We start from the raw sequence: 114,711 nt of genomic DNA on the forward strand, positions 1-114,711 counted from the left end.
AGCGTTCGTCCTGAGCCAGGATCAAACTCTCCAACAAAAACTTGTTGAACAATCCATCCCGACAACAAACAAATGTTGCCAAAGGAATCCCCACCAAACAAACCCGAAAGTCTGCCCAGCGCGGGGTATAAATCATCATTGGCACTGGCTTATCAAGCACCCTGTTGAGTTCTCAAAGAACAACCACACACCACCCGAAAGCCCTGCACCGCAGAACCCCCGACCTGGGGCATCTCGTCCAAACACACCCAGCGCTTCCGCGCCAGGCACTTTTACTACGTTACCCGGTGATATCCGCCGTGTCAAACCGCTCTGTAGCGATCCACACCACTTCCACCACATTTTCCACACACCACGAACATCCCGGCTCACACCGGAATCCCTCGTGATTTCCGTCAGGCCGGCCGCTGCGGTCTCCCGCACGCTCGCCCGGTTCCCTGCCGGCGTCATACGTTACCCGGTCGGCTTCGCCCCACCAAATCGGCCCTGGGCCGATCCGGGCACCGCCCGGCCCCGCGCTTCGGCCGGGCGGACCCAGCGAAGTCGGTACCTCACGCCATGCTCCGGCCTCTGGGGCTTTCGCCCTGCTTCGTCCGTTCCGCGCTGGCAGAGAGAAAGTTACGCGTTGGGCGAGTTGATCGTCAAATCCGCGGAACGCGTCCCACGTCACACTCCCGCAAGCAGGCCGATCCGACAGGCGCCGGTCCTACAGGTGGGCAAGGCCCTCACCCGGAAACCACGGCCGGCCCTCCGGGCGCGCGAGGCCCTCGCCGGAGACCACAGAAGGTCGGGACGGGCAGGGGTCATCGGCGCAGCTCGACACCGGCGAAGGAGCGCTTGCCCCGACGCAGCACCAGGTAGCGGCCGTGCAGCAGGGTGGCCGGGTCGACTGTGGCGTCGACGTCGGTGACCCGGGTGTTGTTGACGTACGCGCCGCCCTCGGTGATCACCCGGCGGGCCTCCTTGAGCCCGCCGACCAGCCCCGAGTCGCGCAGCAGCCCGGCCACGTCGGGCAGCTCGCCGGTGAGCACCACCAGGCCGGCCTCGCTCAACGCGGCGCGCAGCGTCTCCGGGGCGAGGTCGTCGAGCGAGCCCCGGCCGAACAGCGCCTGACTGGCGGCGACCGCCTGCCGGGTCTCCTCCGCGCCATGGACCAGGGTGGTGAGCTCCTCGGCGAGGGCGCGTTGCGCGGTGCGGGCCGCCGGTCGCTCCGCCGTCTCCTTCTCCAGGGACTCCAGCTCCTCACGGGAGCGGAAGCTGAAGTAGCGCAGGTAACGGGTGACGTCCCGGTCGTCGGCGTTGACCCAGAACTGGTAGAAGGCGTACGGGCTGGTCATCTCGGGGTCGAGCCAGACCGCGCCGCCCTCGGTCTTGCCGAACTTGGTGCCGTCCGACCTGGTGACCAGGGGCGTGGTGAAGGCCTGCACCGGGCCGGCCCCCCGACGCCGGACGTAGTCGACGCCGGCGGTGATGTTGCCCCACTGGTCCGAGCCGCCGTACTGGAGCTGACAACCGTGCCGGCGGTGCAGCTCGAAGAAATCGTTGGCCTGGAGCAGCTGGTAGCTGAACTCGGTGAAGCTGATGCCGGTCTCCAGCCGGGCCCGCACCACCTCCCGGGCCAGCATCTTGTTGACCGGGAAGTGCTTGCCGACGTCCCGGAGGAACTCGACCACCGACATCTCGCCGGTCCACTCCAGGTTGTTGACCAGTTGCGCTGCGTTCGCCCCGGTGTACGACACGAAGGGCGCGAGCTGGTCGCGGATGCGCTGCACCCAGCCGGCCACCACCTCCGGCGGGTTGAGGGTGCGCTCGGCGCTCTCCTTCGGGTCACCGATCTGGCCGGTGGCACCGCCCACCAGCAGCAGCGGGCGGTGCCCGGCGAGCTGGAGCCGACGGGCGGTGGCGACCTGCATAAGGTGACCGACGTGCAGACTGGGCGCGGTCGGATCGAAGCCCACGTAGAAGGTGGCCGTCCCGTCGTCGAGCAGCTCGCGCAGCTCGTCGGGGCCGGTGGAGTCCTGGATCAGGCCCCGCCACCGCAGGTCGTCGGTCAGGGAGTCCCGCCCGTGCGGGAGGTTGCTGTCGGTCACGGTCAACGATTCTCCCCCATTGCCCACCTGGGGACGTACCGGGTTTGCCGGCCGGCGACGCGACTAGGCTGGCCGGGCCGGTGCGACGAGGAGGAACAGCCGTGGAGATCCCGGAGATGACGGATGGTCTGGTCGGCCTGCTGGGGCTGACGTTCGACGAGGCCAGCGGCGACCGGGTGGTGATCCGCTGGAAGGTCCGACCGGAGCTGCACCAGCCGGCCGGCATCCTGCACGGCGGGGTCTACTGCACGGTGGTGGAGACGGTCGGCAGCGTGGGCGGCACGCTGTGGCTCGGCGACCGGGGCAGCGTGGTCGGGGTGTCCAACCAGACGGACTTCCTCCGCGCGGTACGCGAGGGTGAGCTGGTCGCGGTCGGCACCCCCGTGCACCGGGGTCGCAGTCAGCAGCTCTGGCAGGTGGAGATCACCGACGGCGAGGGCCGGCTGGTCTCCCGGGGCCAGGTCCGGTTGCAGAACCTGACCAGGGGCTGACCCGACCCGCAGTAGGCCGCCGACCCGGGTCGCGTGAGGCCGGCAGCGGGCGACGGGCCGGGTCCGGCGCGATGACGGGGCCGGGTCCGGCCGCCTGTGGGGAGTGCGGGCTGGCGGGACGGCGAGCCTGACCGGTTTGCCCGGTAGATAGGTCCGTGCGCCGATATCGTCGCCTCGATGACCGCCGCCGATCCCGTCCCCACGTGAGGAAGCTCCTCGCCGCCACCCTCGGGGTGCTGTCGGCCATCGGCGGCTTCGTCGACATCGGCGACCTGGTGGCGGCGAGCCAGGCGGGCGCCCGGTTCGGCATGGCGCACGCCTGGGTGCTACTGGTCGGGGTGGTCGGCATCTGCGCGTACGCGGAAATGGCCGGGCGGATCGCGGCGGTCAGCGGCCGGGCGGTGTTCGACCTGGTCCGGGAGCGGCTCGGTCCCCGGGTGGCGCTGCTCAACCTGGCGGCGTCCTACCTGGTCACGGTGCTGACCCTGGCCGCCGAGCTGGGCGGGGTGGCGCTGGCGCTGCAACTGGCCTCCCGGGTGAGTTACCTGCTGTGGGTGCCGGTCGCGGCGTTCGCGGTCTGGCTGGTGCTGTGGCGGATGCGGTTCCAGCTGATGGAGCGGGTGTTCGGGCTGGCCGGGCTCACCCTGCTGGTCTTCGCCCTGGCGCTGTTCTGGTTGCCGACCGACTGGGCGGCGCTGGGCCACGGCGCGCTGCATCCCGACTCCGCCGGCCAGGGGTGGGGGGCGTACTGGTTCGTTGCGGTGGCGTTGTTCGCCTCCACCGTCAGCCCGTACGAGGTGTTCTTCTTCTCCTCCGGCGGGGTGGAGGAGAACTGGGGCGCAGCCGATCTCGCCGACGCCCGGTCGAGCGTGCTCATCGGCTTCCCGGTCGGCGGCCTGCTGGCGTTGTCGCTGGTCGCCACGGCCGCCGTGGTCTTCCACCCGGGCGGGGTGTCGCTGTCGACCCTCGACCAGGTGGCCCAACCGGTGGTGCTGGCGTTCGGCGGGGTGGGGCTGGCGGTCGCCGCGCTGGCCTTCTTCGCGGTGACCTTCGGGGCCGCGTTGGAGACCGGTCTGTCGGCGGCGTACGCGGCGGCGCAGTACTTCGGCTGGCAGTGGGGCAAACGGGTCAGCCCCCGGGAGGCCGCCCGGTTCCACAGTGTGCTGCTGGTCAGCATGCTGGCCGGGATGCTGCTGCTGTTCACCACAGTCAACCCGGTACGGCTGACCGAGTACATGCTGATCGCCAGCGCGGTGGTGTTACCGCTGACGTATCTGCCGATCCTGATCGTGGCCAACGACCGGACGTACCTGGGGGACGACGTGAACGGGCCGTGGCTCAACCTGCTCGGCGTGGTGTTCCTGGTGGTGATCGTGGTGGCCTCGGTGGCCGCGATCCCGCTGGCGATCGGGACGGGGATGGGACGGTGAGGGTCCAGCTCGGCCGGCAGCTGCTCGACAGGCAGATCGTCGACGTCGACGGGCTGCTGCTCGGCAAGGTCGACGATGTCGAGTTCGCCGTCGACGACCAGGGCCTGCCCTACGTGGCGTACCTGCTGACCGGGCAGGGGGCGCTCGGCCGGCGGATCGGCGGTCGGGTCGGACGGTTGCTGGTCGCGCTCGCCGACCGGTTCACCGAGGAGGCGTCGGTGCCGCTGCGGATCCCGTTCGACCGGGTCGCCCGGATCGACAGCGCGGTACGGCTGCACGCCCACGCCGACGAGCTGCCCCGCCCGCCGGTGGAGACCTGGCTGCGTCGGCACCTGATCGACCGGATCCCGGGCGCCGACCGTGCGAGCGGGTGAGCTGCTCGGCCGTACCGCGTACGACCTGCACGGGCGACGGCTGGGCCGGGTGGTGGACGTGGTGGTGCGGGGTGATTCCCCGGACGGCCGGCTCCGGCTCACCGACGTGCTGGTGACCGCCCACTGGTGGAGCCGGACGTGGGGCCGGCTGATCGGGGCACAACGGCACCCGTCCGGGCCCTGGGCGATCCGGCTCCTCGCGCGGGCCCTGAGCCGGGACACCCGCCAGGTCCCTGCCGACCAGGTCCAACTGCTGCCACCGGTGCCGGGCTTTCCGTTCGGCGACAGCGCCGCCTCGGTCTAGCGCCCCGTCCTGGAACGACCAAGCTACGTGACTGGCTCATCACCGCCGGCCACGTCACGATCATCAGTGTCGAGACAGTCCGTCCACGTCGAGGGTCACGGCCGGGCGAGCGGCTTGTTGGTGCTCGGGAACTCCTCGACCCCCAGCACGCGCAGCAGGTCGAGTTTCTCCCGGGCCTCGGCGTCGGCCGGGGTCAGCACCAGCAGCTGCTGGCCGAGGTCGGGGGTGACCAGGGTTTCGCAGTCCATCGTGAGGCGGCCCACGCGCGGGTGCCTGAACGTCTTGCGGTCGGCCCGGCGCACCGCCACCTCGTGCTCGGCCCACAGCCGCCGGAAGTCGTCGCTCGCCGCCCGCAACCGTTCGATCAGGCCGGTCACGGCATGGTCGTCGGGCCGCCGGCCAGCCACCGCACGCAGGTCGGCGACCTGCTGGCGGGCGTGCCGCTGCCATTCCTCGGGACCGTGGAGGTCGCGGATGGCCGGGTCGGTGAAGTAGCGGTAGGCGACGTAGCGGTGGTCGCCGGTCAGCCCGGTGTGGTCGCCGGTCAGCCCGGTGTGGTCGCCGGTGAGCAGGATCGACATACGGTTCTGCGCCAGGATCTCGCCGAGGTCGGACAGGACCAGGGCGGGGGTGTCGCCCACCAGGTCGAGCAGGCGGACCAGGCCGGCCCGGGCCAGGCGGGCGATGCCGTCGGCGGGCGGCGGCTGGTGGCCGGCCAGGTGGAACAGATGGCTCCGCTCGTCGTCGGTCAGGCGCAGGGCCCGGGCCAGGGCGCCGAGCAGCTGGGTCGACGGCTGGCTGCTGCGGGCCTGTTCGAGGCGGACGACGTAGTCGACGGACATGCCGGCGAGCAGGGCGACCTCCTCGCGGCGCAGGCCGGCGGTGCGGCGGCGGGGGCCGCCAGCGATGCCGACCTCGGCGGGGCGGATGGCCCCGCGACGGCGGCGCAGGAAGTCGGCGAGCTGCTCACGCTGCATGCCTCCATGCTGCCCCCGGGGCTGGGCCCCGAGCCAGGGAGTGGCGCTCCCACGATAAGCACTCCGCTGCCGGCGGGCCGGAAAGCGGCGCAGGGTGGAGCCGAGATCGACCGATGAGGGAGAGTTCGATGCAGACACGCACTCTGGGCGACACGGGTCCCACGGTTTCCGCGGCGGGGCTGGGGGCGATGAGCATGTCGGGCGCGTACGGCCCGGCCGATCGCGGGGAGAGCATCGCCACCGTGCGGGCCGCGCTGGACGCCGGGGTCACGCTGATCGACACCGGTGACTTCTACGGCATGGGGCACAACGAGCTGCTGCTGTCGGAGGCGTTGCGGGGACGCGACCGGGACAGCTATCTGCTGAGTGTGAAGTTCGGGCAGCAGGTGGGGCCGGGCATGCGCTTCGCCGGTCAGGACAGCCGCCCGGCTTCGGTGCGGAACTTCCTGAGCTACTCGCTGACCCGGCTCGGCGTCGACCACGTGGACATCTACCGGCCGGCCCGGCTCGACCGGTCGGTGCCGATCGAGGACACGATCGGCGCGATCAAGGAGATGATCGACGCCGGTTACGTACGGTATGTGGGACTCTCCGAGGTTGACGCGGAGACCGTCCGGCGGGCGCACGCCGTACATCCGGTTGCTGATCTTCAGATGGAGTATTCGCTGCTGTCGCGGGCGGTCGAGGCCGACGTGCTGCCCACGCTGCGGGAGCTGGGCATCGGGCTGACCGCGTACGGGGTGCTGGGCCGCGGTCTGCTCTCGGGGAACTGGGTGCCGGGGCGGGCGGACGATCCGCGTAACCACGCTCCCCGCTTCTCCGCCGAGAACGCGTCGCACAACCTCGCCCTGGTGGAGGCGTTGCGCCGGGTCGCCAGCGCGAAGGGGTGCACGGTGGCGCAACTGGCGATCGCGTGGGTGGCGGCGCAGGACCCGTCCATCGTCGCGCTGGTCGGTGCGCGTACCCGGCAGCGGCTGGCCGAGGCGTTGCCGGCGCTGGACGTGAAGCTGTCGGCCGATGATCTCGAAGAGATCGAGGCGGTCGTGCCGAAGGGTGCCGCGCGCGGTGACCGCTACCCGGCGGCATTCATGTCGAGCCTCGGCGTCGGCAACTAGTGCCCGTCATGCTGCCGTGAACGGGGTACGGGACGGTTCGCCGGGCGCGGCCGGGCGGGGTCAGGCGTGGGCCTCGTCGCGGAGCGGCTCCTCCTGGTCGGCAGGGGACGCGGTCGGGGCGTGGTGCAGCCGGATCTGGGTGATGGCGCGCTGGTCGACGCCGGTGACGGTCGCCTCCCAGTCGTCGATGGTGACGCTCTCCCCGGCCACCGTGGGGATGTGCCCGAGACAGGACAGCACCATCCCGGCGACCGTGGTGTAGTCACCGGCCGGCCGGTTGGGCACCTCGACGCCGATGTCGGTCAGGTCGTGCACGGGGAAGGTGCCGGGCAGCACCAGCGAGCCGTCGTCCTCCTTGCGCACCGCCCGGACGTCCCGGTCGGTCTCGTCGTAGATCTCCCCGACGATCTCCTCCAGGATGTCCTCCAGGGTGACGATCCCGTCGACCGCGCCCCGCTCGTCCACCACCAGGGCGATGTGCTGCCGTTCCGCCTTGAACTGGCGCAGCGCGTCGACCACCGGCAGCGAGTCGGGCAGCAGCATCGGCGGCCGGGCGCACTCGTCGACCGGCCGGTCGTCCGGCACCCCGACCAGATCCCGCAGGTGGATCACCCCGACCGCGTCGTCCAGGCCGCCGTGGCGCACCACCGGCGCCCGGGAGTGCCCGGTGGCGGCCAGCACCAGCCGGGCGGCCTCCGCGGTGGTCCCGCTGTCGAGCGTGAAGACCTGCAACCGGGGTACGAGCACCGCGCGCAACTGCCGGTCGGCGATCTCCACCGCGCCGGCGATGATCGTCCGCTGTTCCTTGGTGAAGCCGTGGTTGCCGGCGACGATGTCGCGCAGCTCGTCCGGGCCGATCTCGTCGGGCTGCTGCTTGGGGTCCACCCCGGCGAACCGGACCACCAGGTCGCTTGTCGCGCCGAGCAGCCACACCGCCGGCCGGGTGAAGCTGGACAGGATGTCCAGCGGGCGGGCCACCAGCAGCGCCCACCGCTCGGCGCGCTGCATCGCGATCCGCTTCGGGGCCAACTCGCCGAAGACCAGGGTGACGAAGGTCAGCGCCAGGGTGACCAGCACGATGGCGACCGTCTCGGCGGCCCCACCGAGGAAACCGAGCAGCGGCACCAGCGGCTTGGCCAGCGATACCGCCGCGGCGGCCGAGGCCAGGAACCCGGCCAGGGTGATGCCGATCTGGATGGTGGCGAGGAAGCGGTTCGGGTCCTTGGCCAGCCGGGCGAGCACCCGACCGGCCCGGCTGGTGCGTTCCAGCCGTTGGATCTGGCTGTCCCGCAGCGACACCAGGGCCATCTCGCTGCCCGCGAAGATCGCATTGAGCACCACCAGGACTCCGACCAGGGCCAACTGGCTCCAGTAGCTCTGCACGCCCGGCACTCTCCCTCAGGCGGTGGGCGTCGGCGACGAGCCGACGCCGCCGGGCGGAGGACCCGTCCGGCGTAGCCCAGTCTGTGCCCAACCGCGCGGTCCGCGAACCCTCCACGCGGCCACGATCGGTGACCGGACCCGGGCCCGGCCGGCGGTCCGGCACCGTTCGCCCGCTCAACGGCCGTCGCCGGCGGTCGCCCGGTCAGCCGTGCCCGGCGGCCGGGAGGAGGTCGAGCACGTACGCGTCGCCTTCGGGGCGGAAGCCGAGCCGGTGGTAGTAGGGGGTGACCATGCCGGGCGGGCTGACCACCCGGCGGAACCCCCGGTCGGTGAAGAGGCTGCTGCGGCGGTAGACGAACTCGCCGGGGGTGAGGTCGCGGAAGCGTGGGGTGACGTAGTCCAGGTCGATCTGGGCGGTACCGTGCGCCTCGGCGTGCGCCAGCACCACCCCGACCACCTCGTCGGCGCGTACCACCAGGAAGGCCGACCGGTCGGCGGTGGCCGGCGGCGGTCGGAAGCCGGGGTTGAACCGGGCGATGTCGGCGGCGTGCACCCGCAGCGTGTGGGCCAGGAACTGGTCGTCGACGCCCACCTCGACCACCTGGTAGGTCTGCTCGTCGTGCCGGGTGGCAAGCATCGACCGCAGGTACCACACGTTGATCACGGCGAGCACCACGTTCAGCCCGACCATCGGCCAGACCTGCACGGCGGCGTTGTAGCCGATCAGGATCAGGCAGCCGACCAGGTTGAGGGCGCGCAGCCGCAGCAGGCGCGTCTGCAGCAGCGACCAGACCAGCAGCGCGGAGCCGGCCCAGCCGAGGAGTTCCAGCCAGTTCACCCCGCGAGACTAGTGCCCGCCCTGGTCAGCCGGGGCGGCGGGCAACTCCAGCAGCCACTCCTCGACCTCCCGGCCCCGGCCGTGGGCGTACCCCGAGTCCTCGCCGACGATCACGAACCCGCACTTGCGCAGCACCGCCAGGGAGGCCCGGTTGTCCTTCGCGGCGCGGGCGCGCACCGGCCGCTGCGGCAGCTCGCGCAGCAGCGCCGACAGCGCGGCGGTGGCGTGGCCGTGCCCCCAGCGGCGCGGGTCGATCCAGTAGCTGACCTCGGTCTGCTCCCCCACCGGGAAGGCCGCCACGTGCCCGACCACCGCCCCGTCGACGACCACCGTGCGGTTCACGATCCGGGGATCGGCACGGATCCGCGCCCAATGCGCGTCGAACGCCGCCCGGTCGGCCGGGTCGGCCGGGCCGAAGGCGGCCATCCAGGCCCCCTCCGGGTCCTGCTCGTGGGCGAAGAAGTGCGGCAGGTCGTCGTCGCGCACCGGACGCAGGCGCAGGTCGGTCACCGCCGGAGGATACGCACCGGCACCGACGACCTCGGGACCTGTGGCCCGGTCGGCGTACCGTCCGGCCCTGCCGGTGGGCTCCCGACCGTTGCTACCAACGAGGGGACAGCTCCGACCGGCAGGAGGCAGCGCCATGACCGCGATCTTCAACCCCACCGGACCCGCCCCGCTGGGGCCACCGGTGCCCCGCACCCCGGTGGAGGCGAGCGGGCCGACGGTGGTCGGGCCGGTGGGGCCGGTGCTGGCCCTGCCCGGTTCGCCGGCCGCCGCGCTGGTGCCGGTGACCCGGGACGGACGGGCCGTGGGCGCGTTCGTGCTCGCCGACGGCCGGGTCCGGTACCGGGGGCTACCCGACCCGGACCGGGTGCTCGCCGTAGCGGCCGGTGCCGCCGCCGTCGCCCTGGTAATCGCGGGGGTGGCGGCGCGACGGCGGCCACCGGCGATCGGCAGGGTGACCATGGGACCCGGCGGCTGGGTCAGCCTGCGCGGCGCGCGGGTGCCCGCGTTGCGCCCGGCGTCGCCCCGGCCGTGGTGGGCGCGGCTGCTGCGGGCCCGCCGGCTGGTCGTGCAGCGCTGACCGGCCACCGGGGGGTCTTTGGTCCCGGGCGGAGGCGATCCTGCGCCTCTGCCCGGGGCGGCCCGGCCCGGCGAGGCTGATGGTGCAGGCGAAACACCGGGCCTGCACACCGCGCTGGACACCTCCGGCTTCCTCGGGGTCCGCGCCGACGACGCGATGCTCGACGCCACCGACCTGGTGCTGCTGGACGTCAAGTCGTGGGACCCGGCGACCTACCGGCAGGTCACCCGCGCCGGATCCGTCACCCCGACGCTGCGCTTCGGCCGGCGGCTCGCCGACCGGGGCGTCCCGATCTGGGTACGGTTCGTGCTGGTCCCCGGCCTCACCGACGACCTGACGCTGGCGGACAGTCAGCCCTGCTCCTCCTCGTCTGCGGCCGGCCTGGGGCGACGGTGCTCCCGGATGTACGCCTCGACGTCGGACCGCAGCCACACCGAGCCGACCGACAACGTCTGGAACGGGCGCGGAAAGTTTGGATGCAGCGCGATGGCCCGGAACCGTGACCGGCTGACATTCAGCATCTTCAGGATTTCGCCTGCGGCGACGAGTGGCCCCGGCACCTCATCAGTCATGCCAGCAAGCTAGACCAGTGCGCGCGTGCCGCAGTTGACACGATCGTTCTTGCACGCTAACGGGGTCACGATAACTGGCACACGAGCATGACGACGCGATATATCTGACGTGCCAACGTTGACACGTTGGTGACTGAGGGTGTGGAATCGGTGACGCGGCGCCTCCGCCCTGGTGGAGCTGGGCTCGGTGGGGCGGGGTGCCGCGAAGACCCCGACACCCCCGGGAGGCGAGATGCGCGGACACCGCGAGGTGCCGTACCTGGTGGAACTGTCCTGGCGCTGCCTGGACCACCACCGCAACGCGCGGTGCGAGAAGTGCACCGGGACCGGCTTCTGCCCGGCGGTGGAGGCCGCCCGCACCCGACGGTCGATCTTCGTCCAACCGGCCGGACTGGTCATCCACCGACACGACGCGCCACCACCACAGCGACGGTCCCGGCCGACGCCGACGGGAACGTCGCCGACGGTCCGGGTCAGCTCGCCGCCGAGGTCGGGTAGCCGTACAGGTCGAGCAGGCGGCCCCGGGACGCCTGGAGCCGGTCCACCACCACGCTCATGAACCGGGTGGTGAGCTGCCGGCCCAGGGCGTCGTCGGACTCCATCAGCCGGCGTACCCCCTCGGCGGTGAACTCCACTGTGGTGGTCCGCCGGACGGCGACCGCACCGAACTGCCACCGGTACGGCGGGAACAGCCACGACCAGCCGAGCACCCCGCCCGGCCCGATCGACTCGATGCCCACGTCGCCGCGCCCCGGCACCGGGAAGTCCAGCGCCACCTCACCGCCCCGGACCAGCCAGAACCGTTCCGCCGGCTGCCCGGCACGGAACAGCCGGTGCCCGGGGTGCCAGACCACCGGTCGGGCGTACCCGGTCAGCCGGGGCAGCCACTCCTGCGGCAGTCCGGCGAGGAACGGGTGCTCGGTGAGCATCTCCAACGGGGTCATCAGGGTGCCCTTCCTCCGGGAGGGACCGACCGGTGGCCCGCCCCTCCCCTCCATCCCACTCCCGTCGTGGGTGAGACGTCAGGGCCGTTGGTCCCGGGGCCCGCGGGCGCATTGCCTCTGCCCCGCCGGCCGGGCGGGCGGAAAGGTGGAACGCGACGGCGTGCCCGGGACGCGCCGCGGAAGGCCGAGCGTCCGGCGCGGGCGGCGGCACGCCCGGCCGGGTCACCTGCCGGCGCACGCGGGCCGGCACCTCGACAATGGGCTGAGCCGACCCAGGGAGAGCTGATGAACCGACCGGTAGTGGTGGGCGTGGACGGCTCGCCGGCCAGCCTCGCCGCCGCGGAACAGGCCGCACACGCGGCGGTGCTGCGCGGCGCGCCGCTGCACCTGGTGCACGGCTACCTGCACCCGCTCGGCTACGGCGTGCCGCTGAACCCGTACGACCTGGGGGTGCCGGCGCCGTCGGAGGACGCGCAGCGGATGTTGGCGCGGACCGCCGCCGAGCTGGCCGACCGGTGGTCGGGGCTGACGGTGCAGGCGCGGCAGGTGGCCGGTGGGGCGGGCGCGACGCTTGTCGAGGAGTCCCGCCGGGCCGATCTGGTGGTGGTGGGCAGCCGGGGGTTGGGCGGGTTCGCCGGGCTGTTGCTCGGCTCGGTCGGCGCCCAGGTCGCCGCGCACGCGCACTGCCCGGTGCTGGTGGTCCGCCCGGAGGCGCAGCCGCTTGCCGTGGACGGGCCGGTGCTGGTGGGCGTGGACGGCTCGCCGGCCGCCGGGGTGGCCGCCGACCAGGCCGCCGCCGAGGCGGTCCGGCGGGGTGTCCCGCTGGTGCTGGTGCACGTCGGCCCCGCCCCGCAGGACCGGGAGAACCCGGACGAGGTGGCGGAGGCCGAGGCGGCGTACCGGGCGCACGCGGTACGGCTGCTCGCCGAGGCGTCCGCCAAGGTGCGCGCCGACCACCCGGACGTGGTGCTGCGGGAGCATCCGGTCCGGGCGGTCGGTGTGGCGCAGGGCCTGGTCGAGGCGAGCGGGACGGCGTCGGTGCTGGCCGTCGGCACCCGGGGGCGGGGCGGCTTCACCGGCCTGTTGCTGGGCTCGGTCAGCCAGGCGGTGGTGCAGCACGCCCACTGCCCGGTGCTGGTGGCCCACCCGTACCGGTGAGGGACCGCCACCCGTCGGGTGGCCCTGCCGGCGCGGTCCGACCGGCCACCAACGGGCCTCAGCCCTCGCGGCCGCCGCCGAGGAGTTCGGCGAAGTCGGTGGTGAGGGCGAACGGGTCCGCCGGGCCGGTGGCCGGTGGCCGCCTGTCGACCTGGGCGGCGAGTTCCAGGCCGGCGCGGCGGATCCGGCCCCGCAGCGCGCCGTCGGCGGTGCCGCCGGACCAGTCCTCCGGGGCGGCGAAGACCGACGTCGGCAGCACCACCGCGCGCAGGTAGCCGAACATCGGCCGGACGGCGTGCTCCAGGGCGAGGGAGTGCCGGGCGGTGCCGCCGGTCGCGCCGATCAGCACCGGCCGGTCGACCAGCGCCTGGGCGTCCACCACGTCGAAGAAGGACTTGAACAGCCCGTTGTACGACGCGTTGAAGATCGGCGTGACGGCGACGATGCCGTCGGCACCGGTCACCGCGTCGAGGGCGGCCCGCAGCTCGGTCGACGGGAAGCCGGTGAGCAGGTTGTTCACCACGTCGTGGGCGTGGTCGCGCAGCTCCACCACCCGCAGCTCCACCTCGTCGCCGCGCCGGACCAGCTCGTCACGGGCCGCCGCGGCGAGCTGGTCGGCGAGCAGCCGGGTGGACGACGGCTGGCTCAGCCCCGCCGACACCACGGCCAGGGTGCGCCGGGTCATCGGACCCCCTCCGCCCCGGCACCGGCCAGGTCACCGTTCCCGGCCGGGTCGCTGCTCCCGGCCTGGTCGCTGCTCCCGGCCTGGTCGGTGGCCGCCCGGTCGGCGGCGTCGCGGGCGGCGACCAGCGAGGCGTGGGTGGGCGCGACCGGCACGTGCGCCGGGCGCAGCGCGTCGAACTCCTTGCGCAGCACGGGTACGACCTCCTCGCCGAGCAGGTCGAGCTGCTCCAGCACCGTCTTGAGGGGCAGCCCGGCGTGGTCCAGCAGGAACAGCTGCCGCTGGTAGTCGCCGACGTACTCGCGGAAGCCGAGGGTACGGTCGATGACCTGCTGCGGGCTGCCCACGGTCAGCGGGGTCTCCCGGGTGAACTCCTCCATCGACGGCCCGTGCCCGTAGACCGGCGCGTTGTCGAAGTACGGCCGGAACTCGCGCACGGCGTCCTGGGAGTTGCGCCGCATGAACACCTGACCGCCGAGCCCGACGATGGCCTGCTCGGGCGAGCCGTGGCCGTAGTGGGCGAAGCGCTGCCGGTAGAGGCCGACCATCCGCTGGGTGTGCTCCTTCGGCCAGAAGATGTGGTTGGCGAAGAAGCCGTCACCGTAGTACGCGGCCTGCTCGGCGATCTCGGGGCTGCGGATAGAGCCGTGCCAGACGAACGGGGGGACGTCGTCGAGCGGGCGCGGGGTCGAGGTGAACGACTGCAACGGGGTACGGAACTTGCCCTGCCAGTCGACCACGTCCTCGCGCCACAGCCGGTGCAGCAGCTCGTAGTTCTCGATGGCGAGCCGGATGCCGTTGCGGATGTCCTGCCCGAACCACGGGTAGACCGGCCCGGTGTTGCCGCGCCCCATCATCAGGTCCACCCGACCGTCGGCCAGGTGCTGGAGCATGGCGTAGTCCTCGGCGATCTTCACCGGGTCGTTGGTGGTGATCAGCGTGGTCGAGGTGGACAGCAGCAGCCGCTCGGTACGGGCGGCGATGTGCCCCAGCATGGTCGTGGGCGAGGACGGGACGAACGGGCGGTTGTGGTGCTCGCCGGTGGCGAAGACGTCCAGACCGACCTCTTCGGCCTTGAGGGCGATCGCCACCATCGCCTTGATCCGCTCGTGCTCGGTCGGCTCCCGTCCGGTGGTCGGGTCGACCGTGACATCGCCGACGGTGAAGACTCCGAACTGCATGACCAGCTCCTCGCGTCTGAGATACCGGGCCTTCCGTGGTACCCGGACGTCGCGCACAACATAGTTGCTGAGTCAACTATTCCGCCGCCGACCGCACAGGAGGTGGCCTCGGTCACCCCTGCGGCGTCGGACCCACCGGCCCCTCGCCCTCCTTCGGCACTCCGGAACCCGCCTGGTCCGACGCGGCAGGCGGCGGGCCGTCGTGGGGCGTTGCGGTCGAAGGCGGGCCGGGGTACTGCTGGCCCGGGGGCGGGCCGTACCGGGCCGGGTCGGCCGGGGGCCACGGCCGGGTCGGGGGCGGGGACGGGCGGCGACGGCTGAGCTGCACCGCCACCACGACGACCACCGCCAGCACCAGCATCACCGCCAGCGGAATGGCCACGCAGGCCAGCCGGCCGACCAGTACTCCGGCGTCGTGTGCGTCCATCTCGGTTACCTCCACGCTCGCGATGAGCGCGAATGCTAACCAATCCCGCTGGGAACGGACGCCCCCACCACGGGCCCCCTACGCCACGACAGCGGAGAACTGCGTCGAACCCGCAGGCCCGGGTCAGGTACGCCGTCGGGGCACGTGCCGGCGGTAGGGGCTGACCGTCGGGTCGCCGGTGATCCAGAAACGCCACGGCACGTCGTGGGCGGCGGCCACGCCGACCCGGGGGCCGGCGGAGACGGCCGACCGGGAGACCGGTGTCGTCGGCGGGGTGAGCAGGAGCGGGCCGCTGCCGTCGAGCACACAGGTGCCGTTCGCCGGCGCGGTGACGCCGAGCGCGACAGCCAGCCGGGCCGGCCCCCGGGCCAGGTCCCGGTCGGCGGCGTCCCCCCTGCGCTCGCGGGCGATCGGCAGCCCGTCGACCACCGCACCGGCCCGCAGCAGGACGGCAGCCGCCTCACCCTCACCACCGCAGACGATGTTGAGACACCAGTGCATGCCGAACACGAAGTACGTGTAGGCGTGCCCGGCCGGCCCGAACATCACCCTGGTCCGAGGGGTGGGTCCACGGTGGGCGTGCGACGCCGGGTCCTCGCCGGTGCCCGCGTACGCCTCGACCTCGGTCAACCTGATCCGGACGCCACCGGCGGCGAGTTCCCAGCCGAGCAGCGTCCGCGCGGTCTCGGCCACCTCGGCGGCGGGGGCGTGCAGCCACGGGTAGTCCACCGGTCCAGGTAACGACAACTGCGGAAGATCGGCAAACCGAGGACGGCGTTCCCGCCGGGAATCCCTTGCGGGCATGCGCCGTCATGCTGTGTCGTCACGGCGGGCACGCCTTCTGCTTAAACACTTCGTTGACAACGGATCGTTGTTAGCTTGGAATGGGTGCCATGACCGACACCTTCAGCGCACCTGACGCGGCCCGCGCCCGAGCCGAGCGGACCTACGCCGCGCTACACCGGATCAGCACGCGGCACGCCGACACCGAGGCACGACGACGGCGGCACACCAACCCGTACCTGGCCGACCCGTGGGAGGCCGTCTCCGTGGTCACCGCGCTGGCCGCCGGCGGGGCGACGCGGGACGCCGACGAGGAGCCCGTCGACGACGCGGACCTCACCGCTGCGATGACCCTGTTGCCGCACCTGCGCGCCGAACTCGACGCGCTGGAGGCGGGGCTGCTGACGATGGCCCGCGCCCGTGGACTGACCTGGCAGGCGATTGCGTTCGGGCTCGGCCTGGGCAGCGCCCAGGCGGCCAAGCAACGCCACGAACGCCTGGCCGCCCGCACCGCCTGACAGAGGGGGAGAAGGTGTCGAGGTGCCCACTTCGGCCGACCAGCCGGAGCGGGCCGATTCGGCGAGACTGGGCCGACGACACTGCACCGGGAGGACGCGATGACGCGCGAGGAGATGCTGAGGTACTGCCTCGGCAAGCCGGGTGCCTGGCTGGACCGGCCCTGGGAGGGCAACGAGGTGGTGAAGGTGGGCAGTCGGATCTTCGCGTTCCTCGGCGCACCCGAGGGCACCGCCCGGGTCGGAGTGAAGTGCGGCCCCAGCCGGGAGGTCGCCGACGAGTGGCTGCACCGGTTCCCCGCCGACGCCCGGCCGATGCCGTACGTCGGCCGCTCCGGCTGGAACGCGCTGGACCTGGGCGGCGGCATCCCCGACGACGAACTGGTCGAAGCGGTCGACGGCTCGTACGAGGCGGTGGTGGCGAAACTGCCCCGACGCGAGCGCCCCACCTGACCACCTGACACTCGGACCACCTGACACCCGGACGACCGGCCATCCCGGACGATCGGCCCGGCGCGGGCTCCGCACCGCAGGCCGGCCGGAGCGCGCCAGGTCGCCCGTGCCCCGCGGCGCGGGACGACGGACGACCGGCGCGTCAGCTCAGCGGGGTACGACCCGCTCGGCGGCCCACTCCCGCCAGCCGGTGAGCTGGTCCGCCGCGGCGGCGAGCTGGTCGGCGACCGGGCCGGGGCCGGTGGAGCCGGGGGTGATCCGGGCGGCCAGCGCCGAACGGACCGACAACACGTCGCGTACCGACGGGTCGAGGTGCTCGCTGACCGCCGCGAGGTCGACATCGGAGACCTCGTCGAGGGCGCAGTCCCGGGCCGCGCAGAGCGCCACCAGCTTGCCGGTGATCTCGTGCGCGTCGCGGAACGGCACGTTGCGCCGGACCAGCCAGTCGGCGACCTCGGTGGCGAGCGAGAAGCCCACCGGGGCGGCGGCGACCAGGCGGTCCACCCGGACGGTCATCGTGGAGATCATCCCGGCCAATGCCGGCAGCAGCAGCTCCAGGGTGTCGACCGCGTCGAACGCCGGCTCCTTGTCCTCCTGCATGTCCCGGTCGTAGGCCATCGGCAGGCCCTTGAGCATGGTGAGCACGCTCATCAGCCCGCCGACCAGCCGGCCGGACTTGCCCCGGGCCAGCTCGGCGATGTCCGCGTTCTTCTTCTGCGGCATGATCGACGACCCGGTGGCGAACGCGTCGTCCAGCTCGACCCAGCCGAACTCGTGGGACGTCCAGAGCACCACCTCCTCGCCGAGGCGGGACAGGTGCACCCCGACCAGCGCGGTGACGAAGAGGAACTCGGCGACGAAGTCCCGGTCGGCGACCGCGTCCATCGAGTTGGCGAACGAGGTGCGGAAACCAAGCTCCTTGGAGACGGCCACCGGGTCCAACGGCAACCCGGAACCGGCAAGCGCGCCGGCACCGAGCGGGCTGATCGCCGTCCGGTGGTCCCAGTCGCGCAGCCGCTCCAGGTCGCGCAGCAGCGGCTGGACGTGGGCCAGCAGCCAGTGCCCGAAGGTGACCGGTTGGGCGTGCTGGAGGTGGGTCATCCCGGGCGCTGCGGTGTCGACGTGCCGTTCCGCCTGCTCCACCAGGGCCTCGGCCAGCTCGACCAGCCGGGCGGCCACCCCCCGGGCGTGGTCGCGCAGGTAGAGCCGCAGGTCGGTGGCGACCTGGTCGTTGCGGGAGCGGCCCGCCCGCAGCTTGCCGCCGAGGCTGCCGAGTCGTTCCAGCAGGCCGCGCTCCAGCGCGGTGTGCACGTCCTCGTCGTCGATGGTCGGGCGGAACTGCCCGGACGCGCAGGCCGCCTCCAGGTCGTCCAACGCGGCAAGCATCCGCCCCAGTTCGTCGGGGTCGAGCAGCCCCGCGCCCGCCAGCACCCGGGCGTGCGCCCGGGAACCGGCGATGTCGTACGGGGCGAGACGCCAGTCGAACTGGACGCTCACCGACAGCCGCGCGAGAGCTTCGGCGGGGCCGCCGGCGAACCGGCCACCCCACAGGCTCGTCCGGTTGGTCGCGGCGCTGTTCTCGGTCAGGCTCTTGTCGTCCACGCCGTTCATTCTGGCAGTGCTCACCTTTCGCTCCCCGACTGCGGGGTTCGCTCCCGGTGCCGGCTCGTGTCCTCGTTCCTCACCCGTGACCCGGCGGGTCACGGGGTGTTCCCGTCCCCGCTGTCCTCGCGTCGGGCCCAGCCGGCGAGTTTGTCGCCGAGCACGGCCCCGCCGTCGGTGTCCCGGGCCACCACCAGGATGGTGTCGTCGCCGGCGATGGTCCCGACGATCTCGGTCAGACCCGCCCGGTCCAACGCGCTGGCCAGGTAGTGGGCCGCGCCCGGCGGGGTACGCAGGACGGCGATGTTGCCGCTGGAGTCGACCCCGTTGAGCAGTTCCCGCAGCAGCCGGACCAGCCGGGCGGGGGCCGCCTCGGCGTCGCGCAGCGGCCGGTGGCCGTCCTCCGGGATCAGGTAACCGGCCCGCCCGTCACCACCCCGGGCCTTCACCGCGCCCAACTCCTCCAGGTCACGGGAGAGGGTGGCCTGGGTGACCTGCACCCCGGCGGCGGCGAGCAGGTCGGCCAGCTCGGTCTGGGAACGGATCGACCTGGTCCGGATCAACTCGACGATGCGGGCGTGCCGGGCGGCGCGGGTCGGAGCGGTCATGACGAGGATGCCTCCAGGAGAAAGGTCAGCAGCGCCTTCTGGGCGTGCAGCCGATTCTCCGCCTGGTCGAAGACCACGCTGCAGGGGCCGTCGAGCACCTCGCCGGTGATCTCCTCGCCCCGGTGGGCGGGCAGGCAGTGCAGCACCTTGACGTCCGGCCCGGCGTGGCCGAGCAGCGCCGCATTGACCTGGTACGGCAGGAACGGGGTGATCCGGTCCAGCCCGTCGTCCTCCTGGCCCATCGAGGTCCAGGTGTCGGTGGCCACCACGTCGGCGTCCCGGACCGCCTCGGCCGGGTCGACGAACGCCCGCACCGACCCGCCGGTGCCGGCGGCGATCTTCTCGGCCCGGGCCAACACCCCGGGATCGGGCTGGAAGCCGGCCGGCCCGGCCACCCGGACGTGCATACCGGCGGTCGCCCCGGCCAGCAGGTACGAGTGCGACAGGTTGTTCGCCGCGTCACCGACGTACGCCAGGGTCCGCCCGGCGGTGCCGCCGCAGTGCTCCCGGATGGTGAGCAGGTCGGCGAGGAGCTGGCACGGGTGGTAGCCGTCGGTGAGCGCGTTGACCACCGGCACTGTGGCGTGCGCGGCCACCTCGGCGATCCGGTCGTCGCCGTGGGTACGCAGCACGATGGCGGCGACGTACCGGGACAGCACCCGGCCGGCGTCGGCGAGCGTCTCGCCCCGGCCGAAGTGGGTGACCTGGGTGTCCACCACGAGGGGGTGACCACCGAGTTCGGCGATGCCGGCGTCGAAGGAGATCCTGGTCCGCAGGCTCTGCTTGTCGAAGAGCACCGCCACCGAGCGCGGTCCGGCCAGCGGGGTGAACCCGAACCGGTCGGTCTTCATCCGTGCGGCCAGGTCGAGCACCGCCGACTGCTCGGCCGGGGTGAGGTCGTCGTCGGCCAGAAGGTGCCGGATCATGCGCGGGTCTCCGTCGGGGTCGAGGTGGGGGTGGAGGTGGAGGTGTCGAGGGCGGTGGGGAGGGCGGCCAGGAAGGCGTCGACCTGCGCGGCGCTGAGGATCAGCGGCGGGGCGAGCCGGATCACCCCCGGCTGGACCGGGTTTACCAGGAAACCCGCCGTCCGCAGCGCCTCGGCCACCGGGCCGGCGACCGGTTCGGCGAGCACGATACCGAGCAGCAGCCCGACGCCGCGTACCTCGGTGACGAGGGGGTGGCCCAGCGCCTCGACCCCCCGACGCAACCGTTCCCCGGTCCGCTTGACGTGGTCGAGCAGTCCCTCGCTGGCGATGGTGGAGATCACCGCGAGGGCGGCGGCGCAACTGACCGGGTTGCCGCCGAAGGTGGTGCCGTGCGAACCGGCGCGCAGCAGCTCGGCGGCCCGGCCGAAGGCCAGGCAGGCGCCGATGGGCAACCCACCGCCGAGCCCCTTGGCCAGGGTGACGACGTCCGGTTCCACCCCCTCGGCCTGGTGGGCGAACCAGTGCCCGGTACGCCCCATCCCGGTCTGCACCTCGTCGAGCACAAGCAGGGCGCCGTGCCGGGCGGTGATCCGCCGCGCCTCGGCCAGGTAACCGGCCGGCGGCACGACCACCCCGTTCTCGCCCTGCACCGGCTCCAGGATCACCATCGCGGTCGCGTCGGTGACGGCCGCCGCCAGCGCCGCCCCGTCGCCGTACGGGACGTGGTCGACGTCGCCGGGCAGCGGGCGGAACGGGTCGGCCTTGGCCGGCTGGCCGGTGAGGGCGAGCGCGCCCATGGTGCGGCCGTGGAAACCGCCGGCGGTGGCGACGACGTGTGACCGGCCGGTGAGCCGGGACAGCTTGAACGCGGTCTCGTTGGCCTCCGCGCCCGAGTTGGCGAAGAAGACCCGACCGGGCCGGCCGGCCAGCGCCAGCAGCAGCTCGGCCAGGGCCACCGGTGGTTCGGCGACGAACAGGTTGGAGACGTGGCCGAGGGTGGCGACCTGCCGGGAGACGGCGGCCACCACGGCCGGGTGGGCGTGGCCCAGGGAGTTGACCGCGATGCCGCCGAGCAGGTCGACGTACTCCCGGCCGGCGTCGTCGACGACGACCGCGCCGGAGCCGGAGACCAGCGCCAGCGGTGGGGTGCCGTAGTTGTCCATGATGGACTGGCCCCAGCGTTCCACCAGCGTGCTCATGATCCGATCGTGCCTTCCTCGTTGGTGGACCCGGGCGGGGTGTCGACGACCATCGTGCCGAAACCCTCCGAGGTGAAGACCTCCAGCAGCGTGGAGTGGGCGACCCGGCCGTCGACGACGTGCGCGGCGGGCACTCCCCCGCGTACCGCCCGCAGGCAGGCCTCCATCTTGGGCACCATCCCCGCCTCCAGGGACGGCAGCAGCGTCGCCAACGCCTCGGTGCCTATCTCGCTGACCAGGCTGGTGGTGTCCGGCCAGTCGGCGTACAGGCCGGCGACGTCGGTGAGGACGACCAGCTTGCGGGCCTGAAGGGCGATCGCCAACGCGGCGGCGGCGGTGTCGGCGTTGAGGTTGTGCAGCACCCCGTCGGCATCCGGTGCGACCGTGGAGATGACCGGGATCCGGCCGGCCGCGATCAGGTCGGTGACCGCCGAGACGTCCACCGACTCCACGTCGCCGACCTGCCCGACGTCGACCGCCTCGCCGTCGACGTACGCGGGCCGCCGGACTGCGGTGAACAGGCCGGCGTCCTCACCGGACAGGCCGACGGCGAACGGGCCGTACGCGTTGATCAGCCCGACCAGTTCCCGGCCGACCTGGCCGACCAGCACCATCCGGACGACGTCCATCGCCTCCGGGGTGGTGACCCGCAGACCGCCCTTGAACTCGCTGGCGATGCCGAGCCGACCCAGCATGGCGGAGATCTGCGGCCCGCCGCCGTGCACCACGACCGGTTTGAGGCCGGCGTAGCGCAGGAAGACCATGTCGGCGGCGAAGGCCCGTTGCAGGGCCGGATCGACCATGGCGTTGCCGCCGTACTTGACCACCACGGTGGCGCCGGAGAACCGGGCCAGCCAGGGCAGCGCCTCGATCAGCGTCTCGGCCTTGACCTGGGCCCGGGTGAGGTCCGCGGAGAGGGTCATGTGGAGTACGCCGAGTTCTCGTGCACGTACGCGTGCGACAGGTCGTTGGTCCAGATCGTGGCCGCCGCCGGGCCGGCGTGCAGGTCGATCCGGATGGTGACGCCCCGCCCGGTCAGGTCGACCTTGGCGCGGTCCTCGGCGGCGGCACCGGAGCGGCACACCCAGATCCCGTTGACCGCGACGTCCACCGCGTCCGGGTCGAAGGCGGCGGCGGTGGTGCCGACGGCGGCGAGGATCCGACCCCAGTTCGGGTCGTTGCCGAACAGCGCGGTCTTGACCAGGTTGTTGCGGGCCACCGAGCGGCCCACCTCGACCGCGTCGTCCTCGTCGGCGGCACCGACCACGTCGATGGTCACCTCTTTGGTGGCGCCCTCGGCGTCGGCGATCAACTGCTGGGCGAGGTCGTGGCAGGCGGCAGTGACGGCGGCGGTCAGCTCGGCCTCGGTGGGCTCCACCCCGGACGCCCCGCTGGACAGCAGCAGCACCGTGTCGTTGGTGGACATGCAGCCGTCGGAGTCGACCCGGTCGAAGGTGACCCGGGTGGCGGCCCGCAGCGCGGCGTCGAGCAGCTCCGGCCCGGCCACCGCGTCGGTGGTCAGGACGCAGAGCATGGTGGCCATCCCGGGGGCCAGCATGCCGGCACCCTTGGCCATCCCGCCGACGGACCAGCCGGTGCCCCGGACGACTGTGGTCTTCGGCCGGGTGTCCGTGGTCATGATCGCCTCGGCGGCGGCCGGGCCGCCGTCGCGGGCCAGCGCCCGGATCGCGGTACGCACCCCGGGCAGCAGCTTGTCCATCGGCAACCGCTCGCCGATCAGACCGGTCGAGCAGACCGCCACGTCACCGGCACCGAGCCGCAGCCGGGGGCTGGACGCGGTGAGCGCGGCGGCGGTGTGCTCGGCGGTGGCGTGGGTGTCCTGGAAGCCGGCCGGGCCGGTGCAGGCGTTCGCCCCGCCGGAGTTGAGCACCACGGCGCGGACCACGCCGCCCCGGACGACCTGCTGGGTCCAGCGCACCGGCGCGGCCCTGACCCGGTTGATGGTGAAGACGCCGGCGACACCGGCGTCCGGGCCGTCGTTGACGACCAGGGCGACGTCGGTGGCCCCGCCGCTCTTCAACCCGGCCGCGACACCGGCCGCACGAAACCCCCGAGGGGCGGTGACACTCATGGAGCCGACCTTTCGTTCGCGACTGCGGGGCTCCGCTGCGCTGCACTCCTCGCGCTCACCGATGCAGGCCTTTCGTTCGCGACTGCGGGGCTCCGCTGCGCTGCACTCCTCGCGCTCACCGATGCAGGCCTTTCGTTCGCGACTGCGGGGCTCCGCTGCGCTGCGCTCCTCGCGCTCATGGTGCTACTCCAAAGGCGGACAGGCCGGTGGTCTCGGGCAGGCCGAGCATCAGGTTGGCGTTCTGCACCGCCTGGCCGGCGGCGCCCTTGCCGAGGTTGTCGATGGCGCTGACCACGATCACCCGGCCGGAGTCGACGTCGACGGTGGCCTGCAGGTGGCAGGAGTTCGACCCGGCGGTGGCGGCGGTGTGCGGCCAGGCCCCCTCGGGCAGCAGGTGCACGAACGGCGCGTCGGCGTAGGCGGCGGCCAGCACGGCGCGCGGGTCGACGTCGCCGGTGGGCACGGCGGTGACGGTGGCGAGGATCCCGCGCGGCATGGGGGCGAGCACCGGGGTCAGCGACAGCCCGGTCGCGCCGGTGGCCTGCTTGATCTCCGGGACGTGCTGGTGCGCGCCGACCTTGTAGGGCGACAGGTCACCCATCACCTCGCTGCCGAGCAGGTGGGTCTTGGCGGCCCGACCGGCCCCGGAGGTGCCGGAGGCGGCGACCACGACCACGTCGGCCGGTGAGACCACGCCGGCGGCGATCAGCGGAGCCAGACCCAGGGTGATGGCCACGGCGTAGCAACCGGTGTTGGCGACCCGGGTGGCTCCGGCGATCGCGGTCCGCTGGCCGGGCAGCTCCGGCAGCCCGTACGTCCACGCCCCGGCGTGCGGGCCGCCGTAGTAGCGGGACCAGGCGTCGGCGTCGCGGAGCCGGTGGTCGGCACCCAGGTCGACCACCCGGACCGACTCCGGCAGGTCGGCGGCCAGCGCCGCCGACTCACCGTGCGGCAGGGCCAGGAAGACCAGGTCCGCGTCGGCCAGGACCGTCGGCTCCGTCGCCGCGAACACCAGATCCAGCCCCACGAGCTGCGGGTGTACGGCGGTGACCGGCGCGCCGGCCTGACGGTGCGCGGTGGCGGCGACCAGGTCGAACTCGGGATGACCGGCGATCAGGCGCAGCAGCTCACCCCCGGCGTAACCACTCGCCCCGGCGACCGCAACTCGGATACCCATTCCAACCTCCGCATGACTATGCAGAGAAGGTTAGCGGGGCCCCCACCTCGACGCAACTTAATACGTTCCACTGCATGGGCATGAGGGGTGACCTGGATCACTCAGGCACATTGACAGCCGTCACCGCTTTGGCCATTCTGAGAGAGCGCTCTCTAGCCTGCCTGTCAGCTCATATACCCCGCCTATACCCTGCACCCGAAGGAGTCGTCGTTGCGTACCCCGAGAAGCTGGACCACCGCGCTCGCCGCGATCACCCTCGCCAGCGTCACCGCCCTCGGCGCCACCACCGCGCCCACCCGCGCCGTCGGACCGTCCCCGCTACCGCTGACCGTCACCAACAACACCGGCCGGGCGGAGACCGTCCACCTCTACCTCCTCGGCGTCGACCTCGCCTCCGGCCGGCTCGGCTACGTCACCGCCGGGGGCACCTTCACCCCCTGGCCGGCCGGCGGCCAGCCACCCACCCCCGCCCCCGACGTCGCGATCGCCGGGCCCGCCAACGGCGGCACCGTCACCCTGCAGGTCCCCCGGGGCCTCTCCGGGCGGGTCTACTTCTCGTTCGGCCAGAAGCTGCGCTTCTCGCTGACCCCGGACGGCCTGGTCCAGCCGGCTCCCTGGGCGGCCGGTGACCCCAACCGCGACATCCTCTTCGACTGGTCCGAGTTCACCTACAACGACGCCGGGCTCTGGCTCAACAGCACCCAGGTCGACATGTTCGCCGTGCCGCACGCGGTCAGCGTCACCGGTGCCAGCGGTACCACCCGGCGAACCGGTCAGCTAGTCGGCGGCGGCCGGCAGGCCGTCATCGACGCAGTCCGGGCCCAACCCGGCTGGGCGGACACCGTCCAGACCCGGTCCGACGGCACGGTGCTGCGGGTGCTCTCCCCCGGCAAGGCCGTCGACGCCGGCCGGTTCGCGTCCGGCTACCTCGACCCGTACATCGACGCCGCCTGGCGCTCCTACACCACCCGGACGCTGACCGTGACGCCGTTCACCGACCGGCCCGACGTGCGCTACCTCGGTCGTACCGCCGGCACCACGATGACGTTCACCGACCCGGCCGGCCGACAGGTCGCCACCTTCACCAGGCCGACCAGCTCCGACGTGTGGGACTGCGACGGGGCGCTCGCCGCTCCCAACGACCAGGTGGTCGGGCCGATCGCCCGGACGCTCTGCGCCGCCCTGCACCGCGCCACCCTCGACACCATCACCACGCAGCCCGGCGGCGGTCCGGCCGACTTCTACCGGGGCACGCTGACCAACCACTACTCCCGGATCATCCACCAGCACATGGTCGACGGCCGGGCGTACGGCTTCGCCTTCGACGACGTGCTCGCCCAGGAGTCCCTGGTGCACGACGGCGACCCACGCGCCGCCGGCCTCACCCTCACCCCGTTCACCGGTAGCGCCACGCCGACGCCCACCGTCGCCCCGACCCCCACCGCCGGCCCGACCTCGTCCCCCGGCCAGCCGTGGAACGCGACCCGCCACCTCCAGGCCGACGGCACCCTGGCCGGCGTCACCGGACCCACCGGCACGGTCACCCTGGCGGCGGCGAACGGCAACCACGACGGCACCCCCACCAATGCCCGGGTCTTCACCGCCCGTGGGCTCACCGGCACCTGGACCGGCGGAGCAACCACCTTCGACCTGGCCGTCGACGCCGGCACCGCAGTCGGCGACGGCGTCCAGGCCCGGGTGTCGTACGACCTCACCGGCGACGGCACCGCCGACCGGGTCGAGACGTACGCCTACTTCGCCACCGACCCGGTGCCCGGCGTCGAGCGCTACCGGCAGACCCAGGGGCTGCGCTCGGCCACCGGCTCCCTCGGCAACCTGCGCGGCGGGACGGTGACCGTGCAGGTGTGGAACGCCATCGGCGGCACCCCGACCAGCCTCGGCGTCGGCGACGCCTCCCGCGTCGTGCTGCCCTTCACCGGCTGACCAGGAAGACCGCCCAGAACGGGCGGCGGCCCCGACCCGGGTCAGCCGGGTCGGGGCCGCCGCCGTCGGTGTGCCTCAGGCGCCGCGCAGGGTCGCCCCGAACCGCTCGGCGGCGACGGCGACGGCGGCGTCCCGGGCGGCCACCGCCTCCTCCACGGTCAGCGTCCGGTCCGGCGCCCGGAAGGTCAGCTTGTACGCCAGCGACCGGCGGCCCGCGCCGAGCGACTCCGAGGCGTACACGTCGAAGAGCCGGACCTGCTCCAGCAGCGCACCGGCGCCCTCCACCAGCGCGGCCCGGACGTCGGCGGCCGGCACCGACTCGTCGAGCACCAGCGCCACGTCGATCAACGCCGGCGGGAACCCGGACACGACCGGCGCGGACGCCACCGGCGCGGCCGGCAGGGCGTCCAGGTCCAACTCCATGGCGCTGGTGCGGCGGGGCAGCTCCAACGCCGCCACCACAGTCGGGTGCAGCTCGCCGGCGTGGCCGACCACCACCCCGTCGACCACCAGCGCGGCACAGCGACCGGGGTGCCAGGGGGCGTGCTCGGCGGCCCGTACCTCGATCCGGTCGGCTGGCAGGTCGGCGGCGGCGAGCACCGCCCGGCCGGCCTCCACGGCGTCGGCCCAACCGGCGGCCCGGCCCGCGCCCCACCAGCCGGCCGGCTCCACGTCACCGGTGAGCACCACCGCGACGTGCCGGGGCTGGGCCGGCACCACCGCGTCGGCGGCGGCGAACTCGGCGTCGGTGGGACGTCGGTCCACCCCCATGGCCGGCGGCGCGCCCACGCCGGGACGTGGGTGGAACACCGTGCCGATCTCGTACAGCGCGAGGTCACGGTGGCCCCGGCCCAGGTTGCGCTTGAGGATGCCGAGCAGCGGGCCGAGCAGCGTGGTGCGCAGCAGCGGCTCCTCCTCCGACAGCGGGTTGGCCAGTCGCACCGCCGGCCGACGCGGGTCGTCGGCGGGCAGCCCGAGCTGGTCGGCCAGCTCCGGGGCGACGAACGGCAGGGCCAGCACCTCGACGTACCCGCGTTCGGCGAGCGAGCGGGCCACCGCCCGGCGGCGGCGCTGCTGCCAGGTCAGACCCCGGCCGGGCGGCGCGGTGGGCAAAACCGACGGCACCCGGTCGTACCCGTCGAGGCGGACCACCTCCTCGACCAGGTCGGCCGGGTCGGTGAGGTCGGGCCGCCAGGTCGGCGGGGTGACGGTGAGCACGTCGCCGGTGCCGGCGGTCGTCCCTACCGCCCCCGGGTCCTCGGCCAGCCGGTCGCCGCCCCGGCTCACCGTGCAGCCCACCTGTTCCAGCAGGTCGACCACCCGCTGCGGGGAGTAGGCCACCCCGATCCGGCGCGACGGCAGGTCGGCCGGGAGGACGACCTGGCGCATCGGCCGGACGTGGTCGAGGTCGAGGATCTCCGCGCCGGCCTCGCCACCGCCGTGCGCGGTGAGCAGCTCGACGGCGCGCTGGAGGGCCACCAGCGGCAGGGCCGGGTCGACGCCCCGCTCCCACCGCTTGGCCGCCTCGCTGAACAGCCGGTGTCGCCGGGCGGTCCGGCCGACCATCACCGGATCCCAGTGGGCGGCCTCCAACAGCACGTTGGTGGTGCCGCCGACCACCTCGCTGGTCTCGCCGCCCATCACCGCGGCCAACGAGATCGGGACGCCGCCGCCCTCACCCGCGAGGGAGTTGGGTAGCCCGGCGTCGCAGATCACCATGTCCTCGACGGTCAGCGCCCGGGTGACCCCGTCCAGGGTGGTCACCTTCTCCCCCGCCTCGGCCCGGCGGACCACCAGCGGGCCGGTGATCCGGTCGGCGTCGAAGGCGTGCATCGGTTGGCCCAACTCGAGCATCACGTAGTTGGTGATGTCGACAGGCAGCGAGATGCTGCGGATGCCGGCCACCGTCAGCCGCTGCCGCATCCAGCCGGGCGTGACCGCCGTCGGGTCGACGCCCCGGACCAGCCGGGCGGTGAACCGGTCGCAGCCGACGGTGTCGCGTAGCTGCACCGGGTACGCCGGCTCGGCCGTCCCGGCCGGCGCGGGCACCCGGCCCGGATCCCGGAAGGACAGGCCCAGGGCGTACGCCAACTCCCGGGCGATGCCCCGCACGCTCAGCGCGTACCCCCGGTCGGGGGTGATCTCCAGCTCGACCACGACGTCGTCGAGCCCCACCACCGGGCGGGCGTCGTCGCCGGGCCGGGCCGGGGTGTCCGGCGGCAGCACGATGATGCCGGAGTGGTCATCGCCGAGGCCCAGCTCCTGCGCCGAGCAGATCATGCCGGCCGAGGTGCGGCCGTACGTCTTGCGCGCGCCGATGGCGAAGTTGCCGGGCAGCACCCCGCCGGGCAGGATCACCACGACCCGGTCGCCGGGGGCGAAGTTGCGTGCCCCGCAGACGATCTCCTGCGGCTCGCCGGTGCCGTTGGCGGTGCCGACGTCGACCAGGCAGTGCCGGATCGGCTTCTTGAAGCCGGTCAGCTCCTCGATCTCGCGGACCTCACCGACGACAAGCGGACCGGTGACCGTCCGGCGCAGGTCCACCACGGACTCGACCTCGATGCCGAGGTCGACCAGGGCCTGCTCCAGATCCTCGGTGGGCAGGTCGACGGGGAGGTCGACGTACTCCCGCAGCCAACTGACAGAAACTCGCATGACTCAGACCACCGTCTCCGTGACTCGTACCCGCATCGCCCTACGCCCCGGCCCCGAACGCGCGGCTGAACCGCACGTCGCCCTCGGCCATGTCCCGCATGTCGCTGACCCCGTGCCGGAACATCACCGTCCGGTCGATGCCCATGCCGAACGCGAACCCGGAGTAGACCTCCGGGTCGATGCCGCAGGCGCGCAGCACCCTCGGGTTGACCATGCCGCAACCACCCCACTCGACCCAGCGCGGGCCGTCCCGGTGCTCGGGGAACCAGACGTCGAACTCCCCCGACGGCTCGGTGAACGGGAAGTAGTGCGGACGCCAGCGGGTCTTCGCGCCCTCGCCGAACATGGCCCGGGCGAAGTGGTCCAGGGTGCCACGCAGGTGCGCCATCGTGATGCCCTTGTCGACCACCAGGCCCTCGACCTGGTGGAAGACCGGCGCGTGGGTGGCGTCCAGCTCGTCGGTGCGGTAGACCCGGCCGGGCACCACCACGTAGATGGGGGGCTTGCGGCTGAGCATGGTGCGCGCCTGCACCGGGGAGGTGTGGGTCCGCAGCACCAGGCCGGAGGTCTGGGCGCCCGGCGGCGGTGCGATGTGGAAGGTGTCCATCAACCCGCGCGCCGGATGGTCGGCGGGGATGTTCAACGCGTCGAAGTTGGTCCACTCCAACTCGACCTCGGGGCCCTCGGCCACCTCGTAGCCCATCCCGACGAACAGATCGCTGATCTGCTCCATCAGGGTGGACAGCGGGTGCCGGGCCCCCCGGGGCCGCCGGTCGTACGGCAGGGTCACGTCGACCCGCTCCTCGACCAGCACCCGGGCGGCCTGCTCCCGGTCCAGCACCTCGGCACGGGCGGCGTACGCGGACTCGATCGCCCGGCGGGCCTCGTTGACCCGCTTGCCGGCGTCGGATTTCGCGGCCGGTGGCAGCGCGCCGATCTCCCGGCGGGCCAGCGACACCGGGGACCGGTCGCCGAGGTGCGCGGGGCGCAACGCGGTAAGCGCGTCGGGGTCGGCGGCGGCGGCGAACGCCTGCTCGGCATCGGCCACGGCCCCGGCCAGGGCGGCCGGGTCGAGCAGGGCGACCTGCTTCGGGTCGTACGGATCGTTGCGGTAGCTCATGGCGTACGGGCACTCCCTCACGGCGGCGCCGGCCCTCCCGGGCGGCTAGGCGAGTCTACGGACGCGCGACTGTGCCGCAGCCCGCCGGTGGGAGTTGCGCGCGGGGAAGGGTCAGGCCCGCCGCCCGCCGACACCGGCGGGCTGGCTAAACGAACGCCGAGGCGCGTTCCTCACGTGACCGACTCCCCTGCTGGGTGTGCGCGTGACCGGGGTCAGCGCAGTGCTCGGGCTGAAGCGTACAGGCAGACGGCGGCGGCCGCAGCCAGGTTGAGGCTCTCGGCCCGCCCGTGCAGCGGCACCCGGACCCGGGCGTCGGCGGCGGCGGTCAGCTCCCCGGGCAGGCCGTGCGCCTCGGAGCCGAACAGCCAGCCGGTGGGGGCGGCGAGCCGGCCGTGGTCGACGAGGTCGTCGAGGTCGCTGTCGCCGTACCCGGTGGTGGCGAAGACGGTGAGCCCGGCGGTGCGCAGCGCGGCGACCGCCGCGAGCGGGTCGGGGGCGCGGACCACGTCGACGTGGAACAGGCTGCCGGCCGAGGCCCGCACGCACTTGCCGTTGTAGGGATCGACGGTGTCCCCGGCGAAGACCACCGCGCCCGCGCCGGCCGCGTCGGCGGTTCGCAGCACGGTGCCGGCGTTGCCCGGATCCCGGATCCCGGCGAGCACCGCGACCAGGCGCGGTCCGCGCGCCAGGGCAGTCGTCAGCGGTACGTCGAGGTGCCGGCAGACGGCGACCACCCCCTGCGGGGCGACGGTCTCGGTCAGCGCGGCCAGGGCCTCGTCGGTGACCTCGGAGACCGGCAGGTCGGCGTGGGCGGCCCGGGCCGCCAGGTCGGCGTGCCGGTCGAGCCCGCCCGGGGTGCCGAACAGCTCCACCACCGTGTCGGTACGGTCGAGCGCCTCACGGACCGCCTGCGGCCCCTCGGCCAGGAACCGGCCGGTCGTGTCCCGGTCCCGCCGCCGGTGCAACCGGCGGGCGGCGACCACCCTGGGGGTACGCGGGGTGAACGGGCCGGTGACGGCGTCGAGGCGCCTCCCGCGCGGTGGTGACTGCATGGGAGACGCCTCGATCTGCTGCCGGGGTGGGTCAGGCGGCCTGGGCCGCGGCGCCACCGGTGCCCTCGGCCGTCACGGCGGCCCGGGCAAGCTCGACGATCGCGGCGAACGCCGCGGCGTCGTGGACGGCCAGGTCGGCCAGGATCTTGCGGTCGACCTCGATGCCGGCCAGCCGCAGGCCCTGGATGAGCCGGTTGTAGGTCATGCCGTTGGCCCGGGCGCCAGCGTTGATGCGCTGGATCCAGAGCTGCCGGAAGTCGCCCTTGCGGTCGCGACGGTCCCGGTAGGCGTACTGCATCGAGTGCAGCACCTGCTCCTTGGCCTTGCGGTACAGCCGGGAGCGCTGACCGCGGTAACCGCTCGCGGTCTCCAGTACGGTACGACGCTTCTTCTGGGCGTTCACAGCCCGCTTGACGCGTGCCATCTCAACTCCTTATTCGGTTCAGGTGGCGCGCGTCAGCGGCCGAGCAGCTTCTTGATGCGCTTGGTGTCGGCCTTGGCCAGCTCGACCGTGCCGGTCAGCCGCCGGGTCTGGGTGGAGGGCTTCTTCTCCAGGTTGTGGCGAAGGCCGGCCTGCTGGGCGACGATCTTGCCCTTGCCGGTCACCTTGACCCGCTTACCCATACCCGTGTGGCTCTTCATCTTCGGCATGTGGAACGTCTCTCCCTGTTACTGGCCGCTGGGGTCAGCGGTCGGGCCGGTCTCGCCGGCTGTTGCGGTCTCGCCGGCCACCGGGGCCTCGCCCTCTGCCGGCGGCGCTGACTCGTCCGTGGTCCGGTCCCGGGGACCGGTGCGGGACGCCGTGGCGGCGACCGCGGAGGCCTTGACGGCCCGGTGCGGAGCGAAGACCATGATCATGTTTCGACCGTCCTGCTTCGGAGCGGCCTCGACGTATCCCAGGTCCGTGATCTCGGACTCGAGCCGGCGCAGGAGCCGGTAACCCAGCTCCGGGCGGCTCTGCTCGCGACCGCGGAACATGATCGTCACCTTGACCTTGTCGCCCGCCTTGAGGAACCGCACCACGTGACCCTTCTTGGTCTCGTAGTCGTGCGGGTCGATCTTCGGCCGGAGCTTCATCTCCTTGATGACGGTCTGCTGCTGGTTACGCCGCGCTTCGCGCGCCTTGAGTGCGCTCTCGTACTTGAACTTGCCGAAGTCCATGAGCTTGCACACCGGCGGGCGCGCCATCGGCGCAACCTCGACCAGGTCCAGGTCGACGTCCGCGGCCAACTGCAGGGCGCGCTCCAGCGGGACGATGCCCACCTGCTCACCCTCAGGGCCGACCAGTCGGACCTCACGTGCCCGGATCTGATCGTTCACGCGTGGTTCGACGCTGATGGGGCCTCCTCGAGTCGGATCTGCTACGTGGCCGACCCCGCGTGGCCCCCGGGTGGGGGCGACCCGGAAAGCAGAAGGCCCCGGCGCATGCCAGGGCCCGCTCGACCGGTCGGCACGATCACATGATCGCGCATCCGGCACCGGGACGAGCCCGGAACCGGTGACCGGACCCGGCCACCGACTGGGGTGACTCGGGTGGGAGCAGGCGCTCCGCTTCGGGACCACCCGCACGCCGAGGCGGGGGCAGTCTGGTCGACTTGCCCACACTACACCCGCGCCTCGACCATCCCCAAACCGGGCCCGCAGGTCAGCGGTGGGCCCGCGGTCGCCGGGTCGGCCTCGGCCGGGGCACTCAGGGGTGGGTCGGGGCGCCGCCGAGACGGGACAGGTGCGCCTGGTGCAACCGGCGCAACGCACGGACCCCGTCGACCGCGATCTCCTTGTCGGCCGCCTGGAGGGCCACCATCGGCAGCAGGTCGTCGTCGCGCAGCTCCAGGCTGGCCCACGGTGCGCCCCGGTCGAAGCGCACCCCCCGGACCACCTCCCAGGGCAGCTCGTACGAGCTCACCACGTTGCGTACCCGGACACCACGGACATCCGCCTCGACCCGGGGCCGGGTGAACAGCAGGATGCCGAGCGCGCCGAGCACCCCGAGGCCGACCATGGCGAACTGGTCACCACGCTGGAAGCTGCCGTAGCCTTCACCGGTCGCCCCGGTCAGCGAGGTGGCCACCAGGGTGAATACCACCAGCAGGGCAACCGCCGAGGCCCAGCAGACGACCCGGATGCGACGCGGCTTCAGGCAGATCAACTCGGTGTCGCTCACCCGGCCAGTCTGCCACCCGCCCCCGGCAGCCGCCGCGCCGCCACCCGCCCCCACCAGGTCGGCCGCTTCCGGGCCGGCCTGGTGGGGGCGGGAGTCAGAGGCGGCAGGCGTGGATGTTGGTGACCAGAATGGCGCGGGCGCCCAACTCGTACAGCTCGTCCATGATCCGGTGCACGTCGTCGCGGAGCACCATCGCCTGCACGGCGACCCAGCCCTCCCGGTGCAGCGGGGAGACCGTCGGCGACTCGATGCCCGGGGTGAGCGCGCTGGCCCGGTCGAGCAGTCCGGCCGGCACGTCGTAGGCGAGCATCACGTAGCGGCGGGCCACCAGCACCCCGTGCAGACGGCGCAGCAACTGCTCCGCCTGCGGGTGCGCCGGCGCGGCGGCCCGGCGGACCAGCACCGCCGAGGAACGCAGCAGCGGGTCACCGAAGACCACCAGCCCGGCCTGGCGCAGCGTCGCACCGGTCTCCACCACGTCGGCGACGACGTCGGCGACGCCGAGCCGGATGGCGTTCTCCACCGCGCCGTCGAGCCGGATCACGTCGGCCTTGACGCCGAGTTCGGCGAGGTAGCGCTCGACCAGCCCCGGGTACGCGGTGGCGATCCGGTGCCCGCCCAACTGCTGGACGTCGCCGACGTCCTCGGGGCGGGCGGCGAAGCGGAAGGTGGCCCGGCCGAAGGCCAGGTCGACCACCTCCTCGGCGGGAGCGCCGGAGTCGATCAGCAGGTCCCGGCCGGTGATCCCGACGTCCAGGTCACCCGAGCCGACGTAGGTGGCGATGTCCTTCGGCCGCAGATAGAAGAACTCGATGTCGTTGGCCTCGTCCGGGCAGACCAGGTCCTTGGGGTCGGTGCGCTGGCGGTAACCCGCCTCACGCAGCATCTGGGCGGCCTTCTCGGCCAGGGCGCCCTTGTTGGGTACGGCGACACGCAGCATGACGGAGTGCTCCTTCGCTCGGATCGGATCGGCGACGCGGGCGCACTCACAGATGTCGGTAGACGTCCTTCAGCTCCAGACCACTTGCCAGCATCAGCACCTGCACCTGGTAGAGCAGCTGGGAGATCTCCTCGGCGGTGCGCTCCGGCCCCTCGTGCTCGGCGGCCATCCACGACTCGGCCGCCTCCTCGACGACCTTCTTGCCGACGAAGTGCACCCCCTTGGACAGGGCGGCGACCGTGCCCGAACCCGGCGTGCCGGCGGCGGCCTTGGCCTGGAGCTCGGCGAACAACTCCTCGAACGTCTTCACGGGTCCGGATTCTTCCAGCTTCCCGTCGGGGCCGTGCGCTCCGGGTCCGGGCGCGTCGTCCCGCCCACCGCATGCCTCCCGCAGGCTGGGACGGTGACCGGTCACGGACGCCGGACCGACCCGGCGGATATCGATCTCCCATCTACCTGATGGGACACCTTTCGGGGGATCGGCGTCCTTCTCTATCCTGGCGGCCATGGTCAGCAGCAGCTCACGTACCCGCACCGCCGCCACCGCCGTCGCCGCGCTCCTGGTCGCGGTGGCCGGATGCGCACCCCAGGACAACCTCCCCACCCCCGACGCCGCCCCCACCACGCCGTCCTGCACCAAGGAGGGGCTGAAGACCCGGACGGCCGGCAAGCTCACCGTCGCCACCGACGAGCCCGCCTACGAGCCGTGGTTCCGGGGCAACAAGCCGGACAGCGGCGAGGGCTTCGAGTCCGCCGTCGCGTACGCGGTGGCCGAGAAGCTCGGGTACGCCCGCGGGGACGTCACCTGGACCCGGGTCAAGTTCGACACCGCCATCGCCCCCGGCCCGAAGAACTTCGACTTCGACATCAACCAGTTCTCCATCACCGAGGAACGCAAGCAGGCGGTCGACTTCTCCCCGCCGTACTACCTGGTGCGGCAGACGGTGATCGCGCTCAAGTCGTCGAAGATCGCCGGGAAGAAGTCGATGGCGGACCTGAAGGACGCCAAGCTCGGCGCGCAGGTCGGCACGACCAGCTACCAGGCGATCACCGACCTGATCAAGCCGAAGGCGAAGCCGCAGGTCTACAACAGCAACGACGACGCCAAGAAGGCCCTGCAGAACGGTCAGCTCGACGGCCTTGTGGTCGACCTGCCCACGGCGTTCTACATCACCGGCTCGGAGCTCACCGACGCCACGGTGGTCGGGCAACTGCCACAGGTGGGCGCGCCCGAGGCGTTCGGGCTGCTGCTGGACAAGGACTCCCCGATCACCTTCTGCGTCAGCCGGACGATCGGTGAGCTCTCCGAGGCCGGCACCCTCAAGCAGCTGGAGCAGAAGTGGCTCGCCCAGGTGGCCGGAGCAACCGAACTCCGGTGAGGCCGGTGCCATCGCGCGAAGACAGCCCGACGTCACGCCGGCAGCACACCCCCTCGGCGGCCCAGCGGCGGCGGGCCGCGTACCGGCGGCGGCAGACGACCCGCAGCGTGCTGGTCGCCGCCGCCTCCACGGCGGTGCTCGGCACGCTGCTGGTCGTCGCGGTCACCGGGGCACCCGGCTGGGACCGGGTCCGCCTGTCGTTCCTCGATCCGGCGATCGCCCGGGACGCCCTGCCCGAGGTGCTCACCGGGCTGTGGCTCAACGTCCGGCTGCTGGTCTGCTGCGCGGTCGGGGCGCTGCTGCTCGGGCTGCTGATCGCGCTGCTGCGTACCCTGCGCGGGCCGGTCTTCTTCCCGGTCCGCGCGCTCGCCGCCGGCTACACGTACACCTTCCGGGGCCTGCCGCTGATCATCGTGCTGTACGTGCTCACCCTCGGCGTGCCCGGCCTGCGGTTGCAGGGCATGCCCCCGGTGCTGGTGCTCGGCGGGCTGGCGCTGGTGCTCACCTACGGCGGCTACCTGGCGGAGGTGTTCCGGGCCGGCATCGAGTCGATCCACCCGAGCCAGCTCGCGGCGGCCCGCTCACTCGGGCTGACCTACCGGCAGACCATGCGGCACGTGGTGCTGCCACAGGCCGTCCGGCGGGTCGCGCCGCCGCTGCTCAACGACGTGGTGGCGATGCAGAAGGACGTCGGCCTGGTCTCCCTGGCCGGCCCGATCGACGCGGTCCGGGCGGCCCAGATCGCCACCGCGGAGACCTTCAACTACACCCCGTACATCCTGGCCGGGGTGCTGTTCGTGCTGCTGGCCATCCCGCTGATCGCGGTCACCGACTGGGTGACGCTGCGCTCGGCCCGACGCCAGTCCGGAGGTTGAGATGGCCGTGCTGACCTGCCGGGGGTTACGCAAGGAGTTCGGCGACCAGGTGGTGCTCGACGGCCTCGACCTGACCGTCGAGGAGCACCAGGTGGTCGCGCTGATCGGTGCGTCCGGCTCGGGCAAGTCGACCCTGCTGCGCTGCGTCAACCTGCTTGAGGAGCTGGACGACGGGACCATCGAGCTGGACGGCGAGGAGATCTCCGATCCCCGGGTCGACCCCGACCGGGTACGCCGGCGGATCGGCATGGTCTTCCAGTCGTACAACCTGTTTCCGCACCTGAGCGTGGTGGAGAACGTCGTCCTCGCCCCGCGCCGGGTGCACCGGAGGGGGCGGGCCGAGGCCGAGGCGCAGGCCCGGGAGCTGCTGGACCGGGTGGGGTTGGGCGGGAAGGCGGACGCCTACCCGGACCGGCTCTCCGGCGGTCAGCAGCAGCGGGTGGCGATCGTCCGGGCGCTGGCCAACTCGCCCCGGCTGATGCTGCTGGACGAGGTCACCTCGGCGCTCGACCCGGAGCTGGTCGGTGAGGTGCTGTCGCTGATCCGGGACCTGAAGGCCGACGGGATGACCATGGTGCTGGCCACCCACGAGATGGGGTTCGCCCGGGAGGTCGCCGACCAGGTCTGCTTCCTCGACGCGGGCCGGGTGGTCGAGGCCGGGCCGCCCGCCCAGGTGCTCGGCGAGCCGACCCAGCCCCGCACCCGCCAGTTCCTCAGGCGGATCATCGACGCCGGCCGCCTCTGACGGGCCGGACGGGGTCAGCCGGCGAAGCCGACGCGGTGGCCGTTGGCGGTGGCGACGGCCCTGATCGCCAGCGCGGCGTCCAGCGCGGCCACGGTCGCCGACCACCCCTTGTCCTCGGCCGAGCCGGGCAGCCCGGCCCGGTCCCGGGCCTGCGCGATGGTCTCCACGGTCAGCACCCCGTGCGCCACCGGCTTGCCCTCGTCCAGGGCGACCCGGGTCAGCCCGTCGGTCACCGACCGGCAGACGTAGTCGAAGTGGGCGGTCGCGCCGCGTACCACCACGCCCAGCGCCACCACCACGTCGCAGCGGCGGGCCAGGGCCTGCGCCACCACCGGCAGCTCCACCGAGCCGGCCACCCGGGCCGTCACCGCCCGCGCCCCGCACGCCTGCGCGGCGGCGACGGCCCGGTCGAGCATGTGGTCGGTCAGCTCGCCGTGCCAGCGCGCGGCCACCACCCCGACGGTCAGTCCGGTGGCGTCCACCGCCGTCACTCCGGGCTCGCCGAAACCCGCCATGGTCATGCTCCGATCTCGTCGCCGGGGACCGGGCGGCCCATCGGGGCCTCGGTCACCTCGTCCAGCTCGTCCAACAGGTGGCCCATCCGGTCCCGCTTGGTCCGCAGGTAGCGGACGTTCTCCGGATGCGGCCGGACCGGCAGCCCCGCCCGGCCGGTGATGGTCAACCCGTACCCCTCCAGGCCGGCGCGCTTGGCCGGGTTGTTGGTGAGCAGCCGCATCGACCGCACACCCAGGTCGTAGAGGATCTGCGCGCCGGTGCCGTAGTCCCTGGCGTCGGTGGGCAGCCCCAGGTCGAGGTTCGCGTCCACGGTGTCGCGGCCCTGGTCCTGGAGCTGGTACGCCTGGAGCTTGTGCAGCAGGCCGATGCCCCGCCCCTCGTGCCCGCGCACGTAGAGCACCACGCCCCGCCCCTCCTGGGCCACCCGGGCCAGCGACGCCTGCAACTGCGGCCCGCAGTCGCAGCGCAGCGAGCCGAAGACATCCCCGGTGAGGCACTCGGAGTGCACCCGGACCAGCACGTCGTGGCCGTCACCCAGGTCACCGAAGACCATCGCGACGTGCTCGGCCGGGTCGTGTTCGGCCCGGTAGCCCAGCGCCCGGAACACCCCGTGCGGGGTGGGCATCCGCGCCTCGGCGACCTGCTCGACCTGCTTCTCGTGCCGCCGCCGGTAGGCCACCAGGTCGGCGATGGTGACCAGGGTGAGGGAGTGCTCGGCGCAGAACTTCTGCAGTTCCGGCAGGCGCATCATGGTGCCGTCGTCGTTGACCAGCTCGCAGAGCACCCCGGCCGGACGCAGCCCGGCCAGCCGGGTCAGGTCGACCGCCGCCTCGGTGTGCCCGGGTCGGCGCAGCACCCCGCCCTCACGGGCCCGCAGGGGTACCACGTGGCCGGGGCGGGCCAGGTCCGTCGGGTCGGTGCCGGGGTCGGCGAGCAGCCGGATGGTGTGCGCCCGGTCCGCGGCGGAGATGCCGGTGCTGACCCCCTCCCGGGCGTCCACGGTCACCGTGTACGCGGTGCCGCGCCGGTCCTGGTTGGTGTGGTGCATCGGCGGCAGGTCCAGCCGGTCACACTCCGACTCGGTCAGCGGGACGCAGACGTAGCCGGAGGTCCATCGGACCATGAAGGCGAGCAGCTCCGGGGTGGCCAGTTCGGCCGCGAAGATCAGGTCGCCCTCGTTCTCCCGGTCCTCGTCGTCGACCACCACGACGGGACGGCCGGCGGCGATGTCCGCCACCGCCTCCTCGATGCGGGCGAAGGTGACCGCCTGTGTGCTCATGCCACGACCTCCGAGTAGGTGGGCGGGATCGACACCGATGCCGCGCGGGCAGCCCGCGAGCTGCGCCACCAGGCGACGAAGCCCCAGCCGCAGAGGGCGCCGTAGACCAGGTACATGGCCGCCGAGGGGTAGAAGCCGCCGCGCAGCAGCAGCGGTACGCCGACCGCGTCCACGGCGATCCAGACCAGCCAGAACTCCACCCAGCCCCGGGCCATGCCGTAGGTGGCAAGCAGGCTGCCGGTGAGGATCCAGGCGTCGGGCAGTGGTCCCCACGAGCCGAGCGCGGCGAGCACGGGATAGCCGAGGGCGGTGCCGACGACGGCGGCGAGCAGCAGGCCCAGCCGTTCCCGGCCGGTGGCCCAGCGGGGGCTGACCGCCGGCCCGTCGCCGCCGCGCCGGCGGTTGCTCGACCAGCGCCACCAGCCGTAGACGCTGACCGCGAAGAAGAAGACCTGCCGGCCCGCCTGACCGTAGAGATCGTGTGCCTGCGGGGTGGCGAACACGCCGCCGAGGAAGACGGTGAACAGCAACCCGTTGCCGATCATGCCGACCGGCCAGGCCCAGACCAGCCGGCGCAGTCCGAGCAGCGCCGAGACCAGACCGAAGACATTGCCGACGATCTCCCGGACCAGCACCGGGGAACCGAGGAGGTGCACCTGGGCGTCGAGCAGCCAACCTGTCGGCCCGGTCACCGGGCACCTCCGTCGACGGGCGGGGCCGGGTCGATGGTGTCGTCGGTCGGTGCCGGGCCGGCTGCTGGCCGGGTGCCGAGGAGGCGTTCGACGTACTTGGCCAGGACGTCCACCTCGAGGTTGACCGGAGCACCGACGCCCCGCCCGCCGAGCGTGGTGAGTCTCAGGGTGGTGGGGATCAGCCCGACGGTGAACCAGTCGTCGCCGACCGCCGCCACGGTCAGCGACACCCCGTCGACGGTGATCGAGCCCTTCTCCACCACGTACCGGGCCAGCGCGGCGGGGAGGCGGAACCGCAGTGTCTCCCACTGCGCGGCCGGCTCCCGGGAGAGCACTTCGCCGACCCCGTCGACGTGCCCCTGCACCAGGTGCCCGCCGAGCCGGCTGTTCAGCGCGGCGGCCCGCTCCAGGTTGACCGGGTCGCCGGGGCGCAGCCCGCCGAGCGCGGACCGCCGCAGCGTCTCGCCCATCACGTCGGCGGTGAACGCCCCGCCGTCGACGTCGACCACGGTCAGACAGACCCCGTTGACCGCGATGGAGTCGCCGTGCCGGGCGTCCGAGGTGACAAGCGGGCCGCGGATCGCGACCAGCGCCGAGTCACCCCCGGTGTCGACGATCCGGACGACCTCGCCCAACTCCTCGACGATGCCGGTGAACATCTCAGGCCTCCCTCTTCCGGGGCAGCGCGGTGATCCGCAGGTCGGACCCGACCCGGGTAACGTCGGTGAGTTCCAGATCGATGGCGTCGGCGATGGTCGTCACACCCGCGTCGATCAGCGCGGTCGGGCCGGCCCCGAGCAGCTTCGGCGCGACGTACCCGACGACCCGGTCGACCAGACCGGCGGCGAGGAACGCCCCGGCCAGCCGGGGACCACCCTCCAGCAGCGCCGCCCGTACCCCCCGGTGGTGCAGTTCGGCGAGCAGGGCCGGCAGGTCGACCCGGCCGTCCGGGCCGGCCCCGACCTCCGCGACGGTGGCGATCCAGGTCCGGGCGGCGCCGTCGCGGACCCGGGCGTCGGCCGGGGTACGGCCCGCGCTGTCCACCACCACCCGCAGCGGCTGCCGGATGGCCAGGGTGCCGTCGCGCAGGTTGCGGGCGGTGAGCCGGGGATCGTCGGCGAGCACGGTGCCCACCCCGGCGATCACCGCGTCCACCGTGCCGCGCAGCGCGTGCACGTCCATCCGGGCAGCCTCGGAGGTGATCCACATGCTGCTGCCGTCGACCGCCGCCGACCGGCCGTCGAGGGTGGCGGCATATTTCCAGATCAGGTAGGGCCAGCCGCGCCGCATCGAGGTCAGCCAGGCGATGTTGCCGGCCTCGGCCTCGTCGGCGCGTACCCCGAACTCCACCCGCACCCCGGCGGCGCGCAGGGTCGCGGCACCGCCCGAGGCGACCGGGTTGGGGTCGGGCACGGCGATGACGACCCGGGCGAGCCCGGCGCGGATCAGGGCGTGACTGCAGGGGCCGGTGCGACCGGTGTGGTCGCAGGGTTCCAGGGTGACCACGGCGGTGCCACCCCGGGCCCGCTCACCGGCCTGGGCGAGCGCGACGATCTCGGCGTGCGGGCCGCCGGTGTAGGCGTGGAAGCCCTCCCCGACGACGACGCCGTCCGCGTCGAGCAGCACGCACCCGACGACCGGGTTGGGGCTTGTGGTGCCGAGGCCACGGGCGCCCAGCTCGACGGCACGACGCATCGCCTCGTCCACGGAGACGCCGCCCATGCCCTGCCCTCTCACTCGCCGGTCCGCGCGCTGGCGGTACGGGAGGAGCCGGGCAGGCGGCGGCGGACCCGGGAACGGCAGGGCCGCCCCGGGGAGCCCACGCGCGGCGAAAACAGCGCCCGCGCAGGCCCGCCCCGCCCGCGCGCTGTCTCCCATCCGGACTTTCGGGGGTGCGGACGAACCGCTCCCCCACCGTCGGCCCCGGATTCTCACCAGGTCCACCGGGCGGCAGAGCCGTCCGGGTCGCGGGCTTACCACGTCTACCGTGGATCACCGCCGGTTCGGAATTTCACCGAGCCCCGCCAGCGCGTGGTGGGTACATGCGAAGTCTTACACATTCACCGGGGTGGTCCGCCACCTCCAGCGTGCTACTTCACACCCCGTCGGCGCGTCGGCGGTCCACCGCGACGTATGACCCCGGTTGGCTCTTGGCGACCGTTTTCATCTCACTGGCCACCGCGATCGCGTCCAGGGGGTCGGTGAAGCGCTTCCTGGCGTCCGAGAGCGAGACGCCTATCGACAGCGTGACCAGGGCGGCCCGTCGGATGTTGCCCCGGCGGTCCTTCAGCTCGACGAAACCGCGCTCCCGGTCGGTCGGGTCGTAGAGGGTGTCGGCGGACTTCTCGAAGTCGACCACCGCCCGGGAGGTCAGCGGACGGATCTGCTCGGGGGCGCAGACGATCACGAAGTCGTCGCCGCCGACGTGGCCGAGGAAGGCCGGCGGCAGCCCGATCGCGACCACCGCCCGGTGGAGGCTGCGGGCCAGCGCCGAGATGAACTCGTCACCCCGGACGAAGCCGTACCGGTCGTTGACGCTCTTGAACCGGTCGATGTCGATGTAACCGACGGCGTAGTCGACGCCGCTGCGTACCCGGTCGCTGATCTCCCGCCGGATCCGGCTGTTGCCGGGCAGGCCGGTCAGCGGGGAGACCTCGCGGAACTCCTTGTTGCGGCGCAGCGTGGAGCTGACCCGGGCCACCAGCTCGGCGGTGTCGAACGGCTTGACCAGGTAGTCGTCGGCGCCGGCGCTGAGCCCGTGGACCTTGTCCACTGTCATGCCCTTGGCGGTCAGCATGATCACCGGCAGCGCCGAGGTGATCGGGTTGGCGCGCAGCCGACGGGTCAGCTCCAGACCGTCGATGCGCGGCATCATCAGGTCCACCACCGCCAGGTCGGGCCGGTGCTGCTCGATCATGTCGAGGGCCTCCTGACCGTCACCGGCGTGCAGCACCTCGAAGCCGTGCAGCCGCAGGTTGAACTCGACGAAGCGGGCGATGTCCTCGTCGTCGTCGACGACCAGGATCACGTCGGGACGGTCGCCGGCGGGCTCCACCTCAGGCCCCGGGAGCCGCGCGCTCCGCGAGCCCACGCAGGCGGCGGACCGCCTCGGCCGGATCGGCCGCCCCGTAGACGGCGGTGCCGGCGACGAAGGCGTCCGCGCCGGCCGCCGAGGCCTGCTCGATGGTGTCGGCGGCGATCCCGCCGTCCACCTCGATGCGCAGTTCCAGGTGACCGCTGTCGACGTGCCGCCGGGCCGCCCGCACCTTGTCCAGCAGTTGCGGGATGAACCGTTGCCCGCCGAAACCGGCCTTGATCGTCATGATCAGCAGGGTGTCGAAACTGGGCAGCAGCTCCAGGTACGGCTCGATCGGGGTGTCCCGGTCGATGGCCAGTCCGGCCCGGGCCCCGGCCGAACGAAGGTCCTTGGCGAGGGCGACCGGGTCGTCGCACGCCTCGGCGTGGAAGGTGACGTTGTACGCGCCGGCATCGGCGTAGCCGGGTGCCCACCGGCGCGGGTCGGTGATCATGAGATGCACGTCGAACGGGAGCTGGGTCACCGCCCGCAGGCTCTGCACCACCGGCAGGCCGATGGTGAGGTTGGGGACGAAGTGGTTGTCCATCACGTCGACGTGCAGCCAGTCCGCGGCGCCCTCGACGGCGTGGACTTCATCGGCGAGGCGGGCGAAATCGGCGGCGAGGATGCTGGGCGCGATGATCGACGGCGGTACGGTCACGGGGCAAGTGTACGAACGCGGCCATCCGTCGCGGACGGCGCGGCACCATGGGCGACTACCTGTGATCCAGGCGTGACCCAACGTGCACAATCAGCACCCTTCGAGCCGGGATCGGGACTAACGGACGGCGGCGACTGGCCGAACGACCCGCAGACGGCAACACTCCATCGGGGACGGTCTTGTATGCTCCTCGCCCGGCGGAGGGCAACGCCATGCGGAGCGGCGACGGGCCGTCGACTCCCGGAAAGGGCGGACGATGCGACGGTGGCTCGTGGCGCTGGCGCTGGCCGGCGCGGTGACGGTGGCGCTCAGCGGTTGCGTGCCGCAGCACAGTGCCGATGGTGACCTGCTCGACGACTGGCCGGTGCTGCCGGTCGCCCAGGCGTTCGTGCCCGCCACCGACGCCTGCCTGCCCCGGATAACCCCGGTGGTCCAGGCCGGCACCTACGAGACGGTGGACTGCGCGCGCAGCCACCTGGCCGAGGCCATCCACGTCGGCACCTTCACCGGCGCGGTCGTCCGGGGTGACCGGCCCGAGCCCGGGTCCGCCGCGCTGCGCCCCGCCCGCACCGAGTGCGACCAGCGGGCCCGGGACGTACTCGGCGGCGACTGGCACTCCGCCCGGCTCACCATGAACATCGCGCTGCCGGCGAACTCGGCGTGGAACAGCGGTGCCCGTTGGTTCCGGTGCGATCTCAGCGAGACCGACAGCATCGACAACACCCGGCCGGTGAACCGCGTCGGCAGCCTGCGGGGGGCGATGGTCGGCGACAACCCGCTCACCCACCGCTGTTTCGATCCCAAGTTGATCGGCAACAACCTGAACTACATGGCGCCGGTGCTCTGCTCCGAACCGCACCGTGCCGAGTTCGTCGGCGTCTACCTGGAGCGCAGCGACCTGAGCTGGGCCGACTTCGGTCGCGCCAACCAGCGGGTGCACCGGCGCTGCATGGCGCTGATCGCCGGTTTCGCCGAGGTGCCCAACAACAGCGACCTGCCGTACCGGGCCGGGTCCATCTTCTATCCGCCGTCACAGCGGGAGTGGGAGGAGGGCGACCGGGGGATCCGCTGCTTCCTGTGGAGCGACGACCGGAAACTGACCCGTTCGATGCGCGGCGCCGGCCCGAAGGGGCTGCCCGCGATCTGAGCCCGGGTGTCGTATGCTGCCGCACCAGGGACGTCGATGCCCAGCACGCCCCCGTCGGGCGCTGGTACCGTGCCGGGCCGACGCCGCCGCAGGCCGCCGCAGACGGACTGGCCCGCCGGGATGCCGCGCTGGTGACGGGATGCCGCGCTGGTGACGAGCGAGGGGCGGGTGCGATGCGGCGGTGGTGGACGGCGCTCGCCGTCGGCAGCGCGGCGGCCCTGGTGTTGGCCGGTTGCGGCACCCCGACCGGGGTGGACGGTGACCTGACCGACGAGTGGCCGACGCTGCCCGTCCCACGGGTGTTCGTCCCCACCGAGGGTGCCTGCCATGCCGGGGTGCAGGACGTCGGCTACCTCAGCGGCTGGAACCCGGTCGACTGCGCCGGCACACACCACACCGAGACGATGCACGTGGGCACCCTGACCGGGGCATCCGGCCGGTCGGCCGCTCCCCCCGCAGCCGGCTCGCCCGCCGTCCGGGCCGCCCGCACCGAATGCGACCGCGAGGTACGCCGGGAGATCGGCGCGGACTGGCGGGCCGGCCGGCTCGGCCTGACCGTCGTCTTCCCGTCCCCACCGGGCTGGACCGGCGGGGCCCGTTGGTTCCGCTGCGAACTCGGCGAGATCAAGGGCATCGACGAGCCGGGGATCCGCCCGCGCACCGGGAGCCTGCGGGGTGCCCTGACCGGCGACAGCGCGCTGCGGCTCGGTTGCTTCGACCCGAAGGTCTCCCGGGACGACGTCCGGGCGATGAGTCCGGTCCCCTGCACCGCCCGGCACCACGCCGAGTTCGTCGGCGTCTGGCAGGCCCCTGACGTCAGCTACGCCGAGTTCCAGCGCTCCGGTGACCGGATCCACCGGGGCTGCCTCGACCTGATCGCCCGGCATACCGGCGTGCCGAACGACGGCGACCTGAAGTTCCGGGCCGGCTCGATCTACTACGGCCCGGCCGAGCGGGACTGGCGCAACGGCAACCACACGGTCCAGTGCTTCCTCTGGCTCACCGACCGCACCCTCACCCGCTCCCTCAGGAACACCGGCCCCCGTTCCCTCCCCCTCCGCAAATAACCCCTCCCCCTCCCCCTCCCCTCTCCGCCCCCGCCCCCGCCTCCGCCTGGTCGAACCCTCCAGCGGGGTTGATCAAGAGGTTTACGCCACCCCGCCCACCCCATCTGACGCAAACCTCTTGATCACCCGAACGAGTGGGGTGGATGAGGCGGTGATCAAGAGGTTTGCGTCAGGAATAGCGTTGTGGGTGACGTAAACCTCTTGATCAACGAGGTCAGGCGGGGGTGGGCAGGGCGGGGGGCGGGGGTGGGCGGGGCGGGGGGCGGGGGTGGGTCAGGTGCGGCGGAGGAGGGCCAGGAACATGGCGTCGGTGCCGTGGCGGTGGGGCCAGAGTTGCACGGTGGGGCCGTCGCCCAGGCCGGGCATGCCGGGTGGTAGCAGCGGGCGGGCGTCGACGAAGTCCGCCGGGACCCCGGCGCGGCGGGCGGCCTCGGTGACCGTCACGTGCGTCTCCACGGTGTGCGGGGAGCAGGTGACGTAGGCGACCAGACCACCCGGGCGGGTCGCCCGCAGCGCGGCGGTGAGCAGTTCCCGCTGCAGCCGGGTCAGCGGTGGCAGGTCCGACGGCTGCCGCCGCCAGCGCGACTCCGGCCGGCGACGCAGCGAACCGAGCCCGGTGCACGGGGCGTCGACCAGCACCCGGTCGAAGTGTCCTTCGGGCAGCTTGGGATCCGCCCCGACGGTCCGGCCGTCGGTGTGCAGCACGTTCACCGGCAACCCCCGCGTGGCCTGTTCGACCAGCCGGGCCCGGTGCTCCGAGATCTCCACCGCGGTCAACCGGGCGTCCCGCTGCGCGGCGAGCGCACCGAGCAGCCCGGCCTTGCCGCCGGGGCCGGCGCACAGGTCCAGCCAGCGACCGTCAGGGCCGTCCAGCGGCGCCGTCGCCAGCACGTGCGCCACCAACTGGGAACCCTCGTCCTGCACGTGCGCCCGACCGTCGGCTAGCGCCGGCAGGTCACCGGGGGCACCGCCGGCAAGGTAGACCGCGTACGGGGAGAACGCGCCGGGGGCGCCGCCGACCTCGTCGGCCAGCTCGACCGGGTCGGCCCGACCGGGGCGCACGCACAGATGCACCGGCGGGCGCTCGTTGTCCTCGATCAACAGGCGGGTGACCTCGCCCAGGTCACCGTCGAGGGCGTCGGCGAAGGCCCGCACGATCCACTGCGGGTGGCTGTAGGTGACGGCCAGGTGGCCGATCGGGTCGGCCGCCATCGTCGGGGCGAGCTTCGTCACCCAGGCGTCCAGGTCCTGGCCGGCCACCTCGCGCAGCACCGCGTTGGCGAAGCCGGTGGCGCCCGGTCCGACCGTCCGGACCAGGTCCACCGTGGACGACACGGCGGCGTGCGCCGGCACCCGGGTGTGCAGCAACTGGTAGGCCCCGAGCCGTAGCGCGTCGCGTACCGGCGGGTCGATCCGCTCGACGTCCCGGCCGGCTGCGGCGGTGAGGATCGTGTCCAGGGTGCCGAGCTGACGCAGGGTGCCGTAGGTCAGCTCGGTGGCGAAGGCGGCGTCCCGACCGGTCAGCCCCTCCTCGCGCAGGATCGCCGGCAGCACCAGATTGGCGTACGCGTCGTCGCGGTGCACCGCCGCGACCGCCTGGTACGCCGCGTACCGGGGCAGGTCCACCGCCGGTCGGACCGGTCGGCCGGGCCGCCGGTCGGCACCGCCCCGGTCTCCCCATCCGCCGGTGCGGGCGGTGCGGTCACCCCGGAAGCCACCGGAAGGCCGCTCCGACCGCCGGTCGTCACCACGCTGCTCGCGCCGCGCACCGTCGGCGGGGCGCTCGGGCCGTCGCGTCGGCCCGGTCATGCGAGCTCCTCCCCGACGCCCACCCGGACGCCACGCGCCCAGTCGGTCGCCGGCATGGCCTTCTTGCCCGCCGCGCGCACCTCACCGAGCTGCACCGGCACGGTCGCCGTGCCGGTCAACACGCGGGTCTTCTCCACCAACAGTTCTCCAGCTTTCAGATCGGGGCCGTTGCCGACCGGGGTCACCGGCCCGAGCTTGACCCGGTCGCCCCGGAAGGTCGTCCACGGGCCGGGGGCCGGGGTGCAGGCGCGGATCCGACGGTCCACCGCGAAGGCCGGGTCGGTCCAGCGCACCCGGGCGTCCTCCACGGTCAGCTTCGGGGCCAGTGAAACGCCGTCGGCGGGCTGCGGCTCGGCCCGGGCGGTGCCCGCCTCGATGGCGTCCAGGACGGCCACCAACAGCCCGGCACCGGAGTGGGCGAGGCGTTCCAGCAGGTCGCCGGAGGTGTCGGTGGGGCGGATCTCGTCGGTGAGCGTGCCGTAGACCGGACCGGTGTCCAGCCCTTGCTCCAGTTGGAAGACGCTGGCCCCGGTGAGCCCGTCGCCGTGCAGCACCGCGTGCTGCACGGGGGCCGCGCCCCGCCAGGCGGGCAGCAGCGAGAAGTGCAGGTTGATCCAGCCGAACCGGGGGATCTCCAGCGCCGCCGGGGGCACCAGCGCGCCGTACGCGACCACCGGCACGCAGTCGGGTGCCAGCGCACCCAGCCGGTCGAGGAACTCCGGCTCCCGAGGGCGGGCCGGGGTGAGCACCTCGACGCCGTGCTCGTCGGCCCAGGCGCCGACGGGCGAGCGGACCACGCCCCGGCCCCGACCGGCGGGCGCGTCGGGGCGGGTGACCACGGCCACCAGCTCGTGCCCGGAGGCGTGCACGGCGGCCAGGGCGGGGACGGCGACGGCCGGCGTACCGGCGAAGATCACACGCATCGGCCGGTCACCGACCCAGACCGAAGGGACTGTTGGCGGCGTGCGGGCTGACCTTGACCGTGGGCGGGGCGGCGGCGTCGTACCAGTCGGCCTGGCGGATCGCCTTCATCGCCTCCTTGCGCCCGGCCGGGTCCAACCGGTCGAGGAAGAGCACCCCGTCGAGGTGGTCGGTCTCGTGCTGGACACAGCGGGCCATCAGCCCGGTGCCGACGATCTGCAACGGGTCGCCGTAGCCGTTGAAGCCCTTGGCGATCACGTTCTGCCGGCGCTTGGTGTCGAAGTAGAGCCCGGGAATCGACAGACAGCCCTCCGGGCCGTCCTGCTCCTCGGTGTCGGGGAACTCCAGCACCGGGTTGACCAGGTGGCCGAGCACGTCGTCCACCTCGAAGGTGAAGACCCGCAGACCCACGCCGAGCTGGGGGGCGGCCAGTCCGGCACCGCCGCGGTCACGCATCGTGTCGGTGAGGTCGGCGACGAGCCTACGCAGCTCGACGTCGAAGTCGACGACCGGATCGGCCGGCGTGCGCAGCACCGGATCCCCGAACAGACGGATGGGCTGGACGGTCACGCGGGGTGGCTCCTTCATCGGGACGGCATGGTGCCGTACCAGTCTACGGAGTGTCGAAGGCGGCACCGCCCCGCGTACCGCGATGCGCCGGAACAGGGCCGCCGTTCCCGGGACTAGGCCGTGCCGCCGGGGACGGCACGCCACCGCCGGGGACGGGTCGCCGCCGGCGGCAGGGTCAGGCAGCGGGCACCGGGGTCAGGCGCTGGCGCCCGGCTCACCGGCCAGCACCGCGTCCCCGCCGAGCAGGGCGTGCGCGGGCAGCGGGAGCCGGGTGCCGTGGGCGGCCTCCCAGTCGTGGACGAGGCTCGGGCGGACCTGGGCGGCGAAGTAGTCGACCGCGCTCATCCCCCCGACGACCGGTTCGTCCACCTCGGCGACGAGCTGCGCGGGCACCAGCGGGAAGCCGTTGCGCAGCGCGGCGCTGAGCCGGCGGTGCCCGTCGACGACGAAGAAGTACTCGCCGGTGAAGCCGATCCGCAGCGGTTCGAGGGCCTCGTCACCTGCCGCCGCCAGCTCGCCGACGAACTCGGACTCCCCCAGCCCGCGCAGGGTGGCGACGTCCTCGGTCGGATAGACCCGGGCCGGGTCGAGCAGCAGCAGCGGCGGGGCGTCGCGCAGCACGTCGACGCCGAGCCGGCCCTCGTACGCGTCGACGATGTGCGTGATGACCTCCTCGGCGGAGGCCCGGGTGGTGTCGCAGACCAGGTCGTAGTTGCGCAGTCTGGCCTTGTCGACGCCGTACCGGAGGATGAACCGGTTCCGCTCGCTCTCGCTGCGCTCGCGCAGCTTGGCCTCCGCCTCGGCCAGCGAGGTGTAGCTCTCGGCCGGGCCGGAGGGGCGCAGCAGCACCCGCCGGGCCGCCTCGGCCGGCTCGGTGATCATGTGCACCTTGAGGGCGTCGGTGAAGAAGTGCCAGGCCAGCCGGGAGTCCATCACCAGCGACTCGCCCGAGGCGGCGATGTTCCGCTGGAGCTGGTCGACGTAGCCGTCGACAGCCTGGTCCAGCTCGGCGTGCAGGTTGAGCTGGAGCGCGGTCATCTGCCGCTCCTGCGCCATCTGCCGGTAGAGATCACCGACGCTGACCCGGCGCAGGCCCAGCCGCTTGGCGATCTCGACGGAGACGGTGCTCTTGCCGCTGCCGAGGTCACCGTTGAAGACGATCGACTGACGAACGGTCACCACTGGTCCACCCCTGCTCACCGGCTGCTTGACATCATCGATCTGGCGTCGGCCCGACGCGTTCCCGTCTTCGTCGCGCCATCCGTGCGCCCGGGTATGACGGGCGATGCTATCACGCAGGCCTCCCGCGCCCGCCGTACCCGGGGTGCGACGGCGGGCTGGCCAGGGGCTCGACCGAACTGACTGGCGACTCAGAAAAGGCTCAGCGGATCGACCTGGAGGCGGACCGGTTCGGCGGCCCGGCGGGCGCTGCGTACCCCGGCGGCGGTGTGCAGCGCCTCGGCCAGCGCGGCGGCCCGGGACCGGGGCACCCGGACCAGCATGCGCTCCCGGTCCTGGTCGGCGGGGACCGGGCCGAGCACCTCCGCCCCGTCGGGCAGCCGGGCCTGCGCCAGCAGGTCGGCCACCGCCTCCGCGCCGCCGGTGACGCTTGCCATCTTCACCGCCGGCGGGAAACCCAGCTCCCGCCGCTCGGCCAACTCCCGGGCGGCGAACCAGCCCGGATCCCAGCGCAGCAGCGCCTGCACCGGGGCCAGCGCGCCGTCGGCGACCACCACCACCTTCCCACCGGCCGAGGCGGGTCTGGCCAGGGCCGCGGCGGAGAGCCACCGCCGCAGGGTCTCCTCGCCGGCCCGCAGGTCGGCCCGGGTGAGCAACGCCCAGGAGTCCAGCAGCAGCACCGCGCCGTAGCCACCCTCGGCCACCGGTTCGGCGCCGGGGGTGGCGATGACCAGTCCGGCGCCGGCCGGGACGTCGGCCAGCACCTCGTCGCGGCCCGAGGTGCGCACCGGCACCCCCGGGAAGGCCCGACCCAGCTCCTCGGCGGTTCGTCGGGCACCGGTGACCGCCGCCCGCAGCCGCCGCCCACCGCACTGCGGGCAGGCGTACGCGGCGGTGACCCGGCCGCACCAGCGGCAGGCCGGCGGGGCGTCGGCGGCGCGCAGCGCCAGCGGGCCGGCGCAGTGCGGGCAGCGGGCCGGGGTCCGGCAGTCGGCGCAGGAGACCGAGGGCAGGTAGCCCCGGCGGGGCACCTGGACCAGCACCGGAGCGTCCGTACGCAGGGTGTCCCGGGCGGTGGTCCAGGCCAGGCTGGGCAGCCGGGCCGTCGCCGCCCCCGGATCGCGGGCCAGTTGCGGGTCGTCCCCGGTCGGGGCGATGGCCGGGGTACGCGCCCGCAGGGTCGCCCGCTCCGCGACCACCTCGCGGGCCCACCCGGTCTCCACCAGCAACTGCCCCTCGGCGGTCCGGGTCCAGCCACCGACCAGGGCGGCGGCCTCGGCGAGCCGGGCCCGGGTGAGCAGCACCTCGCGGGCGTGCGGGTAGGGCGCACGCGGCTCGGCGTGCAGGTCGTCCCCGTCGTCCCAGATCGCCACCAGACCGAGCCGGTCCATCGGGGCGAACATGGCGGCCCGGGTGCCGATCACCACCGGAACCTCGCCCCGCCGGGCGGCCAGGAAGGCGCGGTAACGACGGGCCGGGCCGAGCGCGGCGGAGAGGGTCACGTGCCGACCCGGGCCGAGCAACGCGGTCAGCGCCGCGTCGAGGCGGTCGAGGTCCCGGGCGTCGGCCACCACCACCACCGCACCCCGACCACCGGCGACGGCGGCGGCGACCGCGTCGGCGTACCGGGCCGCCCAGTCCTCCCCGGCCAGCGCCGACCAGACCGCCCGGGGTGCCCGCCCGTCGGCGAGCGCCGACAGGTAGGCCGGCCCGGCGGGGTAGTCCCGCCACCCGCGCGGGTCGACCGCGGCCCGGCCCGGGGGCACCGCCGCACCACCGCCCGGAGCGGTGGCAGCCGGAGCGGTGGCAGCCGGATCAGGGGTAGTGCGGGGTTCCTTCTCGACCCGGGCGTGTCGGGGCGGGACGGCCAGCCGGAGCACGTCGGCCAGGCTGCCGGCGTACCGGTCGGCGACCGCCCGGGCCAGCCGGGCCACCTCGGGGGCCAGCACCGGCTCCGCGGAGACCACCTTCTCCAGGTACGCGAGCCTGCCGCCGTGCGCCGAGGCGTCGACACGTTCCAGCAGCCAGCCGTCGACCAGTTGGCCGGCGAAGCGGACCTTGACCCGCACCCCGGGGACCGCGTCGGCGGCCAGGCCGGCGGGGACCAGGTAGTCGAAGGGCCGGTCGAGGTGCGGCAGCGGGACGTCCACACAAACCCGAGCGACCGGCGACCCTTCCGCGGGTCGCCGGTCGCTGGGCGTGGTGCCGGTCAGGCGCCCGCTACCGACTTCAGGTCGGCGGCCCGGTCGGTGCTCTCCCAGGTCAGATCCGGCAGCTCACGGCCGAAGTGGCCGTAGGCGGCGGTCTGCCGGTAGATCGGCCGGAGCAGGTTCAGGTCCCGGATGATGGCCGCCGGGCGCAGGTCGAAGACCTCGCCGACCGCCTTCTCGATCGCCGCCACCGGCACGGTCTCGGTGCCGAAGGTCTCGATGAAGAGGCTGACCGGGTGGGCCTTGCCGATCGCGTAGGCGACCTGCGCCTCGCAGCGCTCGGCCAGGCCGGCGGCGACCACGTTCTTGGCCACCCAGCGCATCGCGTACGCGGCGGAGCGGTCCACCTTGGACGGATCCTTGCCGGAGAACGCGCCGCCACCGTGCCGGGCGTACCCGCCGTAGGTGTCGACGATGATCTTCCGACCGGTCAGCCCGGCGTCACCCATCGGGCCGCCGATCTCGAACCGGCCGGTCGGGTTGACCAGCAACCGGTATCCGTCGGTGTCCAGCCCCAGGCTCTCCAGCTCCGGAGCGATGACGTGGTCACGCACGTCCGGGGTGAGCAGCGAGTCCAGCGAGATGTCCGCAGCGTGCTGGCTGGACACCACGACGGTGTTCAACCGGACCGGGCGCAGCCCCTCGTACTCGATGGTGACCTGGGTCTTGCCGTCCGGCCGCAGGTAGGGGATGGTCCCGTCCTTGCGCACCGCGGACAGTCGCCGGGCCAGCCGGTGCGCCAGCGCGATCGGCAGCGGCATCAGCTCCGGCGTCTCGGAGCAGGCGAAGCCGAACATCATGCCCTGGTCGCCGGCGCCCTGCGCGTCAAGCGCGCTCTCCGACGCCCCGGTCCGCAGCTCGAAGGCGTTGTCGACGCCCTGCGCGATGTCGGGCGACTGGGCGCCGATGGAGACGCTGACGCCACAGGAGGCGCCGTCGAAGCCCTTCTTCGACGAGTCGTACCCGATGCCGAGGATCGTCTCGCGGACGATGGTGGGGATGTCGGCGTACGCCTTGGTGGTCACCTCGCCGGCGACGTGGACCTGACCGGTGGTGATCAGCGTTTCGACCGCCACCCGGCTGTGCGGGTCCTGGGTGAGCAGGGCGTCGAGGATCCCGTCGCTGATCTGGTCTGCGATCTTGTCCGGGTGGCCTTCCGTGACCGATTCGGACGTGAAGAGGCGGCGTGTCACGGCACTCCTAAGCTCTTAAGATAATCGTTCCGCAGCAGTCTAGTCACCCTCGCGTACCGCTCACGACCGGGCGAGTCGGCATCCACCGTTCAGGACCGGTTCGCCCACCGGGCGAGCACGAGGTCCCAGACACGGTCGGCCAGGTCCTCCTTGGCCTGCTCGGGCAGCCGGTGCACGGCACCGTCGGTGCCGATCACGGTGGCCGCGTTGGTCTCGGCACCGAAGACCTTGTCGACGCCGACCTCGTTGACGACGACGAGGTCAGCCCGTTTCCGGGCGAGTTTGGCCCGGCCGTTGGCCTCGGCGTCGCCGGTCTCGGCGGCGAACACCACCAGCACCTGCTCCGGACGGCGGTGTCGGCCCAACTCGGCGGCGATGTCCGGGTTGGTGACGAGGGCGATGGTCGGCGCACTGCCGTCGTCCGACTTCTTGATCTTGCCAGTCGCGTAGGTCGCCGGTCGGAAGTCCGACGGTGCCGCCGCCATCACCACCGCGTCGGCATCGGCGGCGGCGGCCAGGGTCGCCGTGCGCAGCTCCTCGGTGGTGCCCACCCGGACCAGGTCGGCCCCGGCCGGGTCGGCCAGCGACACGTTGGCGGCGATCAGGGTGACCCGGGCACCGCGGGCGACGGCCGCGCGGGCGAACGCGTAACCCTGTTTACCGGAGGAGCGGTTGCCGAGGAACCGGACCGGGTCGAGGGGTTCCCGGGTGCCGCCGGCGGTGACCACCAGATGTCGACCCGCGAGGTCGGCGGGGGCGTCGACGCCCCGGGCGAGGGCCCGACGGGCGACCGCGAAGATCTCGGCCGGGTCGGGCAGCCGACCCTTGCCGCTGTCGGCGCCGGTGAGCCGGCCGACGGCGGGTTCGATCACCCGGACGCCCCTGGCCCGCAGGGTGGCCACGTTGGCGACGGTGGCCGGGTGCTCCCACATCTCGGTGTGCATCGCCGGCGCGAGCACCACCGGGCAGCGGGCGGTGAGCAGGGTGTTGGTGAGCAGGTCGTCGGCGAGTCCGTGGGCGGCCCGGGCGAGCAGGTCGGCCGTGGCCGGCGCTACCACCACCAGGTCGGCCCGCTGGCCGAGCCGGACGTGCGGGACCTCGTGGACCTCGGACCAGACGTCGTCGGCGACCGGCTGCCCGGACAGCGCCGCCCAGGTCGGCGCCCCGACGAAGCGGAGCGCCGACGCGGTCGGCACGACCCGGACCCGGTGGCCCGACTCGGTAAGGAGTCGCAGCAGCTCACACGCCTTGTAGGCGGCGATGCCACCGCCGACTCCGAGCACGATCTCGGCGGACATCGGGGTACGGGGGATTACGGCTGGTCGGTCGGCTCGGCGGTGAGCAGGCCCGCGTTGATCTCGCGCATGGCGATGGAGAGCGGCTTCTCCTGCGGGGTGGTCTCCACGAGTGGGCCGACGTACTCGAGCAGGCCCTCACCGAGCTGGCTGTAGTAGGCGTTGACCTGACGGGCGCGCTTGGCGGCGAAGATCACCAGCGCGTACTTCGAGGTGGTCTTCTCGAGCAGCTCGTCGATCGGCGGGTTGGTGATGCCCTCGGGGTTGGCGATGGATCCCACGAAATACCTCTACGTCTGAAGGTGTCCGCGCGAGCGCAGCTGGTCGCTCGAACATGGTCTGCGGTCGGACGGGTCTGCGGTCGGACGGATCTGCGGTCGGACGGATCTGCGGTCGGACGCAAGCCAGATTAGGACGAACCGAGCAAGCTTACCAGCTCAGCGGCGGCGCGCTCGGTGCGGTCGTGGTGCACGGTGCGCTCGGCGAGGATCGCCAGGGCCGGGGCCGGATGGTGTCCCGGCGGCGTCAGCAGCACCAGGCGGGCCTGCGGCAGGGCCGCGTGGACGGCGAGCGCGCCGGGCAGGTCCAGCGGGAGCAGCACCGGCCGCCCCCGCGCCAGTCGGTCGGTCACCGGGGCGCGCGGGGTGCCCCGGCGGTACGGGCCGGCCCGGGACCACTCGAGAAGCTCGCCCGCGGCAATCATCCGATCGAACTCGGCCGGCTCCCGAAAGAGCCGGTCGACGCCGTCGGACTCGCCCTGGCGACGCGGCCGGGTGGTCACCGGAACCGGCACCCACACGGACGGAGAACGCGCCCGGACCGCGTCGACCACACCGCCCCGACCGGCACCCGAAGGTCCGGTCAGGACGGTGAGCCGCGCCGCCGGGCACGCCTCGCCATCCGTGCTCACCGCTTGTTTCTACCTGCTGCGGCGGTCAGTTGGCGGCGAACTCTCCAAGCAGCGCCTTACGCTGCTGCTCGCCCAGACCACGCAGGCGGCGGCTGTCGGCGATCTTGAGCTTCTCCATGATCTGGGTGGCCCGGATCTTGCCGATACCCGGCATCGCCTGCAGCACGGCCGACACCTTGAGCTTGCCGACGACGTCGTCGGACTCGGCTCGCGCAAGGACGGCGGCCAGGGTGGTCTTGCCCTGCTTGAGCTGCTCCTTCAGCTCAGCACGGGCCTTGCGGATCTCCGCGGCCTTTTCCAGCGCGGCAGCGCGCTGCTCGGGGGTCAGTGACGGGAGCGGCACCAGTTCTCCTCAGGTCCCTATCGCGACGGGCGGAACGCACCGTCGCTCTGTGAAACGTGGTGTCGCTGAAAACCAAAGGGGTCCGTGGTTCCCAGCGCGGGGAAAACTAGCGTTCGGCGGAGCTTTCGGCAACGTGGACGCGCGATGATCAACGTAAAGTGACCGAGCCGTCAGTCAGTTTCGGCAGCCAGAATGTGCCGGCAGTCGGCCGCCACACGGTCCGCCGCGGCGCGCAGCGCGTCGGCGTCGGGGCCCGCGTCGAGCACCTCCCGGGAGTACGACGGCAGCACTGCGGAGAGGCTCGAACCGAACACGATCGGTAGATCCGTCGCCGTCGCGCCCTGCGCGCCGAGCCCCGGAGCGAGCAGCGGGCCATTGACCCGGGACAGGTCGTGGCCGGTGTCGCCGATGGTCGCGCCGACCACCAATCCGAAGCTGCCGAGCGGCTCCGCACCCCTGTTGAGCTGCGAAATCTCATCGATAACAAGCTGTGCGACGGTACGCCCACCGGAGGTGACCGCACGCTGCACCTCGGCTCCTTCGGGGTTCGAGGTGAGCGCTAACACGAACACTCCACCGCCGTGCGCGGCGGCAGACTCGAACATCGGGGCCAGCGAACCTACTCCCAGGTAGGGGCTCGCGGTGACGGCGTCGACATACAGCGGGCTGGATGGATCAAGGTACGCGGAGGCGTACGCCGCGACCGTCGAACCGATGTCGCCGCGCTTGACGTCGAGAAGAACGAGCGCGCCAGCCTCGCGTAACTGTCGGATAGTTGACTCAAGAATCCCCACTCCCCGGCTCCCGAATCGCTCGAAGAAGGCCGACTGGGGCTTGATCACCGCAACCCGGTCACCGAGCGCTTCCGCGACGGTCCGGGCGAACCGCTCCAAGCCGCTGACGTCGTCCGGCAGACCCCAGCGGGCCAGCAGTCCGGGGTGCGGGTCGATGCCCACGCAGAGCGGCCCACGCTCCGCCACCGCGCGGTGCAGTCGGGTTCCGAAGGTCTCCATAGATGCTCCTGTTCTCGTCTCCACCGACCGTGGCGGCGGTCGCCACCCCGGTCCGCTCCCTCCCCCGCCCGGCATCAGCCGGCCTCGACCGCAGCGGCGATCCCGGCCGCGATCAGGGCCACGTCCGCGTCCCCGGTCAGGTACGGCGGCATGGCGTACACCAGGTCACGGAAGGGGCGCAGCCACACGCCCCGGGCCACGGCGGCAGCCGTCGCCGCCGCCACGTCCACCTCGCGGTCCACCTGCACCACGCCGATCGCGCCCAGCACCCGGACGTCCGCCACGCCCGGCGCCCCCCGCAACGGCTCCAGACCGACGCGTAGCCCCGCACCCACCCGCGCCACCTCGGAGGCCCAGTCGCCGGCCTGTAGCAGCTCCAGAGAGGCATTGGCGACCGCACAGGCCAACGGGTTGCCCATGAAAGTCGGGCCGTGCGCGAGCACTCCGTCGGCGGCGATGCCCCAGGCCACCTCCGGGGTGCACAGCGCCGCCGCCAGGGTGAGGTAGCCACCGGTCAGCGCCTTGCCGACACAGAGCACGTCAGGGGTCACCCCGGCATGCTCGGCGGCGAACATCGTCCCGGTCCGACCGAACCCGGTGGCGATCTCGTCGAAGATCAGCAACACCCCGTGCGCGCGGGTCACCTCGCGCAGCACCCGCAGGTACCCCGGGTGGTGGAAGCGCATCCCGCCGGCACCCTGCACCACCGGCTCCACGATCACCGCGGCCAGTTCGTCGGCGTGCCGGGTGACGGCGTCGGTCAACGCCGTCACGTACGCCGGGTCGGGCGGGTCGGCGAAGCCACCGGGGGGCACCGGGGCGAAGACCTGCCGGGGCAGCGCCTCCCCCCAGAGATGGTGCATCCCACCCTCGGGGTCGCAGACGCTCATCGGATGGAAGGTGTCACCGTGGTATCCGCCCCGCCAGGTGCCCAGCCGGCGACGCTCCGGCCGGCCCGTGGCCCGCTGGTACTGCAGGCACATCTTGATCGCCACCTCGACCGACACCGAGCCCGAATCGGCCAGGAAGACGTGCTCCAACCCGTCCGGTGCCAGCTCGACCAGGGTCCCGGCCAGCCGGACCGCCGGCTCGTGGGTGAGCCCGCCGAACATCACGTGGCTCATCCGGCCGAGCTGGTCGACGACCGCAGCGTCCAGCACCGGATGCCGGTAGCCGTGGATCGCCGCCCACCAGGACGACATCCCGTCGACCAACTCCCGGCCGTCGACCAGCCGCAGCCGGACGCCCTCGGCGCTGTGCACCACGTAGGGCGGGTACGCCGGCGGCAACGCCGCGTACGGGTGCCAGACGTGGGCCCGGTCGGCGGCCAGGATCTCCTCGGGCGTCACGCGTGCTCCTTCGTACCCTCGTCGACCGCCACCGCGGCGGCCTCTACCGTGCCACGGGTACGACCGGGAGCGCCGGTCGTACCCGTCGGCTCACCGCCCGCTCACCGCCCGGTCGCCCGTCGGTGCGCCGGTCGACACCCGGGCGGCTGCCCGGACCAGTGCCGGCCCCCGGTAGATGAAACCGGTGTAGAGCTGGACCAGGCTCGCCCCGGCGTCGAACATCCGGGCGGCGTCGTCCGGATCGAGGATGCCGCCGACGCCGATCACCGGGAGCCGGCCGCCGGTCTCCCGGTGGACGAAGGCCACCATCTCCCGGGCCCGCCCGGTCAGCGGGCGACCGGACAGCCCGCCGGTCTGCACGCCGCGCTCCCGGTCGGCCGGGGCGAGGCCGTCCCGGGCCAGTGTGGTGTTGGTGGCGATCACCCCGGCCGCCCCCCGGGCCAGGCAGACCTCCAGCAGTTCGGCCACCGCCGGTTCGGTGAGGTCCGGGGCGATCTTCACCAGCACCGGCTTCTCCCCCACCAGGGTGGCCAACAGGGCGTCCAGGTGGGCCTTGTCCTGCAACGAGCGCAGCCCCGGGGTGTTCGGGGAGGAGACGTTGACCGCGAAGTAGTCGCCGTGCCCGCGCAACGCCCGGTAGGAGGTGAGATAGTCCTCGACCGCCTCGTCCAGCGGGGTCACCTTGGACTTGCCCAGCGAGATGCCCAGCGGCACCCCGAGCGGGCGGGGCAGCGCCGCCAGCCGGGCCGCCAGGGCCGCTGCCCCGGCGTTGTTGAAGCCCATCCGGTTGATCACCGCCGCGCTGTCGGGCAGCCGGAACAGCCGGGGCCGGGGGTTGCCCGGCTGGGCGTGCGCGGTGACCGTGCCCACCTCGACGAAGCCGAACCCCAGGGCCGGCCAGGCCGGCAGGGCCACCCCGTTCTTGTCCATCCCGGCCGCCAACCCCACCGGATTGGGGAACTGCACCCCGAACACCGTCCGAGGCGCCCGGTGCAGGTTGCGGGCCCGCAGCAACGCCAGCGCCGCCGGCCGCCGGGACAGGGTCACCAACCGCCGCAACGTCCACTCGTGCGCCGTCTCGGCGTCCCCGCCCCCGATCCGGAACAACGCCCGCCGCACCCCCTTCTCGAACATCACCACACCCCCACCCCCAACCCCCCGCTGACCGGGTCACGCCGGGCGTCCTCGTCGGTGATCAAGAGATTTGCGTCACCGCAGGGTGGGTCCGGTGACCAAAACCTCTTGATCACCGGGCGGAGCGCCGGGTGGGTTGGGGGGGTGGGGGGTTGGGGGGGTTGGGGGGGTGGGGGGGTCATTGGGTGGCTCGGAGGGCGGCGTGGAGTTCCTGGAGGGGGCGGACGCGCATGTCGCCCCGGATCCGGGCCTCGATGCCCATGACCGCCGCCGCCGCGCCGGGCACGGTGGTGATGCAGGGGATGTCGGCCGTCACGGCGGCGCTACGGATCTCGTAGCCGTCCGAGCGGGCGCTCGCGCCCGAGCCCTGCGGGGTGTTCACCACCAGGGCCACGTCACCGGCGAGGATCATCGACACCGCGTCCGCTCCCTCGCCCGCCTGGTAGTGCTTGCGGATCTGCTCGCAGGCGATGCCGTGCCGACGCAGCACCTCGGCGGTGCCGGTGGTCGCGACGATCTCGAAGCCCAGGTCGGCCAGCCGCTTGATCGGGAAGATCATGCCGCGCTTGTCGCGGTTCGCCACCGAGACGAAGATCTTCCCGGTGGTCGGCAGCGAGCCGTACGCGGCGGACTGGCTCTTCGCGAAGGCGTGCCCGAAGCTGGTGTCGATGCCCATCACCTCACCTGTGGACTTCATCTCCGGGCCGAGCAGCGAGTCGACGCCCTTGCCGGCCGGGGTGCGGAACCGCTTGAACGGCAGCACCGCCTCCTTGACCGCGATCGGGGCGTCCGGCGGCATCACCCCGCCGTCGCCGGTGGCCGGGAGCAGCCCCTCGGCGCGCAGTCCGGCGATGGTCGCGCCGAGGGCGATCCGGGCCGCCGCCTTCGCCAACGGGACGGCGGTGGCCTTGGAGACGAACGGGACCGTCCGGGACGCCCGCGGGTTCGCCTCCAGCACGTAGAGCATGTCGTCCTTGAGGGCGTACTGGACGTTGAGCAGGCCGCGCACCCCCACCCCCCGGGCGATCGCCTCGGTGTAGCGACGCACCTCGGCCAGGTGAGCGCCGGACAGCGTGATCGGCGGCAGCGCGCACGACGAGTCGCCGGAGTGGATGCCGGCCTCCTCGATGTGCTCCATCACGCCGCCCAGGTAGACCTCGCCGTCGGCGTCGCAGAGCGCGTCCACGTCGATCTCGATGGCGTCGTCGAGGAACCGGTCGACAAGCACCGGGTGGTCCGGGGAGATCTCGGTGGCCCGGTCGATGTACCCGCGCAGCGTGTCGTCGTCGTACACGATCTCCATGCCCCGCCCGCCGAGCACGTACGACGGGCGCACCAGCACCGGGTAGCCGATCTCGTCGGCGATCGCCTTCGCCTCGTCGTACGAGGTGGCCATGCCGTGTGCCGGGGCGCGCAGATCGGCCCGGGCCAGCACCGCGCCGAACGCGCCGCGCTCCTCGGCCAGGTGGATCGACTCCGGGGAGGTGCCGACCACCGGCAGTCCGGCGTCCTTCAGCCGCTGCGCCAGCCCCAGCGGGGTCTGCCCGCCGAGCTGCACGATCACCCCGACCACGCCGGGGCCACCGGCTGCCCGCCCGGAGGAGTCCTCGGAGTGCCAGACCTCCAGCACGTCCTCGAACGTCAGCGGCTCGAAGTAGAGCCGGTCGGCGGTGTCGTAGTCGGTGGAGACGGTCTCCGGATTGCAGTTGATCATGACGGTCTCGTAACCGACGGCACCGGCGGCCGGGTCGCCACCGGCAGCCGGGTCGCCACCGGCAGCCGGGTCGAGGGGCGCACTGCGCAGCGCCTGCACGGCGTGCACGCAGGAGTAGTCGAACTCGATGCCCTGGCCGATCCGATTCGGTCCGGAACCCAGGATGAGCACCTTGGGCCGGTCCGACGGGGCGACCTCGGTCTCCTCGTCGTACGTCGAGTAGTGGTACGGGGTGGTGGCCTCGAACTCGGCGGCGCAGGTGTCCACCGTCTTGTAGACCGGGCGGACGTCGAGCCGGTGCCGCAGGGTGCGCACGCCGTCCTCGGCGGCCAGCTCCGGGCGCAGCGCGGCGAGCTGCCGGTCGGACAGCCCGGCCCGCTTGGCCCGGCGCAACAGGTCGGCGTCGAGCACCGGGGCGTCGACGATCTCGGCCCGCAGCTCGACCAGCCCGGCGATCTGGTCCAGGAACCACGGGTCGATCCCACCGGACGCCTCGGCGACCTCGGCCACCGACGCACCCAACCGCAGCGCCCGCTCGACGGTGTAGAGCCGGCCGTCGTGCGGCATCCGCAGCGCGGCGAGAGTGTTCTCCCTGGTGGCGTCCTGCGGATCCGGCTGGGTCCAGAAACCCACCGACTTCGTCTCCATCGAGCGCATCGCCTTGTTGAGCGCCTCGGTGAAGTTGCGCCCGAGACTCATCGCCTCGCCGACCGACTTCATCGTTGTGGTCAGCTCCGGGTCGGCGCCGGGGAACTTCTCGAACGCGAACCGGGGGATCTTCACCACCACGTAGTCCAGGGTCGGCTCGAACGCCGCCGGAGTCTTCAGCGTGATGTCGTTGGGGATCTCGTCCAGGGTGTAGCCGATGGCCAGCTTCGCGGCGATCTTGGCGATCGGGAAACCGGTGGCCTTCGAGGCCAGCGCCGACGAACGGGACACCCGGGGGTTCATCTCGATCACGACGATCCGGCCGTCGACCGGGTTGACCGCGAACTGGATGTTGCAGCCGCCGGTGTCCACCCCGACCTCGCGCAGCACCGCGATGCCCAGGTCGCGCAGGTCCTGGTACTCCCGGTCGGTGAGCGTCATCGCCGGGGCGACGGTGACGCTGTCCCCGGTGTGCACGCCCATCGGGTCGATGTTCTCGATCGAGCAGACCACCACCACGTTGTCGTGCCGGTCGCGCATCAGCTCCAGCTCGTACTCCTTCCAGCCGAGCACGCTCTCCTCGATGAGCACCTCGTGCACCGGGCTGGCGGCCAGACCGGCCCCGGCGATCCGGGTCAGGTCCTCGTCGGTGTGCGCCATGCCGGAGCCCAGGCCGCCCATGGTGAACGACGGCCGGATCACCACCGGCAGACCCAGCTCCGCGACGGTCGCCCGGACCTCGTCCATCGAGTGGCAGACCCGGGACCGGGGCACCAGGCCGGCCGGGTCGGCCAGCCCCAGCCGTACGCCGGCCTTGGCGACGATCTCCTTGAACAGCTGGCGGTCCTCGCCCCGGTTGATCGCCTCGATGTTCGCGCCGATCAGCTCGACGCCGTACTTGTCGAGGACGCCCGCGGCGTGCAGGGCGACCGCGGTGTTCAACGCGGTCTGCCCGCCCAGGGTGGGCAGCAGCGCGTCGGGCCGCTCCTTGGCGATGACCAGCTCGACGAACTCCGGGGTGATCGGCTCGACGTAGGTGGCGTCGGCGAACTCCGGGTCGGTCATGATGGTCGCCGGGTTGGAGTTGACCAGGCTGACCCGGATCCCCTCACTGCGCAGCACCCGGCAGGCCTGGGTGCCGGAGTAGTCGAACTCGCAGGCCTGCCCGATCACGATCGGCCCGGAGCCGATCACCAGAATGTGCTTGAGATCGTTCCGCTTAGGCATTCGTGCGCCCCTCGCTGTGGGTCCGGCCCGAGCCGGGCTGTCCGTCGGGGCCACGGCCCTCGATCAGCTCGGCGAAACGGTCGAAGAGGTAGTCGGCGTCGTGCGGGCCGGCTGCCGCCTCCGGGTGGTACTGGACGGTGAAGGCGGGCACGTCCACGGCCCGCAGCCCCTCGACCACGTTGTCGTTGAGGCAGACGTGCGACACCTGCACGCCACCGAACTCGGTCTCGATGACCTGGTCGGGGACGACCGCGCCGGCCGGCGCGCCCGGCTCACGGCCCGGCCAGGCGACCGCGAAGCCATGGTTGTGGCTGGTCACCTCGACCTTGCCGGTGGCCCGGTCGAGCACCGGCTGGTTGATGCCCCGGTGGCCGTAGCCCAGCTTGTAGGTGCCGAAGCCGAGCGCCCGGCCGAGGATCTGGCTGCCGAAACAGATGCCGAACAGCGGGATCCGCCGGCTGAGCACCTCCCGGGCCAGCGCCACCGGCCCGTCGGCGGTGGCCGGGTCACCCGGGCCGGGCGAGAAGAAGACCGCGTCCGCGCCGGTGGCCAGCAGGTCGTCGATGGTGGAGCCGGCGGGCAGCACGTGGGTGGTGACCCCCCGGGCGGCCAGCCGGCGCGGCACGTTGCGCTTGATGCCCAGGTCCAGCGCGGCGACTGTGTAGCGGTGGGTGCCCTCCGCCTCGACCACGTACGGCGCGGCGGTGCTCACCTCGGCGGAGAGGTCCGCGCCGACCATCTGCGGGGACTGCCGGACCCGCTCCAGCAGGGCGCGGGGGTCGTCCTCGACGCTGGAGATGCCGACCCGCATGGCGCCGCGTTCGCGCAGGTGCCGGGTGAGCGCCCGGGTGTCCACCCCGGCGATGCCGACCACCCCCTCGACGCCGAGCCGGTCCTCCAGACCACCTGTGGAACGCCAGTTGGAGCTGATCCGGGCCGGGTCGCGGACCACGTACCCGGCGACCCAGATCCGGTCGGACTCGTCGTCCTCGGAGTTCACCCCGGTGTTGCCGATGTGCGGGGCGGTCTGCACCACCACCTGCCGGTGGTAGGACGGGTCGGTCAGGGTCTCCTGGTAGCCGGTCATTCCGGTGTTGAAGACCGCCTCACCGAAGGTCTCCCCGACACTGCCGTACGACTCGCCGTGGAAGGTGCGCCCGTCCTCCAGCACCAGGATCGCGGATCTACGTTTGTTGGTCACTCGAATCACTTGGCCTGCCCTCCGATCCGGACTGCGGGACTCCGCTTCGCTACGTTCCTCGCTCGAATCACGCGTCACTTCCGATCCGGACTGCGGGACTCCGCTTCGCTACGTTCCTCGCTCGAATCACGCGTCACTTCCGATCCGGACTGCGGGACTCCGCTTCGCTACGTTCCTCGCTCGAATCACTTGACAGCCTTTCCGTCCAGGACCGTCGGCTCGCCGCGCAGGAAGGTCGCCACGATGCGACCCGGCAGCGTCATGCGGGCGTACGGGGTGTTGCGACTGCGGCTGGCCAGCTCCGCGGGCTCGATCACCCGGCGGGCGGCCGGGTCGACCAGGGTCAGGTTGGCCGGCACCCCGGGTGCCGGGTCGAGGCCGTGGCCGTCGAGGCCGGCGATCCGGGCCGGGGTGCGCGACATCCGGTCGGCGATCAGGTCCCACTGCGGGCCGAGCACGTCGAGCGCGATGGACAGCGCCGTCTCCAGGCCGAGCATGCCCGGCCGGGCGTACGCCCACTCGCACTCCTTGTCCTCCACCGCGTGCGGGGCGTGGTCGGTGGCGACGACGTCGATGACCCCCTCGGCGAGCGCGGCGCGCAACGCGGCCACGTCGACGCCGGTACGCAGCGGCGGGTTGACCTTGAAGACCGGGTCGTAGCTGGCCGTCGGGCTCCAGCCGTCGGCGAGCGCGGGGCTGGCCAACTCGCCCCGCCCGGCCACCACCTCGTCGGTCAGCAGCAGGTGGTGCGGGGTGACCTCGGCGGTGACCCGTACCCCACGGGCCTTGGCCTGACGCAGCACCTCGACGCTGCCGGCGGTGGAGACGTGGCAGACGTGCAGCCGGCTGCCGACGTGCTCGGCGAGCAGCACGTCCCGGGCGATGATCGCCTCCTCGGCGACCGCCGGCCAGCCGGTCAGCCCGAGCCGGGTGGAGACCTCGCCCTCGTGCATCTGCGCGCCCTCGGTGAGCCGGGGCTCCTCGGCGTGCTGGGCGATGATCCCGTCGAACGCCTTGACGTACTCCAGCGCCCGGCGCATCAGCTTCGGGTCGGCCACACAGTGCCCGTCGTCGGAGAAGATCCGCACCCGGGCCGCCGAGTCGGCCATCGCGCCCAGTTCGGCGAGCCGCTCGCCGGCCAGGCCGACGGTGACCGCGCCGATCGGCTGCACGTCGACCAGCCCGGCCTGCCGGCCGAGCCGCCAGACCTGCTCGACCACGCCGGCGGTGTCGGCGACCGGCGAGGTGTTCGCCATCGCGCAGACCGCGGTGTAGCCGCCGAGCGCCGCCGCCCGGGAGCCGGACTCCACGGTCTCGGTGTCCTCCCGGCCGGGCTCGCGCAGGTGGGTGTGCAGGTCGACCAGGCCGGGCAGGGCGACAAGTCCGGTGCCGTCGACGACGGCGGCGTCCGGTGCGGTCAGCCCGGTCCCGGCAGCGGCCACGACGCCGTCGCGGATCAGCAGGTCGGTCGGCGCGCCGCCCACGACGCTCACGTTCTTGATCAGGTACGCGGTCACCGGTTGTTCCCTCCGAGCAGCAGGTAGAGCACGGCCATCCGCACGGAGACCCCGTTGGCGACCTGTTCGACGATGGTGGAGCGGGGTGAGTCGGCGACCTCGGGGGTGATCTCCATCCCCCGGTTCATCGGGCCGGGGTGCATGACGATCGCGTGCTCGGGCAGCCGGCGCATGCGCGGGCCGTCCAGCCCGTAGCGCCTGGCGTACTCGCGGGCCGACGGGAAGTAGGAGTCGTTCATCCGCTCCCGCTGCACCCGCAGCATCATCACCACGTCCACCCCGGGCAGCACGGCGTCGAGGTCGTAACAGACGTCGGTGTCCGGACGGGACACCGCGGCCGGGCCGGCGTCGACCTCCGCGGGCGCGGTCACCGGCGGCGCGCCGCCGGCGCGGGCGGCCCAGTCGACAGGGATCAGCGTCGGCGGGCCGACCAGGGTGACCTTGGCGCCGAGGGTGCTCAGCAACAGGACGTTGGAGCGGGCCACCCGGGAGTGCAGCACGTCGCCGACGATCGCCACGTGCAGGCCGGCGAGCCGACCCAGCCGGGCCCGCATGGTGTACGCGTCGAGCAGCGCCTGGGTGGGGTGCTCGTGGGTGCCGTCGCCGGCGTTGACAACCGACCCGTCCACCCAGTTCGCCAACCGGTGCGGGGCCCCGGAGGCGGGGTGCCGGACGACCACCGCGTCGGCCCCCATCGCCTGGAGGGTCAGCGCGGTGTCCTTCAGGCTCTCGCCCTTGGTGACGCTGGAGCCCTTGGCGGAAAAGTTGATCACGTCGGCGCTGAGCCGCTTGGCGGCGGCCTCGAACGAGATCCGGGTCCGGGTGGAGTCCTCGTAGAAGAGGTTGACCACTGTCCGGCCACGCAGTGCCGGGAGCTTCTTGACCTCCCGGCCGGCGACGGTGGCCATCTCGGCGGCGGTGTCGAGGATCTGGGTGGCGGTGCCGGCGTCCAGGTCGGCACCGGAGAGCAGATGCCTGATCATGACTGGGACCGCCTCTCGTACGCCGCTGCGGGGTGCCGTCGCGGTGCGCTCATCGCGTACTCCCGTAGAGCTTGACCTCGTCGGCGCCGTCGACCTCGGCGAGGGTGACCCGGACGCTCTCGGCGAGCGCGGTCGGGATGTTCTTGCCGACGTAGTCGGCGCGGATCGGCAGCTCCCGGTGGCCCCGGTCGACCAGCACGGCGAGCTGCACCGAGGCGGGCCGGCCGACGTCGTTGAGGGCGTCGAGGGCGGCCCGGACGGTACGGCCGGAGAAGAGCACGTCGTCGACGAGGACGACCCGCTTGCCGTCGATGCCGCCCGGCGGCAACTGGGTGGGGCCGACCGCGCGGGTGGCGTGCCGGCGCAGGTCGTCGCGGTAGAGGGTGATGTCGAGCACCCCGACCGGGACGTCGACGTCCTCGAAGGTGCTGATCCGGGCGGCGAGCCGTCGGGCCAGCGGGGCACCACGGGTGGGAATGCCGAGCAGGACGGTCTCGGCGGCGCCCTGGGTCTTCTCCAGGATCTGGTGGGCGATCCGGTCGACGACGCGCTGGACGTCGGCGCTGGCGAGGATCACCTTCACCGAGGGTTGTCGCTCGGGCGACGGATGGGCAGCCGGTGGGCAGGCCACGGCGGACCTCCTTCCCCGCCTCACGGGACGGGTCGTTAAAGGATGTCGGGGGTGTCCGGTCGGGTCGCGGGCGGCCCGACCGGGGGCTGGCGGCCACGTTACCAGCGGTCACCTGGCGGTTCACCGCGACCCACTGATCCCCGGATCAGGACGGTGAAATGGGGACAACTCCCCCGCTATCTCCGATGGGAATGTCACGAGCACTTGACCACGTGTCGCAATCCCCGTACCGTCACGCTCCGTAGCGAATCGCTGGGAGAACCCCAAAGCACAGCACCTGGGAGTGTCCGAATGCCCTCTGAATACGCCAAGTCGCTGGGTGCCCGCCTGCGCTCCATCCGCCAGCAGCAGGGTCTGTCCCTGCAGGGGGTGGAGGAGAAGTCGAACGGACGCTGGAAGGCCGTGGTGGTCGGCTCATACGAGCGCGGCGACCGGGCCGTCACCGTGTCCCGCCTGGCGGAGCTGGCCGACTTCTACCGCGTTCCCGTCTCGGAGCTGCTGCCCGACGGCAGCGGTGTGCGGCACGAGCCCACCAGCAAGATCGTCCTGGACCTGGAGCGACTCTACGACGAGGCCTCCGAGGACCTCGCCTACGTCGCCCGGTACGCCCGGGCGATCCAGCAACAGCGCGGCGACTACAACGGTCGGGTGCTCTCCATCCGCGCCGACGACCTGCGCGCCCTGGCGATCGTCTACGACGCCTCGCCGTCCGGGCTGATCGAGCGGCTCACCGAGCACGGTGTGCTGGTGGCCGACCCGCGGGCGTTCTTCGCCTCCTGATCCGCGGTCGCCGACGAGAGTGGCCCGTGCCGGACGGCACGGGCCACTCTCGTCACACGTCCCCACCCGACAGACGTACCGCCCGACCCCGGGCCCGGCGGCACCCGCCCGGCCCGGGGTCAGCGGGTGGCGTACTCGGCGATCCGGCCGAGGATGCCGTTGAGGAAGCGCGGCGAGTCGTCGGTCGACATCTGCCGGGCCAGCTCCACCGCCTCGCTGATCGCCACCGCGTCGTCGATCTCGTCGACGTAGAGCAGCTCGTAGACGGCGATGCGGGCCAGGTTGCGGTCGACCGCCGGCATCCGGTCCAGGGTCCAGCCCTCGGCGTAGCTGGCGATCACCTCGTCGATCCGGTCGAGGTGCGCGGCGACCCCCTCGACCAGACCGACCGCGTAGTCCAGGTGCTCGGGACGCGGTTTCTCGATCCGCTCGACGTAGCCGGCGAGCACCTCGACCGGGGGCCGGTCCCGCAGGTCGGCCTCGAAGAGCACGTCCAGCGCCCGCTTGCGCGCCTTGCGGCGCGCCGGCATCTGCTGCTTGGCACCCTCGGCCATCAGGCTCGGCCGAGGTAACGGCCGTCGCGGGTGTCGACCTTGATCTTCTCGTCGGTGGTGATGAAGAGCGGCACCTGCACGGTCGCGCCGGTCTCGACGGTGGCCGGCTTGTTGCCGCCGGTCGACCGGTCGCCCTGCAGACCCGGCTCGGTGTAGGTGACCTGGAGCACCACACTGGTCGGCAGCTCGATGTAGAGCGGCACGTCCTCGTGGGTGGCGACGGTCACCTCGGCCTCGGGGAGGAGGTAGTTGGCGGCCTCGCCGACGGTGCCGCCGGGGACGGTGATCTGGTCGAACGTCTCCAGATCCATGAAGACGAAGTCCTCACCGTCGGCGTAGAGGTATTGCATGGTGCGCTTGTCGACGGTGGCGGTCTCGACCTTGGTGCCCGCGTTGAAGGTCTTGTCGACGACCTTGCCGGACAGCACGTTCTTCAGCGTCGTGCGGACGAACGCCCCACCCTTACCGGGCTTGACGTGCTGGAACTCGACGACGGCCCAGAGCTCCCCGTCGAGGTTGAGTACCAGGCCGTTCTTGAGGTCGTTGGTGGATGCCATTTCCTGCCTTGATCATCAATTGGCGGACAGACGTGCCGAGTCTACTAGCTGCGCCTAATCGGCGGCGGGGTCGACGGCCGGGGCCCGATCCGGACCACCAACCGCGCCGACCATCACGCTCAGTGACGAGGAGGGTCAGCCGGTCAGCCGGGTGGCGAGGTACCGCAGGGCAAGCCGGTAGCCGTCCACGCCAAGACCACAGATCACCCCGGTGGCCACCGCCGACACCACCGAGTGGTGCCGGAACTCCTCCCTGGCGTGGATGTTGGAGATGTGCACCTCGACCAGCGGCCCCCGCAGCAACGCGCAGGCGTCCCGCACCGCGACCGAGTAGTGCGACCAGGCCGCCGGGTTGAGCACCACCGCCGCCGCCTCGTCCGCCGCGCCGTGCAGCCAGCCGAGCAGCTCGTGCTCCGCGTCGGTCTGCCGGACCACCACGTCCAGCCCCAGTTCGCGGCCCGTCTCCACGCAGAGCGCCACCAGGTCGGCATAGCTGGTCACGCCGTACACGTCGACCTGGCGGGTGCCCAACCGGCCCAGGTTCGGGCCGTTGAGCACGTACACCCGGGGGGTGTCCGGCCCGCTCACCGGCTGACCTCCCGGAAGGCGGCGTGCAGCAGGTCGTCGTCGGGGCCGTCCAGGATCGCCGGGCGGGCCAGGCCGTCGAGCACCACGAACCGCAGTCGGCTGCCCCGCGTCTTCTTGTCCACCCGCATCGCCGCCAGCAGGGCTGGCCAGGCCTCCGCCGGGTAGCTGGTGGGCAGGCCCAACGCGGTCAGCACACGGCGGTGCCGCTCGGCGGTCGCCGGGTCGAGCCGACCGGCCAACCGGGCGAGCTCACCGGCGTAGACGGTGCCGACGGAGACCGCGTGCCCGTGCCGCCAGCGGTACCGCTCGACCTTCTCGATCGCGTGCGCCAGGGTGTGCCCGTAGTTGAGCACCTCCCGGACGCTCGACTCCCGCAGGTCACCGGAGACCACGTCGGCCTTGACCCGGATCGCCCGCTCGATCAGCTCCCGGACCACCGGCCCGGCCGGGTCGACGGCGGCGGCCGGATCCGCCTCGACCAGGTCCAGGATCACCGGGTCGGCGATGAAACCGCACTTGACCACCTCGGCCAGCCCGGCGGCCAGGTCGGCCGGCGGGAGGCTGTCCAGCGTGTCCAGGTCGGCCAGCACCCCGACCGGCGGGTGGAAAGCGCCCACCAGGTTCTTGCCGGCCGCCGTGTTGACCCCGGTCTTGCCGCCGACCGCGGCGTCGACCATGCCGAGCAACGACGTCGCCACCGGCACCCAGGGCACCCCGCGCAACCAGCAGGCCGCGACGAAGCCGGCCAGGTCGGTCACCGCACCGCCGCCCACCCCGACCACCGCATCGGTACGGGTGAAGCCGGCCGCACCGAGCCGGTCCCAGCAGTCGGCGGCCACCTCGAACCGCTTACCCGCCTCGGCGTCGGGCACCTCGATCGCCAGCGGGGTCGCCCCCGCGGCGGCCAGCGTCTCGCCGATCAGGTCGGCCAGCTCCTTGAGCGGCGGCGCGTGCAGCACCGCCACCCGGGACGCCCCGGGCAGCAACGCGGGCAGCTCGGCCAGCAGGCCCCGCCCGACCAGTACGTCGTACGGCTGCTCGCCGCCGACCGGAATCCGGGTCACCTCGTTCATCGCCGGCAGCCTAGTCCAGGGGCGACCCCCGGCACGGCCACTGTCCACCTGCTGGTGTGGCCGGTTCGAGGGCCACGTGACCGGGGGCCGCGTGACCGGACGACGCGGCAGGCGTTTAGCCCGACGGGACCCGGGCACCGGGGACGGGATCGACCCCGAACGTGGAGGCATCCATGGCCAACACCACCATCGACGGCGCGGACATCCGACTGCCCGCCGTCGTCCTCGGCGTCGGCCTCGGCGGGTTCGTCGACGGCATCGTCCTGCACCAGGTGCTCCAGTGGCACCACATGCTCAGCAGCACCGGCAGCGACAACGTCGGCATCCGGGCGTACCCGGTGGACACCGTGCCCGGGTTGCAGATGAACACCCTGTGGGACGGGCTGTTCCACGTGGTGACCTGGGTGGCGGTGCTCACCGGGCTGGCCCTGCTGTACGCCCGGGTGACCCGGTCCCGGGGCCGGTTGTGGCGCTCCGGCCTGCTCTGGGGCTGGGCGCTCGTGGGCTGGGGCCTGTTCAACCTGGTCGAAGGGGTGATCGACCACCACCTGCTCGGCATCCACCACGTGCACGGTGGCCCGCACCAGACCGCCTGGGACGTCGGCTTCCTGCTGCTCGGGGCGGCGCTGGTGGGGCTCGGCTGGGCGGTCCAGCGGCGTGCCACGGCCGTGGACACCTGCGCCGGGCGGCGATGACCGGGTCGCACGGCGGCGGGGTGGCACCGCTGCTGCTCGTACCGATGCTGCTGTTCTGGGGTTATCTGGCCGCTGCCCTGCGCCAGCGTGACCCGGGCCGCGCCGGCTGGAGCCACTGGCGGACGGCCGGCTTCGGCGCCGGCACGGCGTTGCTCGCGGTGGCCGTACTGTTGCCCGCCCACGACCTGGTCGGGCACATGTGGCAGCACCTGCTGGTCGGCATGCTGGCGCCGCTCGGGCTGGTGCTCGGCGCACCCGGCACGCTGGCCCTGCGGACGGTACGGCCCCGGGTCGGCCGGGCGGCCCTGCGGCTGCTGCGCCGTCCCGCCGTGGCGGCGGCCTCCCACCCGGTCACCGGGCTGCTGCTCACCGCCGGGGGCCTCTACCTGCTGCACCTGACCCCGCTGTACCGGGCCACCCTGACCCATCCCGGCCTGCACCCGCTGGTCCTGTTGCACTTCCTGATCAGCGGGTACGTCTTCAGCTGGGCGATCGCCGGGCCCGACCCGGGGCCGCACCGCCCCGGCGTGCCGGTGCGGCTGGTGGTGCTGGGACTGTCCGTCGCCGCCCACGCCACCCTCGCCCAGCTGATGTACGCCGGCCTGGTCGACGCCGACGTCCCACCGGCCCAGCTGCGGGCGGCGGCGACCCTGATGTACTACGTCGGTGACCTGGCCGAGATCCTGCTCGCCCTGGCCCTGCTGGTGACCTGGCGACCCGCGCCCCGCCGGGACCGGCCGGCCCCGGCCCGGTCGGACCGCCGCCGGGTGGGCGCGGTCAGGGCTTGAGCAGGGCGACGATCTCGGCGACGATCTCCTCCGGCGAGCGGCCGTCGGTGACCACCGTCGCCGTCGCCACCTCGGTGTAGAGCGGTCGGCGCTGGTCCATGAGGTACTTGAGGGTGGCGCGTGGATTGACCGACAGCAGCGGCCTGCCGGCACCGAGCCCGACCCGCTTCACCGCGTCGGGGAGCTCCACCGACAGGTGCACCACGGTGTGCCCGACCAGCGCGGCCCGGCTCTCCTCGGCGAGGATCGCGCCGCCACCGAGGGCGAGCACCCCGGCGTGCGACGTCAACGCCGCCAGCACCGCGGCCCGTTCCAGGTCCCGGAAGTGCGCCTCACCCTCGTCGATGAAGATCTCCGGAATCGGCTTACCGGCCAGTTCCTCGATGTCGGTGTCGGTGTCCCGGAACGCCACCCCGAGCAGGGCCGCCAACTCCACGCCGACGGTGCTCTTGCCGGACCCGGGCGCCCCCACCAGCACACAGACGGGCTTCGTCACGGCTGTGGCCTTTCGTTCACGGCACTCACCGGATCGACCTTCCGTTCGCGACTGCGGGGCTCCGCTGCGCTGCACTCCTCGCGCTCACCGGATGATCAGGGCGTCGAGGTAGCCGGCGACGTTGCGGCGGATCTCGGCCACCGAGTCGCCGCCGAACTTCTCGGTGGCGGCCTCGGCGAGCACCAGCGCCACCATCGCCTCGGCGACCACCGCCGCGGCGGGGACGGCGCAGACGTCGGAGCGCTGGTTGATCGCGGTCGCCGGCTCCCCGGTGCTGACGTCGACGGTGGCCAGCGCCCGGTTCAGCGACGAGATCGGTTTCATCGCCGCCCGCACCCGTACCGGCTCGCCGGTGGTGATGCCGCCCTCCAGGCCGCCGGCCCGGTCGGTCACCCGACGGACCCCGGTGGCGGTGGGCATGATCTCGTCGTGCGCCTCGGAGCCCCGGGACCGGGCCTGCTGCCAACCGTCTCCGATCTCCACCCCCTTGATCGCCTGGATGGACATCAACGCGGTCGCCAGCCGGGCGTCGAGCTTGCGGTCCCACTGCACGTGGCTGCCCAGGCCCGGCGGTACGCCGTACGCCAGCACCTCGACCACGCCGCCGAGGGTGTCGGCGGCCTTCTTCGCGGCGTCGACCTCGGCGACCATCCGGGCGCTGGCGTCCGGGTCGAGGCAGCGCAACGGGTCCGCGTCGATCCGCTGGGCGTCCTCGGGCGTCGGTCGTAGCCCCTGCTTCGCGGCCACCGAGCCGAGCTCCACCACGTGCGACACGATCTCGATGCCGAGGGCCTGCTTCACCAGGGCCTTCGCCACGGTGCCGACGGCGACCCGGGCGGCGGTCTCCCGGGCGCTGGCCCGCTCCAGGATCGGCCGGGCGTCGGTGTGGCCGTACTTCTGCATGCCGGCCAGGTCGGCGTGGCCGGGCCGGGGACGGGTCAGCGGGGCGTTACGGGCCTGGCTGGCCAGCTCGTCCGGGTCGACCGGGTCGGCGGCCATCACCGTCTGCCACTTCGGCCACTCCGAGTTGCCCACCCGGATCGCGACCGGGCTGCCCAGGGTGACACCGTGCCGCAGGCCCCCGATGACCTCGACCTCGTCCTGCTCGAACGCCATCCGGGCACCCCGGCCGTAGCCGAGCCGACGACGGGCCAGCTCACCGACGATGTCACTGGTGGTCACCGCCACCCCGGCGGGGACCCCCTCCAACATCGCTACCAGAGCCGGACCGTGTGATTCACCTGCAGTCAGCCAACGCAACACAGCGGCCAGTCTGTCACGCCCGGTGCCCGCCCCCACGCCGTGCCCGGTCCGTCCCGCCCTGCGGACGCCGATGCCCACCACACGGCCTGTCGACCCGGCTCAGGACCAGTCGAAACGCATCCCCAACCGCTGCTCCAGCGCCGCGTTGTGCGGGGCGAAGTGCGCGCTCAGCTCGGCCCGCACCGGCGCCGGCATGGCGCTGCTACGCCGGTGGTTGTGCGCCTCGTACGCGGCGAGCCGGTGCGGGGGCAGGCCGAGGAAGTCGAGCACCCGGGCATAGGTCGCGGCCGGTTCGGCGTACAGCGTCTCGCTGGGCAGGATCAGCAGCTGGGAGCGGTCGAAGCGGTCCAGCCACGGCGTCAGGTGCTCCAGGTAGCGGCCCCGGGCCCGGTAGGTGTACCAGTCGTACGCCTCGCTGAAGTACGTCGGGTCGGCGATCAGCTTCTCCCGCTCCCCCGCCGTCCGCTCCTCCTCGCGGGCCAGCGCCTCGGCGAAGTCCAGCGGCTCCTTCCCCTCGGTCCGCCGCTCCTTCCAGTGCGAGTACGCCCGCTCCACCGGATCCCGGAGCAGGAAGATCAACCGCACCTCGGGCAGCAGCTCGGCGACCCGCTGCGGGACGAGCGGGTGGAACATGTACAGCGGCGCGGCCTCGCCGACGCGGGCCGGCCGACCGTGCCGGCGTTCCAGGGCCTGGCGGTGCCGCGCGGTCGGGAAGTGCGAGCGGTACCAGGCCTCGCCCCGGCCCCAGTTCTCCTCGAAGTAGTGCGAGGTCTTGGTGTTCCAGGCCGGGAAGAGCCGGGGCACCAGCGGATGCGCCAGCAGGTAGCGCCAGAGCGAGGTGGTGCCGCCCCGCTTGGTGCCGGTGATCAGGAAGTCCGGCAGCGGCCGGCGGTCGCTGGTGCGTTCGCCGTACCGGACCAGTGAGCTGCGCACCTGGTGGGTGACCTGGTGCGGGACCACACCCTTGAGGCGGTCGCGGATCGTCATCGTCTCCCTCTCGTCACGCCGGTCTCGGCCTGAGCATCGTCACGCCGACTTCGGCCTGAGCATCGTCACGGCGGCCCGCACCGTACGCCGGACCCGCCGGTCCAGCAGCAGCCCGGCGGCGACGACCGCCAGCACCACCAGGGCCAGCGCCAGACCGGCCAGCCCCCGGCCGGCGACCAGCGCGCTGAGCACCGCCACCACCGCCGCGCCGCCACCGGCCCCGACCGCCGCCCAGCCCACCGAGCGGGTGAGCAGCGGCTCGCCGATCGCCACCCGGGCGGCCACCGCGGCCAGCACGTTCTCGGCGACCACCCCGGCCGTCCAGGCGTACGCCGCGCCGAGGGCCCCGTGGTCGGGGACGAGCAGGAAGCCCAGCCCCACGGTGAGCGCCAGCCCGACCACCGTGGCCTGGAGGTGGCGGGCGCTGTTGCCGCTCATCAGCAGCATCGTCTGCACGATGCCCACCCCGGAGTTGACGAGCATCGCCCCGGCGAGCACCGCCAGCGGAGCGGCCCCGGCGGTGAACCCGTCGCCGAAGAGGCCGAGGAAGGCGGGCGCGAAGACCGCCAGGAGCAGGTACGCCGGCCAGGACAGCAGGATGATCACGACGGTGACCCGCCGGTAGACGAGCGCCGCGTCGGCGGTACGCCCCTGCCCGAGCAGCCGGGACAGCTGCGGCGCGACGGCCACCCGCAACCCCTGCATGATCAACAGACCGGCCAGGGCGTACCGGCCGACCGCGCCGAAGACACCGGACTCGTCCGCGCCCGCCAACGCCGAGGTGAGCAGCACCCCGACCCACATGCTGCTGGCGTCGATGGCCGCCGACACCGCCCGGGGCAACGCAAAGCCCCAGAGGGTACGCCAGTCCGCGCCGTCCGGCCGCAGCCGCGCCCCGGCGAGCAGGCCGAGGGGCCGCAGCAACAGCACGGCGGCGGCGACCACGGCCAACGCCACCGGCAGCAGCCAACCGCCGAAGCCGACGGCCACCCCGGCACCGGTGGCGACGGTCGCCAGCAGCAGGACGGGCCGGGCCGACGGCACCAGCACGTACTGGATGCCGACCACGGCGGTCACCGGTCGGACCGCCCGGACGGCGGCGAGCAGCACTGTCAGCGCCACGGTGACCGGCAGCGCCAGGAAGGCCAGCCGCAGCAGCGTCGGCCCCTCCGCCCCCTCGAAGAAGACCGGGGCGAGCCGGTCGGCGGTGAGCGCACCGACCGTCGCCACCAGCCCGGTGAGCCCGAGCACCGGCAGCAGGGCGACCGGCAGCAGTCGGGCGGCGTCGCCATCGGCACCGGGACGACGTCGGGGCAACGCCCAGACCAGGGCGGTGTCCGCACCGGCGCAGCAGATCGCGCCCAGGATGGAGACCACGCCGATGGCGGTGAAGAGCGCGCCGGAGCCGTCGGTGCCGAAGCCACGCACGATGACCACGGTGAGCAGGAAACCCAGCGCGCCGTTGACCGCCGCGCCGACCAGCCCGACAGCGCCGTTGCGGGCGCTGCGCCGTACCTCGCCGGAACCGCCCGCCGTGCCCGGGGCGTCCGCCGCCGGCCCGAACGACGGGTCGGCCGCAACGGTACGGCGGTCGACCTGCCGGGGAATCGCCGCAGTGGTTCCGGGTCCCGGTCGCCTCATGCCCGCTCCCTGCCGTCCTCGGTGCCGGTCTGGTCTTCGGTCCGGGTGGTGACCCGGGCCGGTGGGGCGGCCCCGGAGGGCTGCGCCGGCCGCACCACGGTCGGCGCGTCCACCCCACCGGCCGGACGGGAACCGCCGGACGGCGGACGGGAACCGCCGGACGGCGGACGGGAACCGCCGGACGGCGGACGGGAACCGCCGGACGGAGCCGGGGGCCGGGCCGGAGCCTGGGTCGGCACCGAAGTTGGAGCCGGAGCCGGGGGCACGACCGGAACCGGGGATGCGGGACCAGTGGGGGTGGCTCCGGTGGGCGGAGCGGGAACGCTGGCGGTGGCCCTGCCGGGTCGGGTCGGGACGGTGGCCGATGCCCTGGCCGGTACGGATGCCGTCCCGGTGGCCGAGGCCGCGCCCGTGGCCGGTACGCCGGGGGCCGACGACGCCGCCCGGGGCGGACGTGGCTGGGTGACTCCCGGCGCGAGTGTCACCGCGCGGTTCACCGGCCCGTTGACCGCCGCCAACCCGGCCCCGACCGCGAAGAAGATGACCGACATGTTCGGGTCGATGTAGGCGTACACCGGGATCACCACGAGGGCGATCACCGGGATGGTGCTCAGCCACTGCCCGGCCGGGGAGACCGCCGTGGCCAACCGTTTCGCGATCAGCACCAGCCAGGCCAGGAAGGCGATCAGGGCCGGGATGCCGTGGCTGTAGAGCACCTGCCAGACCATGCCCTGGGTGCCGAGTGGTTCCTCGGCGAGCGTGGTGTCGACACTGTTGGGTGCGCCGTACCCGAGCAGCGGCGAGCGTTCGACCGCCTGGAGGGTACGCACGTAGAGGTCCATCCGGTCGACGTTGGTGTCGGTGCTGCTGACCCGGTTGTCGATCAGCTCCTGCACCGGCACCACCAGGCTGACCACCCAGACCAGCAGCACCAGCCCGCCGATCGAGGCGATGAGCTTGGCGTTGCCCCGGACCAGCGCCCGCAGGCCCAGGTAGGTCAGCCCCGCGCCGAGGCCGAGGAACATGCCCCGGTTGAGGGTCATGAACGCCGGCACCATCGACAGCGGCAACGACACCAGCAACGCCACCCGGAACTTGCCGGTACGCACCGAGGTCAGGTACGCCAGCACGCACGGCACCAGCAGCGCGTACGCCGTACCCCAGTTGTTGGTGTACGGGTAGGGCGCGGCGGTCCGGTAGATCGGGGCCCGCGAGACCGGGTTGAACTCGTTGGCCCGCACGTGGGTCAACGCCTGGATGAACCGCTCCCCCGACATGCTGCCCGGCAGCAGCATCTCCACCGGGGTGGTGAGCTGGAAGCGGGGTGCCAGCACGGCCAACCAGCCCAGGGCGACCACGCCCAGCCAGTACCAACCGAGAGGGCGGAGCACCTGGTCCCAGGGGACGCCGTCGCGGACCAGGTTGTAGACGTAGACGCAGACGATCAGGGCGGTCAGCATGAAGCCGAAACGCAACCCGGAGGTGAAATAGGCGGTGACCCGGTCCAGTCGGGTGAAGCTGAGCAGCACCAGGGCGAGCAGCACCAGCCAGCAGGCGGTGCCGGTGGGCAGCGCCACCCGGCCCCGGGTGACCAGCAGGCCCAGCAGCACCACCCCGAACGCCGACCAGCCGAGGTAGAAGCCGCCGAGCACCCACCAGAGCGGCATCAACCCGAACATCGCCAGCAACGGCCAGGTGGGCAGCGGCGGCGGCCCGGCGGGCGATCCGCCCACCCGCCGGTCAGACACCCCGCCCCCGGCGCTGGGCCAGCCGGAGCACCCGCTCTCCGGAGAGCAGTCCGAGCACCACCGGGACGGTCACCAGCACCCGCTTCTCCCGGGGGTTGAGCCGGACCACCCGGCCGAGTTCCCGCACCGCCTCCCGCCGCCGCCGGCCGGAGGCGAGCGCGAAGGCGATCTGGCCGTGCAGCCGGGCCAGACCGGTCCGGCTAGCTGCCAACTCGGGGTGCTTGTCCAGCAGGTAACGGGTGGCCTCGACGATGGTCGCCCAGCGACCGAAGAAGAACGAGCCACCGTGCCAGTCGACCACCACAAGCACCTCGGGCACGATCACCACCGGGCCGTGCCCGGCGATCCGCAGCAGCCACTCGTAGTCCTCGCCGTAGCCGCCGGGCAGCTCCTCGTCGACCGGACCGATCGCGTCCCAGGTGGAACGCCGGATGAGGATGGTGCTGGAGTGCACCTCCATGATCCGGTCCTCGACGAAGTCGGGCAGGGTGACCTCGGCCCGGTCGAGTTGCCGTTCCTTGGCGATGCCCGGCCCCTCCAACCGGATCCCGCAGCTCGCGGCGGCGGCGTCGGGGCGCTGCGCCAGCAGCTCCACCTGCCGGCGAAGCTTCCCCGGCAGCCAGAAGTCGTCGTCGTCGCAGAACGCGATCAACTCGGCAGCGGCCTCGTCGACGCCTGTGTTACGACCGCCGGGCAGGCCCTGCCGGTGGGTGTTGGGAACGTAGCGCAGGGTCCGGCCGGCCGGGACGTCGACGGCCAGCTCGCGCAGGTCGGTGTGGTCGTAGACCACGACGCACTCCACCGGCCCGGGGTAGTCCTGGTCGAGCACCGCGCGGACGGCCCGTTCCAGCAGGCCGGGCCGGTCCCGGGTGGCGATCACCACGGTCACCGGCGGGTGCTGCGGGGCGGCCGTCGGCTCAGTCACGCTTCTCTCCCGTCACCACGAACCCGACCGGCTCGACCCCCACCGCGCGCAGCCGTTCCACCAGTTGGCTCAGCCTGCCGGTGCGGGTCTTGTCCCGGGCGGCGACCAGCACCGCCCGGCCCTCCCGGGCGGCCCGCACGCCCCGCTCGTCGTGCAGGGCGGGTGGCGCGTCGATCACGGTCACCCCGCCGGCCACCGGCGCGTCCAGCGGGACCAGGCGCACCGCACCGGTGCCGATACACAGCTCCTCGCCGTCGGTGGCGGGGGCCTCCTTCGGCAGGACCCGGGGGATGATCTCGGTCTTGTCCGCCGCCGTGGTGGTGGACCGGTAGACCCCGCCGTTCTTCGCATCCTCGGTGGGGAACGGCCGGGGCTTGCGGACCGGCTGGATGATCATGGTGTCTTCCGGGTTGCCCGCCGGTGCCGGGGCGGCAGCCGCCGGAGCCGGCGTCGGGACGCTGCTGGGCATCGGCCGGGGGCGGGGCACCCGGGGACGGGCCGACTCGACGGCCGGGTGCCGGCGCTGGGCGTCGGTGAGCAACGCCCGGATCCGGTCCCGGCTCTCCGGGGCGACACCCAGGCGCACCTGGTGCCCGGCCTGGGCGAGCGCCGCGGCGACCCCGGCGGTGACCTGTTCCCGTCGCTCGTCGTCGGCGCTGGACAGCAGGACCAGCGGCAGCGGCTTCGGCCCGTCCACCCAACGGCCCAGGGCCAGCACCAGGTAGCGCAGGTCGGTGTCGGAGAGCCGGCCGACGCCGTCGCGTCCGACGGTCCCCAGCAGTGGGGCGCCCACCAGCGCGGACGCCTCGGCGGCGGTACGCACCCGGCGGTCCATGGACTCCCGGACGAAGGCGACCAACCCGCCGACGAGCAGGCCGCCGAGCAGGCCGGCGACCAGGATCAGCGGGGCGGCGTCCCGACTGGACGGGACGGGCGCCCGTGCGGCGCTGGTCACCGAACCGGGGCTGAGATCCGCCGAAGCGATCTTGGACCGCTGTTCGGCGAGGGTGGCGAGCTGGTCGTTGAGCGCCCGCAGCTGGTCCAGCAGGGCGCTGGTGCGCGGCGACGGGCTGGAGGAGCCCTGGTTGGCCGGCAGCGACCGCTGGGTGGTGGTGCGCTGGCTGGTGACCAGGGCGATCGTCTCGTCGTAGGACTTGAGCACGGCGGCGCGCTGGTTCTCGTACATGCCCTTGCGCAGTTCGAGGTACGACTCGGCGGCGCCGTTCGCGCCGTCCACCGCCTCGGCCTCGCCGTGCCCGGCGTAGCTGAACCGCATCACCTGGCCGCCGACAGGCGTCTCCACGGCGAGCGCGTCGGCCACGTCGGTGGTGTCCCGGCCGGTGATCGAGGCGACCTTGTCGATGACGTCGTTGCTGGTGGCGATCCCGCTCTCGGCGGTCATGTTGACCGCCCGGTCGGCGCCGCCGGAGGGCACCGAGAACGGGTCGGTGACCACCGGGCGGACCACCACGGCCGTGGTGGCGGTGTAGGTGGGAGGGAAGACCAGCAGGTAGGCGGCCACCAGCAACAGCACCAACCCGGTGGCGGCGAGCACCGTGCGCCACCGCCGCACCGGGATACGGGCCAACTCGGCCAGGCCGACCGGGCGCTGCCGGGCGGGAGTGACGTCGGTCACATCCATCAGTCAGGTCCTCTTGCGATGCGGGAGTGGGCGGGTCGGCGCGGGCCGGACGACGGCCCCGGTGCGAGCCGCTGATGGTCCCATTGTCGCCGACCGTTCACCTGCGGTCGACAGCCGACCGGTCCCCCTGTGACACGGGTGGTCCGCCGGTGCCTCTGGGGACACCGGCGGACCACCCGTACCGGATACGGATCAGGAGGTGGCGAAGAACAGCGTCCGGCTCGACCAGTTCACGCCGGCGCCGGCCGGCGCGATCTCGACCGAGGCGGCACCGTCGACGGCAGCCTCGTCGAACGGCACGGCCCGCAGCGAGCCGTTGCTGTTGCCGTAGACGATCTTGCCGTTGACCCAGGCCATCCCCCGCACGTTGCCCCAGTTCAGGCTCACGCTCGGCAGGGTGAACTCGGTGCAGCCCACGATGTAGCCGTCCGGCTCCAGGTAGCGGTAGAACAACTTGTTGGTGCCGGACTTGGTGTAGTACATCCGACCGTTGAGGTAGAACGCCCCACTCATCGTCGAAGGCTTGAACCAGTTGTTGTAGCCGCTGCTGATCCAGGGCGCACCCACCGAGCCGCCCGAGAGGATCGACACGTCCAGGTAGCTGCCGTTGGGCGCGGTCGCGTCGGTCTTCGACCAGTAGAGCTTGTTGCCGATCGTGAACGACGCCCCGGCCGAGGTGAGGTTCGGCTGGCTGCTGCTCACCGGCGTACCCAGCGTGCTGCCGTCGAACGGCACCTTGGTGGCCTGGCCGTCAGCGGTGCCGACGTACAGGAAGCCCGACGCCGCGGTCGGCGCGTTGGTCGCCGCAACGGTACGGCCACCGGCGAGCGGGAACAGCCCCAGCCGGCCGTGGTACTCGTTGCCCAGACCGTCGGAGTCGAAGCCGGCGTACAGGCCGGTGCTGCCCCGCCACAGCTCCCACATGATCGGACCCCAGGTGGTGGTGCCCGCCGGGGCGCCCGAACGGGTCGGGTTCCAGACCAGCGGCAGGCCGTTGATCGGGTCCAGCGCGCCCAGACCGAACCGGTTGATCGCCCCGGAGCCGGCCGAGTCGTTGCCGTTGGCGTTGCTCAGCCAGCGGAAGTGACCACCGACGTAGACCACGTTGTCGGCCACCTCGACGGAGGTGACCGAGTCGGTGCCGGTGTAGTTGACCCAGGTGGCGTCCAGGGCGGAGCCCCGGTCGGCGGTCTCGAACCGGGCGATGGCGTCGCAGTACGCCCCGTCGCCCCGGCCACCGTCGGCGATGATCACGAAGTACGTGCCGTCGTCGGAGAAGTCGACGTCCCGGGCGTAGAACGGGAACGAGTCGCTGTAGCAGGGCGCCACGTAGCGCTGGGTGCTCCAGGCGGCGACCGCCGGGGTGCCGTCCAGCTCGACGACCACCACCTGGTTGCGGGGCTGGCCGTTGACCTCGGTGAAGTTGCCCACCGCGACCAGGGTCTTGCCGTCGGGCGCGACGGCGAGACCCCAGACCAGCTCGCTGCTGGCCCGGGCGACGCTGGCGTCGATCTGGAAGGTCGGGTCGATCGCGCCGGTGGTCGCGTCGAGCCGGGCGAGCAGCGAGTGCTGGGTGCCGTTGACCCAGTGGAACGCGCCGGCGATGTAGAGCTTGTTGCCGACCACCACGGTCCGCCGGACCAGGCCGCCGTCGCTGCGGCCGACCCAGCCGGTGACCGTCGCGCCGGTGGCCGGGTCCAGCTCGACGAGGTTCTTGCGGCTGACCCCGTTCACGTTCATGAAGGAGCCACCGACGATGAGCTTGCCGTCGGGGCTCGCCGCGAGGGCGTGCACCGCGCCGTCCAGCGTCGGGGTGAAGTCGGCCTTCAGCGCGCCGCTGGCCCGGTCGTACGCGAACAGGTAGTTGCGGGTGGTCCAGCTCGCGGCACCGGCGGCCTTGATCGAGGTGAACGAGCCCCCGACGTAGACGGTGTTGCCGATCTCGGCGAACGCCTTGGTGTCACCGTTCTGCGCGTGCGGGATGTTGTCCGCCGGGTCCGCCGAGGTGAGGGTGCTGGTGACCGGCGTGAGGTTGGCCGCCCGGGCCGGGGCGGCCAACAGGCCGACCGTGAGCACCGGTACGGCGAGTGCGGCGAACCACCGCCGCCACACCGGTCGGAACGTTCTGTGAAGCACTGGCGCCCCCAAAGATGAAGTGAGATCATGCGTAGCTTGCTCTGCCCGGACATTTCCCACCATCAACCGACCGGTCCGCTCGACCACCGGCTCGGTCCGGTCCTGCCGTACGGGTCGTGTCCGGACGACCCGCGGCGGACGAGAATCACGCGTCGACCGGGGGAACCCGCCACCGGGCTACCGGTCCCGGTCGGCCTCATGCCTGCTCCGCCCACCGGAACGGCGGGACCGCCCCGGTGCTGAGCACCGTCCAGGATGCCGCCAGGGCCAGGTCGTCCGTGGTGACGGCGTCGGCCTCCCGGGCCAGCACCAGGCCCTGCCTGTCGAGTTCCCTGGCCATCTCGACCTGGTGGTCGTCGACGTGTTCGCCGTGCCGCGCCCGGCGCGGCACGTAGACGGCCCGCTGCCCGGCCCGCATCGCGGCCAGCGCGGAACCCACCCCGGCGTGGGTGACGATCACGTCGGCCTCCCGCATGGCCTGCTGCATCTCCCCGTGCGGCACCTGCCGGCGGGCCCCGGCCGGCATCCGCGGAATCACCGTCGACCCGACCTGCCAGAGCACCTCCGCCTCGGGGGGCACCACGTCGACAAGTCGTTGCAGCAGGCGCGGAAAGCCGAAGCGGTCCTGGGTGCCGAGGGTCACCACGACCCGGGAGACCGGGCGTGGGGCGGTGGGCGCGGGCAGGTAACCGTCGAAGATGGAGCCACCGTAGCGCCATCGGCCGTCCGCCCAACCCGGGTACTGGGTGTAGAGCCGGGTCCGGGGCACCCGGGCGACCAACCGACCGGTAAGCGACGGCCCCTCGGTCCGGGTGGCACTCTCGATGTAGCGGCAGTCCAGGCCGTGCCGGGCGGCGGGCAGGAAGAACGACATGGCGACACTGGCGCCGGTGCTGATCACCCGCCGGAACCGTCCGCCGCAGAGCACCCGGCGGGCGGCCAGCAGGTCGCGCAGCGCGCCCACCGGGTCCCGGGTGGCCGCCGGCGGCACGTGGATGACCTCGTGGCCGTCGAGCAGCGAGCGACTCTGCGGGGAGTCGAACGTCGCCCAGACGCAGTCGTCCTGCACCCCGAGCCGGGGCAGCAGGTCGTGCAGCTCGGCGAGGTGCCCACCGGTGGAGGCGACGAGGAGGGTGGTCACGTCGGTGGCCCAACTTCCTTTCGAGGAGCAGCGGGGGCCGGGTCCGGACCGGCGCGGGGACGGGTCGCGCCGACCGGACGGGGTTATGAGGTCAGGTGCCGGTCAGCACCCGGTCGTCGGGGGCGGCGACCGGGTCGGCCGGTGACCGGACCCGACCGTCGGCGACCATGACGGCGAGCACCATCACGCCGGTCAGCAGGGTGCCGAAGAACCAGCCGCCGAAGACGTCGGTGAGCCAGTGCTTCTCGGCGTAGACGCGGGTGTAACCCTCGACCGAGACCAGCACCGCCAGCGCGGTCACCAGGCCGATCAGCACCCGGCGCGGGATCCGCCAGGTCAGCGCGGCCAGCACCAGGATGGTGCCGAAGGTCATCAGCACCCGGGCGCAGCCGCCGGAGGGGTAGGTGCCCAGGTCGGTCGGCGGGTGACCACGGTCGACCACCTTCGCGAGGATCGCCTGGGTGTACTGCTCGACGACGAACTGCAGCGGCATCGCCACCAGCGGGATCCACACGCGGCGGCGACGCCAGGCGATGGCGAAGAAGATCGCGGCCAGCACGGTCACCCACTTGAGCGGGTAGCGGTCGCCGATCGCGGTGATGAAGGAGTTGACGTCCGCCCAGGTGTCGACCCGGCGGGCGTGCACGTAGTCGAAGACCGGTCGGTCGACGTGGGGTTCGAGCCGGGCGATCGCCTCGCCGAGCGGCCAGCAGACGGCGACGATCGCCGCCGAGCCGGCCAGCAGGACCACCACTGCCGCGCCGACCCGGCCGAACGCGGCGGTCAGCCCGGCGAGGGCGACCCGCACCCGTTGCGCCGTCCGACCGGTGTCGACGGCTGACGCCCACCGGGCCGCCAGCAGCGGAACGGTCACCAGGGGCACCAGCACGGACAGCACGGCGAGTGCGTAGACGAGGGTCACCGTCGGTCACCGCCGCCCGGTTCTTCGGTGACCAGGGCGCAGCCCACCCCGGGAGTGGTGACGCGTGACGATCCCATCGTGCTCCCTGATTGTGCCGGCCGGTCGGCCGGACCTCCCCACACCCGCGCGCCCCGGACGAGGTCCCCACACCGTCCCGGGCCGACCACGCCGTCGCCGGCCAGTGGTGATCGAGTGGGGTCACCCTAGTGGAACGTGAGGCGGGTTCGGTAGCGGCGGTGACGGCAGTGTGGCGTTTCGTCGTTTTTCCCGTCGCGAGTCCGACAGTTGTTCCCAGCCAGCGGGAGGAGTCGCCGGTCAGGGGCGGGGTGAGCCCAGCCGGTCGGCGAGCGTGTGCAACAGGGCGGGGTGCAGTTTCGCACTCCAGCCACCCCCACCGGCCGCGAGTTCCGCCGTACGCAACCACAGCTCGACGAGGTAGGCGTCGGCGACGAAGCGCCGCCGGGCCGGGTCCAGACCGAATGCCGCGCCGTGCCGGTCCAGCAGCTCGACCATGTCCGCGGTCGCGCCGGCCACGTCCCGGCCGCGCAGCGACAACGCGCACTGGAAGCCCTGGTGGGCCAGGTCGAACCCGAGCGGCCGGTGGGCACCGCTGTTCTCCCAGTCCCAGACGACCAGCCGGTCCCGGTGACGGCCGAGGTTCCACGGCACCCAGTCGCCGTGCCAGTGGCCGTACTCCACCTGCCGGTCGCCGTCGCGCGCGGCGAGGGCGGCCACCGCCGCGACCACCGGACCGCCGGCGGTGGCCGCCCGCGCGGTCAGCCCGGTCAGGAACGGCGAACCACGCAACGGTCGGGGTGCCGCCGCCGGGCCACCGCGCCGGGCCACCGCGAGCATCGCGGCCACCTCCGGACGCAACGGACGGCGCGGCCGGCGCACCCGGGCCGGCATCGGTTCGACGAGGGTCACCGCCAGGTCCCCCCAACCCACCTCCCGCAGCAGCCGGGGCACGTCCGGGAAGTCACCGCCGTCACGGGGCAGCTCCCGCAGCGCGGCGGCCTCCGCGCGGACCATCGCCCGGGTCGCCTCGTTCCACCCGATCTTCGCGTACGCCCGCGCGACGCCCCGGTCGTCGAAGAGCTGCAACGTCGGCTTGTGGTGCGGGTCGGGCGGGCGGATCCCGATCGCGGCGTGCAGCGTCCGGCCCATCAGCCGACCGAGGTGCCCGGCGAGCAGCAGCTCGGCCGGATCGGCGTCGGTCGGCACCGCCACGGTCAGCACCGGCATCCCGGCCAGCCCGGTCAGCCCGAGGCCGGCCAGCACGCCGACCGCCAGCCGGTTGGCCCGCACCCGGGGCGGTCGCAGCGCGTTGTAGGCCAGTGTCGATGCCGCGCCGATCCGGCGGGAGGCCAGCGGGAGCAGGAACCTGGCCCGCTCGACCGAGGGCACCACGGCGTACCGGACGGCCGGGCGGTGGGTGGCGGGCACCGGGTCGGTCGAGACGTCGAGCCGGAGCCGGGGGTCACCGAAGATGGCCCGGGTCACCCAGCCCAGGCCGTCCTGCCTGTTCCGTGGGTCCGTCGCCACCGTCATGCCCCCTGTCCCGCCCGACCGCCTTGCCCTGGCGGACACGATAGGGGCAGTGGACGAGCAGCCGCCCGGCGGGCCGGAGCCCACCGGGCGGCGTACGGTGCCGGGTCCGGCTCAGCGTTGCCAGACGCGTACGTAGTCGACCCGGAAGTCGGCCGGGAACCGGGTGGCCGCGTCGGGATCGCCCAACCAGCCGCCGACCTGGAAGTTCAGTCGCAGGTTGAACGGCTTGGTGAAGGCCTGGTCGAACCACGGGGTGGTGCTGCGGTCCCGTTGCCAGACCTGCCGGCCGTCGATGTACCAACGGATCACCCCGGGCTCCCACTCGGTGGTGTACGTGTGGAAGCCGTCGCCCGGGTGGCCGGCCGGGAAGTCCCAGCGCTGATCCTGCTTGACCGGCGTGTAGTCGTAGAAGATCGCCTGGGTGGCGGCCCCGTAGTAGGACCCGCCGCCGGGCAGCTCCACCACGTCGATCTCGCCCTTGCCACCGTCGTCCGGGCGCAGCCAGAACGCCGGCCAGAGGCCCTTGGAGTCGGCCGGCCCGTTGGGGGACTTCGCCCGCATCTCGAAGCGGCCGTACGTGAACGACGCCTTGCCGATGGTGTCCAGGTAGCTCTGGGTGTACTGCCGGGTCTGCGAGCTGCACACCGCGGTCTCCCGCTGGGCCCGCAGGGTCAGCACCCCGTCGGCGACGAAGGTGTTGTCCGGGTCGTCGACGTTGCAGCCCTTGTCGATGTCGCGGCCCTCGTTGTCGCGCAGGTTCCACCGCTTCAGGTCGACGGTGGGCCCGGTGAACTCGTCGGACCAGACCAGTCGCCAGCCGGGCACGTCCGTGCCGGGGCGGACAGTCGGCGTCGGGGTCGGCGCGGCCGTGGTCGGCGCGGGCGGACCGACCGTGCGGGTGGGCGACGGCGTCGGCGGCACCGTCCGGGTCGGCGACGGCGTCGGGGCGGCGGTGGTCGGCGGCGGCGCGGTGGTGACCGGCGGCCGGGTGGGCAGTCGTCCGCTGCGCTGGTAGGTCACCACCAGGTTGGGCCGGATCGTGGTCTTGGCGTTCTCCCGGGAGGCCCAGTAGATCCGGGTGTTCCAGCTCTCCTGGGTCAACGCCAGGGTGACCTGGCCGTTGCCCCTGACCGCACCGGAGACGTCCCACTCGTTGTAACCCTGGGTGACCCGGTCGACTGCCGCCAGCGCCGGGCCGAGGACGGGCCGCAGGTGCCACGCGCCCGTCCCGACGGCGGTGCCCTGGGCGCCGTGGGCCCGGACCCGGGAGGAGAACTGCTGCCAGGCGTACACCCGCAGTTTCGCCTTGACCTCGACGGCGTCGGCGGGCAGGCCGCGCACCTGAAACTCCAACACGGCGTCGCGCTGGCCGACCCGGTTGCCGTCGCAGAGCTGTGGGCAGCTGGCCAGGGTGGTCTTGGCGCCGTTGTCGCCGTCCTGCGGGACCTGGGTGACGGTCGTGTCCGCCACCGCGGAGAGCACGATCGGCGGCACCTCGGCCGCGACCAGCGGCATCATCGTGGCCACGATACCGCCGACCGCGGTGACACTCAGGACACTGAGGACGACGGCCCTGCGTCGACCACTGATGGCCGGAAGGGCGCGGTGGATTCCGTGCCTGCTCAAGGAACACTCCCCGGGTGGGCGACGATTACCGGCAGCAGCGTATCGACCACGAGTGGATGTGGCAGGCGTGAAAGCGACGCGACAACCCGACTTAACCAAAGAATAAGGGAACAGGTGTTGCTTTTCGACGGTCCGACAGGCGATTGCCGGCTTCCCGAGGTTACGCCTGATTGACCGGAAAGTCGGCGATGCGGTTCGCTGGTCGATGATGGGCCGCCACCGGTGGGCCGGCGGCGGGCGGCGGCCAGCGGGTCAGTGGCGGGCGTCGACGAGCGCCGCGCGCATCGCCTCGACAGGTGCCGTCACCCCGGTGAACTGGGTGAACTGGCCGACGGCCTGGGCCAGCAGCAGATCCAGCCCGGAGACCACCCGCAGACCGGCGGCCAGCGCCGAGGCGGCCAGCGGCGTCGGCCACGGGTCGTACAACGCGTCGAAGAGCACTGTGGACGGTCGCCACTCGACCCCGGCCGCCAACGGGTCGGCGACCCCCTTCGGCACGGTGGAGACGACCAGGTCGGCGCGGGTGTACGCGGCGGCGTCGGACCAGGCCACCGCGACCAGCTCCACCCCGACGGCGGCAGCCACCGGCCGCAACAGCGCCACCGCCGACGGGCGGCGGGCCACCACGGTCACCGTGGTCGCGCCGAGCTGGGCGGCGGCGGCCAGGGCGGCGCGGGCGGTACCCCCGGCACCGAGCACGGTGGCGGCGGCCCCGGGCCGCACCCCGGCCGAGGTCAGTACGGTCACCATGCCGGTGACGTCGGTGTTGTCGGCGTACCAGGACCCGTCGGGACGGCGTACCAGCGTGTTGGCCGCGCCGACGGCGGTGGCGACCGGCGACGCCCGGTCGGCCACCGCGAGCGCCGCCTCCTTGCCCGGCATGGTCACCGACAGCCCGGCCCACTCCGGGCCCAGGCCGGCGACCAGGGCCGGCAGCTCCTGCGCACCGCACTCGATCCGGGTGTACGACCAGCCGTCGAGCCCGGCGGCGGCGTAACCCGCGTTGTGGATCACCGGGGAGAGCGAGTGCGCGATCGGCCGGCCCAGCACCGCCGCCTTCACCGGCAGTTCTCTCCGCTCAGCACGCCGTTGGTGCACATCTGGCGTTGCAGACCACGGAAGTCGGCATCGGTGGTGCCGTAGCCCATGGTGCCCTTCTTGTCGACGGTCATGAAGTAGACCCAGGTGCCGTTGGGCGGGCTCATCGCCCCCTTGAGGGCGTCCTCGCCGGGGTTGCTGATCGGGGTGATGGTCAGCCCGTCCGCGCCGTGCGTTCGGTACGGGTTCTTCGGGTCGGTCAGCTCGGACTGCTTGAGGATGTCGGAATCCTTCGGATTCTTGCCCTGCAACCGCAGCCAGTAGTTGATCGCGCTGTCGATCTCCAGGCACTTGCAGTGGTAGCGGTCGGTGTAGACCCGGTTGTAGATCACCCGGGCCACCTTCGGCATGTCCACGTGGTTGACCGACTCCGCCTGCGCGATCGAGGCCGTGATCAGCGCCTCGTAGGGTGAGATGCCCCGCTCGGCCTCCACCGTCTCGACGAACTTCATCTCGCCGGTGACCTCGAGGAACTTGGTGACCATCAGCGACAGGATCTGCGGGGCGGTCGCCTTCGGCGGCAGTTCGTAGGTGGCCGGGTAGAGGAAGCCCTCCAGGCTCCGCGGCCCCTTCTTGCCGTCCTTGCGGTTGAACCAGAACTCCGGCACGCCCAGCTTGACCGGGTCCTTCGCCGCGGCCTTGAACTCGGCGACCGGAATCTTGGTCTCCTTGGCCAGCAGGTCGTAGATCGCCAGGGTGATCATGCCCTCCGGGATGGTGACCCCGTTGACCACTCGGCTCTTCGGGTCCAGCAGCAGGGTGAGCGCGTCGGAGGCGCGCATCTCCTTCTTGACCTTGTACCGGCCGACCTGGATGTTCTTGCTGCGCGCGTTGTCGTCGGCGGCCTCGACGAAGGCCTTGGTGCTCTTGACCACACCGGCGTCGTAGAGGGAGTTGCCGATGTCGGTTGCCGTGTCGCCGCTCTTGACGTCGACAAGCGCCTCACCGGTGCCGGGACCGTCGAAGTCCGGGGTGATGAAGTGGTTACGGATCCGGTCGAAGCCGTAGAAGGCGCCACCGCCGATGCCGCCCAGCAGCACCAGGGCCATGAACAAGGCGAAGATGGTCTTACCGGGCCCGCCGCCCGACTTGCCGCCACCGGACGTGCCGTTGCGCCGGTTGACGAAGCCGCGCCGGTGCCGGCCCTTCTCCCCCCTCTCCTGCTCGTCGAACCCGAGGTCCAGATCGTCGATCATTCCGTCCGCCTCCGCTGCGCTTCCAGCCAGCTCTGCAGGATCTCGACCGCGGCGGCCTGATCCACCACCGCGCGTTGGCGCTTTCCCCGGACGCCCCGCTCGGCAAGCCTACGAGACGCGACGACAGTTGACATCCTCTCGTCGGTGAGCGTCACCGGAACCGGCGCTATCACCTCGGTCAACCGGCTCACGTACGCCAACACGTGCTGGGCTGCCGGACCGTGTCGGCCGGCCAGATTGACCGGCAGACCGACGACCACCTCGACGGCCTCGTGCTCGGCGACCAGCTGCGCGAGCTGGGCGAGGTCGCCCGGCACCGCGTCCGGGCCGGTGGTCAGGTCCCGGGCCAGGGTGACCAGCGGGGTGGCCAGGATCCCGTGCGGATCGGACCGGGCCACCCCCACCCGGACCTGACCGACGTCGACGCCCAACCGCACCCCACGGGACGATTCACTCACTGTGGGTCACTCTCTCCGATGGCGAGCCAGGGCGGACCCGAGCGGGTCCGCCCTGGCTCGTGCGCTGCCCCGTCACGCCTCGGCGATCGCCTTCTCGACCGTGAGTAGCAGGTTCGGGGCCTCGGCGGCGGGCAGGCCACCACCCTGCGCCACGTCCGGACTGCCACCGCCACGGCCGGAGAAGGCCGCTTTGACCAGGTCGTTCGCGGCCAGGCCGCGCCCACGGGCCGCCGCGTTCACGGCCACCACCAGGGATGCCTTGCCGTTCGATCGGGCCGCCACCGCCACCACCGCAGGCCGTGCCGGGTCGATCTTGCCGCGGATCTCCTGGGCCAGGGTCCGTACGTCGTTGCCGGCCGCGCCCTCCGGCGCCTCGGTGCCGACGTACGCCACCCCACGAACGTCCTTCGCCTGCCCGGCCAGCGCCGCCGCACCACCCAGCACCAACTGGGCGCGGAGCTTCTCCAGCTCCTTCTCGGCGTCGCGCAGCTGGGTGACGGTCTGCTCCACCCGGTCGGCGACCTGCTCACCGGGCACCCGGAACAGCTCGGCGAGGCGGGACACCAGCAGGTGCTCGCGGGCCAGGAAGCCGAACGCGTCCATCCCGACCAGCGCCTCGATCCGGCGTACCCCGGAACCCACCGACGCCTCGGAGAGGATCTTCACCAGGCCGAGCTGGGCGGAGCGGGCCACGTGGGTGCCGCCGCACAGCTCCCGGGCGTAGTCGCCGACCTCGACGACCCGGACCCGCTCGCCGTACTTCTCGCCGAACAGCGCCATCGCGCCGATCCGCCGGGCCTCCTCCTGGGAGGTGATGAAGGCGTTGACCTCGAGGTCCGCCAACAGCACCTCGTTGACCTGCTGCTCCACGTCGTGCAACACGCTCGGCGACACCCCGGTCGGGGTGTTGAAGTCGAACCGCAGCCGGCCCGGGGCATTCAGCGAACCCGCCTGGGTCGCCGACTCGCCGAGGAAGTTGCGCATGGTCTGGTGCACCAGGTGGGTGGCGGTGTGCGACCGGGAGATCGCCCGCCGTCGGGTCACGTCGATCTCCGCGTAGCCGGTCTCCCCGGCCCGCACCTCACCCCGGACCACCCGCGCCCGGTGCACGATCAGACCCGGCACCGGCTGCTGCACGTCGAAGACCTCGACCTGCCCGGCGCCGACGGTGATCAGACCCTGGTCGGGCTGCTGGCCACCGCCCTCGGCATAGAACGGGGTGGTGTCGAGCACCAGCTCGACCGTCTCCCCCTCGACTGCCGCGCCGACCGTCGCACCGCCGCTGAGCAGCGCCCGGACCCGGGACTCCCGGTGCAGCTCGGTGTAGCCGGTGAACTCCACCGCGCCACCGTCGTCACGCACCGACCGGTACGCCGACACGTCGGTGTGCCCGGTCTTGCGCGCCTGCGCGTCGGCCTTGGCCCGGTTGCGCTGGTCGGCCATCAGCCGGCGGAAACCCTCCGCGTCGACCTGCAACCCCTGCTCGGCGGCGATCTCCAGGGTCAGGTCGATCGGGAAACCGTAGGTGTCGTGCAGTTGGAACGCCTGCTCGCCCGAGAGCGCCGGCTTCCCCGCCGACCGGGTCTGCGCGATCGCCGTGTCCAGGATCGTCGTCCCCGCCCGCAGCGTCGACAGGAACGCGTCCTCCTCGGCATACGCGTACTGCGAGATCCGGTCGAACTCCTGCGCCAACTCCGGGTACGACGGGGACATGCAGTCCCGGGCCACCGGCAGCAGCTCCGGCAACGCCCGCTCCTGCCAACCCAGCAGACGCACCGCCCGGATCGCCCGCCGCATGATCCGACGCAGCACGTAGCCGCGCCCCTCGTTCGACGGGGTCACCCCGTCCCCGATCAGCATCAACGCGGTCCGCACGTGGTCGGCGACCACCCGCAGCCGTACGTCGTCCGGGTGCGACTCGCTCGCCACGTGCCCGGAGTGCGCGCCGTACCGCTTGCCGGTCAGCTCCGCCGCCCGGTCCAGGATCGGCCGCACCTCGTCGATCTCGTAGAGGTTGTCGACGCCCTGCAGGATCGAGGCCATCCGCTCCAGGCCCATGCCGGTGTCGATGTTCTTCGCCGGCAGCTCGTCGACGATCCGGAACTCTTCCTTGCTCCGGACGTCGGCGATCTCGTACTGCATGAAGACGAGGTTCCAGAACTCCATGTACCGGTCCTCGTCGACCTCCGGGCCGCCCTCGCGCCCGTACTCCGGGCCGCGGTCGTAGAACAGCTCGGAGCAGGGACCGGCCGGGCCGGGGATCCCCATCGACCAGTAGTTGTCCTTCTTGCCCCGGCGGACGATCCGCTCCATCGGCACCCCCACCGACCGCCAGATCTCGAACGCCTCGTCGTCGTCGAGGTAGACAGTCGGCCAGACCCGCTCCGGGTCCAGCCCGTAGCCGCCCTCGGCGACCGGCTTGGTGACCAGCTCCCAGGCCAGCGGGATCGCCCCGGACTTGAAGTAGTCACCGAAGGAGAAGTTGCCGTTCATCTGGAAGAACGTGCCGTGCCGGCTGGTCTTGCCGACCTCGTCGATGTCCGGCGTACGGATGCACTTCTGCACGCTCACCGCCCGCCGGTACGCCGGCGTCTGCTGCCCCAGGAAGTACGGGACGAACTGCACCATGCCGGCGTTGACGAACAACAGGTTCGGATCGCTGATGGCGGGCAGCGGAGCGGACGGCACCACGGTGTGCCCGTTCGCCTCGAAGTGGGCGAGGTACCGCCGCTTGATCTCCGCCGTCTTCATCGCTGGGGTTCCTCCGGAAAGATCTCTCGGTCACCGATGCGCGGGTCCTCCCGCAGCTCGGCGAACTGGTCGTCGAACGCCTCACCCCGGGCGAACGCCTCGTGGATCTCCTGCTCGCGCTCGGCCATCCCGATCCGTACGTCCTCCACGAAGCTACGCAGCGACTCGACCAGACCGCCAGCGGATTCGGACAGCCCGCTGGCGATCCCGGCCGGGGTGTACGCCTGCGCGGTCCGGGTGGCCTTGCGGACCACCACCACACCCACGGCCAGCCCGATGCCGAGCCAGAAAAGTCGCCTCATGTCTCAATTCCTCCTGTGCGGCGCCGACGGGGTCAGCGGTTGCCACGCCGGGCGGCGCGCCGTTGCTGCTTGATGGTGTCGCGCACCTCACGCTCGGTTTCCGCGGTACGCCGCGCCGAGGCGGCCCGACGGACGCCGTACCCGAAGGCGGCGACCTTGACCAGCGGGTTCGCCGCGGCGGCCGAGACGACGGTGGCCAGGTTCGCCACGTTGGCGGTGACGTTCTGGGCGTGCCCGGTCATCGTGTCGACCTTCGCGAGCTGGAGGTTCACCCCGTCCAGCGAGGTCTGCACCTGCTCCAGGGCGACGTTGACGTTCTTCACCGTGGTGTTCACGTCCCCCAGCAGCGGGGCGGTCTGCTCGTTGAGGTCGTTGATCATCCGGGTCGTCGCGTCCACGGTGTGCCGCAGCCGCAGGATCGGTACCGCCAGCACGAGCACCAGCATCAGGAACGCGCCGGCCGCGATCAGCGCAGCGATCTGTCCACCATCCACGCATGTCCTCCTCAAGCAGGGTTCCGGGGCCCGACGCCCCGGAACACGCGACCGGGGTACCCGCCCTCGTGGCGTGACCCGCGCAGGGTCGTCGGCAGCAGGCGGGCCTGCCAGCCCCAGACCCTACCGTCCGTGATGGAAGCCGGCTCAGGACGGTGAGCGTGTCAGGCCGCCGAGCGGATCGTCGGTGATCGTCGGGAACGGATCCTCACCGGTCAGTGACGGATCGGTGCTCGGCTGTGGCCGGGTCCGCTCGTCGTCGATCGCGTTGCGCACCTTCACCGACACCAACGACCCGCTGCACTCCCCCGCTGCGGGTGCGGCCGGGGTGGACGGCGGTACCGCCGGCTCCCCGCTCACCGGCGGCGGCGTGCAGGTCGGTTCCCGCACCCAGAGATCGAGGGTCAACTCGTCCCGCCGCCAGCAGGTGTAGCTGCCCTTGGCCGGCTGTTCCGGGCACCGGGTGACCTCCCAGGGTCGCCACCCCGCCGACCGCAGGGCCTGCTCGTAGACCCGGTTGGTCTCCTCCGGCGCGCGGTCGGACTCCACGGTGCGCTCCCGCAACCGGCAGTCCTGCAGGCACCAGCGACTGCCGCTGACGTTGTCCACCGTCTGCGTCGTCGCCCAGCCGGGCACACCCAACTCGTCCAGGGTGTCGAAGACCGGGTCCCGGCTCAGCGTCCGCATCCCGAAGTAGAGCGGGAGCGCCCCGAGCAGCACCACGCTGACCAGCACCAGGATGCCCAGCCGCAGACGACGTCGTTGCCCCGTGCGGCGACGCGGCCCGGCACCGTCGGAGTCGCCGACGTCGGCGTCGCCCGGGTCGTCCTGGGCCGCCGGGCGCAACGGCCCGCCGGTCGCCTCGTCCGGATCGGACCGGACGCCGTCCGGTGGCGTCACCCGGGCCACACCCGGGCCGTCGACCCGACCGGACGACGGGACCGCGGCGACACCCGCCGTCTCCGACCGGTCGGGTGGACGCACCGGCGGGGCCGCCCGCCCGCCGGCCTCCTCCGGCCCCACACCGGGTCGTACGCCCGGCACGGTGGCACGGGCAACCGCCGCCGCCGCGACGACCCCACCCGCACCGGCGGGCCGGGGGCCGGCGTCGGCGGGTGGTCCGGGGCGTCGGCCACCCTCCGGTCCCGCCGCCCGACGCGGGTCGTCCGAAGGTACGGGCGGGCGCGCGGTACCGGTGACCGGGCCAGTGGCAGGACCCTCCGGACGGGCGGTACCCGTGACCGGGCCGGTCGCAGGACCCTCCGGACGGGCGGTACCGGTGACCGGGCCCTCCGGACGGGCGGTACCGCGACCAGGACCGTTCGGACGGGCGCTGTCGCGGGACGGCGCGCCGGGACGCGGTGCCCTCGGATCGGGAGCGCCGAGACGCGGGCCCGCCGGGGTGGCCACCTCTGGAAGGAGTCCGCCTCCGACGGTCCCCTCCGGACGAGGCGCGGTGGCACCGTTCGGTACCGGAGCACCGACCCGGGGGACATCGGACGTAGGTGCCGCCGCTGCCCGGTCCGGACCAGCACCACCGGCCGGGTGTGCCGCCGTCCCGGGGCCTGCGGGACGCGGGCCACCGGCCACCGGCGCAGCGCCGGACACCGAAGCCGAGCCGCCTGACCGGGGACCGCCGGGCACCGACCCGGGACCGCCCGGACGCGGAACACCCGGGACCGGCGCGCCGCCGGGCAGCGGCACAGAAGCCGAACCACCCGCTCGTGGACCACCGACCGCTCGTGGAGCACCGGGTGCCGAACCGGGACCACCGGGGCGGGGGCTCCGGGTCGGGTCCGGTACCGGACCGGCATCGGTGTGGGCGCCGCGGACCGGAGCACGGTCGTCACTCAGCGGTCCGGGAACGGAACCCCCCGGTCGGCCGGGGGTCCGCTCGGGCGGGGACGGCCGGGCCGTCCCACGAGCCGGCCCGGCTTGTTCCGGCCGAAGCGGCCCGGACTGTTCCGGCCGGGACGACCCGGACTCGACGTCGCTCCGCTCCGGACCACCTGGTGCACCCCGACGAGCCGGGTCGGCCGGGACCGCTCCGCCCGGCGGGGTCGACCGGTTGAGCACCCGCAGGGCGGGATCGGTGTGCAGGGTACGCCCGGCCTGACGCAGCCAGTCCGCCGGCCGATCCGGTCGGTCAGCTCGTGGCGCTGCGGTCCGCCGTCCCGCGGGTCCGTCCGGCCCGTCACCCTGGGCGGGACCGGGCGGGACCGACTGGCCCGCAGTCGCGGCCCCCTCCGGTCGACTCCGCCGGCCCCGCGCTTCGTCGGTGTCCGGGCGGACCCGAGGACCTGATGGTTCGCTCCCGGCCGGGCTGCGCCACCCTCCCGACGGCTCCTCGTCGTCCGGGCGGGCCCGACGGCCTTCGGACCCCTCGCCGTCCGGTCCGGGGCGGTGGGCGGCCGGCTCGCCGTCGGGTCGGGCTCGACGGCCCGGTGGCGCGGCGATGTCAGTGGGCGGGCGGCGACGCCCGTTGTCGTTCCGGTCGGCCGGACCGGACCGGCCGGTACCGGGAACGGCCGGGGTGGACGGCACACCGGGCGAGGTCGGGGCGACAGCGGGCAGCGGCGGCGCGTTGCCGGTCATCGGCACCACCGGCTGGTCCGGCTCGGCGGCGCGACGGCGGCCCCCCCGCTCGGCGGGCGGGCGGTCACCGGGATCGCGGACGGGGGTGGGCGACACCTCGGCACGGCGACTTTCCGCAGCCCGGGGACCGGGCGCGGTCGTCTCGGGTCGAGGGCTGCCGCCCACCGGTGCCACAGGGGCGGTACGCGGCCCGCCGACCGTCGGGGCCGGTAGCACTCCGGCACCGGCCGGCGCCCCCGCCCCGGCGTGGGGCGCACCGGGGTGGGGCGCACCGGGGTGGGGCGCACCGGGGTGGGGCGCACCGGGGTGGGGCGCACCGGGGTGGGGCGCACCGGGGTGGGGCGCACCGGTCGGGTGCGCCGCAGCGGGCGCAGGACCGCCGGGCCCCGGCCCAGGTCGGTTCGTCGGTTCGACCGGACCGGGCCGTCGGTCTCTCTGCCGGTCGTCGGGCACGGTCCGGCGACTCCGCAGGGACGGCCCGTCGGCTGCCGCAATCCCCGCTCGGTCGTCGGGCACCGCCCGCCCGCCCGGAGGTGGGCCGGCAGGTGCCGGAGCACGGTGGGACGGGTCGGCGGAGGTCGGGGCACCGTGGGCAGGCCCGGCGGGAGCCGGGACACCGGGACCGGCCCGACCGACAGATGGTGCCTGACCGGGCGGGACCGCCGCCCGACCGGAGCCGGAACCGGGGACCGAGGCCCGACCGGGGACCGGGACCGAGGCCCGACCCGGGCCGGGGCCACCGACGGCAGGATCGGGGCGGGACGCCTCCTCGGGGTGCTGCGGGCCGGGACGGCCGACCGGCGTCGGACCGGGCCAGGGCCCTTCCCCGGGACGGGGGCGCTGCTCGGGGGTTGTCGGCCAACCCGCCCCACGTACCGGCGGGGCGGCCTGGCCGCCAGGGTGTACCGGCCCCGGCGGTTGCCCGTCGGGACGGTACACGGGACGGCCGGGTCGGTCCGGTTCGGTGCCGGCCGGCACCGGACCGGACCGACCCGGTCCGGCGGGCGGTTGCAGGTCGGGGGGGCCACCAGGCTGCGGCGGGCGGGGGCCACCGGAGGTCGACGCCTCCCGGCGTGCACCCGGTTGACCGGTGGCCGGGCCAGGTTGACCGGTCACCGGACCAGCCGGGGGTACGGATTCCGGTCGGGCACCCGGCGGAGCCGGTTCCGGCCGGGGGACCGGAGGCACCGGCTGCGACCGGGCATCCGGTCGCGGTGGCCGGGCACCGGCCGGCGCTGCCCCGTCGGGACGCGCAACCGGCTGGCCGACGCGCGGCGCGATCGGCCCCCCCGGTCCGGGTTGCGCACCGGGCTGCGGCGCGGCCGGACCACGCCCGACAGGCGGCGCAGCCGGACCACGGACCGGCGGGACCGGACCGCCGTCCGGGCCGAGGTCGGCACGCTGCTGTTTCGCCGTACGCAGGTCGTCGATCCAGCCGAACTCCTCGCCGGCCGGCTCGGGCGGGGTCTCGTCGCCGCCTCGCCCCCGGCCCCACCGACGTCCCTTGGCGCGAGGTTCACGCCGCTCGTCGGGACCGTCCTGCGGTTGCTCCCCACCTCGCGATGTCACTGCTGAACCTCCTCGGCGGCGTCGTCGCCGTCCTCATCCGCCCCACCGGTGTGCCCCGCGCCCGACGGGTGACGGCCGTCGACCGCCGGCACCGGCCCGTCGGGGCGCGACGTCGGGGCGGACGACCCCCGGACGATCCGGCGCAGCAGGGGCAGCCGGGCGGCCACCGACCGCTCGGCCCCGTGCCCGCTGGGCCGGTAGTAGTCGGTCCCGACGAGATCGTCGGGAGCGTACTGCTGGGTGACCACCCCGCGCTGGTCGTCGTGCGGGTAGCGGTAGCCCGTGCCGTGCCCGAGCCCCCGGGCGCCGGAGTAGTGCGCGTCGCGCAGCCCGCGCGGCACCGCACCGCCCCGACCCGCCCGGACGTCGGCCATCGCCGCACCCAGGGCCGTGGTGGCCGAGTTGGACTTCGGCGCGGTGGCCAGGTGGATCACCGCCTGGGCGAGGTTGAGCTGGGCCTCGGGCAGGCCGACGTACTCCACCGCGTGCGCGGCGGCGGTGGCCACCGACAGGGCGGACGGGTCGGCCAGGCCGACGTCCTCGCTGGCGAAGATGACCATGCGGCGGGCGATGAACCGGGCGTCCTCCCCGGCGACCAGCATCCGGGCCAGCCAGTGCAGCGCGGCATCGACGTCGGAGCCGCGCATGCTCTTGATGAAGGCGCTTGTCACGTCGTAGTGCGCGTCGCCGTCGCGGTCGTAGCGTACGGCCGCCACGTCCACCGCCTGCTCGGTGGTGGCCAGGTCGATCCGGTCGACGCCGAGCGCGGTCGCCGAGGCCGCCGCCGCCTCCAACGCGGTCAACGCCTTGCGGACGTCACCGCCGGCGAGGCGTACCAGGTGGTCCTCGGCGTCGGTGGCCAGGGTGAGCTCGCCGGCGAGGCCGCGCGGGTCGACGACCGCGCGACGCAGCAGGCCACGCACGGCCGTGTCGTCGAGCGGCTGGAGGGTGAGCAGCACGCACCGGGACAGCAGCGGCGAAATGACGGAGAAGTACGGATTCTCGGTGGTCGCCGCGAGCAGGGTGACCGTGCGGTCCTCGACGGCGGCGAGCAGCGAATCCTGCTGGGTCTTGCTGAACCGGTGCACCTCGTCGATGAAGAGCACCGTCTGCGGGCCACCGGAGCGGCGCTGGCGACGGGCGGTCTCGATGACGGCCCGGACGTCCTTGACCCCGGCGGAGAGCGCCGACATGGCCACGAAGCGACGGTCGGTGGCCCGGGCCACCAGGTGGGCGATGGTGGTCTTGCCGCTGCCCGGCGGGCCCCAGAGGATGACCGAGAGCGCCGCGCCGCCGCCGACGAGCTGACGCAGCGGGGCACCGGGCGCGAGGAGGTGTTCCTGCCCGACCAGTTCGTCGATGCGTGCGGGCCGCATCCGGACCGGCAGCGGGGCGTCCTCCCCCACCGAGGCGAAGTCGTCGACGCCGACGGAGCCCGCGGGGGCGCTGTGCGCCACGGCGGGTGCGCCGAGGGAGAAGAGGGCGTCGGAATCCATCAGGAAGACAGTACCGGGCGCGGCCCACGACGCCGGAATCGCGCCGTGGGCCGCGCCCGTTCTGATCCGTTGCGGTCAGCCACGACCCGGCCGACGGCCCCGGTACCACCGGCCGCCGCCACCGCCGCGCGGGCCGCTGCCGACGCCGGCCAGGTAGAGCGAGAGCAGCAGCAGGCCGATCAGCACCAGGGTGTTCCAGTTGAACAGGTCGGGGGCGCCGAAGTTGGTGTTGAGCAGGTCCAGCAGGAGCGCGAAGCCGAAGACGACGGCCGCGAGGATGGCGAGCATGTGGATGTCCTCCGGTAGGGGGTCCCAGTAGGTCGGCCTCGATGTACCCAATCGGTCGAGCTGTCAATCTCCACCGTGGAGATCCGGGTCGCCCCACCCGCAGGTTCCCGGCTGCCCGTCTGGTCGGCTCCGACCGGGAACTCACCGACCTGGCGGTCCCACCACCGTCCCGGCCTCGTCGGCACCCCGGAGTGCCGCTCCGGTGGGCTCGGTCGGATCCGCCGGGGCGGCCCGTCGTCCGGCCCGCCACGCCGGCAGGTAGAGCGGAGCGGCCACCGCCAGCGCCACCGCCCCGACCACCATCGCCGTACCGACTCCCCGGCGGTCGGCCAGGGCGGTGAGCAGCACCGCACCGAGGGCGAACCCCGGCTGCCCCAGCATCGAGTTCAGCGAGATGACGCTGGTCCGGTAGGGCCCGTCGACCTGTCGGTGCAGCAGCCCCAGGTGCAGCGGGTTGGACGCGCCGTGCACGGCGTAGCAGGCCAGGTAGGCGGCCAGCACCCCGACCGGCCCGGCGAGCAGCCCCATGCCGAGCACCGTGACGCCCTGCACGATCCGCAGCAGCCCGGCGGCGGGGGCCGCGCCCAGCCAGCGCAGCAGCAGCGGGGTCGCCGCCGCACCGGCCGCCGAGACCAGCCAGGCCGCCGAGTTGGCCGGGCCGAGCAGCGCCGCCGCCCGTTCGGGGTCGCCGACCACGTCGGCGAGCCGGATCGGCAGCAGCGACTCGAAGGTGACCATGCCGAAGCCCCAGAACAGCTCCACCGACACCAGGGCGAGCAGCACCCGGGAGCGGCGCAGCAGGCCGACGGCCTGACCGATCATCCGGGGGGCCGCCACGACCGAGGCGCGCAGCGTGCCCGGACCCCGGGCCGGGCCGGTCTCGACCAGCAGGAACAGCAGGACGACCAGGGCCACCGCCTGGAGGGCGGCGGCGACCAGCACCGGCACGGTCAGGGCGCTGACCGGCCCGACCGGCCCGAGCGCGATGAGGCCGCCGCTGAGCAGCGCGCCACCGGCGATGGTGACGCCCGCGACGGTGCCGGCGAAGCCGAGGCCGGGCTGGTAGTCGCTGCCGGGGTCGGCGGCCAGGGTGGACTCGACGTACCAGGAGTCGAGCGGGCCGCTGTCGAGCGCCCGGTAGACCCCTTGCAGGGCCCAGACCAGGAAGAACAGCGCGAAGGAGTCGGCCACCGCGAACAGGCCGAGCGCCAGCAGGCTGACCGCCCAGGCGGTGACCAGGACGACCCGGCTGCCGAGCGCGTCGGCCAGACCGCCGGTGGGCAGCTCCAGCGCCAGCACGACCAGGCCCTGCGCGGTGGAGACCAGGCCGATCTGGGTCAGCGACAGGCCGCGTTCCTGCATCAGCAGGATCATCGCCGGGATGGTCAGGCCGGTGGGCAGCCAGCGCAGGCCGTAGAGGGTGAGGTAGCGCAACCGGACCTGGCGTACGGTCAGTGCGGTCACCGCTACTGACCGATCATCGGGAACGCGGCCAGGAAGACGTGCACCCGCTCGGCGTCCGCCTGCTGCGGGTCCGCCCCTGCGCGGTAGCGCTCCACGACCTGCCACAGCTCGTCCTCCAGGGCCTGGAGCCGGTCCGCCGGGAGGGTGAGGAAGGCGTCGCTCATCCCGAACGCGTCCCGCCAGGCCGGTGACCAGTCCTGCTGGACGGCGAACCAGCGTTCGGCCCGCTCGGCCAGCAGTCGTACCTGGTCGCCCTGGATCCACTCGATCGCGGCGCGGGCGTCGGGGTCGTCGTCGAAGTCGCTCGGCTCCCAGTCGGTCACCTCGTGCGCGGCCCGCCACCAGCGCTGCCGCCCGGTGCCCCGGTCAGGGTCCTCGACCACCAGGCCCACGTCGGCGAGCTGGCGCAGGTGGTAGCTGGTGGCGCCGGTGTTTGTGGCGAGCAGCCCGGCGAGGGTGGTGGCGGTGGCCGGCCCCTGCACCCGCAGCGCGCCGAGCAGCCGCAGCCGAAGCGGGTGGGCCAGGACGCGGACCTGCCGGTGGTCGATCCGGACGGAGCTGGTCGCGGGTCGCCCGCCGGTGTCGTCGTTCTCCATGCATGCACAATAACTGTGCACAGAAGCTATGCACAAGATTTGTGCATAGCTTCTGTGCAGTAGAGGTGCGGCCTCCGGCTCAGCGTCCGTCTCTGCCCGGCCGACCCCGACGGCCTTGATGGTCAGCCGGCGAGCAGCTCGGTCACACCGCGCAGTCGGGTCCGCAGCAGGGCGGTGGCGCGGGACGAGTCCAGCCGCACGTCGGTGGGACGCCGCAGTCCGGCCGCCGTGGTCGTGGTGGTCGTCATCCCGGCCGGATCGATCCCGTGCCGGCGGGCCACCAGCAGCCCCAGCCCGGCCCGGCTGACCGGCTCCGGGCCGGCCACGTTGAGCGGGCCGGCGACGGCCGAGTCGGCCAGTTCCAGCACCGCGTCGGCCAGGTCGCCGACGTCGACCGGGCAGCGCAACTCGTCGGTGAACAGGGTGGCCCGACCGGTCAACGCGTCCCGGCAGAGCTGGATCTGTTTGCTGCCCTCCCCAGGATCAGCGAGGTCCGCACCAGCACCGCGCCCGGGTCGACCACCCGTACGGCGGTCTCCGCCGCCGCCTTCGCCGCACCGTAGGGATGCACCGGGGTCGGCACGTCGTCGTCGAGATAGGGGGTCGGACGGCCGGCGTGCAGCGCGTCGCTGGACAGGTGCACCAACCGCGCCCCGACCTCGGCCGCCGCGTACGCGACGTGCGCCGCCCCGTCGGCGGTGACCGTCCAGTCGTCGTTGCGGTACGCGGTCGCGATGACGACGTCCGGGCGTACCTCGGCAACCAGCCGGCGCACCGCGTCCCGGTCGGTCACGTCGAGCCGCCGCGCCGCAACCCCGGGCACGCCAACTCACCCGAATGACACGTCCCCACCACCAGCCCCCGCATCCCACCACTCCCCCCACAGCGATCAAGAGGTTTACGTCACCTCACTGCGTGATGATGACGTAAACCTCTTGATCAACGATCCGGGGTAGGGCCGGGCGGGCCGGCCGGGTGGGGGGTGGGGGTGGGGGTGGGGTTAGACCGGGTCGGTTACCGGGGCGGCGGGGCCGGCGGTGCCGGGGGAGGCGGTCGGGGGCTTGGGCTTGGCGTCGATGCCGGCCTCGGTGCGTTGCTGGGTGGTGATCGGGGTGGGGGCGCCGGTCAGCGGGTCGAAGCCGCCCCGGGTCTTCGGGAAGGCGATCACCTCGCGGATCGAGTCGGCCCCGGCCAGCAGCATGCAGACCCGGTCCCACCCGAAGGCGATGCCGCCGTGCGGCGGGGCGCCGTACTTGAACGCCTCCAGCAGGAAGCCGAACTTGTCCTGCGCCTCGGTGGGGGTGATGCCCAGCAGGTCGAAGACGCGCTGCTGCACGTCGCCCCGGTGGATACGGATCGAGCCGCCGCCGATCTCGTTGCCGTTGCAGACGATGTCGTACGCGTACGCCAACGCGCGGTCGGGGGCCTCCTCGAACCGGTCGACCCACTCGGCGTTCGGCGAGGTGAACGGGTGGTGCACCGCGGTCCAGCCCTCGTCGTCAGTGCGTTCGAACATCGGGGCGTCGACCACCCAGCAGAACGCCCAGGCGCTCTCGTCGATCAGCTTCGCCCGCTTGGCGATCTCGATCCGGGCCGCGCCGAGCAGCTCCTGCGCCTCCCGGGCGTTCGTGCTGGCGGCGAAGAACACCGCGTCACCGGGCTTGGCCCCGACCGCGTCGGCCAGCCCGCCCAGGTGCTCGGCGGACAGGTTCTTCGCCACCGGCCCGCGCGCCTCACCGGTCTCCGCGTCCAGCACCACGTACGCCAGGCCACGCGCGCCACGCGCCTTGGCCCAGTCCTGCCAGCCGTCCAGCTCCTTGCGGGTCTGCGCCGCACCGCCCGGCATGACCACCGCGCCGACGTAGCCGCCCGCGTCGATCGCCCCGGCGAAGACCCGGAAGGCGGTGCCGCGCAGGTAGTCGGTCAGCTCGGTCAGCTCCAGGCCGTAGCGCAGGTCGGGCTTGTCGGAGCCGTACCGGGCCATCGCGTCGTGCCAGGTGATCCGGGGAATCGGCCGGGAGATCTCATGGTCGGCCAGGTCCTTCCAGAGCGCCGAGACGATCGCCTCGCCGAGGTCGATCACGTCGTCCTCGGTGACGAAGGACATCTCGATGTCGAGCTGGGTGAACTCCGGCTGCCGGTCGGCCCGGAAGTCCTCGTCGCGGTAGCAGCGGGCGATCTGGTAGTACCGCTCCATGCCGCCGACCATGAGCAGCTGCTTGAACAGCTGCGGCGACTGCGGCAGCGCGTACCAACTGCCCGGCTGGAGCCGGACCGGGACCAGGAAGTCCCGGGCCCCCTCCGGGGTGGACCGGGTCAGCGTAGGGGTCTCGATCTCCAGGAAGTCCCGCTCGTGCAGCACCCCCCGGGCCAGCTGGTTGGCCCGGGAGCGCAGCCGCAGGGCGTTGGCCGGTCCGCTGCGGCGCAGGTCCAGGTAGCGGTAGCGCAGCCGGATGTCGTCACCGGCCTCGATCTGGTCGTCCACCGGCAGCGGCAGCGGCGCGGCCTCGGAGAGCACCTCCAGCGCGCTGACGGTCACCTCGATCTCGCCGGTGGGCAGCTCCGGGTTCTCGTTGCCCTCGGGGCGGCGGGTCACCTCACCGGTGACCTTGACGCAGAACTCGTTGCGCAGCGCGTGCGCGTCCTCCTCGCGGAACACCACCTGGACCACACCGGAGCCGTCGCGCAGGTCGACGAAGATGACACCGCCGTGGTCGCGCCGGCGGGCCACCCACCCGGCGAGCGTCACCGTGGTGCCGGCGTCCGTCGCGCGCAGGCTGCCGGCGTCATGGGTACGGATCACGACTTGCGTCTCCTCATCTGCGGTACGGCTGTGTCACCCGCATTGTGTCAGCCGCCCGGTCCGCCCGGTTGCGGGGTGAGCAAGGCCCCGGCCCACGCCCCCGGACACGCGGAGCGGGCCGCCGGTGTCCCGGCGGCCCGTTCGCGGGGGTGGATCAGATGATGCTGACGCCGTAGACGCTCAACGGCTCGGTGACCGGCTGGAAGTAGGTGGTGCCGCCGGAGGTGCAGTTACCGCTGCCGCCGGAGGTGAGGCCGACCGCGCTGGTGCCGCTGAACAGCGAGCCGCCGCTGTCGCCCGGCTCGGCGCAGACGTTGGTGCGGATCAGGCCGGAGACCGAACCCTCGGCGTAGTTCACCGTGGCGTTGGTGGCGGTCACCGAACCGCTCTTGACGCCGGTGGTGCTGCCGGAACGTCGCACGCTCTGGCCGACGTACGCGTTGACGGCACCGGTGACGTCCTGGTAGCTGCCGTTGTAGAGGGAGACGTTGCCGGTCGCGTTGGCGGAGTTGCTGTGCCGGACGATGCCGTAGTCGTTGCCCGGGAAGCTGGTGCCGGTACGGGTGCCCAGCACACTGGTCTGGCCGGAGTTCGAGTACCAGGTCGAGCCGATGTTGGTGCAGTGCCCGGCGGTCAGGAAGAAGGTCTGGCCGGCGCTGTTGCGGACGTTGAAGCCGAGCGAGCAGCGGCCGCCACCGGTGTAGATGGCCTGGCCGCCGGAGATCCGGGTGCCGAGCACGCCGGCCTCGGCCTCGACCCGGACAGCGCCGCCGGTGCGCGCGGCGGCGGCCTTGACCTTCGCCAGCTTGGCACCGGTGACGGTGCTGTCGACCGAGACGACGACCTGGTTGGTGACCGCGTCGGTCCACCAGGCGGTGCCGGGGATCTTCGCCGAGCGCTCCAGCTCGGCGGTGGCGGAGCGGAGCTGGGCGGCGCCCCGGGTGACCAGCTTCGGGGTGGCGCCGGCGGCGCGGACCTGACGGGCGGCGGCGGAGTCGGTGACCGCGACGACCATCTTGCCGCTGCCGTCGGCGAAGGTGCCGGCGGCACGGTCGCCGAGGCGGTCGGCCAGGCTGGCGGCGGCGTCGGGGGATGCGGGCGAGGCGGGGGCCGCCTGGGCGGGTGCGCCCAGCAGCGCGCCGGTGACCAGGGTGCCGGCCATGGCGACGGCGGCGACGTGGCGGAGTGAGGACCTCGTGGGTCGCATGCAACAACCTCCGGGAGGGGGTGACGGGCGGCGTCATGGAAACGCACCCGGGGACACCCGACCGACCTGGGAAAACCGGCCGAGTGAACTGAAGTATTCACATATTTAAGATCGTTATCAAGACATGGCTTTGCCCGGATTCACCCCGCCCGCCGATATGACGGGCAGGCAACACGGTGGACACATCCATGTCAGACCCCCACCAGCACGGCCCACCCCGCCGCCACGGCCTCCCCCACCCCCGCGAGCGTGGGAGCCGGTCGAAGTCACCGCCCCAGGTGAGATGCCCGTCGGTACCACCCGGCACTGACGACGGCCCAACGGTGACGACGGCGCCCCTTCCAGCCGCGAGGGTGCCATCGGATCCCGCCCGGAGACCGGCAAGGGGCAGCGGCGCACTGCTGGCGCAGCCACCTCCACCGCGCGGGTCGTCGCCGACAATCACCTCGCCTCCCGCCGCTCCGGCGAAACACGGCGAGTCCGGCGAAAAGCGACGCCACCCGCTCATCACACAAAGTCACCACAGCCCGACCCAACCACCCACCACTCGCTCCCTTTGCTCTGCTGCCCCGACAGCGACAGTCACGAGCGGTAGCCGCAGCTCGCGGTCACCGGAAGCATCAGCACCAAGCTTTCCGCAGGCCAGATGATGTGGTGCCGCGATGGCAGCAGAGCAAAGCGCGGTGAGGAGGAAAAGGGCGGGCGACGCGTCGGTCACAATACGTAACAGCGCGGGCCAGTCACCCTGTGTTATCTGCGGATGCGGGCAGGCGAGTTGTCCGGCGGGCGGCGGGCGGCGGGCACCCGCACCCACCCTTCCGGTGGCAGCCGCGGGTCCGGGCGGCCAACGGATGAACGTCGTTCAGGCGCGAGCGGCCAGCTTGGCCGCGCGGGCGTCGCGCTTCTCCTCGAACCGGGAGGCGGCCTGCTCCAGGCCGTCCAGGTGGGCGGCGATCTCGTCGCGGGCGGCCTCACCGTCGGCGTTCAGGCCGACGACGTTGAACACGTCCCACTGGCGCAGCACCGGGGCCACCACGTCGTCGCGGTGCTGACGCAGGTCGTAGATGCCGGCCAGCGCGATCGCCACCGACTTGCGGGTGAAGCCCTCGATGCCCACGCCGGGCATCTGGAAGTCGCCGAGCACCTCGGCGATTGCCCGCATCGTCTGGCTGGGGGCCACTTCCAGGGCCGCGCCGAGCAGGTTGCGGTAGAAGACCATGTGCAGGTTCTCGTCGGCCGCGACCCGGCTCAGCAGCGCCTCGCAGACCGGGTCGCCGGTGATCCGGCCGGTGTTGCGGTGCGAGATCCGGGTGGCCAACTCCTGAAACGACACGTACGCCAGCGAGCGCAGCATCGACGAGTCGTGCGAGTTGCTGTAACCGGCCGTCATGTGCACCATCCGGGCCCGTTCCAGGGCCACCGGGTCGACCGCCCGGGTCACCGTGAGGTAGTCCCGGATGGCGGTGCCGTGCCGCCCCTCCTCGGCGGTCCACCGGCCCACCCAGGTCCCCCACGCCCCGTCCGGCCCGAACAGGCTGGCGATCTGGTGATGGTACGACGGCAGGTTGTCCTCGGTGAGCAGGTTGACGATCAACGCGGTCCGGGCCACGTCGGGCAGCGTCGAGTCCCCCTCCGACCATGCCTCGCCGCCGAGCGGGCCGTCGAAGGTGCGTCCCTCGCTCCACGGCACGTACTCGTGCGGGAACCACTCCTTCGCCACCGACAGGTGACGGTCGAGGTTCTTGGCTACCACGGGTTCGAGTTCGTGCAGCAGCGCGGTCTGGTTCAGCTCGGTCACAGGGGCCTCCCTACGGTGGCGTAACTTACGCCACCGTAGGTCCCCGTCGGCGTACGCGCCAGTAACCGGGGGACTCAGCCGATGCGTGGCTTCAGGTCCTGGTGGGGCGGCATCCACTCCCCCGCCACGGCACCCGACTGCTCGCCCGAGCGGATGTCCTTGACCTGGTCGCCCTCGGCCCCGGGGAACCACACGTACGGAATGCCTCGGCGCTCGGCGTACCGGATCTGCTTGCCGAACTTCGCCGCGTTCGGCGACACCTCGGTCGGCACGCCCCGCGACCGCAGCGCCTCGGCCACGGCGTTGCTGGCCGCCCGCTCCTCCTCGACGCCGACCGCCACCAGCACACACGTCGGCACGTTGCGCGAGATCGACAACGCGTCGGCGCCGAAGAGCAGGCCGAGCAGCCGGGTCACCCCGATCGAGATGCCGACGCCCGGGTACGACACGGCACCGGCGCTGGCCAGGTCGTCGTACCGGCCCCCGGAGCAGATCGAGCCGAAGCGCTCGTATCCGAGCAACTGCGTCTCGTACACGGTGCCGGTGTAGTAGTCCAGGCCACGGGCGATCCGCAGGTCGGCGACGCAGAGCCCCGGCGCGTGCGCGGCGGCGGTCTCCACCACCGCCACCAGTTCGGCGATGCCCTCGTCGAGCAGCGGATCGGTCACCCCGAGGGCACGCACCGCGTCGGCGAAGGAGGCGTCCGGGGCGGAGATCTCGGCCAGCGCGAGGCACGCCTTGGCCTGCGCCTCGCTCGCCCCGGCCGTCTCGGCCAGCAACCCGGCCACCTTCGCCGGACCGATCTTGTCGAGCTTGTCGACCGCGCGCAGCGCCGCCTCCGGATCCGTCAGCCCGATGCCCCGGTAGAAGCCCTCGCAGATCTTGCGGTTGTTGACCTGGATCCGCACCGGCGGGATGGGCAACGCGCGCAGCGCGTCCCCGATCACCAGTGGCATCTCCGCCTCGTAGTGCGCCGGCAGGGTGTCCCGGTCGACGATGTCGATGTCGGCCTGGAGGAACTCCCGGTAGCGCCCCTCCTGCGGGCGTTCACCCCGCCACACCTTCTGGATCTGGTAGCGGCGGAACGGGAACTGGAGCTTGCCGGCGTTCTCCAGCACGTACCTGGCGAACGGCACGGTCAGGTCGAAGTGCAGGCCGAGCGCGTCGTCACCGGCCGGGCCGTCCGCGTCGGCCTGCAACCGACGCAGCAGGTAGACCTCCTTCGAGGTCTCGCCCTTGCGCAGCAGTTGGTCCAACGGCTCCACCGACCGGGTCTCCAGCGGCGCGAACCCGTACAACTCGAAGGTGTGCCGGATCCGGTCGAGGACGAACTGCTCGATCATCCGCTGCGACGTGGTCCACTCCGGGAAGCCGGAGATGGGCGTGGGCTTGCTCATGGCGTACTCCTTGCGGGTCCGCGCGGGGTGCGCGGTGAGATCGACAGGCCCGCGCGCGGCGCGGACGAGACTAGAGGCCGCGGGTGGGCGCGGTCGGGCGTGCGCCGCCCGGACCCGCCACGTCGACGAGGTACGGGTTGCTCGCGCGCTCGCGGCCGATGGTGGTCGCCGGGCCGTGGCCCGGCAGCACGACGGTGTCGTCGGCCAGCGGGAGGACCTTCTCCCGCAGGCTGGTCAGCATCCGGGGCATGCTGCCGCCCGGCAGGTCGGTGCGGCCGATCGAGCCGGCGAAGAGCACGTCACCGGAGAGGCAGAGCTGCTCGGCCTCCCAGGGCGAGCCTGCGCCGGGCAGCCGGAACAGCACCGACCCGCCGGTATGGCCGGGTGCGTGGTCGACGGTGATCTCCAGACCGGCCAGCGCCAGCGTCGCCCCGTCGGTCAGCTCCGCGACGTCGTCGGGCTCGGTGTAGGGCAGCCGGCCGCCGAACAGCGCGGTGAGGTCCATCGAGAGCGCCTTGGTCGGGTCGGCCAGCAGCTCCCGGTCGTCCGGGTGCACGTACGCCGGGATGCCGCGCGCGCCGCAGACCGGGGCGACGGAGAAGGTGTGGTCGAGATGGCCATGGGTGAGCAGCACGGCGGCCGGGTGCAGGCGGTGCTCGGCGAGCACGGCGTCGAGCCGGTCGAGCACCCCGATGCCGGGGTCGACCACCACGCACTGCTCCCCCGGCGCGGTCGCCACCACGTAGCAGTTGGTGCCGAAGGCGTCCGCAGGAAAGCCGGCCACGAGCACGTCCACTCCCCTTCCGTTCGAGTCGTCCGTCTCCCGGGCAGCCTAGTCGCCACCGGTGATCCGGTGTCCGTTCCCACCCGTCCCACCCACCCCGGACGGCACAGTGACGCACTTTGATAAACCCAGGCCGGACCTCGTACACCACTTTCACAGCGGGTACCCGTACACTCTGCGGGCGTGTGGCGTGGCGCACCTGCGGGCACGGCGGGCGCGAACGGCCCGACCGCCGGTGACGACCAGGGTAGAGGAGGGGAGCTCGGGTGGCTTCCAGCAGGGACCGGCAGCGCAAGCTCGCGCGGGAGAAGCTCGACCGGCAGTTGGCCCGGCGGGCCGCCGCCGCCCGACGGCGTCGACAGATCCAGGCCGGGGTCGGCGCGGCCGTGGTGCTGGTGCTGATCGTGGCCGGCGCGGCCTGGGGGCTGGGCGCCTTCGACCGCGACCCCGAGCAGAAGGCCGCCGAGGACGTCTGCCTCTGGACGCCACAGGACGCGGGCGCCAACACCAACCTCAAGGACGTCGGCACCCCGGCTGCCAAGGGTCTGCCCACCTCGGGGGTGCGCACGATGACAGTCGACACCGACCAGGGCGGTCCGATCACCGCGGAGCTGGATCTCGCCGGGGCGCCCTGCGCCGGGGCGAGCATCGCCCACCTTGCCGGCGCGTCGTTCTACGACAACACCAGGTGCCACGAGATCACCGCCGAGGGAGCGCTGCGCTGTGGCGACCCGAGCGGCACCGGCCTGGGCGGCCCCACCTACACGTTCTACAACGAGAACGTGCCGACCGGGCCCGAGGCGAGCCCGTCGGCCAGTCCGGCCCCCGGTGAGCCGCCGGCCTACCCGAAGGGCACGGTCGCGATGATCGGCAACCCGCCGGGCGCCAACGGCAGCCAGTTCCTGCTCTTCTTCAAGGACTTCAACCCGGCCCAGCCGGCGTACCCGGTCATCGGCCGGGTCACCGGCGGGCTGGACGTGGTCGAGAAGATCGGTGCCCTGCCGACCGTGGACAACGGGGCGGGCGCCAAGGTCAAGCCGAAGACCGACGTGGTGATCCGCAAGCTGACCGTCGGCGAGGCGCAGGCCGGATCGGCGTCGGCCACCGGTTCCCCGGCGGCCAGCCCTCCGGCGGCCAGCCCCAGCGCCGGCTGAACCGGCCCACCACCCGTACCTGCGGCCACGCCGCGCCAGAGAACGCCCAGGAGGAGTGACCGTGACGTCCACGAGAGAGCGGCAGCGCGCGGCGGCGCGGGCCCGACTTGAGCGGGAGATGGCCGAGCGCTCGGCCAGGGCCCGCAAGCGCCGGCAGACGCAGGCGATCGTCGGGGCCGCCGCGATCCTGGTGCTCGTGGTCGCCGGCACCGTCTGGCTGGCGACCAGCCTCGGCGGCGATGACGACGACAGCAAACAGCAGGCCGCCGGCACCGAGGGCTTCTCGCAGTGCGCCTACACCGAGGCCCCGAAGGAGGGCCGACCGGCGCAGATCAAGGACGTCGGGCTGCCGCCGACCCAGCAGGCCAACAAGGGCACCCAGACGATGACCATGGAGACCAACCTGGGCCCGATCGTCGCCAAGATCGACCGGACCAAGGTGCCCTGCACGGCGGGCAGCTTCACCCACCTGGCCAGCAAGGGCTTCTTCGACAACTCGAAGTGCCACCGCCTGGTGACCGAGGGCATCAAGGTGCTCCAGTGCGGTGACCCGAGCGCGACCGGCAAGGGCTGGCGGCAGACCGACGGCACCGGCGGGCCGAGCTACGCCCTGGCCGAGGAGAACCTGCCGACCGACAAGCGGCCCCCCTACCCGGAGGGTGTCATCGCGATGGCCAACTCCGGGCAGGAGGGCAGCACCGGCAGCCAGTTCTTCATCGTCTACGGCGACTCGCAGCTCGACGCGAAATACACCGTGCTGGGCACCGTCACCACCGGCATGGACCTGGTCAAGCAGGTCGCCGCAGCCGGTGACGACAAGGCGTACGCCCAGCAGGCCGGGGGTGGCCACCCCAAGAAGGAGGTCACCATCACCAAGCTGACGATGAGCGACATCGAGGGCTGACCCCTCCGGTACGACGCAGCGCCCGCCGGCTGAGCCGGCGGGCGCTGTCGTGTCCCCGGTGGCGCTGCCGGTCCCCCGAGGGCGCTGTCGTGTCCCCGATGGCGCTGCCGTCGCCGGTGACGCTGTCGTGTCGCTGGTCCGGGGTCTGTCGTGGCGCTGGCCTGGCTGCCCGTCAGGCGCCGGAGGTGACCCGGTAGGCATCGAAGACCCCGTCGACCTTGCGGACGGCGGCCATCAGGTGGCCCAGATGCTTCGGGTCGGCCATCTCGAAGCTGAACCGGCTGACCGCCACCCGGTCCCGGGTGGTGGTGACCGTCGCCGACAGGATGTTGACCCGCTCCTCGGAGAGCACCCGGGTGACGTCGGCCAGCAGCTTGTGCCGGTCGAGGGCCTCCACCTGGATGGCCACCAGGAACGTCGAGGCGGAGGTGAGCTTCCAGCTCACCTCGACCACCCGCTCGGCCTGGGCCCGCAGGTCCTCGGCGTTGGCGCAGTCGTCGCGGTGCACGCTGACCCCGCCGGAGCGGGTGACGAACCCGAAGACCGAATCCGGGGGCACCGGCGTACAGCACCGGGCCAGCTTGATCCAGACGTCGCTGACGCCCCGCACCACCACCCCGGGATCGCTGCTGTTCTGCCGGCTGTGCGGCGGACGGGTGGCCACGGCGGTCTCGGCGATGTCCTCCGCCGCGCCCTCCTCGCCGCCGTACGCGGCCATCAGCTTCTGCACCACCGACTGCGCCGACACCTGGCTGTCGCCGACCGCCGCGTAGAGCGAGGCGACGTCGGCGAGGTGCAGGTCCCGGGCGATCGCCATCAACGCGTCGGAGGTGAGCATCCGCTGCAACGGCATGCCCTGCTTGCGCATCGCCTTGACGATCGAGTCCTTGCCGGCCTCGATCGCCTCCTCGCGCCGCTCCTTGTTGAAGTACTGGCGGATCTTGGTACGCGCCCGGGGGCTCTTGACGAAGCTCAGCCAGTCCTGCGTCGGGCCGGCCGTGTCGGACTTCGAGGTGAAGATCTCGATCACGTCACCGTTTGACAGCGTCGACTCCAACGGCACGAGCTTGCCGTTGACCCGCGCCCCGATGCACTTGTGCCCCACCTCGGTGTGCACCGCGTACGCGAAGTCCACGGGCGTCGAACCGGTCGGCAGCGGGATGACGTCACCCTTGGGGGTGAAGACGTACACCTCCTGGCTGGACAGGTCGAACCGCAGCGCGTCGAGGAACTCCGACGGGTCGGCCGCCTCCCGCTGCCAGTCCAGCAGCTGCCGCAGCCACGTCATCTCGTCGATGTGCGCCGGCGGGCCGACGATCTGGGTGCCCTTGTGCTCCTTGTACTTCCAGTGCGCGGCGATGCCGAACTCGGCGGTGCGGTGCATCGCGTACGTGCGGATCTGCATCTCCACCGGCTTGCCGGTGGGCCCGATGACAGTCGTGTGCAACGACTGGTACATGTTGAACTTGGGCATCGCGATGTAGTCCTTGAACCGGCCCGGCACCGGCTGCCAGTTGGCGTGGATGACCCCCAGCGCCGCGTAGCAGTCCCGCACCGTGTCGACCAGGATCCGCACCCCGATCAGGTCGTAGATGTCGTTGAAGTCCCGCCCCCGCACGATCATCTTCTGGTAGATCGAGTAGAGGTGCTTCGGTCGACCTGTCGTCTCGGCCTTGA

Annotated in this window: 107 protein-coding genes, 1 rRNA gene and 1 riboswitch (2 of these 109 running past the window's edge); of the genes, 21 read left to right on the forward strand and 87 right to left on the reverse strand. The window is 72.9% G+C overall.

From position 1 onward, the window contains the following. Together OHQ87_RS13505 and tyrS are read right to left on the reverse strand one after the other, a co-directional pair. Positions 1–37, reverse strand: a 16S ribosomal RNA gene (locus tag OHQ87_RS13505); it reaches 1,478 nt to the left of the window's first position. Positions 38–803: 766 nt separating this feature from the next. Continuing rightward, positions 804–2,090: a tyrosine--tRNA ligase gene (tyrS, locus tag OHQ87_RS13510; protein WP_328348366.1), complete on the reverse strand. Its 1,287-nt coding sequence runs from the start codon at positions 2,088–2,090 to the stop codon at positions 804–806. Positions 2,091–2,206: 116 nt separating this feature from the next. Between tyrS and OHQ87_RS13515 the strand changes: the two genes are divergently transcribed. The 4 genes from OHQ87_RS13515 (at position 2,207) to OHQ87_RS13530 (ending at position 4,689) form a co-directional block, all read left to right on the forward strand. Beyond that, on the forward strand, positions 2,207–2,581 hold the full coding sequence (locus OHQ87_RS13515) for a PaaI family thioesterase (protein WP_328348836.1): 375 nt from the start codon (positions 2,207–2,209) through the stop codon (positions 2,579–2,581). 203 nt (positions 2,582–2,784) lie between these two features. After that, positions 2,785–4,011 carry an NRAMP family divalent metal transporter gene (locus OHQ87_RS13520; protein ID WP_328348368.1) on the forward strand — a complete coding sequence of 409 codons (1,227 nt, stop codon included), beginning with the start codon at positions 2,785–2,787 and terminating at the stop codon, positions 4,009–4,011. Continuing rightward, positions 4,008–4,385, forward strand: a complete 378-nt coding sequence (locus OHQ87_RS13525; protein ID WP_328348370.1) for a hypothetical protein — start codon at positions 4,008–4,010, stop codon at positions 4,383–4,385. Before OHQ87_RS13520 ends, OHQ87_RS13525 begins: the two co-directional genes overlap by 4 nt. Beyond that, positions 4,372–4,689, forward strand: coding sequence for a PRC-barrel domain containing protein (locus OHQ87_RS13530; RefSeq protein ID WP_328348372.1), 318 nt, complete (start codon positions 4,372–4,374; stop codon positions 4,687–4,689). Before OHQ87_RS13525 ends, OHQ87_RS13530 begins: the two co-directional genes overlap by 14 nt. Before the next feature lie 95 nt (positions 4,690–4,784). Here the strand turns inward: OHQ87_RS13530 and OHQ87_RS13535 are convergent, their stop codons facing one another. Further along, positions 4,785–5,666 (reverse strand): helix-turn-helix transcriptional regulator, encoded by an 882-nt coding sequence (locus OHQ87_RS13535; protein WP_328348374.1) that lies wholly within the window; start codon positions 5,664–5,666, stop codon positions 4,785–4,787. A 128-nt stretch (positions 5,667–5,794) separates the two neighbouring features. On the opposite strand from OHQ87_RS13535, the gene OHQ87_RS13540 reads away from it, so the two are divergent. Continuing rightward, the gene (locus OHQ87_RS13540; RefSeq protein WP_328348375.1) at positions 5,795–6,781 is read left to right on the forward strand and encodes an aldo/keto reductase; all 987 of its coding nucleotides are present in this window, start codon (positions 5,795–5,797) and stop codon (positions 6,779–6,781) included. 60 nt (positions 6,782–6,841) lie between these two features. On the opposite strand, the gene OHQ87_RS13545 is transcribed toward OHQ87_RS13540, so the two are convergent. The 3 genes from OHQ87_RS13545 to OHQ87_RS13555 form a co-directional block, all read right to left on the reverse strand. Continuing rightward, positions 6,842–8,164, reverse strand: a complete 1,323-nt coding sequence (locus OHQ87_RS13545; RefSeq protein ID WP_328348377.1) for a hemolysin family protein — start codon at positions 8,162–8,164, stop codon at positions 6,842–6,844. Positions 8,165–8,366: 202 nt separating this feature from the next. Continuing rightward, positions 8,367–9,002, reverse strand: a complete 636-nt coding sequence (locus OHQ87_RS13550) for a hypothetical protein (protein WP_328348379.1) — start codon at positions 9,000–9,002, stop codon at positions 8,367–8,369. Positions 9,003–9,011: 9 nt separating this feature from the next. Beyond that, entirely contained in the window at positions 9,012–9,512 is a 501-nt protein-coding gene (locus OHQ87_RS13555) for a GNAT family N-acetyltransferase (protein WP_328348381.1), read from the reverse strand. Between the two features lie 133 nt (positions 9,513–9,645). On the opposite strand from OHQ87_RS13555, the gene OHQ87_RS13560 reads away from it, so the two are divergent. Beyond that, the gene (locus tag OHQ87_RS13560; protein WP_328348383.1) at positions 9,646–10,089 is read left to right on the forward strand and encodes a hypothetical protein; all 444 of its coding nucleotides are present in this window, start codon (positions 9,646–9,648) and stop codon (positions 10,087–10,089) included. 18 nt (positions 10,090–10,107) lie between these two features. Further along, a complete protein-coding gene (locus OHQ87_RS13565; RefSeq protein WP_328348384.1) occupies positions 10,108–10,674 on the forward strand; it encodes a radical SAM protein in 567 nt (188 codons plus the stop codon). A gap of 460 nt (positions 10,675–11,134) precedes the next feature. Here the strand turns inward: OHQ87_RS13565 and OHQ87_RS13570 are convergent, their stop codons facing one another. Further along, entirely contained in the window at positions 11,135–11,605 is a 471-nt protein-coding gene (locus OHQ87_RS13570) for a cyclic nucleotide-binding domain-containing protein (RefSeq protein ID WP_328348385.1), read from the reverse strand. Positions 11,606–11,890: 285 nt separating this feature from the next. On the opposite strand from OHQ87_RS13570, the gene OHQ87_RS13575 reads away from it, so the two are divergent. Further along, positions 11,891–12,763, forward strand: a complete 873-nt coding sequence (locus OHQ87_RS13575; RefSeq protein ID WP_328348386.1) for a universal stress protein — start codon at positions 11,891–11,893, stop codon at positions 12,761–12,763. 58 nt (positions 12,764–12,821) lie between these two features. Here OHQ87_RS13575 and OHQ87_RS13580 read toward each other — a convergent pair whose 3' ends face one another. From OHQ87_RS13580 to OHQ87_RS13595, 4 genes are all read right to left on the reverse strand, one after another. Further along, complete coding sequence (locus OHQ87_RS13580; protein ID WP_328348387.1) at positions 12,822–13,448, reverse strand: FMN reductase; 627 nt, start codon at positions 13,446–13,448, stop codon at positions 12,822–12,824. Then, a complete protein-coding gene (locus OHQ87_RS13585) occupies positions 13,445–14,626 on the reverse strand; it encodes an LLM class flavin-dependent oxidoreductase (RefSeq protein ID WP_328348389.1) in 1,182 nt (393 codons plus the stop codon). The genes OHQ87_RS13580 and OHQ87_RS13585 overlap by 4 nt, the downstream gene beginning before the upstream one ends. Before the next feature lie 112 nt (positions 14,627–14,738). Next, positions 14,739–15,053 (reverse strand): hypothetical protein, encoded by a 315-nt coding sequence (locus tag OHQ87_RS13590; protein WP_328348390.1) that lies wholly within the window; start codon positions 15,051–15,053, stop codon positions 14,739–14,741. A gap of 123 nt (positions 15,054–15,176) precedes the next feature. Continuing rightward, the gene (locus OHQ87_RS13595; protein ID WP_328348391.1) at positions 15,177–15,782 is read right to left on the reverse strand and encodes a DNA-3-methyladenine glycosylase; all 606 of its coding nucleotides are present in this window, start codon (positions 15,780–15,782) and stop codon (positions 15,177–15,179) included. Between the two features lie 164 nt (positions 15,783–15,946). Between OHQ87_RS13595 and OHQ87_RS13600 the strand changes: the two genes are divergently transcribed. Together OHQ87_RS13600 and OHQ87_RS13605 are read left to right on the forward strand one after the other, a co-directional pair. After that, positions 15,947–16,354, forward strand: coding sequence for a DNA-binding protein (locus OHQ87_RS13600; RefSeq protein WP_328348393.1), 408 nt, complete (start codon positions 15,947–15,949; stop codon positions 16,352–16,354). A 99-nt stretch (positions 16,355–16,453) separates the two neighbouring features. Further along, positions 16,454–16,804 carry an MmcQ/YjbR family DNA-binding protein gene (locus OHQ87_RS13605; RefSeq protein WP_328348395.1) on the forward strand — a complete coding sequence of 117 codons (351 nt, stop codon included), beginning with the start codon at positions 16,454–16,456 and terminating at the stop codon, positions 16,802–16,804. A gap of 147 nt (positions 16,805–16,951) precedes the next feature. On the opposite strand, the gene argH is transcribed toward OHQ87_RS13605, so the two are convergent. The 7 genes from argH to argC all read right to left on the reverse strand — a co-directional run bounded on the left by argH (position 16,952) and on the right by argC (position 24,408). After that, on the reverse strand, positions 16,952–18,415 hold the full coding sequence (argH, locus tag OHQ87_RS13610; RefSeq protein ID WP_328348837.1) for an argininosuccinate lyase: 1,464 nt from the start codon (positions 18,413–18,415) through the stop codon (positions 16,952–16,954). Positions 18,416–18,504: 89 nt separating this feature from the next. Continuing rightward, positions 18,505–19,014: an arginine repressor gene (locus tag OHQ87_RS13615; protein WP_328348397.1), complete on the reverse strand. Its 510-nt coding sequence runs from the start codon at positions 19,012–19,014 to the stop codon at positions 18,505–18,507. After that, a complete protein-coding gene (gene argF / locus OHQ87_RS13620; protein ID WP_328348399.1) occupies positions 19,011–19,940 on the reverse strand; it encodes an ornithine carbamoyltransferase in 930 nt (309 codons plus the stop codon). The genes OHQ87_RS13615 and argF overlap by 4 nt, the downstream gene beginning before the upstream one ends. Further along, the gene (locus OHQ87_RS13625) at positions 19,937–21,139 is read right to left on the reverse strand and encodes an acetylornithine transaminase (protein WP_328348401.1); all 1,203 of its coding nucleotides are present in this window, start codon (positions 21,137–21,139) and stop codon (positions 19,937–19,939) included. Before OHQ87_RS13625 ends, argF begins: the two co-directional genes overlap by 4 nt. After that, positions 21,136–22,062, reverse strand: a complete 927-nt coding sequence (gene argB, locus OHQ87_RS13630) for an acetylglutamate kinase (protein ID WP_328348403.1) — start codon at positions 22,060–22,062, stop codon at positions 21,136–21,138. Before argB ends, OHQ87_RS13625 begins: the two co-directional genes overlap by 4 nt. Further along, complete coding sequence (argJ, locus tag OHQ87_RS13635) at positions 22,059–23,231, reverse strand: bifunctional glutamate N-acetyltransferase/amino-acid acetyltransferase ArgJ (RefSeq protein ID WP_328348405.1); 1,173 nt, start codon at positions 23,229–23,231, stop codon at positions 22,059–22,061. The genes argB and argJ overlap by 4 nt, the downstream gene beginning before the upstream one ends. 175 nt (positions 23,232–23,406) lie before the next feature. Further along, positions 23,407–24,408, reverse strand: coding sequence for an N-acetyl-gamma-glutamyl-phosphate reductase (gene argC / locus OHQ87_RS13640; protein ID WP_328348407.1), 1,002 nt, complete (start codon positions 24,406–24,408; stop codon positions 23,407–23,409). Positions 24,409–24,618: 210 nt separating this feature from the next. Here argC and OHQ87_RS13645 point away from each other — a divergent pair, with 210 nt between their 5' ends. After that, positions 24,619–26,352, forward strand: coding sequence for a beta-1,3-glucanase family protein (locus OHQ87_RS13645; protein WP_328348409.1), 1,734 nt, complete (start codon positions 24,619–24,621; stop codon positions 26,350–26,352). A 75-nt stretch (positions 26,353–26,427) separates the two neighbouring features. On the opposite strand, the gene pheT is transcribed toward OHQ87_RS13645, so the two are convergent. The 9 genes from pheT to OHQ87_RS13690 all read right to left on the reverse strand — a co-directional run bounded on the left by pheT (position 26,428) and on the right by OHQ87_RS13690 (position 34,593). Next, positions 26,428–29,007: a phenylalanine--tRNA ligase subunit beta gene (pheT, locus tag OHQ87_RS13650; RefSeq protein ID WP_328348411.1), complete on the reverse strand. Its 2,580-nt coding sequence runs from the start codon at positions 29,005–29,007 to the stop codon at positions 26,428–26,430. A gap of 40 nt (positions 29,008–29,047) precedes the next feature. Beyond that, positions 29,048–30,127 (reverse strand): phenylalanine--tRNA ligase subunit alpha, encoded by a 1,080-nt coding sequence (pheS, locus tag OHQ87_RS13655; protein ID WP_328348413.1) that lies wholly within the window; start codon positions 30,125–30,127, stop codon positions 29,048–29,050. 212 nt (positions 30,128–30,339) lie between these two features. Continuing rightward, complete coding sequence (locus OHQ87_RS13660; RefSeq protein ID WP_328348415.1) at positions 30,340–31,179, reverse strand: TrmH family RNA methyltransferase; 840 nt, start codon at positions 31,177–31,179, stop codon at positions 30,340–30,342. 31 nt (positions 31,180–31,210) lie between these two features. Next, positions 31,211–31,603: a 50S ribosomal protein L20 gene (rplT, locus tag OHQ87_RS13665; protein ID WP_328348417.1), complete on the reverse strand. Its 393-nt coding sequence runs from the start codon at positions 31,601–31,603 to the stop codon at positions 31,211–31,213. 32 nt (positions 31,604–31,635) lie between these two features. After that, positions 31,636–31,830: a 50S ribosomal protein L35 gene (gene rpmI, locus OHQ87_RS13670; RefSeq protein ID WP_007075851.1), complete on the reverse strand. Its 195-nt coding sequence runs from the start codon at positions 31,828–31,830 to the stop codon at positions 31,636–31,638. 18 nt (positions 31,831–31,848) lie between these two features. Further along, positions 31,849–32,499 carry a translation initiation factor IF-3 gene (gene infC / locus OHQ87_RS13675; RefSeq protein WP_328348420.1) on the reverse strand — a complete coding sequence of 217 codons (651 nt, stop codon included), beginning with the start codon at positions 32,497–32,499 and terminating at the stop codon, positions 31,849–31,851. Positions 32,500–32,869: 370 nt separating this feature from the next. After that, positions 32,870–33,343 (reverse strand): PH domain-containing protein, encoded by a 474-nt coding sequence (locus tag OHQ87_RS13680; protein ID WP_328348422.1) that lies wholly within the window; start codon positions 33,341–33,343, stop codon positions 32,870–32,872. 94 nt (positions 33,344–33,437) lie between these two features. Continuing rightward, entirely contained in the window at positions 33,438–34,283 is an 846-nt protein-coding gene (hisG, locus tag OHQ87_RS13685) for an ATP phosphoribosyltransferase (RefSeq protein ID WP_328348424.1), read from the reverse strand. 46 nt (positions 34,284–34,329) lie between these two features. After that, positions 34,330–34,593: a phosphoribosyl-ATP diphosphatase gene (locus OHQ87_RS13690; protein WP_132265090.1), complete on the reverse strand. Its 264-nt coding sequence runs from the start codon at positions 34,591–34,593 to the stop codon at positions 34,330–34,332. Between the two features lie 196 nt (positions 34,594–34,789). On the opposite strand from OHQ87_RS13690, the gene OHQ87_RS13695 reads away from it, so the two are divergent. The 3 genes from OHQ87_RS13695 to OHQ87_RS13705 are packed head-to-tail and all read left to right on the forward strand — an operon-like array spanning position 34,790 to position 37,282. Then, the gene (locus OHQ87_RS13695; RefSeq protein WP_328348428.1) at positions 34,790–35,662 is read left to right on the forward strand and encodes an ABC transporter substrate-binding protein; all 873 of its coding nucleotides are present in this window, start codon (positions 34,790–34,792) and stop codon (positions 35,660–35,662) included. Positions 35,663–35,667: 5 nt separating this feature from the next. Further along, the gene (locus OHQ87_RS13700) at positions 35,668–36,537 is read left to right on the forward strand and encodes an amino acid ABC transporter permease (RefSeq protein WP_328348430.1); all 870 of its coding nucleotides are present in this window, start codon (positions 35,668–35,670) and stop codon (positions 36,535–36,537) included. A 1-nt stretch (position 36,538) separates the two neighbouring features. Continuing rightward, a complete protein-coding gene (locus tag OHQ87_RS13705) occupies positions 36,539–37,282 on the forward strand; it encodes an amino acid ABC transporter ATP-binding protein (protein WP_328348432.1) in 744 nt (247 codons plus the stop codon). Between the two features lie 14 nt (positions 37,283–37,296). Here the strand turns inward: OHQ87_RS13705 and ribH are convergent, their stop codons facing one another. From ribH to rpe, 7 genes are all read right to left on the reverse strand, one after another. Next, positions 37,297–37,797: a 6,7-dimethyl-8-ribityllumazine synthase gene (gene ribH, locus OHQ87_RS13710; RefSeq protein ID WP_328348838.1), complete on the reverse strand. Its 501-nt coding sequence runs from the start codon at positions 37,795–37,797 to the stop codon at positions 37,297–37,299. 2 nt (positions 37,798–37,799) lie between these two features. Continuing rightward, positions 37,800–39,077: a bifunctional 3,4-dihydroxy-2-butanone-4-phosphate synthase/GTP cyclohydrolase II gene (locus tag OHQ87_RS13715; RefSeq protein ID WP_328348434.1), complete on the reverse strand. Its 1,278-nt coding sequence runs from the start codon at positions 39,075–39,077 to the stop codon at positions 37,800–37,802. After that, a complete protein-coding gene (gene pnuC / locus OHQ87_RS13720) occupies positions 39,074–39,769 on the reverse strand; it encodes a nicotinamide riboside transporter PnuC (RefSeq protein WP_328348436.1) in 696 nt (231 codons plus the stop codon). Before pnuC ends, OHQ87_RS13715 begins: the two co-directional genes overlap by 4 nt. Further along, positions 39,766–40,428, reverse strand: coding sequence for a riboflavin synthase (locus tag OHQ87_RS13725; RefSeq protein ID WP_328348438.1), 663 nt, complete (start codon positions 40,426–40,428; stop codon positions 39,766–39,768). The genes pnuC and OHQ87_RS13725 overlap by 4 nt, the downstream gene beginning before the upstream one ends. Position 40,429: 1 nt before the next feature. Continuing rightward, the gene (ribD, locus tag OHQ87_RS13730) at positions 40,430–41,491 is read right to left on the reverse strand and encodes a bifunctional diaminohydroxyphosphoribosylaminopyrimidine deaminase/5-amino-6-(5-phosphoribosylamino)uracil reductase RibD (RefSeq protein WP_328348440.1); all 1,062 of its coding nucleotides are present in this window, start codon (positions 41,489–41,491) and stop codon (positions 40,430–40,432) included. Between the two features lie 140 nt (positions 41,492–41,631). Further along, a riboswitch (FMN riboswitch) is annotated at positions 41,632–41,802 on the reverse strand. A gap of 62 nt (positions 41,803–41,864) precedes the next feature. Next, complete coding sequence (locus tag OHQ87_RS13735) at positions 41,865–42,824, reverse strand: GGDEF domain-containing response regulator (protein WP_328348442.1); 960 nt, start codon at positions 42,822–42,824, stop codon at positions 41,865–41,867. Between the two features lies 1 nt (position 42,825). Then, positions 42,826–43,506: a ribulose-phosphate 3-epimerase gene (gene rpe / locus OHQ87_RS13740; protein WP_328348444.1), complete on the reverse strand. Its 681-nt coding sequence runs from the start codon at positions 43,504–43,506 to the stop codon at positions 42,826–42,828. Positions 43,507–43,762: 256 nt separating this feature from the next. Between rpe and OHQ87_RS13745 the strand changes: the two genes are divergently transcribed. Together OHQ87_RS13745 and OHQ87_RS13750 are read left to right on the forward strand one after the other, a co-directional pair. Next, positions 43,763–44,653 carry a septum formation family protein gene (locus OHQ87_RS13745; protein ID WP_328348446.1) on the forward strand — a complete coding sequence of 297 codons (891 nt, stop codon included), beginning with the start codon at positions 43,763–43,765 and terminating at the stop codon, positions 44,651–44,653. A gap of 173 nt (positions 44,654–44,826) precedes the next feature. Then, the gene (locus OHQ87_RS13750) at positions 44,827–45,720 is read left to right on the forward strand and encodes a septum formation family protein (RefSeq protein ID WP_328348448.1); all 894 of its coding nucleotides are present in this window, start codon (positions 44,827–44,829) and stop codon (positions 45,718–45,720) included. Positions 45,721–45,993: 273 nt separating this feature from the next. Here OHQ87_RS13750 and OHQ87_RS13755 read toward each other — a convergent pair whose 3' ends face one another. The 18 genes from OHQ87_RS13755 to pyrR all read right to left on the reverse strand — a co-directional run bounded on the left by OHQ87_RS13755 (position 45,994) and on the right by pyrR (position 67,567). Continuing rightward, positions 45,994–47,529, reverse strand: a complete 1,536-nt coding sequence (locus OHQ87_RS13755; protein ID WP_328348450.1) for an RsmB/NOP family class I SAM-dependent RNA methyltransferase — start codon at positions 47,527–47,529, stop codon at positions 45,994–45,996. After that, positions 47,526–48,452: a methionyl-tRNA formyltransferase gene (fmt, locus tag OHQ87_RS13760; protein ID WP_328348452.1), complete on the reverse strand. Its 927-nt coding sequence runs from the start codon at positions 48,450–48,452 to the stop codon at positions 47,526–47,528. The genes OHQ87_RS13755 and fmt overlap by 4 nt, the downstream gene beginning before the upstream one ends. A gap of 7 nt (positions 48,453–48,459) precedes the next feature. Next, positions 48,460–49,020 (reverse strand): peptide deformylase, encoded by a 561-nt coding sequence (gene def / locus OHQ87_RS13765; protein ID WP_328348454.1) that lies wholly within the window; start codon positions 49,018–49,020, stop codon positions 48,460–48,462. Positions 49,021–49,215: 195 nt separating this feature from the next. Continuing rightward, entirely contained in the window at positions 49,216–50,199 is a 984-nt protein-coding gene (locus tag OHQ87_RS13770; protein ID WP_328348456.1) for an AAA family ATPase, read from the reverse strand. 191 nt (positions 50,200–50,390) lie between these two features. Further along, a complete protein-coding gene (locus tag OHQ87_RS13775) occupies positions 50,391–52,412 on the reverse strand; it encodes a primosomal protein N' (protein WP_328348839.1) in 2,022 nt (673 codons plus the stop codon). Continuing rightward, positions 52,409–53,602: a methionine adenosyltransferase gene (metK, locus tag OHQ87_RS13780; protein WP_328348458.1), complete on the reverse strand. Its 1,194-nt coding sequence runs from the start codon at positions 53,600–53,602 to the stop codon at positions 52,409–52,411. Before metK ends, OHQ87_RS13775 begins: the two co-directional genes overlap by 4 nt. Positions 53,603–53,691: 89 nt before the next feature. Next, positions 53,692–54,900 (reverse strand): bifunctional phosphopantothenoylcysteine decarboxylase/phosphopantothenate--cysteine ligase CoaBC, encoded by a 1,209-nt coding sequence (gene coaBC, locus OHQ87_RS13785; protein ID WP_328348460.1) that lies wholly within the window; start codon positions 54,898–54,900, stop codon positions 53,692–53,694. A 14-nt stretch (positions 54,901–54,914) separates the two neighbouring features. After that, the gene (rpoZ, locus tag OHQ87_RS13790; protein ID WP_007075826.1) at positions 54,915–55,178 is read right to left on the reverse strand and encodes a DNA-directed RNA polymerase subunit omega; all 264 of its coding nucleotides are present in this window, start codon (positions 55,176–55,178) and stop codon (positions 54,915–54,917) included. A gap of 128 nt (positions 55,179–55,306) precedes the next feature. Then, positions 55,307–55,807, reverse strand: coding sequence for a guanylate kinase (locus tag OHQ87_RS13795; RefSeq protein WP_328348476.1), 501 nt, complete (start codon positions 55,805–55,807; stop codon positions 55,307–55,309). A 25-nt stretch (positions 55,808–55,832) separates the two neighbouring features. Further along, on the reverse strand, positions 55,833–56,150 hold the full coding sequence (gene mihF, locus OHQ87_RS13800) for an integration host factor, actinobacterial type (protein WP_067309448.1): 318 nt from the start codon (positions 56,148–56,150) through the stop codon (positions 55,833–55,835). 170 nt (positions 56,151–56,320) lie between these two features. Then, positions 56,321–57,163 carry an orotidine-5'-phosphate decarboxylase gene (gene pyrF / locus OHQ87_RS13805; protein ID WP_328348482.1) on the reverse strand — a complete coding sequence of 281 codons (843 nt, stop codon included), beginning with the start codon at positions 57,161–57,163 and terminating at the stop codon, positions 56,321–56,323. Between the two features lie 74 nt (positions 57,164–57,237). After that, entirely contained in the window at positions 57,238–58,512 is a 1,275-nt protein-coding gene (locus tag OHQ87_RS13810; protein WP_328348483.1) for an adenosylmethionine--8-amino-7-oxononanoate transaminase, read from the reverse strand. Positions 58,513–58,602: 90 nt separating this feature from the next. Beyond that, positions 58,603–59,649 (reverse strand): quinone-dependent dihydroorotate dehydrogenase, encoded by a 1,047-nt coding sequence (locus tag OHQ87_RS13815; RefSeq protein WP_328348484.1) that lies wholly within the window; start codon positions 59,647–59,649, stop codon positions 58,603–58,605. 175 nt (positions 59,650–59,824) lie between these two features. After that, positions 59,825–63,235 carry a carbamoyl-phosphate synthase large subunit gene (gene carB / locus OHQ87_RS13820; RefSeq protein WP_328348485.1) on the reverse strand — a complete coding sequence of 1,137 codons (3,411 nt, stop codon included), beginning with the start codon at positions 63,233–63,235 and terminating at the stop codon, positions 59,825–59,827. After that, entirely contained in the window at positions 63,228–64,436 is a 1,209-nt protein-coding gene (gene carA / locus OHQ87_RS13825; protein ID WP_328348486.1) for a glutamine-hydrolyzing carbamoyl-phosphate synthase small subunit, read from the reverse strand. The genes carB and carA overlap by 8 nt, the downstream gene beginning before the upstream one ends. Positions 64,437–64,621: 185 nt before the next feature. Continuing rightward, positions 64,622–65,953, reverse strand: coding sequence for a dihydroorotase (locus OHQ87_RS13830; protein ID WP_328348487.1), 1,332 nt, complete (start codon positions 65,951–65,953; stop codon positions 64,622–64,624). Continuing rightward, positions 65,950–66,936, reverse strand: a complete 987-nt coding sequence (locus tag OHQ87_RS13835) for an aspartate carbamoyltransferase catalytic subunit (RefSeq protein WP_328348488.1) — start codon at positions 66,934–66,936, stop codon at positions 65,950–65,952. The genes OHQ87_RS13830 and OHQ87_RS13835 overlap by 4 nt, the downstream gene beginning before the upstream one ends. A 49-nt stretch (positions 66,937–66,985) precedes the next feature. Further along, on the reverse strand, positions 66,986–67,567 hold the full coding sequence (gene pyrR, locus OHQ87_RS13840) for a bifunctional pyr operon transcriptional regulator/uracil phosphoribosyltransferase PyrR (protein ID WP_328348489.1): 582 nt from the start codon (positions 67,565–67,567) through the stop codon (positions 66,986–66,988). A 291-nt stretch (positions 67,568–67,858) separates the two neighbouring features. Between pyrR and bldD the strand changes: the two genes are divergently transcribed. Further along, on the forward strand, positions 67,859–68,347 hold the full coding sequence (gene bldD / locus OHQ87_RS13845) for a transcriptional regulator BldD (protein ID WP_013285505.1): 489 nt from the start codon (positions 67,859–67,861) through the stop codon (positions 68,345–68,347). A gap of 119 nt (positions 68,348–68,466) precedes the next feature. On the opposite strand, the gene nusB is transcribed toward bldD, so the two are convergent. From nusB to aroB, 4 genes are all read right to left on the reverse strand, one after another. Then, a complete protein-coding gene (gene nusB / locus OHQ87_RS13850) occupies positions 68,467–68,877 on the reverse strand; it encodes a transcription antitermination factor NusB (protein WP_208570213.1) in 411 nt (136 codons plus the stop codon). Between the two features lie 23 nt (positions 68,878–68,900). Then, entirely contained in the window at positions 68,901–69,458 is a 558-nt protein-coding gene (gene efp / locus OHQ87_RS13855; protein ID WP_328348490.1) for an elongation factor P, read from the reverse strand. Positions 69,459–69,593: 135 nt separating this feature from the next. After that, the gene (gene aroQ / locus OHQ87_RS13860; protein WP_328348491.1) at positions 69,594–70,046 is read right to left on the reverse strand and encodes a type II 3-dehydroquinate dehydratase; all 453 of its coding nucleotides are present in this window, start codon (positions 70,044–70,046) and stop codon (positions 69,594–69,596) included. Further along, positions 70,043–71,119, reverse strand: coding sequence for a 3-dehydroquinate synthase (aroB, locus tag OHQ87_RS13865; RefSeq protein WP_328348492.1), 1,077 nt, complete (start codon positions 71,117–71,119; stop codon positions 70,043–70,045). Before aroB ends, aroQ begins: the two co-directional genes overlap by 4 nt. A 173-nt stretch (positions 71,120–71,292) precedes the next feature. Here aroB and OHQ87_RS13870 point away from each other — a divergent pair, with 173 nt between their 5' ends. Both OHQ87_RS13870 and OHQ87_RS13875 read left to right on the forward strand, forming a co-directional pair. Further along, positions 71,293–71,814 carry a DUF2243 domain-containing protein gene (locus tag OHQ87_RS13870; RefSeq protein ID WP_328348493.1) on the forward strand — a complete coding sequence of 174 codons (522 nt, stop codon included), beginning with the start codon at positions 71,293–71,295 and terminating at the stop codon, positions 71,812–71,814. Further along, positions 71,811–72,602 carry a cytochrome c oxidase assembly protein gene (locus OHQ87_RS13875; RefSeq protein ID WP_328348494.1) on the forward strand — a complete coding sequence of 264 codons (792 nt, stop codon included), beginning with the start codon at positions 71,811–71,813 and terminating at the stop codon, positions 72,600–72,602. The genes OHQ87_RS13870 and OHQ87_RS13875 overlap by 4 nt, the downstream gene beginning before the upstream one ends. On the opposite strand, the gene OHQ87_RS13880 is transcribed toward OHQ87_RS13875, so the two are convergent. From OHQ87_RS13880 to OHQ87_RS14025, 30 genes are all read right to left on the reverse strand, one after another. Beyond that, positions 72,592–73,098 (reverse strand): shikimate kinase, encoded by a 507-nt coding sequence (locus OHQ87_RS13880; protein ID WP_328348495.1) that lies wholly within the window; start codon positions 73,096–73,098, stop codon positions 72,592–72,594. The two genes, OHQ87_RS13875 and OHQ87_RS13880, sit on opposite strands and share 11 nt — an antisense overlap. Before the next feature lie 84 nt (positions 73,099–73,182). Further along, positions 73,183–74,361: a chorismate synthase gene (gene aroC, locus OHQ87_RS13885; protein ID WP_328348496.1), complete on the reverse strand. Its 1,179-nt coding sequence runs from the start codon at positions 74,359–74,361 to the stop codon at positions 73,183–73,185. Positions 74,362–74,460: 99 nt separating this feature from the next. Continuing rightward, positions 74,461–75,348, reverse strand: a complete 888-nt coding sequence (locus tag OHQ87_RS13890; RefSeq protein WP_328348497.1) for a sulfotransferase domain-containing protein — start codon at positions 75,346–75,348, stop codon at positions 74,461–74,463. Between the two features lie 39 nt (positions 75,349–75,387). Then, positions 75,388–76,989 (reverse strand): lipopolysaccharide biosynthesis protein, encoded by a 1,602-nt coding sequence (locus OHQ87_RS13895; RefSeq protein ID WP_328348498.1) that lies wholly within the window; start codon positions 76,987–76,989, stop codon positions 75,388–75,390. Beyond that, entirely contained in the window at positions 76,986–78,722 is a 1,737-nt protein-coding gene (locus tag OHQ87_RS13900) for an O-antigen ligase family protein (RefSeq protein WP_328348499.1), read from the reverse strand. Before OHQ87_RS13900 ends, OHQ87_RS13895 begins: the two co-directional genes overlap by 4 nt. A 7-nt stretch (positions 78,723–78,729) precedes the next feature. Beyond that, positions 78,730–79,662, reverse strand: a complete 933-nt coding sequence (locus OHQ87_RS13905) for a glycosyltransferase family 2 protein (RefSeq protein WP_328348500.1) — start codon at positions 79,660–79,662, stop codon at positions 78,730–78,732. Further along, on the reverse strand, positions 79,655–81,304 hold the full coding sequence (locus OHQ87_RS13910; RefSeq protein WP_328348501.1) for a Wzz/FepE/Etk N-terminal domain-containing protein: 1,650 nt from the start codon (positions 81,302–81,304) through the stop codon (positions 79,655–79,657). The genes OHQ87_RS13905 and OHQ87_RS13910 overlap by 8 nt, the downstream gene beginning before the upstream one ends. 192 nt (positions 81,305–81,496) lie before the next feature. Beyond that, positions 81,497–83,416: a delta-60 repeat domain-containing protein gene (locus tag OHQ87_RS13915; protein WP_328348502.1), complete on the reverse strand. Its 1,920-nt coding sequence runs from the start codon at positions 83,414–83,416 to the stop codon at positions 81,497–81,499. A gap of 220 nt (positions 83,417–83,636) precedes the next feature. Continuing rightward, complete coding sequence (locus OHQ87_RS13920; RefSeq protein WP_328348503.1) at positions 83,637–84,581, reverse strand: glycosyltransferase; 945 nt, start codon at positions 84,579–84,581, stop codon at positions 83,637–83,639. A gap of 91 nt (positions 84,582–84,672) precedes the next feature. Beyond that, entirely contained in the window at positions 84,673–85,503 is an 831-nt protein-coding gene (locus OHQ87_RS13925) for a phosphatase PAP2 family protein (protein ID WP_328348504.1), read from the reverse strand. 315 nt (positions 85,504–85,818) lie between these two features. After that, a complete protein-coding gene (locus tag OHQ87_RS13930; RefSeq protein WP_328348505.1) occupies positions 85,819–87,054 on the reverse strand; it encodes a hypothetical protein in 1,236 nt (411 codons plus the stop codon). Positions 87,055–87,165: 111 nt separating this feature from the next. Continuing rightward, positions 87,166–88,572 (reverse strand): family 16 glycosylhydrolase, encoded by a 1,407-nt coding sequence (locus tag OHQ87_RS13935; RefSeq protein WP_328348506.1) that lies wholly within the window; start codon positions 88,570–88,572, stop codon positions 87,166–87,168. A gap of 360 nt (positions 88,573–88,932) precedes the next feature. Beyond that, positions 88,933–89,742, reverse strand: a complete 810-nt coding sequence (locus OHQ87_RS13940) for a shikimate dehydrogenase (protein WP_328348507.1) — start codon at positions 89,740–89,742, stop codon at positions 88,933–88,935. Then, positions 89,739–90,974 (reverse strand): endolytic transglycosylase MltG, encoded by a 1,236-nt coding sequence (mltG, locus tag OHQ87_RS13945; RefSeq protein WP_328348508.1) that lies wholly within the window; start codon positions 90,972–90,974, stop codon positions 89,739–89,741. The genes OHQ87_RS13940 and mltG overlap by 4 nt, the downstream gene beginning before the upstream one ends. Further along, positions 90,971–91,432 (reverse strand): Holliday junction resolvase RuvX, encoded by a 462-nt coding sequence (gene ruvX / locus OHQ87_RS13950; protein ID WP_328348509.1) that lies wholly within the window; start codon positions 91,430–91,432, stop codon positions 90,971–90,973. Before ruvX ends, mltG begins: the two co-directional genes overlap by 4 nt. A gap of 72 nt (positions 91,433–91,504) precedes the next feature. Further along, the gene (gene alaS / locus OHQ87_RS13955) at positions 91,505–94,183 is read right to left on the reverse strand and encodes an alanine--tRNA ligase (protein ID WP_328348510.1); all 2,679 of its coding nucleotides are present in this window, start codon (positions 94,181–94,183) and stop codon (positions 91,505–91,507) included. Then, positions 94,180–94,485 carry a hypothetical protein gene (locus OHQ87_RS13960; protein ID WP_067312326.1) on the reverse strand — a complete coding sequence of 102 codons (306 nt, stop codon included), beginning with the start codon at positions 94,483–94,485 and terminating at the stop codon, positions 94,180–94,182. The genes alaS and OHQ87_RS13960 overlap by 4 nt, the downstream gene beginning before the upstream one ends. 32 nt (positions 94,486–94,517) lie before the next feature. Then, positions 94,518–94,979, reverse strand: coding sequence for a DUF948 domain-containing protein (locus tag OHQ87_RS13965; protein WP_328348511.1), 462 nt, complete (start codon positions 94,977–94,979; stop codon positions 94,518–94,520). 147 nt (positions 94,980–95,126) lie between these two features. Then, positions 95,127–95,726, reverse strand: coding sequence for a hypothetical protein (locus tag OHQ87_RS13970; protein ID WP_442930827.1), 600 nt, complete (start codon positions 95,724–95,726; stop codon positions 95,127–95,129). Positions 95,727–99,139: 3,413 nt separating this feature from the next. Beyond that, the gene (locus OHQ87_RS13975) at positions 99,140–100,639 is read right to left on the reverse strand and encodes a replication-associated recombination protein A (RefSeq protein WP_328348512.1); all 1,500 of its coding nucleotides are present in this window, start codon (positions 100,637–100,639) and stop codon (positions 99,140–99,142) included. 75 nt (positions 100,640–100,714) lie between these two features. Further along, a complete protein-coding gene (locus OHQ87_RS13980; protein WP_067307861.1) occupies positions 100,715–100,927 on the reverse strand; it encodes a hypothetical protein in 213 nt (70 codons plus the stop codon). A 141-nt stretch (positions 100,928–101,068) separates the two neighbouring features. Continuing rightward, complete coding sequence (locus tag OHQ87_RS13985; protein ID WP_328348513.1) at positions 101,069–102,391, reverse strand: MFS transporter; 1,323 nt, start codon at positions 102,389–102,391, stop codon at positions 101,069–101,071. 2 nt (positions 102,392–102,393) lie between these two features. Further along, positions 102,394–102,987 carry an ArsR/SmtB family transcription factor gene (locus tag OHQ87_RS13990; protein ID WP_328348514.1) on the reverse strand — a complete coding sequence of 198 codons (594 nt, stop codon included), beginning with the start codon at positions 102,985–102,987 and terminating at the stop codon, positions 102,394–102,396. Between the two features lie 122 nt (positions 102,988–103,109). After that, positions 103,110–103,427: a hypothetical protein gene (locus OHQ87_RS13995; RefSeq protein ID WP_328348515.1), complete on the reverse strand. Its 318-nt coding sequence runs from the start codon at positions 103,425–103,427 to the stop codon at positions 103,110–103,112. After that, on the reverse strand, positions 103,424–103,810 hold the full coding sequence (locus OHQ87_RS14000) for a sugar nucleotide-binding protein (protein ID WP_328348516.1): 387 nt from the start codon (positions 103,808–103,810) through the stop codon (positions 103,424–103,426). The genes OHQ87_RS13995 and OHQ87_RS14000 overlap by 4 nt, the downstream gene beginning before the upstream one ends. 177 nt (positions 103,811–103,987) lie before the next feature. After that, entirely contained in the window at positions 103,988–105,790 is a 1,803-nt protein-coding gene (gene aspS, locus OHQ87_RS14005) for an aspartate--tRNA ligase (protein WP_328348517.1), read from the reverse strand. A 154-nt stretch (positions 105,791–105,944) separates the two neighbouring features. Then, positions 105,945–106,997 (reverse strand): S1 family peptidase, encoded by a 1,053-nt coding sequence (locus OHQ87_RS14010; RefSeq protein WP_328348518.1) that lies wholly within the window; start codon positions 106,995–106,997, stop codon positions 105,945–105,947. Positions 106,998–107,859: 862 nt separating this feature from the next. Next, positions 107,860–108,795 (reverse strand): acyl-ACP desaturase, encoded by a 936-nt coding sequence (locus OHQ87_RS14015; protein ID WP_328348519.1) that lies wholly within the window; start codon positions 108,793–108,795, stop codon positions 107,860–107,862. A 74-nt stretch (positions 108,796–108,869) separates the two neighbouring features. Continuing rightward, positions 108,870–110,192, reverse strand: a complete 1,323-nt coding sequence (gene hisS / locus OHQ87_RS14020) for a histidine--tRNA ligase (protein WP_328348520.1) — start codon at positions 110,190–110,192, stop codon at positions 108,870–108,872. A 70-nt stretch (positions 110,193–110,262) separates the two neighbouring features. Next, the gene (locus OHQ87_RS14025) at positions 110,263–110,982 is read right to left on the reverse strand and encodes an MBL fold metallo-hydrolase (protein WP_328348841.1); all 720 of its coding nucleotides are present in this window, start codon (positions 110,980–110,982) and stop codon (positions 110,263–110,265) included. 260 nt (positions 110,983–111,242) lie between these two features. On the opposite strand from OHQ87_RS14025, the gene OHQ87_RS14030 reads away from it, so the two are divergent. Both OHQ87_RS14030 and OHQ87_RS14035 read left to right on the forward strand, forming a co-directional pair. Next, a complete protein-coding gene (locus OHQ87_RS14030) occupies positions 111,243–112,130 on the forward strand; it encodes a peptidylprolyl isomerase (protein ID WP_328348521.1) in 888 nt (295 codons plus the stop codon). Positions 112,131–112,191: 61 nt separating this feature from the next. Next, positions 112,192–113,034, forward strand: coding sequence for a peptidylprolyl isomerase (locus OHQ87_RS14035; RefSeq protein ID WP_328348522.1), 843 nt, complete (start codon positions 112,192–112,194; stop codon positions 113,032–113,034). Positions 113,035–113,206: 172 nt separating this feature from the next. Here the strand turns inward: OHQ87_RS14035 and OHQ87_RS14040 are convergent, their stop codons facing one another. Further along, positions 113,207–114,711, reverse strand: partial view of a RelA/SpoT family protein gene (locus OHQ87_RS14040; RefSeq protein WP_328348842.1) — the 3' portion only. It continues 928 nt past the right edge of the window; only the last 1,505 of its 2,433 coding nucleotides appear in the window; its start codon lies off the right edge, out of view — the gene reads right to left on this strand; it ends in the stop codon at positions 113,207–113,209.

This window comes from Micromonospora sp. NBC_00421, from assembly GCF_036017915.1.
Taxonomy (GTDB): Bacteria; Actinomycetota; Actinomycetes; order Mycobacteriales; family Micromonosporaceae; genus Micromonospora.

Bases quoted from the DNA above. Each gene is read 5' to 3' on its own strand.
- OHQ87_RS13930 (WP_328348505.1), bottom strand. From the start codon at position 87,054: ATGACGGTGGCGACGGACCCACGGAACAGGCAGGACGGCCTGGGCTGG.
- hisG (WP_328348424.1), bottom strand. From the start codon at position 34,283: ATGCTGCGTGTCGCCGTACCCAACAAGGGCGCCCTGGCCGAGAAGGCC.
- OHQ87_RS13590 (WP_328348390.1), bottom strand. From the start codon at position 15,053: ATGGACGCACACGACGCCGGAGTACTGGTCGGCCGGCTGGCCTGCGTG.
- pyrF (WP_328348482.1), bottom strand. From the start codon at position 57,163: ATGGAGACCTTCGGAACCCGACTGCACCGCGCGGTGGCGGAGCGTGGG.
- alaS (WP_328348510.1), bottom strand. From the start codon at position 94,183: ATGAAGACGGCGGAGATCAAGCGGCGGTACCTCGCCCACTTCGAGGCG.
- OHQ87_RS13560 (WP_328348383.1), top strand. From the start codon at position 9,646: ATGACCGCGATCTTCAACCCCACCGGACCCGCCCCGCTGGGGCCACCG.
- OHQ87_RS13535 (WP_328348374.1), bottom strand. From the start codon at position 5,666: ATGCAGCGTGAGCAGCTCGCCGACTTCCTGCGCCGCCGTCGCGGGGCC.
- carB (WP_328348485.1), bottom strand. From the start codon at position 63,235: ATGCCTAAGCGGAACGATCTCAAGCACATTCTGGTGATCGGCTCCGGG.
- nusB (WP_208570213.1), bottom strand. From the start codon at position 68,877: ATGCCGGCGCGCCGCAAGGCGCGCAAGCGGGCGCTGGACGTGCTCTTC.
- OHQ87_RS13980 (WP_067307861.1), bottom strand. From the start codon at position 100,927: ATGCTCGCCATCCTCGCGGCCGTCGTCTTCGGCTTCGCGCTCCTGCTG.
- OHQ87_RS13875 (WP_328348494.1), top strand. From the start codon at position 71,811: ATGACCGGGTCGCACGGCGGCGGGGTGGCACCGCTGCTGCTCGTACCG.
- OHQ87_RS13585 (WP_328348389.1), bottom strand. From the start codon at position 14,626: ATGCAGTTCGGAGTCTTCACCGTCGGCGATGTCACGGTCGACCCGACC.
- OHQ87_RS13890 (WP_328348497.1), bottom strand. From the start codon at position 75,348: ATGACGATCCGCGACCGCCTCAAGGGTGTGGTCCCGCACCAGGTCACC.
- efp (WP_328348490.1), bottom strand. From the start codon at position 69,458: ATGGCATCCACCAACGACCTCAAGAACGGCCTGGTACTCAACCTCGAC.
- OHQ87_RS13725 (WP_328348438.1), bottom strand. From the start codon at position 40,428: ATGTTCACCGGCATCGTCGAGGAGTTGGGCGAGGTCGTCCGGATCGTC.
- OHQ87_RS13835 (WP_328348488.1), bottom strand. From the start codon at position 66,936: ATGATCAGGCATCTGCTCTCCGGTGCCGACCTGGACGCCGGCACCGCC.
- OHQ87_RS13660 (WP_328348415.1), bottom strand. From the start codon at position 31,179: ATGCAGTCACCACCGCGCGGGAGGCGCCTCGACGCCGTCACCGGCCCG.
- ribH (WP_328348838.1), bottom strand. From the start codon at position 37,797: ATGGCGGGTTTCGGCGAGCCCGGAGTGACGGCGGTGGACGCCACCGGA.
- OHQ87_RS13570 (WP_328348385.1), bottom strand. From the start codon at position 11,605: ATGACCCCGTTGGAGATGCTCACCGAGCACCCGTTCCTCGCCGGACTG.
- OHQ87_RS13615 (WP_328348397.1), bottom strand. From the start codon at position 19,014: ATGACCGCTCCGACCCGCGCCGCCCGGCACGCCCGCATCGTCGAGTTG.
- OHQ87_RS13895 (WP_328348498.1), bottom strand. From the start codon at position 76,989: ATGAGGCGACCGGGACCCGGAACCACTGCGGCGATTCCCCGGCAGGTC.
- OHQ87_RS13705 (WP_328348432.1), top strand. From the start codon at position 36,539: ATGGCCGTGCTGACCTGCCGGGGGTTACGCAAGGAGTTCGGCGACCAG.
- rplT (WP_328348417.1), bottom strand. From the start codon at position 31,603: ATGGCACGCGTCAAGCGGGCTGTGAACGCCCAGAAGAAGCGTCGTACC.
- OHQ87_RS13750 (WP_328348448.1), top strand. From the start codon at position 44,827: ATGCGGCGGTGGTGGACGGCGCTCGCCGTCGGCAGCGCGGCGGCCCTG.
- argB (WP_328348403.1), bottom strand. From the start codon at position 22,062: ATGACCCTCTCCGCGGACCTCACCCGGGCCCAGGTCAAGGCCGAGACG.
- OHQ87_RS13605 (WP_328348395.1), top strand. From the start codon at position 16,454: ATGACGCGCGAGGAGATGCTGAGGTACTGCCTCGGCAAGCCGGGTGCC.
- argF (WP_328348399.1), bottom strand. From the start codon at position 19,940: ATGATCCGGCACCTTCTGGCCGACGACGACCTCACCCCGGCCGAGCAG.
- OHQ87_RS13515 (WP_328348836.1), top strand. From the start codon at position 2,207: ATGACGGATGGTCTGGTCGGCCTGCTGGGGCTGACGTTCGACGAGGCC.
- OHQ87_RS13625 (WP_328348401.1), bottom strand. From the start codon at position 21,139: ATGAGCACGCTGGTGGAACGCTGGGGCCAGTCCATCATGGACAACTAC.
- OHQ87_RS13745 (WP_328348446.1), top strand. From the start codon at position 43,763: ATGCGACGGTGGCTCGTGGCGCTGGCGCTGGCCGGCGCGGTGACGGTG.
- OHQ87_RS13960 (WP_067312326.1), bottom strand. From the start codon at position 94,485: ATGAGGCGACTTTTCTGGCTCGGCATCGGGCTGGCCGTGGGTGTGGTG.
- OHQ87_RS13575 (WP_328348386.1), top strand. From the start codon at position 11,891: ATGAACCGACCGGTAGTGGTGGGCGTGGACGGCTCGCCGGCCAGCCTC.
- bldD (WP_013285505.1), top strand. From the start codon at position 67,859: ATGCCCTCTGAATACGCCAAGTCGCTGGGTGCCCGCCTGCGCTCCATC.
- OHQ87_RS13870 (WP_328348493.1), top strand. From the start codon at position 71,293: ATGGCCAACACCACCATCGACGGCGCGGACATCCGACTGCCCGCCGTC.
- OHQ87_RS13990 (WP_328348514.1), bottom strand. From the start codon at position 102,987: ATGGAGAACGACGACACCGGCGGGCGACCCGCGACCAGCTCCGTCCGG.
- OHQ87_RS13600 (WP_328348393.1), top strand. From the start codon at position 15,947: ATGACCGACACCTTCAGCGCACCTGACGCGGCCCGCGCCCGAGCCGAG.
- argC (WP_328348407.1), bottom strand. From the start codon at position 24,408: ATGGGTATCCGAGTTGCGGTCGCCGGGGCGAGTGGTTACGCCGGGGGT.
- OHQ87_RS13935 (WP_328348506.1), bottom strand. From the start codon at position 88,572: ATGATGCCGCTGGTCGCGGCCGAGGTGCCGCCGATCGTGCTCTCCGCG.
- argH (WP_328348837.1), bottom strand. From the start codon at position 18,415: ATGAACGGCGTGGACGACAAGAGCCTGACCGAGAACAGCGCCGCGACC.
- OHQ87_RS13580 (WP_328348387.1), bottom strand. From the start codon at position 13,448: ATGACCCGGCGCACCCTGGCCGTGGTGTCGGCGGGGCTGAGCCAGCCG.
- coaBC (WP_328348460.1), bottom strand. From the start codon at position 54,900: ATGTCCGCCGAGATCGTGCTCGGAGTCGGCGGTGGCATCGCCGCCTAC.
- ribD (WP_328348440.1), bottom strand. From the start codon at position 41,491: ATGGGCGGCGTCTCCGTGGACGAGGCGATGCGTCGTGCCGTCGAGCTG.
- OHQ87_RS13910 (WP_328348501.1), bottom strand. From the start codon at position 81,304: ATGGATGTGACCGACGTCACTCCCGCCCGGCAGCGCCCGGTCGGCCTG.
- argJ (WP_328348405.1), bottom strand. From the start codon at position 23,231: ATGAGTGTCACCGCCCCTCGGGGGTTTCGTGCGGCCGGTGTCGCGGCC.
- OHQ87_RS13715 (WP_328348434.1), bottom strand. From the start codon at position 39,077: ATGAGCACACAGGCGGTCACCTTCGCCCGCATCGAGGAGGCGGTGGCG.
- OHQ87_RS13540 (WP_328348375.1), top strand. From the start codon at position 5,795: ATGCAGACACGCACTCTGGGCGACACGGGTCCCACGGTTTCCGCGGCG.
- OHQ87_RS13975 (WP_328348512.1), bottom strand. From the start codon at position 100,639: ATGGATTCCGACGCCCTCTTCTCCCTCGGCGCACCCGCCGTGGCGCAC.
- OHQ87_RS14010 (WP_328348518.1), bottom strand. From the start codon at position 106,997: ATGCGACCCACGAGGTCCTCACTCCGCCACGTCGCCGCCGTCGCCATG.
- rpmI (WP_007075851.1), bottom strand. From the start codon at position 31,830: ATGCCGAAGATGAAGAGCCACACGGGTATGGGTAAGCGGGTCAAGGTG.
- hisS (WP_328348520.1), bottom strand. From the start codon at position 110,192: ATGAGCAAGCCCACGCCCATCTCCGGCTTCCCGGAGTGGACCACGTCG.
- OHQ87_RS13695 (WP_328348428.1), top strand. From the start codon at position 34,790: ATGGTCAGCAGCAGCTCACGTACCCGCACCGCCGCCACCGCCGTCGCC.
- OHQ87_RS13755 (WP_328348450.1), bottom strand. From the start codon at position 47,529: ATGACCGGGCCGACGCGACGGCCCGAGCGCCCCGCCGACGGTGCGCGG.
- pheS (WP_328348413.1), bottom strand. From the start codon at position 30,127: ATGAGCTACCGCAACGATCCGTACGACCCGAAGCAGGTCGCCCTGCTC.
- mltG (WP_328348508.1), bottom strand. From the start codon at position 90,974: ATGATCGACGATCTGGACCTCGGGTTCGACGAGCAGGAGAGGGGGGAG.
- fmt (WP_328348452.1), bottom strand. From the start codon at position 48,452: ATGCGTGTGATCTTCGCCGGTACGCCGGCCGTCGCCGTCCCCGCCCTG.
- aroB (WP_328348492.1), bottom strand. From the start codon at position 71,119: ATGAACGAGGTGACCCGGATTCCGGTCGGCGGCGAGCAGCCGTACGAC.
- pheT (WP_328348411.1), bottom strand. From the start codon at position 29,007: ATGCGAGTTTCTGTCAGTTGGCTGCGGGAGTACGTCGACCTCCCCGTC.